Source organism: Pseudomonas sp. MF6396 (assembly GCF_002018915.1).
GTDB lineage: Bacteria > Pseudomonadota > Gammaproteobacteria > Pseudomonadales > Pseudomonadaceae > Aquipseudomonas > Aquipseudomonas palmensis.
This window is the reverse complement of record NZ_MVOK01000009.1, coordinates 112,539-225,900: the sequence shown is the minus strand read 5'-3', so window position 1 is coordinate 225,900 and position 113,362 is coordinate 112,539. Positions and strand designations below refer to the sequence as shown.

The 113,362-nt window shown below is 64.1% G+C and carries 102 protein-coding genes, 3 pseudogenes and 2 riboswitches (2 of these 107 only partly in view); of the genes and pseudogenes, 54 read left to right on the top strand and 51 right to left on the bottom strand.

Annotated features, from left to right (window positions below; genetic code table 11):
• Positions 1-208: the end of an acyl-CoA dehydrogenase family protein gene (locus tag MF6396_RS12085; RefSeq protein WP_043860156.1), read on the top strand. 944 nt of this gene lie to the left of the window's left edge; 208 of the gene's 1,152 nt are visible here — the last part of the coding sequence; the start codon falls outside the window, past its left edge; its stop codon occupies positions 206-208.
• Between the two features lie 67 nt (positions 209-275).
• On the opposite strand, the gene MF6396_RS12080 is transcribed toward MF6396_RS12085, so the two are convergent.
• Genes MF6396_RS12080 through pedF form a run of 3 tightly spaced genes read right to left on the bottom strand, consistent with a single transcriptional unit; the run spans position 276 to position 2,407 of the window.
• Complete coding sequence (locus MF6396_RS12080; protein WP_078480431.1) at positions 276-1,202, bottom strand: quinoprotein relay system zinc metallohydrolase 1; 927 nt, start codon at positions 1,200-1,202, stop codon at positions 276-278.
• An 8-nt stretch (positions 1,203-1,210) separates the two neighbouring features.
• The gene (locus MF6396_RS12075) at positions 1,211-1,966 is read right to left on the bottom strand and encodes a quinoprotein dehydrogenase-associated SoxYZ-like carrier (protein ID WP_043860158.1); all 756 of its coding nucleotides are present in this window, start codon (positions 1,964-1,966) and stop codon (positions 1,211-1,213) included.
• Between the two features lie 3 nt (positions 1,967-1,969).
• Positions 1,970-2,407, bottom strand: a complete 438-nt coding sequence (pedF, locus tag MF6396_RS12070) for a cytochrome c-550 PedF (protein WP_043860159.1) — start codon at positions 2,405-2,407, stop codon at positions 1,970-1,972.
• Between the two features lie 273 nt (positions 2,408-2,680).
• On the opposite strand from pedF, the gene exaA reads away from it, so the two are divergent.
• Positions 2,681-4,552 (top strand): quinoprotein ethanol dehydrogenase, encoded by a 1,872-nt coding sequence (exaA, locus tag MF6396_RS12065; protein ID WP_043860160.1) that lies wholly within the window; start codon positions 2,681-2,683, stop codon positions 4,550-4,552.
• 102 nt (positions 4,553-4,654) lie between these two features.
• The gene (locus tag MF6396_RS12060; RefSeq protein ID WP_043860161.1) at positions 4,655-5,305 is read left to right on the top strand and encodes a pentapeptide repeat-containing protein; all 651 of its coding nucleotides are present in this window, start codon (positions 4,655-4,657) and stop codon (positions 5,303-5,305) included.
• A 17-nt stretch (positions 5,306-5,322) separates the two neighbouring features.
• Here MF6396_RS12060 and MF6396_RS12055 read toward each other — a convergent pair whose 3' ends face one another.
• Positions 5,323-5,967: a response regulator gene (locus tag MF6396_RS12055; protein WP_043860162.1), complete on the bottom strand. Its 645-nt coding sequence runs from the start codon at positions 5,965-5,967 to the stop codon at positions 5,323-5,325.
• A 156-nt stretch (positions 5,968-6,123) separates the two neighbouring features.
• Here MF6396_RS12055 and MF6396_RS12050 point away from each other — a divergent pair, with 156 nt between their 5' ends.
• A complete protein-coding gene (locus MF6396_RS12050; RefSeq protein WP_078480430.1) occupies positions 6,124-6,660 on the top strand; it encodes a PQQ-dependent catabolism-associated CXXCW motif protein in 537 nt (178 codons plus the stop codon).
• 45 nt (positions 6,661-6,705) lie between these two features.
• The gene (locus tag MF6396_RS12045; protein ID WP_043860164.1) at positions 6,706-7,371 is read left to right on the top strand and encodes a response regulator transcription factor; all 666 of its coding nucleotides are present in this window, start codon (positions 6,706-6,708) and stop codon (positions 7,369-7,371) included.
• Here MF6396_RS12045 and MF6396_RS12040 read toward each other — a convergent pair whose 3' ends face one another.
• Positions 7,372-8,175: a hypothetical protein gene (locus MF6396_RS12040; protein ID WP_078480428.1), complete on the bottom strand. Its 804-nt coding sequence runs from the start codon at positions 8,173-8,175 to the stop codon at positions 7,372-7,374.
• A 592-nt stretch (positions 8,176-8,767) separates the two neighbouring features.
• On the opposite strand from MF6396_RS12040, the gene MF6396_RS12035 reads away from it, so the two are divergent.
• Positions 8,768-9,841: a 3-deoxy-7-phosphoheptulonate synthase gene (locus MF6396_RS12035; RefSeq protein ID WP_043860165.1), complete on the top strand. Its 1,074-nt coding sequence runs from the start codon at positions 8,768-8,770 to the stop codon at positions 9,839-9,841.
• A 111-nt stretch (positions 9,842-9,952) separates the two neighbouring features.
• Here the strand turns inward: MF6396_RS12035 and MF6396_RS12030 are convergent, their stop codons facing one another.
• The 6 genes from MF6396_RS12030 to MF6396_RS12005 form a co-directional block, all read right to left on the bottom strand.
• Positions 9,953-11,275, bottom strand: coding sequence for a hypothetical protein (locus MF6396_RS12030; RefSeq protein ID WP_078480427.1), 1,323 nt, complete (start codon positions 11,273-11,275; stop codon positions 9,953-9,955).
• A 206-nt stretch (positions 11,276-11,481) separates the two neighbouring features.
• Positions 11,482-12,762, bottom strand: coding sequence for a hypothetical protein (locus MF6396_RS12025; protein WP_153046087.1), 1,281 nt, complete (start codon positions 12,760-12,762; stop codon positions 11,482-11,484).
• An 11-nt stretch (positions 12,763-12,773) separates the two neighbouring features.
• Positions 12,774-14,003, bottom strand: a complete 1,230-nt coding sequence (locus MF6396_RS12020) for a hypothetical protein (protein ID WP_153046086.1) — start codon at positions 14,001-14,003, stop codon at positions 12,774-12,776.
• Between the two features lie 119 nt (positions 14,004-14,122).
• Entirely contained in the window at positions 14,123-15,133 is a 1,011-nt protein-coding gene (locus MF6396_RS12015; RefSeq protein ID WP_078480423.1) for a hypothetical protein, read from the bottom strand.
• A gap of 23 nt (positions 15,134-15,156) precedes the next feature.
• Positions 15,157-16,080: a hypothetical protein gene (locus tag MF6396_RS12010; protein WP_078480422.1), complete on the bottom strand. Its 924-nt coding sequence runs from the start codon at positions 16,078-16,080 to the stop codon at positions 15,157-15,159.
• A gap of 72 nt (positions 16,081-16,152) precedes the next feature.
• Positions 16,153-20,289, bottom strand: a complete 4,137-nt coding sequence (locus MF6396_RS12005; protein WP_153046085.1) for an RCC1 domain-containing protein — start codon at positions 20,287-20,289, stop codon at positions 16,153-16,155.
• A 76-nt stretch (positions 20,290-20,365) separates the two neighbouring features.
• On the opposite strand from MF6396_RS12005, the gene MF6396_RS12000 reads away from it, so the two are divergent.
• The 10 genes from MF6396_RS12000 to MF6396_RS11955 all read left to right on the top strand — a co-directional run bounded on the left by MF6396_RS12000 (position 20,366) and on the right by MF6396_RS11955 (position 32,323).
• Positions 20,366-20,647 (top strand): peptidylprolyl isomerase, encoded by a 282-nt coding sequence (locus MF6396_RS12000; RefSeq protein WP_043860171.1) that lies wholly within the window; start codon positions 20,366-20,368, stop codon positions 20,645-20,647.
• A gap of 69 nt (positions 20,648-20,716) precedes the next feature.
• Positions 20,717-22,558: an extracellular solute-binding protein gene (locus MF6396_RS11995; RefSeq protein WP_238596437.1), complete on the top strand. Its 1,842-nt coding sequence runs from the start codon at positions 20,717-20,719 to the stop codon at positions 22,556-22,558.
• Positions 22,555-23,613, top strand: coding sequence for a microcin C ABC transporter permease YejB (locus MF6396_RS11990; protein WP_078480419.1), 1,059 nt, complete (start codon positions 22,555-22,557; stop codon positions 23,611-23,613). Before MF6396_RS11995 ends, MF6396_RS11990 begins: the two co-directional genes overlap by 4 nt.
• Positions 23,613-24,635, top strand: coding sequence for an ABC transporter permease (locus MF6396_RS11985; protein ID WP_078480417.1), 1,023 nt, complete (start codon positions 23,613-23,615; stop codon positions 24,633-24,635). Before MF6396_RS11990 ends, MF6396_RS11985 begins: the two co-directional genes overlap by 1 nt.
• Before the next feature lie 28 nt (positions 24,636-24,663).
• Positions 24,664-26,058 carry a sigma-54 interaction domain-containing protein gene (locus MF6396_RS11980; RefSeq protein WP_058540164.1) on the top strand — a complete coding sequence of 465 codons (1,395 nt, stop codon included), beginning with the start codon at positions 24,664-24,666 and terminating at the stop codon, positions 26,056-26,058.
• Between the two features lie 576 nt (positions 26,059-26,634).
• Positions 26,635-28,026 carry a GntP family permease gene (locus MF6396_RS11975; RefSeq protein WP_058540163.1) on the top strand — a complete coding sequence of 464 codons (1,392 nt, stop codon included), beginning with the start codon at positions 26,635-26,637 and terminating at the stop codon, positions 28,024-28,026.
• 10 nt (positions 28,027-28,036) lie between these two features.
• On the top strand, positions 28,037-28,807 hold the full coding sequence (hbdH, locus tag MF6396_RS11970; protein ID WP_043861492.1) for a 3-hydroxybutyrate dehydrogenase: 771 nt from the start codon (positions 28,037-28,039) through the stop codon (positions 28,805-28,807).
• A 68-nt stretch (positions 28,808-28,875) separates the two neighbouring features.
• Positions 28,876-29,355: a serine protease inhibitor ecotin gene (gene eco, locus MF6396_RS11965; RefSeq protein WP_078480411.1), complete on the top strand. Its 480-nt coding sequence runs from the start codon at positions 28,876-28,878 to the stop codon at positions 29,353-29,355.
• Between the two features lie 91 nt (positions 29,356-29,446).
• On the top strand, positions 29,447-29,722 hold the full coding sequence (locus tag MF6396_RS11960; RefSeq protein ID WP_038611202.1) for a peptidylprolyl isomerase: 276 nt from the start codon (positions 29,447-29,449) through the stop codon (positions 29,720-29,722).
• A gap of 150 nt (positions 29,723-29,872) precedes the next feature.
• On the top strand, positions 29,873-32,323 hold the full coding sequence (locus MF6396_RS11955; RefSeq protein WP_078480410.1) for an autotransporter family protein: 2,451 nt from the start codon (positions 29,873-29,875) through the stop codon (positions 32,321-32,323).
• A gap of 3 nt (positions 32,324-32,326) precedes the next feature.
• Here the strand turns inward: MF6396_RS11955 and MF6396_RS11950 are convergent, their stop codons facing one another.
• Entirely contained in the window at positions 32,327-32,953 is a 627-nt protein-coding gene (locus MF6396_RS11950) for a LysE family translocator (protein ID WP_043861489.1), read from the bottom strand.
• Positions 32,954-33,054: 101 nt separating this feature from the next.
• On the opposite strand from MF6396_RS11950, the gene MF6396_RS11945 reads away from it, so the two are divergent.
• Positions 33,055-33,387 (top strand): hypothetical protein, encoded by a 333-nt coding sequence (locus MF6396_RS11945; RefSeq protein WP_078480409.1) that lies wholly within the window; start codon positions 33,055-33,057, stop codon positions 33,385-33,387.
• Here the strand turns inward: MF6396_RS11945 and MF6396_RS11940 are convergent.
• The gene (locus MF6396_RS11940; RefSeq protein WP_078480405.1) at positions 33,380-34,069 is read right to left on the bottom strand and encodes a metallophosphoesterase; all 690 of its coding nucleotides are present in this window, start codon (positions 34,067-34,069) and stop codon (positions 33,380-33,382) included. The genes MF6396_RS11945 and MF6396_RS11940 overlap by 8 nt on opposite strands.
• A gap of 84 nt (positions 34,070-34,153) precedes the next feature.
• Between MF6396_RS11940 and MF6396_RS11935 the strand changes: the two genes are divergently transcribed.
• The 4 genes from MF6396_RS11935 (at position 34,154) to MF6396_RS11920 (ending at position 35,456) form a co-directional block, all read left to right on the top strand.
• Positions 34,154-34,381 (top strand): hypothetical protein, encoded by a 228-nt coding sequence (locus tag MF6396_RS11935; protein ID WP_043861486.1) that lies wholly within the window; start codon positions 34,154-34,156, stop codon positions 34,379-34,381.
• A 63-nt stretch (positions 34,382-34,444) separates the two neighbouring features.
• Entirely contained in the window at positions 34,445-34,669 is a 225-nt protein-coding gene (locus MF6396_RS11930; protein WP_043861485.1) for a hypothetical protein, read from the top strand.
• A gap of 119 nt (positions 34,670-34,788) precedes the next feature.
• Complete coding sequence (locus MF6396_RS11925) at positions 34,789-35,001, top strand: hypothetical protein (RefSeq protein ID WP_043861484.1); 213 nt, start codon at positions 34,789-34,791, stop codon at positions 34,999-35,001.
• A 203-nt stretch (positions 35,002-35,204) separates the two neighbouring features.
• Positions 35,205-35,456 (top strand): hypothetical protein, encoded by a 252-nt coding sequence (locus MF6396_RS11920; protein ID WP_043861483.1) that lies wholly within the window; start codon positions 35,205-35,207, stop codon positions 35,454-35,456.
• Between the two features lie 53 nt (positions 35,457-35,509).
• Here MF6396_RS11920 and MF6396_RS11915 read toward each other — a convergent pair whose 3' ends face one another.
• The 4 genes from MF6396_RS11915 to MF6396_RS11900 form a co-directional block, all read right to left on the bottom strand.
• Entirely contained in the window at positions 35,510-35,692 is a 183-nt protein-coding gene (locus tag MF6396_RS11915; RefSeq protein WP_078480403.1) for a DUF6021 family protein, read from the bottom strand.
• Positions 35,693-35,776: 84 nt separating this feature from the next.
• Positions 35,777-35,956 (bottom strand): hypothetical protein, encoded by a 180-nt coding sequence (locus MF6396_RS11910; protein ID WP_078480402.1) that lies wholly within the window; start codon positions 35,954-35,956, stop codon positions 35,777-35,779.
• Positions 35,957-36,060: 104 nt separating this feature from the next.
• Positions 36,061-36,240 carry a hypothetical protein gene (locus MF6396_RS11905; protein WP_078480401.1) on the bottom strand — a complete coding sequence of 60 codons (180 nt, stop codon included), beginning with the start codon at positions 36,238-36,240 and terminating at the stop codon, positions 36,061-36,063.
• A 121-nt stretch (positions 36,241-36,361) separates the two neighbouring features.
• The gene (locus MF6396_RS11900) at positions 36,362-37,405 is read right to left on the bottom strand and encodes an ABC transporter substrate-binding protein (RefSeq protein ID WP_054914548.1); all 1,044 of its coding nucleotides are present in this window, start codon (positions 37,403-37,405) and stop codon (positions 36,362-36,364) included.
• Positions 37,406-37,597: 192 nt separating this feature from the next.
• Between MF6396_RS11900 and MF6396_RS11895 the strand changes: the two genes are divergently transcribed.
• Together MF6396_RS11895 and MF6396_RS11890 are read left to right on the top strand one after the other, a co-directional pair.
• Positions 37,598-39,550, top strand: coding sequence for an oxidoreductase (locus MF6396_RS11895; RefSeq protein ID WP_078480400.1), 1,953 nt, complete (start codon positions 37,598-37,600; stop codon positions 39,548-39,550).
• A 45-nt stretch (positions 39,551-39,595) separates the two neighbouring features.
• Entirely contained in the window at positions 39,596-40,198 is a 603-nt protein-coding gene (locus tag MF6396_RS11890; protein WP_043861479.1) for a helix-turn-helix domain-containing protein, read from the top strand.
• 262 nt (positions 40,199-40,460) lie between these two features.
• Here the strand turns inward: MF6396_RS11890 and MF6396_RS11885 are convergent, their stop codons facing one another.
• Together MF6396_RS11885 and MF6396_RS11880 are read right to left on the bottom strand one after the other, a co-directional pair.
• Complete coding sequence (locus MF6396_RS11885) at positions 40,461-40,655, bottom strand: hypothetical protein (protein WP_054914550.1); 195 nt, start codon at positions 40,653-40,655, stop codon at positions 40,461-40,463.
• A gap of 82 nt (positions 40,656-40,737) precedes the next feature.
• Positions 40,738-41,253, bottom strand: coding sequence for a DUF4142 domain-containing protein (locus tag MF6396_RS11880; RefSeq protein WP_043861503.1), 516 nt, complete (start codon positions 41,251-41,253; stop codon positions 40,738-40,740).
• 196 nt (positions 41,254-41,449) lie between these two features.
• Between MF6396_RS11880 and MF6396_RS29220 the strand changes: the two genes are divergently transcribed.
• Positions 41,450-41,584, top strand: coding sequence for a hypothetical protein (locus MF6396_RS29220; RefSeq protein WP_255001044.1), 135 nt, complete (start codon positions 41,450-41,452; stop codon positions 41,582-41,584).
• A gap of 263 nt (positions 41,585-41,847) precedes the next feature.
• On the opposite strand, the gene MF6396_RS11875 is transcribed toward MF6396_RS29220, so the two are convergent.
• From MF6396_RS11875 to MF6396_RS28795, 7 genes are all read right to left on the bottom strand, one after another.
• Positions 41,848-42,906, bottom strand: a complete 1,059-nt coding sequence (locus tag MF6396_RS11875) for a linear amide C-N hydrolase (RefSeq protein ID WP_043861477.1) — start codon at positions 42,904-42,906, stop codon at positions 41,848-41,850.
• A gap of 547 nt (positions 42,907-43,453) precedes the next feature.
• Positions 43,454-43,804, bottom strand: a complete 351-nt coding sequence (locus tag MF6396_RS11870) for a copper-binding protein (protein ID WP_078480399.1) — start codon at positions 43,802-43,804, stop codon at positions 43,454-43,456.
• Complete coding sequence (locus MF6396_RS11865; RefSeq protein WP_078480397.1) at positions 43,801-46,959, bottom strand: efflux RND transporter permease subunit; 3,159 nt, start codon at positions 46,957-46,959, stop codon at positions 43,801-43,803. Before MF6396_RS11865 ends, MF6396_RS11870 begins: the two co-directional genes overlap by 4 nt.
• Positions 46,956-48,440: an efflux RND transporter periplasmic adaptor subunit gene (locus tag MF6396_RS11860; RefSeq protein WP_078480396.1), complete on the bottom strand. Its 1,485-nt coding sequence runs from the start codon at positions 48,438-48,440 to the stop codon at positions 46,956-46,958. Before MF6396_RS11860 ends, MF6396_RS11865 begins: the two co-directional genes overlap by 4 nt.
• Entirely contained in the window at positions 48,437-49,693 is a 1,257-nt protein-coding gene (locus MF6396_RS11855) for a TolC family protein (protein WP_043861473.1), read from the bottom strand. Before MF6396_RS11855 ends, MF6396_RS11860 begins: the two co-directional genes overlap by 4 nt.
• Positions 49,694-49,793: 100 nt before the next feature.
• Positions 49,794-50,135, bottom strand: coding sequence for a hypothetical protein (locus tag MF6396_RS11850; RefSeq protein ID WP_054914555.1), 342 nt, complete (start codon positions 50,133-50,135; stop codon positions 49,794-49,796).
• A 340-nt stretch (positions 50,136-50,475) separates the two neighbouring features.
• Entirely contained in the window at positions 50,476-50,646 is a 171-nt protein-coding gene (locus MF6396_RS28795) for a hypothetical protein (protein WP_177346323.1), read from the bottom strand.
• A gap of 225 nt (positions 50,647-50,871) precedes the next feature.
• On the opposite strand from MF6396_RS28795, the pseudogene MF6396_RS29285 reads away from it, so the two are divergent.
• The 3 genes and pseudogenes from MF6396_RS29285 (at position 50,872) to MF6396_RS11835 (ending at position 54,206) form a co-directional block, all read left to right on the top strand.
• Positions 50,872-51,183, top strand: a pseudogene (locus MF6396_RS29285) (integrase).
• Positions 51,184-51,254: 71 nt separating this feature from the next.
• A complete protein-coding gene (locus MF6396_RS11840) occupies positions 51,255-52,841 on the top strand; it encodes an ABC-F family ATPase (protein ID WP_043861471.1) in 1,587 nt (528 codons plus the stop codon).
• A gap of 171 nt (positions 52,842-53,012) precedes the next feature.
• On the top strand, positions 53,013-54,206 hold the full coding sequence (locus tag MF6396_RS11835; protein WP_078480394.1) for an MFS transporter: 1,194 nt from the start codon (positions 53,013-53,015) through the stop codon (positions 54,204-54,206).
• Here MF6396_RS11835 and MF6396_RS11830 read toward each other — a convergent pair.
• Together MF6396_RS11830 and MF6396_RS11825 are read right to left on the bottom strand one after the other, a co-directional pair.
• Positions 54,200-55,231 (bottom strand): alpha/beta hydrolase family protein, encoded by a 1,032-nt coding sequence (locus MF6396_RS11830; RefSeq protein ID WP_078480393.1) that lies wholly within the window; start codon positions 55,229-55,231, stop codon positions 54,200-54,202. The genes MF6396_RS11835 and MF6396_RS11830 overlap by 7 nt on opposite strands.
• A gap of 133 nt (positions 55,232-55,364) precedes the next feature.
• Positions 55,365-55,976 carry an FMN-dependent NADH-azoreductase gene (locus MF6396_RS11825; protein ID WP_078480392.1) on the bottom strand — a complete coding sequence of 204 codons (612 nt, stop codon included), beginning with the start codon at positions 55,974-55,976 and terminating at the stop codon, positions 55,365-55,367.
• Between the two features lie 128 nt (positions 55,977-56,104).
• Here MF6396_RS11825 and MF6396_RS11820 point away from each other — a divergent pair, with 128 nt between their 5' ends.
• Positions 56,105-57,013, top strand: coding sequence for a LysR substrate-binding domain-containing protein (locus tag MF6396_RS11820; RefSeq protein WP_043861502.1), 909 nt, complete (start codon positions 56,105-56,107; stop codon positions 57,011-57,013).
• On the top strand, positions 57,006-57,365 hold the full coding sequence (locus tag MF6396_RS11815) for an MmcQ/YjbR family DNA-binding protein (protein ID WP_078480390.1): 360 nt from the start codon (positions 57,006-57,008) through the stop codon (positions 57,363-57,365). The genes MF6396_RS11820 and MF6396_RS11815 overlap by 8 nt, the downstream gene beginning before the upstream one ends.
• 63 nt (positions 57,366-57,428) lie before the next feature.
• Here MF6396_RS11815 and MF6396_RS11810 read toward each other — a convergent pair whose 3' ends face one another.
• Positions 57,429-57,830 (bottom strand): DUF1294 domain-containing protein, encoded by a 402-nt coding sequence (locus MF6396_RS11810; protein WP_238596434.1) that lies wholly within the window; start codon positions 57,828-57,830, stop codon positions 57,429-57,431.
• A gap of 1 nt (position 57,831) precedes the next feature.
• Positions 57,832-58,662, bottom strand: coding sequence for an undecaprenyl-diphosphate phosphatase (locus tag MF6396_RS11805; protein WP_078480440.1), 831 nt, complete (start codon positions 58,660-58,662; stop codon positions 57,832-57,834).
• 284 nt (positions 58,663-58,946) lie between these two features.
• Here MF6396_RS11805 and MF6396_RS11800 point away from each other — a divergent pair, with 284 nt between their 5' ends.
• From MF6396_RS11800 to MF6396_RS11760, 9 genes are all read left to right on the top strand, one after another.
• Entirely contained in the window at positions 58,947-60,581 is a 1,635-nt protein-coding gene (locus MF6396_RS11800) for a methyl-accepting chemotaxis protein (RefSeq protein WP_078480438.1), read from the top strand.
• 151 nt (positions 60,582-60,732) lie between these two features.
• Entirely contained in the window at positions 60,733-61,299 is a 567-nt protein-coding gene (gene pnuC / locus MF6396_RS11795) for a nicotinamide riboside transporter PnuC (RefSeq protein WP_078480389.1), read from the top strand.
• Positions 61,296-61,847 (top strand): AAA family ATPase, encoded by a 552-nt coding sequence (locus tag MF6396_RS11790; protein WP_078480387.1) that lies wholly within the window; start codon positions 61,296-61,298, stop codon positions 61,845-61,847. The genes pnuC and MF6396_RS11790 overlap by 4 nt, the downstream gene beginning before the upstream one ends.
• Before the next feature lie 295 nt (positions 61,848-62,142).
• The gene (locus tag MF6396_RS11785; protein WP_370409168.1) at positions 62,143-62,595 is read left to right on the top strand and encodes a hypothetical protein; all 453 of its coding nucleotides are present in this window, start codon (positions 62,143-62,145) and stop codon (positions 62,593-62,595) included.
• A gap of 1 nt (position 62,596) precedes the next feature.
• Positions 62,597-63,169: a hypothetical protein gene (locus MF6396_RS11780; RefSeq protein ID WP_043861463.1), complete on the top strand. Its 573-nt coding sequence runs from the start codon at positions 62,597-62,599 to the stop codon at positions 63,167-63,169.
• Positions 63,170-63,234: 65 nt separating this feature from the next.
• Entirely contained in the window at positions 63,235-64,230 is a 996-nt protein-coding gene (locus MF6396_RS11775) for a hypothetical protein (RefSeq protein WP_043861462.1), read from the top strand.
• Between the two features lie 60 nt (positions 64,231-64,290).
• Entirely contained in the window at positions 64,291-64,971 is a 681-nt protein-coding gene (locus tag MF6396_RS11770) for a C39 family peptidase (protein WP_043861461.1), read from the top strand.
• 33 nt (positions 64,972-65,004) lie between these two features.
• A complete protein-coding gene (locus MF6396_RS11765; protein ID WP_078480386.1) occupies positions 65,005-65,745 on the top strand; it encodes a hypothetical protein in 741 nt (246 codons plus the stop codon).
• 47 nt (positions 65,746-65,792) lie between these two features.
• Entirely contained in the window at positions 65,793-67,079 is a 1,287-nt protein-coding gene (locus MF6396_RS11760) for a transporter (RefSeq protein WP_054914564.1), read from the top strand.
• A gap of 88 nt (positions 67,080-67,167) precedes the next feature.
• Here the strand turns inward: MF6396_RS11760 and MF6396_RS11755 are convergent, their stop codons facing one another.
• Positions 67,168-68,493, bottom strand: a complete 1,326-nt coding sequence (locus tag MF6396_RS11755) for a sigma-54 dependent transcriptional regulator (protein WP_078480385.1) — start codon at positions 68,491-68,493, stop codon at positions 67,168-67,170.
• 323 nt (positions 68,494-68,816) lie between these two features.
• Between MF6396_RS11755 and MF6396_RS11750 the strand changes: the two genes are divergently transcribed.
• Complete coding sequence (locus MF6396_RS11750) at positions 68,817-69,083, top strand: hypothetical protein (protein WP_054914565.1); 267 nt, start codon at positions 68,817-68,819, stop codon at positions 69,081-69,083.
• A gap of 117 nt (positions 69,084-69,200) precedes the next feature.
• Here MF6396_RS11750 and MF6396_RS11745 read toward each other — a convergent pair whose 3' ends face one another.
• From MF6396_RS11745 to cobW, 4 genes are read right to left on the bottom strand one after another with little or no spacing between them, the layout of a single operon-like run.
• On the bottom strand, positions 69,201-69,869 hold the full coding sequence (locus tag MF6396_RS11745) for a vWA domain-containing protein (protein ID WP_229589463.1): 669 nt from the start codon (positions 69,867-69,869) through the stop codon (positions 69,201-69,203).
• Entirely contained in the window at positions 69,866-70,873 is a 1,008-nt protein-coding gene (locus MF6396_RS11740; protein ID WP_043861456.1) for an ATP-binding protein, read from the bottom strand. Before MF6396_RS11740 ends, MF6396_RS11745 begins: the two co-directional genes overlap by 4 nt.
• A gap of 7 nt (positions 70,874-70,880) precedes the next feature.
• The gene (gene cobN / locus MF6396_RS11735) at positions 70,881-74,630 is read right to left on the bottom strand and encodes a cobaltochelatase subunit CobN (RefSeq protein ID WP_078480383.1); all 3,750 of its coding nucleotides are present in this window, start codon (positions 74,628-74,630) and stop codon (positions 70,881-70,883) included.
• A gap of 3 nt (positions 74,631-74,633) precedes the next feature.
• Positions 74,634-75,704 carry a cobalamin biosynthesis protein CobW gene (cobW, locus tag MF6396_RS11730; protein WP_078480382.1) on the bottom strand — a complete coding sequence of 357 codons (1,071 nt, stop codon included), beginning with the start codon at positions 75,702-75,704 and terminating at the stop codon, positions 74,634-74,636.
• A gap of 98 nt (positions 75,705-75,802) precedes the next feature.
• Positions 75,803-76,001: riboswitch (cobalamin riboswitch) on the bottom strand.
• Between the two features lie 56 nt (positions 76,002-76,057).
• Positions 76,058-76,286: riboswitch (cobalamin riboswitch) on the top strand.
• Between the two features lie 113 nt (positions 76,287-76,399).
• Between cobW and MF6396_RS11725 the strand changes: the two genes are divergently transcribed.
• The 6 genes from MF6396_RS11725 (at position 76,400) to MF6396_RS11700 (ending at position 82,679) form a co-directional block, all read left to right on the top strand.
• Positions 76,400-76,585 carry a CbtB domain-containing protein gene (locus MF6396_RS11725; protein WP_043861453.1) on the top strand — a complete coding sequence of 62 codons (186 nt, stop codon included), beginning with the start codon at positions 76,400-76,402 and terminating at the stop codon, positions 76,583-76,585.
• 11 nt (positions 76,586-76,596) lie between these two features.
• Entirely contained in the window at positions 76,597-77,286 is a 690-nt protein-coding gene (locus MF6396_RS11720) for a CbtA family protein (RefSeq protein WP_054914568.1), read from the top strand.
• Positions 77,286-77,690, top strand: a complete 405-nt coding sequence (locus MF6396_RS11715) for a cobalamin biosynthesis protein (protein ID WP_054914569.1) — start codon at positions 77,286-77,288, stop codon at positions 77,688-77,690. The genes MF6396_RS11720 and MF6396_RS11715 overlap by 1 nt, the downstream gene beginning before the upstream one ends.
• A 28-nt stretch (positions 77,691-77,718) precedes the next feature.
• Positions 77,719-78,465, top strand: a complete 747-nt coding sequence (gene cobM, locus MF6396_RS11710; RefSeq protein WP_043861450.1) for a precorrin-4 C(11)-methyltransferase — start codon at positions 77,719-77,721, stop codon at positions 78,463-78,465.
• A 295-nt stretch (positions 78,466-78,760) separates the two neighbouring features.
• A complete protein-coding gene (locus tag MF6396_RS11705) occupies positions 78,761-79,375 on the top strand; it encodes a response regulator transcription factor (RefSeq protein ID WP_078480380.1) in 615 nt (204 codons plus the stop codon).
• A gap of 7 nt (positions 79,376-79,382) precedes the next feature.
• Positions 79,383-82,679 (top strand): ATP-binding protein, encoded by a 3,297-nt coding sequence (locus MF6396_RS11700; RefSeq protein WP_078480379.1) that lies wholly within the window; start codon positions 79,383-79,385, stop codon positions 82,677-82,679.
• Positions 82,680-82,687: 8 nt separating this feature from the next.
• On the opposite strand, the pseudogene MF6396_RS29465 reads toward MF6396_RS11700, so the two are convergent.
• The 3 genes and pseudogenes from MF6396_RS29465 to MF6396_RS11690 all read right to left on the bottom strand — a co-directional run.
• A pseudogene (locus tag MF6396_RS29465) lies at positions 82,688-83,104 on the bottom strand (methyl-accepting chemotaxis protein); the annotation flags it as partial.
• Positions 83,105-83,224: 120 nt separating this feature from the next.
• Positions 83,225-84,007 (bottom strand): annotated as a pseudogene (locus MF6396_RS29460) (PAS domain-containing protein); the annotation flags it as partial.
• Positions 84,008-84,096: 89 nt separating this feature from the next.
• A complete protein-coding gene (locus MF6396_RS11690) occupies positions 84,097-85,116 on the bottom strand; it encodes a LacI family DNA-binding transcriptional regulator (protein WP_078480378.1) in 1,020 nt (339 codons plus the stop codon).
• Positions 85,117-85,323: 207 nt separating this feature from the next.
• Here MF6396_RS11690 and MF6396_RS11685 point away from each other — a divergent pair, with 207 nt between their 5' ends.
• Both MF6396_RS11685 and MF6396_RS11680 read left to right on the top strand, forming a co-directional pair.
• On the top strand, positions 85,324-85,863 hold the full coding sequence (locus MF6396_RS11685; RefSeq protein ID WP_043861445.1) for a gluconokinase: 540 nt from the start codon (positions 85,324-85,326) through the stop codon (positions 85,861-85,863).
• Between the two features lie 100 nt (positions 85,864-85,963).
• Positions 85,964-87,316 (top strand): GntP family permease, encoded by a 1,353-nt coding sequence (locus MF6396_RS11680; protein WP_078480376.1) that lies wholly within the window; start codon positions 85,964-85,966, stop codon positions 87,314-87,316.
• An 80-nt stretch (positions 87,317-87,396) separates the two neighbouring features.
• Here the strand turns inward: MF6396_RS11680 and yiaY are convergent, their stop codons facing one another.
• The 4 genes from yiaY to MF6396_RS11660 all read right to left on the bottom strand — a co-directional run bounded on the left by yiaY (position 87,397) and on the right by MF6396_RS11660 (position 91,658).
• Entirely contained in the window at positions 87,397-88,545 is a 1,149-nt protein-coding gene (gene yiaY / locus MF6396_RS11675; protein WP_078480375.1) for an L-threonine dehydrogenase, read from the bottom strand.
• Positions 88,546-88,623: 78 nt separating this feature from the next.
• The gene (gene ilvA, locus MF6396_RS11670; RefSeq protein WP_078480374.1) at positions 88,624-90,186 is read right to left on the bottom strand and encodes a threonine ammonia-lyase, biosynthetic; all 1,563 of its coding nucleotides are present in this window, start codon (positions 90,184-90,186) and stop codon (positions 88,624-88,626) included.
• A 190-nt stretch (positions 90,187-90,376) separates the two neighbouring features.
• Complete coding sequence (locus MF6396_RS11665) at positions 90,377-90,829, bottom strand: PACE efflux transporter (protein ID WP_043861441.1); 453 nt, start codon at positions 90,827-90,829, stop codon at positions 90,377-90,379.
• A gap of 157 nt (positions 90,830-90,986) precedes the next feature.
• The gene (locus tag MF6396_RS11660; protein WP_043861440.1) at positions 90,987-91,658 is read right to left on the bottom strand and encodes a DUF3313 domain-containing protein; all 672 of its coding nucleotides are present in this window, start codon (positions 91,656-91,658) and stop codon (positions 90,987-90,989) included.
• Between the two features lie 81 nt (positions 91,659-91,739).
• On the opposite strand from MF6396_RS11660, the gene MF6396_RS11655 reads away from it, so the two are divergent.
• A complete protein-coding gene (locus MF6396_RS11655) occupies positions 91,740-92,387 on the top strand; it encodes a DUF1345 domain-containing protein (protein WP_078480372.1) in 648 nt (215 codons plus the stop codon).
• A gap of 278 nt (positions 92,388-92,665) precedes the next feature.
• Entirely contained in the window at positions 92,666-92,923 is a 258-nt protein-coding gene (locus MF6396_RS11650; RefSeq protein ID WP_043861439.1) for a DUF1652 domain-containing protein, read from the top strand.
• Positions 92,924-92,932: 9 nt separating this feature from the next.
• On the opposite strand, the gene MF6396_RS11645 is transcribed toward MF6396_RS11650, so the two are convergent.
• The 9 genes from MF6396_RS11645 to MF6396_RS11605 all read right to left on the bottom strand — a co-directional run bounded on the left by MF6396_RS11645 (position 92,933) and on the right by MF6396_RS11605 (position 108,997).
• Positions 92,933-95,011, bottom strand: a complete 2,079-nt coding sequence (locus MF6396_RS11645; RefSeq protein ID WP_058540139.1) for a putative bifunctional diguanylate cyclase/phosphodiesterase — start codon at positions 95,009-95,011, stop codon at positions 92,933-92,935.
• A 229-nt stretch (positions 95,012-95,240) separates the two neighbouring features.
• Positions 95,241-96,743, bottom strand: a complete 1,503-nt coding sequence (locus MF6396_RS11640; protein WP_078480371.1) for an efflux transporter outer membrane subunit — start codon at positions 96,741-96,743, stop codon at positions 95,241-95,243.
• Positions 96,740-99,847 carry an efflux RND transporter permease subunit gene (locus tag MF6396_RS11635; RefSeq protein ID WP_078480369.1) on the bottom strand — a complete coding sequence of 1,036 codons (3,108 nt, stop codon included), beginning with the start codon at positions 99,845-99,847 and terminating at the stop codon, positions 96,740-96,742. The genes MF6396_RS11640 and MF6396_RS11635 overlap by 4 nt, the downstream gene beginning before the upstream one ends.
• On the bottom strand, positions 99,844-102,942 hold the full coding sequence (locus MF6396_RS11630) for an MdtB/MuxB family multidrug efflux RND transporter permease subunit (RefSeq protein ID WP_078480368.1): 3,099 nt from the start codon (positions 102,940-102,942) through the stop codon (positions 99,844-99,846). Before MF6396_RS11630 ends, MF6396_RS11635 begins: the two co-directional genes overlap by 4 nt.
• Positions 102,939-104,225, bottom strand: coding sequence for an MdtA/MuxA family multidrug efflux RND transporter periplasmic adaptor subunit (locus MF6396_RS11625; RefSeq protein WP_078480367.1), 1,287 nt, complete (start codon positions 104,223-104,225; stop codon positions 102,939-102,941). The genes MF6396_RS11630 and MF6396_RS11625 overlap by 4 nt, the downstream gene beginning before the upstream one ends.
• A gap of 256 nt (positions 104,226-104,481) precedes the next feature.
• Positions 104,482-104,982 (bottom strand): thiol peroxidase, encoded by a 501-nt coding sequence (gene tpx, locus MF6396_RS11620; RefSeq protein WP_043861433.1) that lies wholly within the window; start codon positions 104,980-104,982, stop codon positions 104,482-104,484.
• Positions 104,983-105,134: 152 nt separating this feature from the next.
• Positions 105,135-106,412 (bottom strand): serine/threonine transporter, encoded by a 1,278-nt coding sequence (locus MF6396_RS11615; protein ID WP_043861432.1) that lies wholly within the window; start codon positions 106,410-106,412, stop codon positions 105,135-105,137.
• Between the two features lie 228 nt (positions 106,413-106,640).
• Positions 106,641-107,843, bottom strand: a complete 1,203-nt coding sequence (locus tag MF6396_RS11610; protein ID WP_043861431.1) for an amino acid aminotransferase — start codon at positions 107,841-107,843, stop codon at positions 106,641-106,643.
• Between the two features lie 137 nt (positions 107,844-107,980).
• Positions 107,981-108,997, bottom strand: coding sequence for an Ldh family oxidoreductase (locus MF6396_RS11605; protein WP_078480365.1), 1,017 nt, complete (start codon positions 108,995-108,997; stop codon positions 107,981-107,983).
• A 148-nt stretch (positions 108,998-109,145) separates the two neighbouring features.
• Here MF6396_RS11605 and MF6396_RS11600 point away from each other — a divergent pair, with 148 nt between their 5' ends.
• The 5 genes from MF6396_RS11600 to MF6396_RS11580 all read left to right on the top strand — a co-directional run.
• On the top strand, positions 109,146-110,015 hold the full coding sequence (locus MF6396_RS11600) for a MurR/RpiR family transcriptional regulator (RefSeq protein ID WP_043861429.1): 870 nt from the start codon (positions 109,146-109,148) through the stop codon (positions 110,013-110,015).
• A 29-nt stretch (positions 110,016-110,044) separates the two neighbouring features.
• Entirely contained in the window at positions 110,045-110,803 is a 759-nt protein-coding gene (locus MF6396_RS11595; RefSeq protein WP_054914583.1) for an ABC transporter substrate-binding protein, read from the top strand.
• Between the two features lie 109 nt (positions 110,804-110,912).
• Positions 110,913-111,632, top strand: a complete 720-nt coding sequence (locus MF6396_RS11590; protein ID WP_078480364.1) for an ABC transporter permease — start codon at positions 110,913-110,915, stop codon at positions 111,630-111,632.
• Positions 111,629-112,339 carry an ABC transporter permease gene (locus tag MF6396_RS11585; protein ID WP_043861426.1) on the top strand — a complete coding sequence of 237 codons (711 nt, stop codon included), beginning with the start codon at positions 111,629-111,631 and terminating at the stop codon, positions 112,337-112,339. The genes MF6396_RS11590 and MF6396_RS11585 overlap by 4 nt, the downstream gene beginning before the upstream one ends.
• A gap of 24 nt (positions 112,340-112,363) precedes the next feature.
• Positions 112,364-113,362: the 5' portion of an NAD(P)/FAD-dependent oxidoreductase gene (locus MF6396_RS11580; RefSeq protein ID WP_054914584.1), read on the top strand. It continues 246 nt past the right edge of the window; the window shows 999 of its 1,245 coding nt (coding positions 1-999); its start codon is at positions 112,364-112,366; its stop codon lies beyond the right edge, outside the window.

The following is a 113,362-nucleotide window of genomic DNA, read 5'->3' as shown; positions in this document are numbered from 1 at the left end:
CGAGGCTTCGCAGGCCAAGCTGTTTGCTTCGGAGATGGCCGAACGGGTGTGTTCCAAGGCCATCCAGGTGCATGGTGGGTATGGTTACCTGGAAGACTACCCCGTGGAGCGATACTACCGCGATGCGCGGATCACGCAGATCTATGAGGGCTCGAGCGAGATTCAGCGCATGCTGATTGCGCGGGAGTTGAAGCACTATCCGTTGTAAAGGCACGGTTTGATGTGATGCCGGGCCACCATGGCCTGTCAGCCTTGTTGGCCCGGCCCCAGACCTTCTAGCGATCCACCCGCTTGAGCACCTGCCGCTCATACTGCGGGTACAGATGGCTCACGCTGCGAATCAGCTCGTACTGACTCAACGCTATCCCCGCAAACCGCTGGGGTATCGGCGTGGCAATCACCTCGGTCATGTCCAGCCCCTGCGCCGCACTCTCACGCATCACCTTGTCCAGCCACCCCAGGTAATCAACCATCTGCGCAAACGGCGCACGGTCCGTGGCCAGCGGGCCGTGCCCCGGCACCAGCACCTTCCACGGCAGCGCCTCGAGCCGCTGCAGATCCTGTAGCCACACCGCCAGGCCAGGGGTGTTGGGCGTGGTCAGCGCACGCTGGTAGAACAACAGATCGCCGGCAAACAACACTCCGGTCTTCTCGTCGAACACCGCCAGGTCGGCACCGCTGTGACCGGTCAAGGCCAGCAGCCGCAGCCGGTGCGAACCGAACGCACGCTCACCCGCCGCCACCTTTTGGTCGGGCAGGCGCACCTGGGTGCCACGCATCCAGTCACCTACCATGCGGTACATGTTCTCGGCCAGGCCATCCCCCTGCTCCTCCAGCAACTGCGTGGTGCCAGGCAGTGCACCGACAGGCACACCGGCAAAGGCCTGGCTGCCCAGTGCGTGATCGGGGTGGTGATGGGTCAGCAGCACCTGCACCACCGGCTGGTCGGTGACGCTTTCGATGGCTTTGCGCAAGGCCTGCCCATAGCGCAGCGACGGACCGCTGTCGATCACCACCACGCCAGCCTCGGTGACGATGAAACCGGTGTTGACGATGTTGCCGCCGTTGGTACGGGAGAAGTGCTCGGTGCTGCCCTCCAGCACATAGGTGCCGGCCGCGATCTGGCGCGGCGCCAGGCGATAGTCCAGGTCGGCCAGGCTCGGCAGGCTGACACACGCCAGCAACAGCAACAGTACTCGCATCACGGTCCTCACTCGATGGCAGCGTCGAACTGGTTGCCGTTGTTGTCACGCAGCACCAGGCGGGTAGCCCCCTGGTTGAGCAGGTCGAAGCCCAGGCTGGGGTTCTCGCTCACGGCAGGAAACAGTTCGAGGGTGGCCAGCGACTGGCCCTGGGCATCGAACAGCTCGGCGTGTTCGATGAAGAATTCGGGGATGCCGCCAGTCAGGCCGTTATCCATCGGATGCGACACGTCCAGGCGCACGCGGCTGAAGGCTTCGCGCGGGTAGCGTGCACCCAGTACCTGGCCCAGACGCTCTTCCCAGCCGGGCTGGCTGCGTACCACGCTGGGCGCCGTGCAGCCACCGCCGGCGGCATCGATCAGGCTCGAACCGATGTGCCAGGTACCGTCATCGGTCAGCACGGCCGCCCGCAGCGGGGTGGCCTGCTCGATGCGTATGCGCACAGCCAGCCACGGCAGAACCTGCGGGCCGGGATGGAAATCGACGACCCGCGGTATCGGGTTGAGTTCGGCCCACACGAGTATGCGCTGCACCTTGCCCGGCAACGCCCGGGCATCGACCTGCAACGGCACCTGTCGGGCGTCCTCGGCGAATGGCGGGGCAATCACCCGCACGCGCTCATCAAAGACGTAGGGCTCATCCTGGAGCCACTGTTTGCGATAGAACTCCCACATCACCGACGGCACCGGATCGGCACCCGGCTGTATTGCACAGGCCGGGCCGGCCAGCAGCAACGCGGCCAACAGCAACGGTACCCGGCGCATGGCCTATTCCTCGATGTGCACGCTGTCAAGGTAGGTACGCACCGCCCACAACGCTTCCTGGCTCAGGTAGTCGGCCATCTTGGGCATGTACACGCGCCCGTCACGCACCGCGCCGTTGCGTACCCGCTCCACGAACCATTCATCGCCCGCCTCGCCCTCGTCCAGCAGGCGCAGGTCGGGGGCGATGCCACCGGACTTGGCTTCCAGGCCGTGGCAGGCCGCGCAGTTCTGGTTGTAGGCCGAGGCGCCGATGGACACTGCCTCGTCATGGTTGGGGCCGTTGCGGTAGGGGTTGGTTTCACGCCACTCGTCACCGAGTTTTTCCAGGGTGCCGGTGTTGACCGCCGACGGGGTCACGTTGCCATGGGCGAACACCGCCCCGGTACTCATCAGGCCGGCCATCAGCACGGCGCTCATCCAGGCGTTTTTCACTGTTGTCATTGTTCTGCCCTCGACTGCTTTGTCTGTACGGTTTGCACGCAGGCACCTCGCGATGCCGGGGTGCTGCCGGGCATCTTAGAAAGCGCACTCCAGCGCCCCCATGCTGCTTTGGTGGTCGCGTGCTACTCCCTTGGTAGTAGGGCTTGTGGGGCAGTGCCAAATCATGCGCCGACTGGGACATTTTCCCGCTCAGGGCGGGAGTTTTTCCGTATCTGCGCAGGCGGCGACGATCCAGTCTAGGCAGGCACAAAACCTCCATTGGGAACACCCACTATGACAATAAGATCGTTACCCGCCGCGCTTTCCCCACTGTCCATGGCTGTGCAGGCCGTCCTGCTGGTCTCGAGCCTGGCCCTGGCACCAGCGGCCAACGCCAAGCCGGTGACCTGGGAAGACATCGCCAACGACCACCTCAACACCCAGAACGTGCTGCAGTACGGCATGGGCACCAATGCCCAGCGCTGGAGCCCGCTGGCCATGGTCAACGACAAGAACGTGTTCAAGCTGACCCCGGCCTGGTCGTACTCCTTCGGTGACGAAAAGCAACGCGGCCAGGAATCCCAGGCGATCATCAACGACGGCGTGATCTACGTCACCGGCTCCTATTCGCGGGTGTTCGCCCTGGATGCCAAGACCGGCAAGCGTCTGTGGACCTACAACCATCGCCTGCCGGACAACATTCGTCCGTGCTGTGACGTGGTCAACCGTGGCGCTGCCATCTTCGGCGACAAGATCTACTTCGGCACCCTCGATGCCCGCGTGATCGCGCTGAACAAAGACACCGGCAAGGTGGTATGGAACAAGAAATTCGGCGATCACAGCGCCGGCTACACCATGACCGGCGCCCCGACCCTGATCAAGGATCAGAAGAGCGGCAAGGTGCTGCTGATTCACGGCAGCTCCGGTGACGAATTCGGCGTGGTCGGCCAACTGTATGCCCGCGACCCGGAAACCGGTGAAGAAGTGTGGATGCGTCCGTTCGTCGAAGGCCACATGGGCCGCCTGAACGGCAAGGACAGCACCCCTACCGGCGACGTCAAGGCCCCGTCCTGGCCGGACGATCCGACCACCGAGACGGGCAAGGTCGAATCCTGGAGCCACGGTGGCGGCGCCCCATGGCAAAGCGCAAGCTTCGACCCCGAAACCAACACCATCATCGTCGGCGCCGGCAACCCTGGCCCGTGGAACACCTGGGCACGTACCTCCAAGGACGGCAACCCGCACGACTTCGACAGCCTGTACACCTCGGGCCAGGTCGGCGTCGACCCGACCACCGGTGAGGTCAAGTGGTTCTACCAGCACACCCCGAACGATGCCTGGGACTTCTCGGGCAACAACGAACTGGTGCTGTTCGACTACAAGGACAAGGACGGCAAGCAGTACAAGGCCACCGCGCACGCTGACCGCAACGGCTTCTTCTATGTGGTGGACCGCACCAACGGCAAGCTGAAAAACGCCTTCCCGTTCGTGGACAACATCACCTGGGCCAGCCACATCGATCTCAAGACCGGTCGCCCGGTCGAAAACGAAGGCCAGCGCCCTGCCAAGCCATTGCCAGGCGAAACCAAGGGCAAGCCGGTGGAAGTCTCGCCACCGTTCCTGGGCGGCAAGAACTGGAACCCGATGGCCTACAGCCAGGACACCGGCCTGTTCTACGTACCGGCCAACCACTGGAAAGAGGAATACTGGACCGAAGAGGTCAACTACAAGAAAGGGTCGGCCTACCTGGGCATGGGCTTCCGCATCAAGCGCATGTACGAGGACCACGTAGGTTCGCTGCGTGCGATGGACCCGACCACCGGCAAGGTGGTGTGGGAGCACAACGAGCGCCTGCCGCTGTGGGCCGGCGTGCTGGCCACCAAGGGCAACCTGGTGTTCACCGGTACCGGCGACGGCTACTTCAAGGCCTTCAACGCCAAGACCGGCGAAGAGCTGTGGAAATTCCAGACCGGCAGCGGCATCGTTTCGCCACCGATCACCTGGGAACAGGATGGCGAGCAGTACATCGGCGTGACCGTCGGCTACGGCGGTGCAGTACCGCTGTGGGGTGGCGACATGGCCGAGCTGACCAAGCCGGTGGCACAGGGTGGATCGTTCTGGGTGTTCAAGATCCCGGCCTGGGATACCAAGACCGCCAAGCGTTGATCTGAGCGTTTTCGCGGGTCAAGTTCGCCACCACAAGGGATCACCAGACCTGTGGGAGCGGGCTTGACCCGCGTCTGCTTTCAAACTGCCAAGGAGATTCCCATGAAGTATCTGCCCCTAGTGCTCGCCGTCGCCCTGTCCCCGGCTTTTGCTGCCGACGACGAACTGGAACCACAGCCGCTGAAGATCAACGGCTGCATCATCCAGCCTGAAAGCCAGTGCCCCGGCGCCAACCTGCAGAACGCCGACCTGAACAACCAGGACATGCGCAAGATGAACCTGGCCGGTGCCGACCTGCGTGGCGCCAACCTGCGTCACGCCAAGCTCGACCTGGCCAACCTGGAGAAAGCCAACCTGCAAGGCGCCAACCTCACCCGTGCCAGCCTGCAGCAAACCAACCTGCGCGTGGCCAACTTCACCGATGCCACGCTGATCGCGGTCCAGGCCTGGGGCATGTACGCCCAGGGCGCCAACTTCAATGGTGCCAACCTCAGCGCCGCCTACCTGGAGTTTGCCCGCCTGTCCGGCGCCAAGCTGCACAATACCAACCTGCAAGCCGCCGACCTGGAAATGACCTGGCTGAGCAGGGCCGACCTTGTGGGGGCGAACCTGGCCGATGCCAACCTGCAGGAAGCCAAGTTCGGTGAAAGCAACCTGGAGAAAGCCGACCTGCGCGGCACTCGCCAGCACTACGCCAACTTCCAGGACAGCAACATGGAAGGCTGCCAGGGTTGCCCGAGCACCTGGGACTAGGTGCCTGCGTACACAGCCTACGCCGCTATACGCAGCAGGCCGGCTTCGATTGCCAGGTGCACCAGTTCGGCATGGGAGCTGACCTGCAGCTTGCTCTTGAGCAAGGTCAGGTAGTTGGAGACGGTCTTGGCGCTGATGCACAGCTGCTGGGCTATCAACCGGGTCGGCGTGCCCTTGGCCAGCATCAGGAAGATTTCGATCTCGCGCTGGGTCAGCCCCTGCAGGCGAGCATTGCCGCCACCCTGCCCCGGGTGCGGCTGGCAGGCCAGCTGGGTGGCCAGCGGTTGCTCGATGTAGGCATGCCCCGCCAGTACCCGGCGCACGGCTTCAAGCACCACCGCCGGCGCTGCCGCCTTGGACAGAAACCCGCAGGCCCCCGCGTCCAGTGCCTGGCGAACCAGGCCCAGCTCGGTGTGTTCGCTGAAAAACAGCACGCGCAGTTGCGGCAGGCGCTGACGCAGGCGCCGGGTGGTTTCCAGGCCGCTGATGCCGGGCAGGTCGAAGTCCATGATCACCAGGCCGGGCAGTTCCTCCTGCACCTGCTGCAGGGCCTCTTCGCCGCTGCCGGCCTCGCGAACTGGCAGGCCATTGAGCCCTTCGCCCAGAAAGTGGGCCAGGCCCAGGCGGATCATCGGGTGGTCGTCGACCAGCAAGATGCCCATCGCGCAGTACTCCTGTAGTGGCTATACCCCATGCTAGAGCCGCTGGCGAGCACGGCCGCTACTACTTTGGTACTGCCCGCGCTGTCGATGGTCGCATTCACAAAGCGCCAGTACTGGCCTGTAATACCAGGCATAACAAAAACGAGACTGCCGACCATGCTGCTGCGTGCCTTGTTCGCTTCTGCCTGCCTGACCCTGGCGCTGCCCGCCAGCGCCGATACGGCGCTGTTCACTGCCGACGGCTACCGCGCCACCCTGTACCGCAGCCCTACCCCCGATAAGGCGCCGCCGGCGCAGACCCTCGATACCGCGCAGCTGCAGGCTCTGCTGCAACAGCAGCCCCCGCCGTTGCTGATCGACGTGTACAAGCGCCCCTGGCTGCATGGCCGGTTCATCGACAGCGAGCCGCATGCCAACCTCCCCCACAGCCACTGGCTGGCCAACACCGGCGATGGCCAGCTGGACGACGCCTGGGCCCGCTATTTCAGCCGCCACCTGCAGCGCCTGAGCCATGGCGACAAGCAGCGCGCCGTCGTCTTCTACTGTCGCTCCGATTGCTGGCTGAGCTGGAATGCGGTCAAGCGCGCCGATGCACTGGGCTACACGCGGCTGTACTGGTACCGTGATGGCCTGGATGCCTGGGAGAATGCCGGGCTGCCGGTACACCCCGCGACACCCGAAGCGTTCCCCTGACTACTGTCTGCCTAGCGGTCAACCACAACAATAAGGTGCAAAGCCATGTACAAGATTCTGATCGCCGACGACCACCCGCTGTTTCGCGAAGCGATCCACAACGTCATCACTGACGGCTTCCCTGGCAGCGAGGTCATGGAAACCGCCGACCTGGACAGCGCCCTGAGCCTGACCGGCCAGCATGACGACCTGGACCTGATCCTGCTGGACCTGAACATGCCCGGCATGCATGGCCTTGGCGGGCTGATCAACCTGCGCAACGAGGCGCCGACGATCCCGGTGGTGATCGTCTCGGCCGAGCAGGACAAACAGGTGGTGCTGCAGGCAATCACCTATGGCGCGGTGGGGTTCATCACCAAGTCGTCGCCGCGCTCGCAGATGACCGATGCCATCGAGCAGATCCTCAACGGCAACGTGTACCTGCCGCCCGACATCATCCGCACGCAAAAAAGCACCGGCCGGCGCAACCAGAGCGAGCATGCAGGCTTTGCCCCGGAGCTGCTGCAGGCGCTCACCCGCAAGCAGTTGCTGGTGCTCGAGCGCATGACCAAGGGGGAGTCGAACAAGCAGATCGCCTACAACCTGGATATCGCCGAGACCACGGTCAAGGCCCATGTCTCGGCGATTCTGCGCAAGCTCAACGTGCACAACCGGGTGCAGGCGATTCTCAGTGCCGGCGATATCGACTTTACCGCCTATCTGCGGCGCTGATCAGCCGGCGCCGGGCAGCGCGAGGGTCTTGCCGCTGCCCACCGGCCCCATCGTCAACAGGGTTTCGGCCAGGGTCATGGGAACGATCATGTCCTTGGCGTTCTGCGCCTTGTAGTTGATGTCGGCATCGATGTGCTGTTGCACCTGCGCCGCATAGTCGGCCGGATACTGAGCCTTCTCGATTGCCGGCAGGCTGTTGTAGTGAGCCTGCACTTGCTTGAAGAAGTCCGTCATGCGGCCGGTGGTGTTGTATTCCTGCTGCGCCTTGTCGCTGACCTCGCGACGCCACGCCTGCTCCTGGCGGCTGGACTCCTCGAACGCGGCGCGCCGTTCGTTGACCGTGAAGGTGCCGCTGTCATCGTAGGTGATCAGCGCCAGCTGCTCGCGCGACAGGCCGGCGAACGGGTTTTCAACGGTCTTGCTGCCCACGGTCAGCGTCGCGTTCACGAACGCAGTGGCCTGTTCGGCCCGGGCCAGCAGCTCGGGGTCATCGGTGGCCGGTACTTCCTTGTCGTGGGCGGCCTTGTTGGCCGAATACGCAGCGCCGGTAATCTTGTCGAGCAGCGACCTGGCCAACGCACCGAGTGCCGAATGGCTCAGGCCGGTATCGCGCTCGCTGGCACGGGTGGCACTTGCGGCCAGTTGACGGGCCAGGTTGGAGACACTGCTGGTATCCTGCCCGGCGTAGGCATTCAGGGCCCTGGCGCTGCTGCTGTTGCCATGGTTGATGCCAAGGCTGGTAGGGAGGGGGCTTGCACCGGTGGTGCGGGTGGTAATGGCCGATGTGTAGTCGTTCACATGCATCGGGAGACTCCATGTGGTGGTATGCACGTCTGTGCGGCGTGCGCTGACAACGCTCCGGTGCCAGCAATCGGGCGCAAGCCTAACGCCATTTGCCGGTTGCATCCAGTTGCGCGCCTGAAGTAAGCTCGGGCAATCAACTGGAGCACAGCATGTCGTCTATTTCCCTCACTCAAGCACTGCACACAGGTCGCGTATCGCACCTGGCGGCTGTGCCTGCGTGCGCGGCACTGTCTGCCAGCGGCTTTTATTTTGGGTATTGGTTTAGCCACAGGCGCCGCTGATACCCACACCGGCGCCCACTCCCAGGGCCGCCGAACACGAGAATACTCAACCCCCGGTCGGCCCTGCCCACCGGGGGTTTTGTTTTGGGCGCCGTACACCACCGACATCGATGAGGATTGCAGCATGAACCACAGCACCTATTACCGTTACCAAAGCCTTGCCTGGCGATTTAGCCACTGCCGTTCGGGCCAGCCAGCCGCCTCCGACCGGTCCAGTACAGGTGGCACGCAAACACCGACACGAAATCGAACATCTCGCTAGGGCCGAAGGCGCGGGACCGAACCCGCCTTCCGCCCAAGGAAACCCGACCATGCAAGCGTCCACCCAAGCCCTGAACCTGTCCCAACCCCAGGCTGTCGCAGCCAACAGTAGCCTCAACCTGCGCCTGCCCAGCCCGTTTCAGCTCAAGCAGCAACTGCCCTTGTCCAGCGCCCTTGGCGGCCAGGTCGAGCGCCACCGCCAGGCGGTGAAGGCGATTCTCGACGGCGAGGATGATCGCCTGCTGGTGATTGTCGGCCCCTGCTCGCTGCACGACCCCCACGCTGCCCTCGAATACGCCGAACGCCTGGCTGCCCTCTCCCGCCAGGTCGATGACCAGTTGTTGCTGGTGATGCGTGCCTATGTCGAAAAGCCCCGCACCACGGTGGGCTGGAAAGGCCTGGCATACGACCCGCACCTGGATGGCAGCGATGACATGCAGGGTGGCCTTGCACTGTCTCGCCAGCTGATGCTGGGCATGCTCGAACGGGGCCTGCCGGTGGCTACCGAACTGCTGCAGCCGATGGCAGCAGGCTACTTCGATGACCTGCTGAGCTGGGCGGCCATCGGGGCACGCACCACCGAATCGCAGATTCACCGCGAGATGGTCAGCGGCCTGGGGCTGCCGGTCGGATTCAAGAATGGCACCGACGGCGGCGTGGGTATCGCCTGCGACGCCATCCGCAGTGCCGCGCATGCCCACCGCCACTTCGGGCTGGATGCCCAGGGGCATCCAGCGATCGTCGAGACCCTTGGCAATCCTGATACCCACCTGGTGCTGCGCGGCGGTCACCAGGGCCCCAACTACGATGCCGCCAGCCTGGAGCAGGCACGCCAGGGCCTGCACAAGGCCGGCATCCGCCCACGCCTGATGGTGGACTGCAGCCATGCCAACAGCGGCAAGGACCCACTGCGCCAACCTCAAGTGTTCAATCAGGTGCTGCAGCAACGCTTGCAGGGTGACCGCTCGATCATCGGCATGATGCTCGAAAGCCATTTGTTCGAGGGTTGCCAGGCACTGGGCAAGGCCCCCCTGCGCTACGGTGTATCGATCACCGATGGCTGCCTGGGCTGGGGGGCCACAGAAGCTTTGTTGAGCGAAGCGGCCACTAGCCAACGCGGGTAGACACCTGTCGCCCCTCACATAGGCAGAATGTTAAGGGGCAGGCAGGTCAGACGTTCTGGTCCTGCCGGCCCAGCTTGCCCAGGGGCAGTGGGTTGGCCGCTGTCGCGTCGATTACCGAAGGGCCTGATCGTTCGGGTCGTAGATGAACAGGCGTCCATCTGTGGGCATCGGGCGCAACTGAAGCAACGGCAAGGTACGGCCCGTATCGGCGAAGTAGTCGGTCTGGAACCGCTTGCCACCTGCCAGGCCATTGCCCGTCACGTAAGAGATCGTGCTGTAGAGCAGCGCCTCAAGCGGCAATCCAAGCGGCGCACCGGCGGGCCAGGCCGCGACCATCAATTCATTCCAGCCATGAAATTCGGTGAGCTGTTGGCGGATCTCGTTGGCCACCCGAAATTCTTGCGCCGTCGGGGAGAACCAACAACTTGTGTACGGGCTGCCACGGTAGCGCGCCAACCATGCCGCTGCCGAATCGACCCCCACTGAGGCGCAGGAAGGCCGGAAGTTGCACATATCGGCCCGCCCGCTAGTGCCACCATCGAAGGGGAACACGCACCGTAGAGACAAGGGTATGGTCGCTGGCGCCGCTTCTTCGCGTATCACCAGCCCCTGCGGCTTGTAGGTACGCAGCACCTTGCTGTCGGCGCGAAAATAACTGAAGGACACGCCATTGCCGCGTACCGAACCGGGGCTCGGATCCCACGCACGGAAGCTGCCGACATCGGTCGTGCGCAGCAGTACACCACGGCAGTAGAAGGGGCCCCGATTGCCCCGGCAGGTGTCGTCGCCATTGCCGGTGTCGAGGTAGCGTGTGTTGAGCCGTGCCGCCACCCGGTAGCCATTGTCCAGTTGGTCTTGCTGACTGAAACCGAAGACCTGCCCCTGCGGTTCGCCAAGCTGCAAGCGCAGTAGCGGCAGCCATGTACCGGTGGCCTGGAAGTAATCGCGTTGGCTGCTCTGGGCGCGCAACAGACTGCCGGCTTGCCCGGGGTCATAGAACACGCCCTGGATCGCGAGTTGCCCCGGCGCCTGCGCATTCCAGCCGTTCACCACCACCTCGCCCAGGTTGGCCGCTGGCTGGGAGGCCTGGTACGGCTTGCCGTGGGCCAGCGCCGTAAAGCGATCAAACAGCAAAAACCCCGCGCCCGAGCCCAATGTCGTCGGCACATGGTCTTTGCGCACAAAGATGAAGCGCATGTCGGTGCCTTCGGCGGCGTCAGGCACCCAGAACTTCTCGGCCTGGTTGGGCATCAGCGTGCGCAGCACGATGCCGCTGCAGGCAAAGGCAGGTGCGCGCCCCACGCACTGGGACGCGGTACTGGCGTAGCGCGCATTCAGCAGCGCGGCGGTTTGTGCCCCCCCAAGGGCGTACGCTGCACCCTGTACAAGGCACAAGGTGCAGCCCAGGCACAGTGAACGCATCAGGTTCCTCATCGTCGACTCCTTGGCAGCGTGGCTGCGATCAGTGGATATCAGCTTGGATAGCCTGGTTCGTACTCGCCCGCCCGCCCCGAGAAGGCAGTGCCAGCAGAGGGTTTCAGGTACGATTGCTCACCTTCACTTCGTAGCTCACCGTGCTGCCGCGCTTGTCGGTCGCAGTGAAGCCCCCTGGTTACCTCCATGCCCTATGCCTTGCGTTGTCACAGGTTCTGGTCCAGGGGGTCGAAGGTGAACACCTGGCCGTTGGCCGCCGTCAGATCGACCCGTAGCACAGGAATGACCTTGCCGGCCTGTTGGTAGTAATCGCGCTGGATGTACCGGGCACCGCTCAGCCCGCCACTGCCACGGATAAGGAATGCAGCCTCGAGTGCCAGTTGCGGGCCGATGTTCTGCGGCCAGGACGCGATGATGATTTCGTTCCAGGCGCCGCTATGGGCACGCACTTCGATACTCAACTCGAAGGCCGCAGCACTGGGGTCGAAGGCGCAACTGCTGAAGGGGTTGGCGCCATAGCGGCTGCGCCAGGCGCTGACACTGTTGATGTTCTGCGAGGCGCAGCTGGCCCGGCAGCTGTTGGGGATGACACTGCTACTGGCATTGGCCGGGTAGGCACAGCGCATTACCAGTGTATGGCGTGCGGGTGCTGCAAGCTCGCGGTAGATGAGCCCTTCGGTACCGGCCAGGCGCTGCGTACCGACATCGCTACGTATGTAGGAGAACGACACGCCGTTGCGTGTCACGGAGTTGCTGCTGGGGTTCCATGCGTGAAAACCGGAGGCGCCATTCACTGCGCGGATCAGCACCCCGCGACAGTAGGCGGCTGCCTGCCCGTCGCGGCATCCGCTCAAGGCATCCCGATAGCGGTGCTCAAGGCGCTCGGCCACGCGCCTGCCATTGTAGAGCTGCTCTTGCTGCGCGAAGCCGAACACCTGTGCCTGCGGATCGCCAGGCGCAATCCGCAGGATCGGCAGCCAGAGGCCGGTGGCCTGGTAATAGGCCAACTGATTGCGCTGAGCACAGCGCAGGCCTCCGGCCTGCGCGCTGTCATGGAACAGTGCCTGGATGGCAAGCTGCGCCGGCGCCTGTGCCTGCCAGCCAGACACCAGGACCGCCCCGGGCGATACCGGGTCTTGCACAGCCTGAAAAGCCTTGCCGAGCGCTGCTGCGCTCAGACCATCGAACAGCAGGTAGCCGCACCCGAGCGCCAGGCCCGCCATGCTGCGGTCGTTGCGCAGGAAGACAAAACGCAGGTCGCTGCCGGCGACGTCCTTGAGCGTCCAGAAATCTGCGTTCGCACTCTGCGGTACGCTGCGCACCAGTACGCCGCTGCAGACGAAGGCAGGACTTCTGCCCACGCACTGTTCCGGCGTGTTGGTGAAGCGTGCATTGAGCCACTGCGCCGTGCGGGTGCCTTCCTGCGCGTGCACCGGCGCAAGGCAGGCGCACAGCGCCAGCACACCGCACAGTCTCAAGATACCCATGTGTGTGCACCTCACTTGAGCTGCTGCACAGCGGGGTCATAGGTGAAGGGCTGCCGATTGGCGGCCTGCACGTCCAGTTTGACCAGCGGTAGCCAGCGGCAGGTCTCCTTGAAGTAGTCCTGCTGGAACGACTGCCCCCCGGCCAGGCCGTTGGTACCCCCCACCTGCCCCAGGTAATGCGCAGTGGCGCTGAAGAAGAACGCTTCGATCGGCAATTGCGCTGCAATGTCCTGCGGCCAGGTAGGGACCATGATTTCATTCCAACCGGTTAGCCCCGGGACTTTCTGGCGAATCTCGACCATCAGTTGCAAGGCCGTGGCGTCGGCGCGGAACGCACAGCTTCTGAACCGATTCCCAGCAGTGGAGGCGGACCAGGTGGCGACGCTGTTCACGGGCGGTTGTTTTTCGTCGCACCAGCCACGAAAGGTGCAGGTGTTGGTTGATACCGCATCGTGCGTGGCGCCGTCGGCGACGTACAGGCATGCGGCAGGCAGAGTGTGTACTACAGGGGCGGCGATTTCGCGAATCAGATAGCCTTGCGGCCACACCACCACCTTGATGGCCATGTCACTGCGCAGGTAGCTGAAGGACACGCCGCCGTTCTTCAGCGCACGGGGGGCCGGATTCCAGGCCTTGAAGTTGCCCGTGCCTGTCGAGCGCAACAGCACCCCGTTGCAATCGAACCCGGAGCGGCCGCTGATACAGCCAGGCCGGGTGTCGGCGTAACGCTGGTTGAGGCGCCGGGTGACCCTGTAGCCATTGTCCAGCTGATCCTGCTGGCTGAAACCGAACACCAGACCATTGCCATCGCCCAGGTGCAGGCGCACCACAGGCAACCACTGGGCCGTGGCGTCGAAGTAGGCGCGCTGGCTGCGTTGGGCTGCCGCCAGGGCACCGGCCCGGGTGACGTCGTAGAAGATGGCCTGGATGGGCAATTGCGCGGGCACCTGGGCATTCCAGGTACTGACCACCACGCCACCGGCACTGCTGTCGGCCTGATACGGCTTGCCCAGGCCCACGGCCGTCAGCCGGTCGAACAGCACGAACCCCGAAGGTGCTGCCAGCCCGTCAAGGGCGCGGTCCTTGCGCAGAAAAAACAGTTGCGCGGCATCGTCTTTCTTCCAGAACGTTTCGACGTCGCTGGCTGGCACTGCGCGCAGCAACACGCCGCTGCAGGCAAAGGCCGGTGCGCGTCCTACGCACTGTGCCGGTGTGCTGCTGTAGCGCGCATTCAACTGCATCGCTACCTGCGGGCTCCCGACGGCATGGGCGCTGCCCAGCAAAACGCACAATGCGATGCCACAAATCAGTTTGCTCGCAACGTTCATCCAGGTCGCCTCCCATGGCGCGCCGCCACTGTTCAACGAATGCCGGCCGGATAGCCCAGCTCATACTCTGTCGTGACTTCGGAACTGACCAGGTTGTCGTAGAGGTCCAGGTACACGGCCGTCTGTGCGCCCAACCCTTTGCCCCACACCCGGTACGGAGCCAGGTTCAGTGCCTCGGCGAGGCTGTTGGCCGGCGATGGGTAGAGCCGTGCCAGCGCCTCGAAATCCTCGTCGCTCGGCAGGGTGTAGCCCTCGTCGCGGGCCTTGGCCTGCGCCTGTGCCCAGGTGGATCGATACGCCGAGCTGAGCAGGCGCAGCTCACGCACGCCGCGCACACTGAGCACGTAGCTGGAACTGGCCCCTGCCGCGTTCTGCGCAGTGACGGTGATGTCGCCATTGCCCCATACCGAGACCTGTCCATCGGGATCGACCCTGGCAATGCCCGTGTTGTCCACGCGATAGGCGGTGGCCCCTGGCTGTGCACGGGTGTAGCGGGCATAGTCGGGGATGGTCGGTGGCGTCCTGGCCAGGTTGTGCTCGTCGAAGAACACGACATAGCGTCGGCTGGCCAGGTTGAGTGCCTGTGCAGCAGTGAAGCCTTCCTTGATCAGCAGGGTGACCACGCCCGATCTGCGCGGCGCCGAGCGCGGCGCCTGCGCGGTGTAGTAGACCTGCAGGGTCTTGCCGACATTGGCCTCGACATAGCGCTTTTCGATCGGCAAGGTGACGGGTTTGCCGGCATTGCGCGCCGAGATCGGCCAACTGATCGTGGTGATCGCCTGGCCTTGCGCATCGGCAAGGTAGATCGTCAAGGTGGTCTGGAACGCCAGTACTACCGCGTTGTCGTTATCAACCCCCTGGACGGTGATATTCAGCCCCGTGGCCGGTACCTTTTCAGGGTCCAGCTCGGCGCCCTGCAAGGCTGCCACTTCGGGCAGGCGAAGGGTTGGGTCCGAAGGTTGGGTAGTGTCTGCATGCGCATTGAACATGCTCGCGCAAACGCATAACACCAGTGCCGCATAGGTACGTCTGATTGCGTCCATCAACGGTTGCTCCTGCCATGGAGTCAGTGGGGCTGGCTGATGCCTATCGCGTAGCCTTTCTGGCTTGGGCTGGCGCTGCTTACCTGCAGCGTTGCCAGGTCCAGGTAGGTGGGCGAGCCGCTCGTATCAGTAACAACACCCAGAAAGCCTTTTTCCGTCATGTCCGGCAGGCCCAGGTTCTGCGCGTTCAGATAGCCCGCGAGGTCGTCTTTTGCCGCCGCGTACACAGCGCTGAAGCGACTGAAGTCGTCGGCTGTCGGCACGTCCAGGCCATAGCTGGTGGCGGCTAGTGCGGCGCCTGGGGCCTGCAGCTCGTGGTCGTAGCTCAACAGGTACAACCCCCTGACCCCTCGGACCGTCAGTGTGTAGCTGCCGATCGAGGCACCGGCAGCGTCCAGTGCGGTAATGGTGACCGGCGGATCCTCTGCATTGCCCAGCAGGCTGACCTTGCCGCTGCTGTCGACACGGGCAACCTTGGTGTCGCTGCTTTCGTAGTTGACGGCCTGTGCGGTGGTGCGGGTGAACTGTGCGTAGTCGGGCACTTCTGGCGGCGGGCTGGGCTCCTCGGCGGCGGTGCGGAACACGATGTAGTTGCGGCCGCTGAGGTCGACTGTCAGGGGCGCAGCGAAGTTCGCCTTGATGGTGAATGTCAGTACCTGCGACTTCACCCCGTCGACCTCGTAATACACGCGCAGTTGTTGGCCCTCACGGCCAAGCAATATGCTTTTCGCAATATTTTCCCACACCGCCAGTCGGTCGTTGTTCGGGGTGGGCCTTACCTCGTCGTAGAGCACCTTGTTCTGCTCGTCGAGCACAAACAGCTTCAGCACTTTGTTGTGCCAGCTGGCACTTCTTTGTACCTCTGCACGGGTGAATTCACCCACTGTACCGAGGTCGAGTGCCCCTTCGCTGACGTCGTTCATCTTTGGCACGGTGTAGTCGGTCATGTCGTCAAACTCCCGCAGGTAGGCAACCGGCGCCAGGCAGCGCCGATTGCAGGGTCATATCGCTCAAAGGCCTCAGGCGCCTGGCGCGCCAGCCCATTCGCCGTCGGCCTCGGCATTGACATCTACCCGGTGGCCGGTGGTCACCTTGTTGCGCAGCGCCGCCTGCACCGCCGCACTGTCGCCACCGCCCTGCGGTTGGCCCCACGTCACCACGCGCCCGTCTGACGTCAATGCGGCGAAGCCGTTGGAGTTGGCGTACACCGCACGCACATGTTTCAGTTGGTCGGACACCCGGCTGATATCGCCGCCGGCTTCAGAACGCCCCCAGACCGCCACGGTGCCGTCGCTGCACAGGGCGGCGAACGCCCATGCGCTGCCGGTGACCTGAATGACATTGCGCAGGTTGGCCACAGGCTGTGGCACGTTGCCGCCGTTGTTCGCGTTGCCCCAGGCCACCACCGAACCGTTCCTGCGCCGGGCACAGAAGGCATGCCAGGTGCTGGTGACCTCCACGATGTCAGTCAGACCTGCAATTTCTTGCGGCACCGAGCCGCCATGGCTGCCAGCCCCCCAGGCCACTACCTGGCCGGTGGCACGCAAGGCGCTGAATGCCTGGGCCGTAGCCCCCTCAAGGGTGACGATATCGGTCAACTGGGCGATTGCATCCGGTACCGTGCCGCCATATCCGGCATTGCCCCAGGCAACGACACGATTGTTGGTGCGCCGTGCGGCAAAGGCGGCAAAGTTGCCCTTGACGTAGTAGATGTCCTTGAGGTCGGCGATATCGTTGGGCAAGCTGCCGCCGTTGGCGGCACTGCCCCAGGCTACCAGCGAACCGTCGGCACGCTGCGCTGCAAAAGCGCTGCCGGCACCGTAGACAGCGGTGAAATCCGTCAGGTTGAGGATCCCCGGCGGAATGGTCGCGCCCTCGGGCCCCACACCCCAGGCAATGAGGCGGCCGTCGGCTTTGCGTCCGACAAACGCCCTGGCATTGCTGCGCACTTCGACGAAATTTCCGGTTTCACCTTTAGGCATGGAACCGCCCTCGCCCGCCTGGCCCCAGCACTGCACAGTGCCATTGGTCATGCGTGCGGCATACGCGCTGCGCGTGCAACTGACTTCAGCGATGTCGTCGCGGGTCTGCAATGTCGGCGGAATAGCTGCCCCGTAGGCAATACTGCCCCAGCCGACGATATCGCGCTCCCCCCCTGAGCGTTCGTTGCGCAGGGCGACAAACGCTGCACTGCCATTGACCGCGGCGTCGATTCCGTTGCCGATGATGTTGGCCGGGTTGAGCTGCACCTCATCGGTTTGCGTGCGCACGCGCAGCGCCTTCCAGGGCTGCTTGTCCATCCAGGTAGTGCCTGCGGTCCAGGTGGGCTCGTCCAGGTAACGCCATTCGGCGAGGATCGGCTGCATGCTTTGCGCATTGAATGCGCTCAGAATTCGCGAGGTACTGGAGGCGCGGTAAGTGCTCGCGCCGTAGCGGGCGCCGAAAACACGCAGGTTGCCGCTGCCTATCACACGGTTTACGAAATAGCTGTTGGACGGCGAGCGTTCCTCCGGGCCGCCGCTGCTACGCTGCAGCGTGTATTCGAGCTTGATCGTGGTGCGATTGCTGGCGTTGATCGTGGCATAGGGTACCGACACGTCGAGGGCCTTGCCCTCGTCGCCCGCCGTTACCACGATCGTGCGGTTGAAGTTGCCTGCCGGCAGCTCGCTGTACACCCGTACGGTCACCCTGTCACCGCGCAGCAATCTGGCCACGGTGTCGATCCGATACGTTGCACCATTGCGTACATCGTCCGGGTTCAGCTGGTTGTTGGCGGTCGCCTGCACGAATATCGGCAGCGGCAGCGCCGCACGCTGTACCCGCAGCGTGACGGTGCCGGACGTCTGCTCGCGGCCATCGAAGCGGTACACCACGTACTTGACCCGTACATTGGCATCGATGTTGGCCAGTACGAACCGTGCATCGATAGACTGCTTAAGCTCACGTGTCTGATCTTCCAGTATGTACAGGGTGACGCTCGTCGAGCCTTGGGGGGCATCGCCATCCCAGAGCAGTTCCACTTCATCGCCAAGTTTGAGCTGGGCCTCGGCTGGGATCGTGACCACTGCATCGCCCACAGGGCGCAGCGTGCCATTGACCGCGCCCTCCACCACCGGGTCGGGCAGCAGTAACTGGCGCTCTTTGCGACGCAACGAAAGCATGGCAGACACGCGAGTCGGCTGGCGGTCTTCGATGACCTGGTAGTACACATCGGCTGCCACTGTCAGGTAGTTGCTCCATTTGGCGTGCTCGAAGGTGAACGTCACTTGCTTGTCGAGATTGTTCTTGGTCACCTTCATCAGATCGTCGAAGAAGGTACCGCCCGCGTCGGACCACACCACCCTGATGGTCTGGTCGAGTTTCATTCCGGTGTACGGCTCGATGATCACATCGACGCTGGCGAGGACATCAGGATCCAGTTCACCGTCTTGTGCCTGCGGGCAACGGGGTGCCGGCAGTTCCAACGGCGCCACGCCCACTTGCAGCGTGAGAGCCTGTGATTCCAGAGGGCGCCCCAGGCCCTGCCGGCTTACGGTGTAGCTGACTTCGAGCGAACCGCCGCTGAGCGGCTGAATGTTCTGCGGCCCGTTCACGGCAAACGAGATGTCTTTTCCTGCGCTGGCGCTGGTGACCGTTTTGGCGTCCTTGTAGAGCAACGTGCTGCCATCGGAACCGGTGCCTCGCCAGGTGATCTCGATGAAGTCGTCCTTCTCCAGCTGGGCCGCTGCCGGTACCACCACGGTCGCCGTTGCCAGTGTGGCCTCCAGCACGCCGTCGACCGCTTCGGTCACTTGCGGGCTTGGCAGCTTGACGGCAGCGCCGATAAAGCTTGCGCCCACACGCCGGGAGGTCTGTACTACGTTGCTTTTATCAGGCTTTCTGGTGAACCAGGTTCTGCCAAAACCCCGCGCCAGCATCTGCACGTGGGCATAGGGAATCTTGAATACCAATATCCGGGGGCTGCTCAACTTTTGCGAGTAATTCAGGGCAATGATCTGGCCTTGCGCCGTGGTGCCTACCCAGTACAGGGTAATCTCATCCCTTGCCTTGAAGCCGAACACCGACAGCGCCGCCACTTGTACTTCCAGGCCATCTTGCGCCACCAGCGCCACATCGATCGGGTCGCCCTCCACGGCTTGCGAGTCTGGGTTGACGATGATGGGCGGCAACAGTTTGTTGGGGTCGATCGATACCTCGATGTAACCGCGCAATGACCAGTCGCTTGCGGGATTGAACACTTCGTCCCAGATCCAGTACACAAGCACCAGCTTTTCGCTGTCGCCGGCCTCGTAGATGAGCTCGGCATCCACCTCGATGACGAGGTCGTTGCCCACCTCGTCAGGTTGCACGATGTACTCGACGATCGAGCCGCCCCAACTCAGGCGAATGGTGTCGTACTCGCGCATGTTCGGGTACGCCGGTACGGTGACTTCCACGCCATACAGCTCGCCATCAAGGAAGTCCTTGATGTCTTCTTCACCCACCACGCCACCGATTGGAGGGCTGGTCAGAAACGGTGGCAGCAGCTTGTAGTGCCCGGCGCGATCGGGTTCAGGGTCGTTTCCGCCGGGGTACTTGAGGCGTGCCAGTACCTTGAGCACCAGCGAAGACTCCTTGTTGGTGGAGCCTGCGCGCGTGATCACGTAGTAGAGGTCGTGCACGCCCTCCAGCACCTTTTTGGCCGGGATGTAGGTTTCGATGTTCTGGCCGAGCTGCTCCTCGCGGACACTGACCTTCACCGCCGCGATGTTGCTGGTGCCATAGAACACCTCGATCAGATCCCCCGCCAGCATGTTCGGATACGGCTGCACGAATACCTGCATTCCGCGCACCGAATTGACCATCCCCTTGTTCACGCCAACCTGGGCGCCTTCGGTGTATACCGGGGTGATGTAACCTGGAATGTAGATGCGTCGCAGGGCCAGGGTGCCGGCTGCAAATCCTCCGAATGCCGGCGGCCCTCCCACTATGGCATTGAACAGGTCGATCATCGTTTGCAAGCCCGATTGGGTCCCGGGGACAATCAAGTTGTTCGTCATGAAGTTTTCTCCAATCCAGGAAGCCCGAAAGGTATGAACGGGGGAATGGGCTGGAAATGATTCAAAGGCAAAATGTACGAGGCGCACAACTGACACAAATACCAGGTGCCCGGCCAAGGCACGTGCACACCGGGGGAGGAAATCGCGCGCCGATTGCGCTAGGCTGCACCTTTACTCACCAGGAGCATTCTCCATGGCAAAAGCCACCGCCCGTCACATCCTTGTCGCCAGCGAAGACAAGTGCAACGAACTCAAGGCACAGATCGAAGCCGGCGCCGACTTCGCCGAAATCGCCAAGGCCAACTCCACCTGCCCCTCCAGCCGCCAGGGCGGTGACCTGGGCTCGTTCGGCCCCGGCCAGATGGTCAAGGAGTTCGACACCGTGGTGTTCAGCGCACCGGTGAACACTGTTCAAGGCCCGGTGAAGACCCAGTTCGGCTACCACCTGCTGGAAGTGACCAGCCGCCAGGACTGATCGGCCTTGGCCGCATCTGCCGGCCGTGTCGAGGGTCGGCCCGCTCCTGTGAGAGCGGGCTTGACCCGCATTGTGCTGTTCGTCCTTGCCCCGCTGCTGTTTCTGCTGCCTCCCTGGCAAACCCTGATCGCCGCCCCCAGCCACGCCCTCACCGTCTATGGTGAAGCCCCCCGCTACCGCGCCTCGTTCAGCCATTTCGACTACGTCAACCCGCAAGCCCCGAAAGGTGGAAGCCTGCGTCGCTCGGCGCTGGAAATCGGCGGTTTCGACCATGTGCTGCCCTACATCGACAAGGGCACCGGGGTCAGCGAGGTGGACGGCTGGCTGTATGCACCGCTGGCCATTCGGTCACTGGACGAGCCCTATACCGTGTACGGCCTGATCGCGCAAAAGCTCGAGCGCAGCGCCGATGGGCTGTGGCTGCGCTTCTACATCGACCCGCGTGCGCGTTTTGCCGATGGCCGCCCAGTGCGTGCCGAGGATGTGCGCTTCACCTACCAACTGCTGCTGCGTGAAGGCAACCTCAAGTACCGCACGCAGTTTGCCGACGTGGCTGCTGTGGTGGTCGAGACGCCCCTGCAGGTACGCTTCGACTTCAAGAACAATCAGAACCGTACCCTGGCCCTGGACCTGGCGTCGCTGCCGGTATTGCCCGAGCACGCGCTCGACCAGGATGCATTCACCAACGGCGGCGGCTTCCAGGCGCTGGTGGGTAGCGGCCCGTACCGCATCGCACGGGTCGACAACGGGCGCAGCATCACCTTCGAGCGCAACCGCGACTGGTGGGCACGGGACCTGCCGGTCAATCGTGGGCGCTACAACTTCGACCAGCTGAAGATCGAGTATTTCGGCGACACCGACGTGGCGCGCCAGGTGCTGCGCGGTGGCGGTTACGATTACAACCGCGAGTTCTCCGCCACCGGGTATTCGATCGGCTACAACGGCCCGGCCCTGGACGACGGGCGCCTGCAACGTGCGCACCTGGCCCGAGGGGCGCCGCAGAACGCCCAGGGCTATGTGTTCAACCTGCAGCGCCCGATGTTCCAGGACCGGCGCGTGCGCCAGGCGCTGGGCCTGCTGTGGGATTTCGAATGGAGCAACCGGCAGATGATGCGCAACCTGTACATCCGCCAGCAGAGCTTTTTCGCCAACAGTGCGCTGGCCGCCCGCGCCCTGCCCGACCGCGCAGAGCTCGCCCTGCTCGAACCCCTGCGTGCCCAGGTGCCGGCCGAGGTATTCGACCGGGTGTTCGAGGCGCCGCGCACCGACGGCTCGGGGCTGATCCGTGACAAGCAGCTGCAAGCCCTCGCTCTGCTGCAGCAGGCCGGCTGGCGCCCGCAGGGCGATCAGCTGGTCAATGCCCGGGGCGAGCCGCTGAGCTTTACCTTCCTCAATGGCCAGTCGGGCCTGGAGCGCCTGCTGCTGCCGTGGAAACGCAACCTGGCGCAGATCGGCATCACCCTGGACATACGCCGCATCGACGCGGCCCAGTACGTCAACCGGCTGATGGCCCGTGACTACGACATGATCGTCACCGGCTACCCGGTGTCGCCCTCGCCGGGGCTGGAGCTTTACAGCTACTTCGGCTCGGCGGCGGCTACCGACCCTGGCTCGAACAACTACATGGCCCTGCAGGACCCGGCGGTGGACAGCCTGATCGACGGCCTGGTCAAGGCCGCCAGCCCGGCCGACATGCTGCGCCATGCCCATGCGCTGGACCGGGTGCTGCAATGGAACTACTACTGGATCCCCAATTACTACCCACCCGGCGCCTCCACGGTGTGGTGGAACCGCTTCGGCATCCCCAAGGTGCAAGCCAGCAATGACCCGGCGCTGGACACCTGGTGGGAGGTCAGCCCCACCCCGCTGACCACGGCGCAGATGGCCGAGCGCCTGGAGGCTGCGCCATGACCGCGTACATCCTGCGCCGGCTGCTGCTGATACTGCCCACCCTGCTGATCATTGTGCTGGTGAACTTCGTGATCATCCAGGCGGCACCGGGCGGCCCGGTAGAACAGGCCGTGGCGCGCCTGCAGGGTATCGGCGGCGGTGCACCGGGGGCCAGCAGCGACACGCTGCACAGCGACTCGCGGGCCAGCCGCGGGCTGGACCCCAAACTGCTGGAGACCATCAGACGCCAGTACGGCTTCGACAAGCCGGCCCACGAGCGGCTGTGGCTGATGCTCACTCGTTACGCCCAGCTGGATTTCGGCAGCAGCTTCTTTCGCGGTGCCAAGGTCACCGACCTGATCCTGGACAAGTTGCCGGTCACCCTCTCACTGGGCCTATGGGCCACCCTGATCACCTACCTGGTGTCGATCCCGCTGGGCATCCGCAAGGCCATCCGCCACGGCAGCGCTTTCGATGCCTGGAGCAGTGCGCTGATCGTGATCGGCTATGCGCTGCCAGCGTTTCTGTTCGCACTGTTGCTGATCGTGCTGTTTGCCGGTGGGACCTCGCTCAACTGGTTTCCGGTGCGCGGGCTGGTGTCGGAAAACTTTGCCGAGCTGAGCCTGGCCGGCAAGCTGGCCGACTATTTCTGGCACCTGGTGCTGCCGGTGGGCTCGCTGGTGATCGGCGGTTTCGCCACCCTCACCCTGCTGACCAAGAACGCCTTCCTCAACGAGATCACCCGCCAGTACGTGGTCACCGCGCGGGCCAAGGGCCTGAGCGAGCGTCGGGTGCTGTACGGGCATGTGTTTCGCAACGCGATGCTGCTGGTGGTGGCGGGCATTCCCCAGGCGCTGATCACGGTGTTCTTCGCAGGCTCGCTGCTGATCGAAGTGATCTTCTCGCTCGACGGCCTGGGCCGCATGAGCTACGAGGCGGCGGTGTCGCGGGATTACCCGGTGGTGTTCGGTTCGCTGTTCATCTTCACCCTGTTCGGCCTGTTGATCCGCCTGCTGGGCGACCTGTGCTACACCCTGGTCGACCCGCGTATCGACTTTGCCACGAGGCAGCACTGATGCGGCGCCTGTCGCCGTTGTCCAGGCGCCGGCTGGCGAACTTTCGGCGCAATCGCCGCGGCTGGTTCTCGCTGTGGGCGTTCGGGCTGCTGTTGCTGCTCAGCCTGGGGGCGGAGCTGGTGGCCAACGACAAGCCGCTGCTGCTGGGCTACCAGGGCAGCCTGTACTTCCCCGCCTTCAAGCGCTGCACCGAACAGCAGTTCGGCGGCCAGTTGCCGTTCCAGCCCGACTACCGCAGCCAGTACGTGCGCCAGCTGATCGAGGGCCAGGGTGGCTGGATGCTGTTTGCCCCGATCCCCTTCAGCGCCGACACCCCCAACTACGACCTGCAGGTACCCACCCCCAGCCCACCCACCGCCACCAACTGGCTGGGCACCGACGACCAGGCGCGCGACGTGCTGGCGCGGGTGCTGTACGGCACCCGTGTGTCGATACTGTTCGCCCTGCTGCTGACCGCCATCAGCACCGTGATCGGCGTGGCCGCCGGCGCCCTGCAGGGCTACCACGGCGGCTGGGTGGACCTGATCGGCCAGCGCCTGCTGGAAGTGTGGTCGGGGCTGCCGGTGCTGTACCTGCTGATCATTCTCAGTGGTTTTGTGGAACCCGGCTTCTGGTGGCTGCTGGGAATCATGGCGCTGTTTTCATGGCTGGCACTGGTGGACGTGGTGCGCGCGGAGTTCCTGCGCGGGCGCAACCTGGAATACGTGCAGGCCGCCAGGGCGCTGGGCCTGCCCGACCGGCTGGTGATCGTGCGGCACATTCTGCCCAATGCGATGAACGCAACGCTCACCTACCTTCCGTTCATTCTCACCGGGGCCATCTCGACCCTCACTGCACTGGATTTTCTCGGTTTCGGCATGCCCGCCGGCAGCGCCTCCCTGGGCGAGCTGGTGAACCAGGGCAAACAGAACCTGCAGGCACCATGGCTGGGGTTTACCGCATTCTTCACCCTGGCGTTGATCCTTTCGCTGCTGGTGTTCATCGGCGACGCATTGCGCGAGGCGTTCGATCCACGGGCATAATCGCAGCCTCATTACGGCGGAGCGGCCCATGCAAGACAGTGACAGCCTCAAGGACTACCAGCGCGTGCGCCAACTGGCGATCCGCTCGCTGTTCGAGATCATCGAGCAATCCAGCGAGGGCACGATCATCGTCGATCGCGATGCACGAATCGTGTGGATGAACCAGCGCTACGCACGGCGCTTTGGCCTGGAGGACGCCAGTGCTGCGATTGGTCAGCCGTGTGAAAGCGTGATCCCCGGCAGCCAGATGCGCGACGTGATCACCCAGGGCCGGCCGATTCTGCTGGACATGCTCGACACGCCCAAGGAGCCGCTGGTGGTGATGCGCCTGCCGATCCACGATGCCGAGGGCGCGGTGATGGGCGCCATCGGCTTTGCCCTGTTCGATGAGTTGCACAGCCTTTCGCCGCTGCTCAAGCGCTATGCCAGCATGCAGCAGGAACTGGCCTCGACCCGCTCGCTGCTGCGTGCGCGCCAGGCCAAGTACAGCTTTGCGCAGTTCATCGGTACCAGCGCCGCAAGCCTTGAGGTCAAACGCCGCGCGCGGCGTGGGGCCAGCAGCGATTCGCCGGTGCTGCTACTGGGTGAGACCGGCACGGGCAAGGAGTTGCTCGCCCATGCCATCCACGCCGCCTCGCCCCGCGCCCACAAGCCGTTTGTCAGCATCAACAGCGCCGCTATCCCGCACGATCTGCTGGAGGCCGAATTCTTCGGCACCGCGCCGGGTGCGTTCACCGGCGCCGACCGCAAGGGCCGGCCGGGCAAGCTGCAGGTGGCCGAAGGCGGCACGCTGTTTCTCGATGAGATCGGCGACATGCCGCTGGCGCTGCAAAGCAAACTGCTGCGCGTGCTGCAGGAAAAGGAATACGAGCCGGTGGGTTCCAACCAGATGCTGCAGAGCGATGTGCGGGTGATTGCTGCCACTTCGCGCGACCTTTCGGCAGCGATGGCCCGCGGGGAGTTTCGCGCCGACCTGTATTACCGCCTGAACGTGCTGCCGATCGAGGTGCCGCCATTGCGTGCCCGGCTCGATGACCTGCCGGCGTTGAGCGAGGCGATTCTGGAGGAGCTGGGCAGCCGCCATGAGCTGCAGGCACCGGCCCAGGCGCTGCTGGCCCGACATGCCTGGCCGGGCAACATTCGCGAGCTGCGCAACGTGTTGGAGCGGGCCACGCTGATGGCCGACCAGCAGCAACTGACTGCGGCCCAGGTGCAATCGGCATTGGGCCCGTTGACGCCCCTTACAGTCGACACCGACCCCATAACCGACTACAGGCAGGCGTGCGAAGCATTCGAGCGCCAGTTGCTGGAAAACGCCCTTGCCCGCTGCGCCGGAAATGTGCCGCAGGCCGCGCGTGAGCTGGGGTTGGGGCGTTCGACGCTGTACAAGAAGCTGGCGGCTCTGGGGATAAAGTCTCAATAGAGAGACTGGCATCTCAACCTGGAGACGGCCTTGCTGATGAATCGGCACAACGCGGTCATAGACCTGTTTGCGCGGTGTGTCAGGCAGTCCGCATATGCAGGTTTTGCTGGCGCTGCGCACCAGATCGCGGGGCAAGGCCCGCTCCTACGGCCTAGCGACCAGAGACGTAGGAGCAGGCCTTGCCGGCGAACGAGCGCGAAGCGGTCGTAAAACCAGAGTGCACGGTGTGTCAGGCGAGCCCCATGTGCAGGTTTGGCTGGCGCTGCGCACCAGATCGCGGGCAAGGCCCGCTCCTACGGCCTGGCGGCCAGAGGCGTAGGAGCCGGCCTTGCCGGCGAACGAGCGCGAAGCGGTCGTAAAACCAGAGTGCACGGGGTGTCAGGCAGACCCGTGTGCAGATCCTCCTGCGCTGCAAGCGCACGCACGGCACAGCCAGTCTCAAACCAGAGACAATCATTCGATAAATTCCACTGGAATTAATATTTATTCATAGAAATCAATAGTTTATTAACATGGCACGGTCTTCGCTAAGGGCTGCATCCCAACAAAAACAAGATGCACCCAAGGAGACACTCAATGAGTGTGATCATTGCCCTGGCAGCCCTGGCGCTGCTGATGCTGGCGGCCTACCGTGGCTACAGCGTGATTCTTTTTGCCCCCATCGCCGCCCTCGGCGCGGTGCTGCTTACCGACCCTTCCGCCGTCGCGCCCGCCTTCACCGGGGTGTTCATGGAAAAGATGGTCGGGTTCATCAAGCTCTATTTCCCGGTATTCCTGCTCGGCGCCGTGTTCGGCAAGCTGATCGAACTCTCGGGTTTCTCGCGCTCGATCGTGGCTGCCGCCATTCGCCTGCTGGGCACACGCCAGGCCATGCTGGTGATCGTACTGGTGTGCGCGCTGCTCACCTATGGCGGCGTGTCGCTGTTCGTGGTGGTGTTCGCGGTGTACCCGTTCGCCGCCGAGATGTTTCGCCAGAGCGACATCCCCAAACGTCTGATACCAGCCACCATTGCCCTGGGTGCGTTCTCGTTCACCATGGACGCCCTGCCGGGCACCCCGCAGATCCAGAACATCATCCCCAGCACCTTCTTCAACACCACCGCCTGGGCCGCGCCTTGGCTTGGCGTGATCGGTACGCTGTTCGTGTTCTGCACCGGCATGCTGTACCTGCAGCGCCAGCGCAACAAGGCGCAGCGCGCCGGTGAAGGCTACGGCAGCGACTTGCGCAACGAACCCGAAACCGCCGCCGACCTGACCCTGCCGCACCCGCTGCTGGCGTTGTCGCCACTGCTGCTGGTGGGGGTGATGAACCTGCTGTTCACCCACTGGATCCCGGCGTGGTACGGCAAGACCCACAGCCTGAGCTTGCCCGGCATGAGCGCCCCGGTACAGACCGAGATCGCCAAGCTGACGGCCATCTGGGCGGTCGAGGCCGCCCTGCTGCTGGGCATCCTGCTGGTGCTGGTCAGCGCCTTCGGCGCCATCCGCACACGCCTGGCAGAGGGCAGCAAGAGCGCGGTCAACGGTGCCCTGCTGGCGGCGATGAACACGGCGTCGGAATACGGTTTCGGCGCGGTGATCGCGTCGCTGCCAGGCTTTCTGGTATTGGCCGATGCGCTGCGCAACATTCCCAACCCGCTGGTCAACGAAGCCATCACCGTGACCCTGCTGGCCGGCATCACCGGCTCGGCATCCGGCGGCATGAGCATTGCGCTGGCGGCCATGGCCGACAGTTTCATCAGTGCGGCGCACGCGGCGAACATTCCGCTGGAGGTGCTGCACCGAGTGGCCGCGATGGCCAGCGGCGGCATGGACACCCTGCCGCACAACGGCGCGGTGATCACCCTGCTGGCGGTGACCGGCCTGACCCACCGCGAAGCCTACAAGGACATCTTCGGCATCACCCTGATCAAGACCCTGGCAGTCTTCGTGGTGATCGCTACCTTCTACGCTACAGGCATTGTCTAAGGAGACTTCCATGAGCCTTGCAGGAAAAGTCGCACTGGTTACCGGTTCCACCAGTGGCATCGGCCTGGGTATCGCCCAGGCATTGGCCGGCGCTGGCGCCGATGTGATTCTCAACGGCTTCGGCGACGCCAGTGCAGCGCTTGCCGAGGTGGGCCGGCATGGCACCCGGGTGGGGCACCACGCGGCAGACCTTGGCAGCGTGGAGCAACTGAACGACCTGTTTGCCTATGCCGAACGCGAGTTCGGCGGGGTCGATATCCTGGTCAACAATGCTGGCATCCAGCATGTCGCCCCGGTGGAGGCGTTCCCGGTGGAACGCTGGGACGCGATCATCGCGCTCAACCTTTCGGCGGTGTTTCACAGCACCCGCCTGGCACTGCCCGGCATGCGCCAGCGCAACTGGGGGCGGGTGATCAACATCGCCTCGGTGCACGGGCAGGTCGGCTCGGTAGGCAAGGCCGCCTATGTGGCGGCCAAGCACGGGGTGGTCGGGCTGACCAAGGTGGTGGGCCTGGAGACCGCCACCAGCAACGTGACCTGCAACGCCATCTGCCCCGGCTGGGTGCTCACCCCGCTGGTACAGAAGCAGATCGACGATCGCATCGCCAGCGGGGTCGACCCGCAGCAGGCCCAGCAGGACCTGCTGGCCGAAAAGCAGCCCTCGCACGCCTTCGTCACACCGCAACACCTGGGCGAGCTGGTATTGTTTCTGTGTAGCGAAGCCGGCAGCCAGGTACGCGGCGCCGCCTGGAACATCGATGGCGGCTGGCTGGCCCAGTAGCCATCGGCCTGGGGCGCAGGTACCGCTGGCCGGCTACGACTGTCATTTTCAAACCGCAAGGAGCTTTTATGCGACCGCTTTCCCTGACCGCCCTGTTCATGCTGCCCCTGGCTTTCAGCGCCCCTGTTCTCGCAGCCAGCCTCAAGGATGTGGCCCCTTACCCCGAAGCCGAAAACGGCTTTGTGCGCCAGGTGATCCACCTGCCCGAGCAGAAAGACGAGTCGGCATTCAAGGTCGAGGTACTGGCCGGCAAGACCCTCAAGGTGGACTGCAACCTGCAGCGCCTGGGTGGCAACCTCGAAGAAAAGACCCTCGAAGGCTGGGGCTATAGTTACTACCGGCTGGACAAGGTGATGGGCCCTGTCTCTACCCTGATGGGCTGCCCCGACAACAAGAAGATCGACGCCTTCGTGCCGGTGGTCGGCGATGGTTTCCTGCTGCGCTACAACAGCAAGTTGCCGGTGGTGGTCTACACCCCCAAGGACGTGGAAGTGCGCTATCGCATCTGGTCGGCTTCCAGCGACGTGAAACGCGCCACGGTGGAGTAACCCGCCAAGGCGTGGGTTCGGGGCACGGCGCGCCAAGCCGCCCTGCCCCGAATCAGGCATAATCGCCGGTTTTACCCGTAACAGAGGCAACATGAAAGCACAGGCCCGTCACATCCTGGTCAAGACCGCCGAAGAAGCCGAACAGCTCAAGCAGCGCATCGCCAAGGGCGAAGCCTTCGATGTGCTGGCGAAAAAGTACTCCACCTGCCCGTCGGGCAAACGCGGCGGCGACCTGGGCGAAGTACGCCCGGGACAGATGGTGGGCGCCATCGACCAGGTGATTTTCAAGAAGCCGTTGCGGGTGGTACACGGCCCGATCAAGAGCAAATTCGGTTACCACCTGGTGCAGGTGTTCTACCGCGATTGAGCCCTCTGCCCTGATCGACAGGCGTGCCATCGGTCAGGCGTTTTTGCGCCAATGTGCACATTTCCGATGACCACCTATCATTTCTGCCAGTTGCGACCGCCGTCGCAGCCCTGTATCGCTTGGGCCGATCGCTAGCCCAAGGAGGACGAAATGAGCCCGCCCAGCCGCGTTGCCCTGGCGTGCCTGCCGTTGCTGAGCCCGTGGGCCCTGACAAGTCAGGCGGACTGCACCTTCGCCCCTACCGGCGGCAACGATCGTTATGTCTGCGACAGCGGCATTGGCACCTCCCTTGTCGACCCAGCCGGTGACAACACGCTGATACTGCCGGCCGGGGGCAGCGGCACCCTCGCCGGCAGCGTGACCTTCGGCCCCGGCGCCGACCGCGTCGAAATGGCGTCGGGTATCATCACCGGCGTGCTCGATCAGGGCGCGGGCATCGACACCTTCATCATGACAGGCGGGCAGTTGCAGGCCCTGCAGCAGGGCAACGGCCGCGACCTGTTCCAGATGAGCGGCGGACGCATCATCGGCGCCTTCGAAGATGGCGATGTGGCCTACATGAGCGGCGGGCGCATCGGGCGCGTCGACATGAAGCTGGACCGCAACCTGTTCGACATGTCCGGCGGCATCATCGACGCAAACCTGGTCACAGGCTTTGACCGCGACACGGTCATCGTCAGTGGCGGACGCATCGGCGGCAACATCAGCGTCAGCGGCGGCGACGACAGCGTGACCATCAGCGGTGGCGAGGTGGTGGGCAATGTACTGCTCAGCTTCGGCGACGACAGCTTCACCTGGCGCGACGACGGCATCGTGCGCGGTGCGGTGCTGATGGGCGACGGCAGCGACCAGGCGCTGCTGGCCAACCTCGACGAAAGCCGCCTGGGGCTGGTGCGCCAGGTGGACGGCGGCCTGGGCAGCGACAGCCTGGTACTGGACCATACCCGCAGCAGCCTGGGCGCGCGCTATACCGGTGGGGAGCGCATGGCCCTGACCAACGCCTCGGTCTTCAACCTGGATGACCACCTGGTTCTTGGAGACCAGGGCACGGGTACCGGCACCTTGCTGATCGATGCCACCAGCCAGCTGGTGGCGCACACCGGCCAGGTGACGGCGTTTGCCGGCGGCACACCGGTGAGCGTGAACAACGCCGGGCTCATCGACCTCAGCAGCGGCGCCAATGCGCTGGGCCGCCTGACCCTCGACGGCAACTACGCAGGCAGCAACGGCGTGCTCAAGGTCGACAGCGTGCTCGAAGGCGACGGCGCCGCCTCCGACCGGCTGGTGGTCAACCAGGGCTCGCTGGCCGGCAGCACTGCCCTTCAGGTGAACAACCTGGGCGGCAGCGGCGCGCTGACAGCGGCCGATGGCATCCAGGTGGTCGAGGCCGGCCCTGGCACCACCAGCACCAGCACGGCGTTCAGCCTTGGCCAGCCCTTGTCGGCCGGGGCCTACCAGTACTACTTGTTCAAGGGCGGGGTCAGCGCCGGCAGCGAGAACAGCTGGTACCTGCGCTCGAGCGTGGTCGCGCCCCCGGTATCGGCGCCGCCCCTGCCCGGCCAGCCACCGCCACCGGTGGTGCCGGCGCCCGTGGCCGCCCCGGGTACCCCGCCACTGCCCACCCCGGTCGCCGGGCAGGCCATCGTGCTGTACCGCGCCGAAGTGCCGGTGTACGCGGTGGCCAGCCGCGCCGCGGCCATCATCAGCCTGTCGACCCTGGGCACCTTCCACCAGCGCCAGGGCGAGCAACGCCTGCTCGACGAACAAGGCCCGGTGGGCGCCGGGTGGGCCCGCACCTTTGGCGAGCACCTGCGCCAGCAGTGGTCCGGCACGGTGTCGCCAAGCCTGGACGGCAACCTGAGCGGTTTCGAGGTGGGCCATGACCTGTATGCGACGCACACCGACGGCGGTTATCGCCAGCACGCCGGGGTGTATGTCAGCCATAGCCGGCTCGATGGCGATGTCAAAGGCTTCGCGCTGGGTTTCGAAGACAATGCGGTGGGCGATGTCCGCCTCGATGGCGACAGTGTCGGCGCCTACTGGACGCTGATCGGTCCCGGGCAGTGGTACGTGGACACAGTGCTGCAGTACACCGATCTGGACGGCCGCGCCCGTTCCGATCGCGGCGTGAAGCTCGATCTGGATGGGCATGCCCTGGCGGCCTCGGTGGAGGCCGGCTATCCGCTGGCATTGAGCGCGCGCTGGGTGGTCGAGCCCCAGGTGCAGGTGATCGCCCGCAAGGTCGACTTCGATACGCGCAGCGATGGCATTTCAACGGTCACCCAGGACAGCCAGACCAACTGGACCGGTCGCGTTGGCGCACGAATCAAGGGCAGCTACCTGGCCGGCAGCGTGCCGCTGGAGCCCTACCTGCGCAGCAATGTATGGCGCAGCAGTGGCGGGCGCGACACCCTGCGGTTCGACGGGGGCGAGCCGATCAGGACTGATCAGGCCGCCACCTGGATGGACGTGGGCGCCGGCCTGGACGCCCGGCTGAGCCCCGCCGTGGCGGTGTACGGCGCAATGACCTACAGCGCCCACCTTGATAGCCGCCAGCAGGAATCGATTGGCGGCACCCTGGGGCTGCGCATCAGCTGGTAGGGCTCAGGCCCGGCGTGCGGCGAGCAGGCCGAACCCCGCCAGGCCCAGCAACGATGCGCTGACCCGGTTGAACAGCCGACGCGGTGCAGGCTGGTTGAACCAGCGCTGCATGTACGCCCCCAGCCAGCCGTAGATGGCGATGGCCAGCCACTCCAGTACCAGGAACATCGCCCCCAGCACGGCGAACTGCTCGGCCACCGGCGTGGCGCTTGTCACACTGACGAACTGGGGCAGGAACGCGGTGAAGATCAGGATGGCCTTGGGGTTGCCGGCTGCCACCAGGAACTCCTGACGCGCCAGGCGCAGGGTACCCACGCCGCGTGCACCGACCTGCGCGGCCTCGCCGACCGGTGCGCGCCACAACTGCCAGGCGATGTAGAACAGGTAGCCGGCGCCCAGCACCTTGACCAGCAGGAACAGGTATTCACTGGTATGCAGCACCACCGCCAGGCCCATGGCGGCCAGTACGATCATGCCGGCAAACGCCAGCAGGCGGCCGGCGCCAGCCAGGCAGGCCGTGCGCAGGCCGTAGCGGCTGGCGTTGTTCAGCGACAGCAGGTTGTTGGGGCCAGGGGCCATGTTCAGGGCGAAACAGGCCGGGATGAATAACGCGAGGGTGGTCAGGTCCATGAGGGGCTCCGGTGGCTGGGGCAACGAGTTTCAAATGCCCTGCCGGCCAGCGTCAAGTCATGTATGATCGCGCGCTTCTCGAAATCTGCCAGGAGGCGACCATGCGCCAGAACAGCGTGGGCAGCGGCCATATGATGGTCTTGCTGATGGCTGGCTTCCTGTTGATTGTGGGTGCACTGGCGATGGCCCTGCTGAACCTGCAAGACCTGCAGGCGGGCAGCGTGACCAGTATGGTCAGCAACCGTATCCGGCCAGTCCACCACGTGACCCATACGCTGCGTGACAACCCCGACGCGTTTCATGCCGCGATCCTGTTCAAGATGGTGTTCAGTGGCCTGATGCTGCTGGTTGGCATCGCGTTGGCATGGGTATCGATACGCCAGCTCAGGCGAACCCCCACCAAGCCCAACGGTGACCCGTGGTGGTTCATCTAGGCGTCTGCAGTAACTCAAGGCTGGCAAGATCAAGCAGGCTGAAGTGTCCGCTTGCCCAGCCGCCGGTATCGAGGTGCCAGACATTGCCCAGCACCTTCACCTCGCGCAGCGTGGTGTGCCCGACGATCAGCGCACGCAAGCCCTGAACCTCGCCAGTGTCGCCCTGCTGCAAGCGTCGCCGCGACCATTCGCACACCTCCTGAACATCGGCTGAAGGTTCGCCTGCCAGGTGCTCGCACAGTGTCTGCCAATGCGCGAACGGGCAGTCGGCGTGCAGCAGGCCGACCAGGCCTTCAGGGGTTTGCAGCTCCAGCGCCAGGGGCATCTGTTCGAAGGCGGCCACAAAGCGGGCCTGGGCCTGCGCATCCAGGTCGAGAAACCAGCCGCCACCACTGGCGCGGTACATCGCCTGGTCCAGCCAGTGGCCCCGCACGTGGGCAATGGCCAACGCTTCATGATTGCCTTGCACCGCGTGAAACCAGGGTTGATCGAGCCATGCCAGCGCCTGTTCGCTGTCGGGCCCACGGTCGACCAGGTCGCCCACGCTGAAAAGCCGATCGATGGCCGGATCGAACCCGACGGCATCCAGTGCCTGCTGCAGGCGCTGGAAGTGCCCATGGACATCGCCCACCGCGATATCGCGGCCACGACGGTTGGCCCGTACCTGCACCCTGGCGCTCATGCTGTGCCTCCCCTCTTCTGTTGCCGATGGTGTCGCCTGCTAGAATGCACCCATTTGAACGCAATCAGCCCATCCGAGGTATCCATGGGTATCAAGAAGTCCTCCGCAGAACTCAAACGTGACCTGAAGCTGGTCGCCACCGACCTTGAGCGTACCGCCGGTGAAATCAGCAAGCTGGCCGAGCGCATCAAGGACGTCGACGTGGTGGCGGTGCTGCACCTGATGAACCGCCTGTACCGGGACTCGGACAAGCTCAAGGCCTATGCCGACGAGGTCAAGGACGGGCGCATCGTGCGCGGCAAACCCGATTGAGGCTGGGGGGGGCTAACTGCCGGCGCACTGCTACACTTAATTCGCCGAAGGGAGGAATGCGCCATGTCCGACAAAGAGATCACCACCCTGCTGACCCTGATCAACCACCGTCAGGACCGCCTGGCCGTGGCCTGCAAGGAGATCGCCGACTGGATCGACCGCCAGGGCGATGTACCGGTGGCGGGCAAGATCCGCGACACTCTCAAGGCCGTCGAAGCCGACGAGGTGCTGGTGAAGAAGACCCTGACCTCCCTCACCCTGGACCGACCGCTGCCGCGCTTTCGCTAGCCGCTGACAGGCAGGCGCAGTGCCCGTTCCGATGGAATTGTTGTCGCAATATCAATATGATAGCGGCCTGTCGCACGCCGTTCGTGCGACAGTGGACAATGACTCGGGAAGGATTACTCGTGAAAGATTTTGTTATCAGCGTCAACAACGTGGTGCTGTACGTGGCACTGGCCGTCATCTGGATTTCCGGCCTGTTCATGTTCAGCCAGAGCTTCCTGGCTGGCCTGGGCACATTGATTGTCGGTACGCTGACCTGGTGCATCGTTTCCGGCTTCTGGTTCGTCCAGTCGGCCACCTACGAAGAACTGCGCAAGCTCAACAACAAGCCCTGACGCCCCGGCGTAGCGCTTGACCCACTGCCCCGCGGCGTTGCCCGGGGCAGTTCTGTTTCAGGGCCCTGCTGCCCGCCCCCGCCCCGCAACCTGCTGTAACGCACCCGGTCGCCCCCTCGCGACATCCGGTGGAATCCCTGCCGCCCTGGCCTGTCGGAAGCTGTGCAACGCCCTTCATACCCATGAACACTGCGAGGCAGGCAATGACCAATCAAACACTGCAAAACGAAGTACTCACCCGGCTGTACCACGCCCACCCGAACGGGTTGGGCAAGGAAGTGCTGGACAACTTCGAAGGCGAAAAGGCGGTGGCCGAGACGCTCAAGCAACTGCAGGACAAGGGGTTGATCCAGGACGGTGCGGTCACCGTTGGGGCCGACGATGAACCGTCAGTGCGTTACCCGATCAAGCTCAGTGCGGCGGGTGTGACCGCGGCCAAGGCAGCCGGCGGCTGATTGCACGGCTGATTGCAAAAAGGCCCGGCATTGCGCCGGGCCCTTGTTTGCGGCTACTCGCCAAGAAGCGGTGGCTTGCGTGGTTCTGGCCCGCCCTTGGGCGCCTTGGCCGGGCCTACCGGATCCACCTGCGGGTCATCCAGGTCTGGCGAATCGGGATCAAAGTCCAGCGTGTCCCGTTCAGAGGCGTGCTCGGATGAATGCGGTCCTTCTGGTTTGTGCTGATTACCGGTCATCAGTACCTCCACGTCGTCGAATGGGGCCAGGCATCCGGGTGTCTGCCAGCGATCCCCCCAGCCCCCTGGCAGACGCCCCTGCGCTCAATCATTGGGCAGCGGCATGTCTTCGTCATCGGGCACGCCATCACCGCTGGCCGGGTCTTTCCAGTCCTCGGGACGATCTGGCGTGAACACCGGTGGGCGTGCCAGCGGATCGACGTCTTCGGGAGCCGTCATCGGTTGGGTGGGGTCTTGGGCTTGGGCAGTCACTTGGTCAGTCATGGAACACCTCGCCAGCAAAGGCCCGGAACATCCGGGCCCTCTCAGTTGGAGGTCAGGCCGGGGCCAGGGTGCAGCACACGCGACGAATGGTGAAGCCGGCAGGGCTATGGGTCTTCGGGCTGGTCATCGTCATCGTCGAGCAGACCCCAGGCATCATCGTCCTCGTCATCCTCATCCTCATCCATACCGCCCGCCTCTGGCTCGGGGGCAATGTATTGATCGTGAAATTCGTGGTCGAACAGGTGGTCGTGCTCGGGTTCGTGGATATCGTCGTCATCGTGCATGGAACGGGCTCGCCGGCGGTTCTGGTAAGCGCGTATTTAACCAGACTTTGAAGGGGCGCCGCGCGCCCCTTCACAGCTGAGCCCGCTCCTGCAGAACGGCGCAGGAGACGGGCTGCAACGGCTACTTGGTAGCCCAGGCGTTGAACCGCTCCTCCAGTTCATCGCCATGATCGACCCAGAACTCGACATTCATCGACAGCGCCCCTTGAAGGTTCTGCGGCGAGGTCGGCACCCAGCTGGCCAGCGACGGGTCCAGCTTTGCCGCGGCCTGGGTGTTGGTCGGGCCGTAGGGAATCTGCTGTACATAGCGCACCTGCGCTGCCGGGTCGTTGGTGTAGGCGATCAGCCGCTTGGCCTGGTCGACATGTTTGGAGCCCTTGATGATGGCCCAGTAGTCCATGCCGTACAGGCTGCCGGGCCATACCACCGCCAACGGCGCACCTGCCTGCGCGGCACTGGCGATGCGCCCGCTGTAGGTGGAGGTCATCACCACGTCACCCGCCGTCAGCCACTGCGCCGGCTGCGCGCCAGCCTCCCACCACTGGATGTTGGGCTTGAGCTCGCTCAGCTTGGCAAAGGCGCGGTCCACGCCCTCGGGGGTGGCCAGTACCTTGTAGACGTCCTCGACCTTGACGCCGTCGGCCAGCAGTGCGAACTCCAGGTTGTACACCGCACGCTTCCTCAGGCCGCGCTTGCCCGGGTATTTGTTCACGTCCCAGAAGTCGGCCCAGGAGGTGGGCGCCTGGGCCAGTTTGTCGCGGTCATAGGCGATCGCCACGCTCCACACCAGCGCCGCCGAGCCGCACGCCTGGGCAGCGTCCGGGATCAGCTCGTCGGCATGCCCCAGCTGCTTCCAGTCGAGGGGTTCGTACATGCCTTCGTCGCACCCGCGCATCAAGTCGGGCCCTTCGATCTGCACCACATCCCAGTCCACATTGCCAGTGTCGACCATGACCTTGATGCGGGCCATTTCACCGTTGTACTCGCTCTGTATCAGCTTGCTCTTGTCCTGGGCACTGAACGGCTGGAAGAACGCCACGTCCTGGGCCTTCTGCCCGGCACCGCCATAACCCACCACGACCATCTGCGGAGCTGCCTGGGCACTGCCCAGGCCCAGGGCAAGCAGCACTGCATACAGGCCTGGTTTACGCGGGAACGCTTTCATCGATGGATCCTCCTGCGGGTACCACTCGGCCTGGCGCCGGTGTGGTCCACTTTCTTGTTTTTGTGAGGTAAGCCCCTGCACTGGGGTGACTCGACGCTAATCAAACCCAAGTAAAAAAACAAGTTGATTTTTTACTGTCGGTACACTTTCATAGAAAAATAATAACAACGCCCCCGCTGGAGCCTGACCACCATGTCGACCGCCTTCGCGCACCTGTTCACCCCGTTGCAGATCCGTGGCAAGCGCCTCAAGAACCGCATCATGTCCAGCGGCCACGACACCTCGATGCCCACCGACAACCTGGTCAACGAACAGCTGATTGCCTATCACCAGGCCCGGGCCGAAGGTGGTGTGGGGCTGATCGTGCTGCAGGTGGCCGGCGTACACGACAGCGCCCGCTACACCTCCCACGTGCTGATGGCCACCGATGACGCCTGCATCGAGGGGTATCGCCGGCTGGCCGAGACCTGCCATGCCCACGGCACCGTGGTGCTGTCGCAGATCTTTCACCCGGGCCGCGAGATCATGGAGTCCAGCGACGGCTTGCTGGCGGTGGCCTACTCGGCCTCGGCGGTGCCCAACGAACGGTTCCGGGTGATGCCGCGCGAGCTTGACCAAGGCATGATCGACGAGATAGTGGCCGGCTATGCTGCGGCGGCGCGGCGCCTGCATCAGGCGGGCGTGGACGGCGTGGAGGTGGTGGCCAGCCACGGGTACCTGCCCGCCCAGTTCATCAACCCACGGGTCAACCGGCGTAGCGACGGCTACAACGGCGACCTTGAACATCGTTTGCGCTTTGTGCGCGAGGTCATCGCCGCGGTGCGTGCCAGCACCGACGAACACTTCATTATCGGCCTGCGCATCAGCGCCGATGAACGCGACGCCGAGGGCCTGAGCGAAGATGAATCGCTCGGCGCGGTGAAGGCCCTGCAAGGGCAACTGGACTATGTGCATATTGTGGCCGGCACCTCGGCGTCCCTGGGCGGCGCGGTGCATATCGTGCCGCCGATGGCCATCGAGGCCGCCTATCTGGCCCGCGAGGCGGGCACCTTCAAGGCCAGCCTGGACATTCCGCTGTTCGTTACCGGGCGCATCAACCAGCCCCAGGAGGCCGAGCTGATACTTGCCCGCGGCCAGGCCGACGTGTGTGGCATGACCCGCGCGCTGATCTGCGACCCGCAGATGCCGAACAAGACCGACAGCGGCCGGGCCGAAGACGTGCGTGCCTGCATCGCCTGCAACCAGGCCTGTATCGGGCACTTCCACAAGGGCCTGCCGATTTCGTGCATCCAGCATCCGGAGACCGGGCGCGAGCGGCAGTTCGGCCAACTGCAGCCTGCCACACTGCGCAAGAAGGTGATGGTGGTGGGCGGCGGCCCGGCCGGCATGAAGGCTGCCGCGGTAGCGGCGGCCCGTGGTCATCAGGTCACCCTGTATGAGGCGGCCGCCCAACTGGGTGGCCAGGTGCTGCTGGCGCAACTGCTGCCACGGCGCAGCGAATTCGGCGGTGCCAGCACCAACTTGCAACGCGAGATGCAGTTGGCCGGCGTGGAGGTGGTGCGCAATACCCGGGTCGACCGCGCGCTGGTCGAGCGCGAGCAGCCGGATGCCGTGATCGTTGCCACCGGTGCCGCGCCCTACTGGCCGGCTTTCGAGCGCGGCGGCGAGTTGCAGGTGGTCGACGCCTGGCAGGTGCTGCGCGAGCAGGTACAGGTCGGTCGCTCGGTGATGGTGATGGACTGGCGCTGCGACTGGATCGGGCCGGGCATCGCCGAACGCCTGACCCGCGCCGGGCATCAGGTGCAACTGGCGGTCAACGGTACCCACTGTGGCGAGAGCCTGCCGCTGTATGTGCGTGACCAGATGGCCGGCGAGCTGCACAAGCTGGGCATCCCGATCACGCCCTATGCGCGGCTGTATGGCTGCGACGACAGTAGCGTCTACCTGCAGCACACCGCCAGCGGCGAGGCGATGATCTTCGAGGGCATCGACACCCTGGTGCTGTGCCACGGCCATCACCCGGTCGACACCCTGGCCGGCGAGATCCAGGACCTGGCCGCAGTACACCGCATTGGCGATTGCCTGGCGGCGCGTACCGCCGAGGAAGCCATCTATGAGGGCCTTAAAGTCGCCGCGAGCCTGTGAGGCTGTTTATACTCCGGGCCTTTGCAGGGCTGATCGGATAACGCCATGAGCAACAACAGCAAGCTGCCGCCCACCGCCGAGGACGGCAGCGCCGCGCCGCACTTTCTGGGCACGCGCATTCGCGGGCTTCGCAAGCGTCGCGGCATGACCCTGACCGAGCTTGCGCAACAGAGCGAGCTGACCGCCGGCTATATCAGCCAGCTGGAACGTAACCTGTCGTACCCCTCGATACCGGCACTGTTCAATATCGCCCGCAGCCTGGGCGTGACCATCCAGTGGTTCTTCGCCAGCGAGGCGGTCACCGCCCCCGAGGACAGCGGCTACGTGGTGCGCCGGCAGAGCCGACTGAGCGTGCATTACGAAGACGGCATCGTCGACCAGTTGCTCACCCCGCAACCCAACCGCGAACTGGAGATGCTCCACTCGCGTTTTCCGCCAGGCACCTACAGCCAGCAGAGCTACAGCCATGAGGGCGAAGAAGCCGGGTACGTGCTGTCCGGCCGCTTCGAGCTGTGGGTGGGGGATCGCCATTTCGAACTCGGTGAAGGCGACAGCTTCAGCTTCTCCAGCCAGGAGCCGCACAAGTACGGCAACCCGGGTGAAGTGGATGCGGTGGTGATCTGGGTGATCACCCCGCCCACCTTCTGAGCCCTGCGCCCCAAGCCTCGGCTGACTGGGGCGCACGCTCGCTCAAGCTAGTTGTTGGGGGGTTGCCGAGGCGCCGGCTCCGCAGGGGGCGTGTCGGGCTTTTGCATCTGCAGGGAAGACTTGCTGCGATCGGTATCCTTGTCGACATGCTCGGGCTCGTTTGAAGCACCCTTGCAGCATCGACAGGCTGGCGACCAGCAACGCCAACGCGGTCAGTTTCATGACGCTAACCTCCAGGCACTGCCGGCATTGGCAACGCCGCTCAGTGGAAGATAAAGGCATTGGCTTCCTTCACCAGCTCGCGCCACTCGCGACTGCTGATGATGCCCGCCACCTCGAGTGCATCGGCGGCCATCAACGCCTTGTCGTAACGCTGCTCGGCGTCCAGTGACGCATGCTCGTGGACCAACGCCTGTCGCCAGTTCTGCAACGCCTGCCTTTTGTCCGTGTCGTTCATCGTCACCTCTCCTCTACGACTGGAACGGTGCGTACTGCATTGCCAATGGCCAGCGCCTGCGCACTGGCCAGCGGGCATTGACTCAGGGTTGGGCTGCATCACCGCCGTGTGCGCTCGCAAGTGCCCTGGCCTTGGTCAGATGCTCTTTCAGCGTGGGCAGGGTTTTCTCGGCGAACGCCTTGAGCTCGGCATCGGTGCCGTCCTTCACATAGTTCTCGAACAGCTCGATGGTGGCCTCGTGCGCCTTGACCTGGTTGTTGGCATAGGCCTGGTCGAACGACTTGGCGCTACGCAGCTCCAGAATCATCGCCTTGGCCTTGTCCATCAGCATGGCATCATCCGAGACTTCCAGCTTTTTGCTGGCAGCGATGGCCTTGAGCTTCTCGTTGGCGGCGGTGTGGTCCTTGACCATCATGTCGGCAAAGGCCTTCACGTCGCTGGCGCTGCCCTTCTCCTGGGCCAGCTTGCCGGCTTCCACTTCGGCGATGCCTTTGGCCGAGGCGTCTTCCACGAAATCGTCGGCGTCCTGGGCCGCGTGTACCGCGCCTGCCAGGGTAAACGCCAGCGCAAAAGCGCTGCTTCGCAACAGGGTATTCATCATGAAATCCTCGTTCTGTTTTTCGGGAACTGCGTTTGAGGTACCGCTGTTCATGTGAGCGCGTGGCGGCGTGGGTGGTTCATCTTTTTTGCCTGGCCTGTTTGCGGTCGTCGATACACGGGCAAAAAAATTGAATTAGCCCGACACCCGCCCGGTCCAGACCTATGAACGCAGTAAATCTGACGAGGTAACAGCAATGACTATCGAAGCAGAGACACTCGTACAACTGACCGACGCCCTGCGCAAACGCGGCCTGACCCGCGTCTCGGACATCACCTTCATGCGCGCGCCCTACCGGCACAATCACCGCTGGACCTGCACGGTGAAATAGCAATCATTCAGACCAATCCCGTAATTTTCACAAGCCTTTCACATTCGAAGGCTTATGGTTGACCCAGCTCCTAGTAGAAACCTTTAAGCCCGCTCCCCCCCATCGCGGGCTTTTCTTTGTCTGGGATTTGGGTTGCCACAGGCAGGCTGATGACCGAGCCGCCTTTTGTTCAACGCACACAAAAGCGCTCGACCTCATGATTGCCGAGGCGAGCGCTGTTGCGTCCTGAGTGTAAATGTCAGGGATCAAGTCGCTGGTGCAATTCAAATCCCCTCGAATTTGAACGGTGCGGACTCTTCGAAGCGGGCGGACACTTCGCCGGCATACACGTTTGCCTGGTTCGGCCCCAGGTCCAGCTTCTTCACCTTGCCGGTTTTCTGGCTGAGGTCCAGCTTCTTCAGGTCAACCCAGAACGTATTGGGCGTGACTGCGGACTCGAAAAAATACTGCTTGTGTTTATGGTCCGCCACGGTCCGCCAGCGCGTGGATGAGATATTGGGCTGATCTGGCGTTGTAATGCCGTACGGCACCGAGACGTTGCGAATCACACTGAACACACTGGCCAGTGACAGCCGCGCATCCTCATGCTTGGGCACGGCATTTACGTAGAAGGACGCACGCGCAAAGCGATCAGGCGAGCGGTTGGTGCCAGGCAACATCTGTGTTCCGTCAATGCCTTGCCAGTAAGCATACATTTCCAACTGCTCGTCGAACTTCGGCGAGTTCGTCATCACTTGATATTTTCTGTCGTGGTGAATGACTTGCTTGCCATCGATATATTCAACGATTGCGCTATCGCCCGACGCATCGGACATTGAAAGGTGCAGCGTTGCCAGGCGGGTTTCCTTCGGAACCTTGGATGTCACCACATGAAACGGTTCGGCCTTGAGCGCCTCGACCGCTTCAGCCACGGTCTTGAAGTTATCCAATACGTACTGAGCCCATGCCGAGATACTGAGCCCTGGCTTGCCCTGTTCGAGTGCTGGATATTCTGATTCCACCAGCCACAGCAGGTTTGCAGACAACCCGGCTTCGTTGATGCCGTCGGTGGTGGAAATATCGTAGCCGGACGCAATGACACTGCCGTACTTCGACGTCCAGGTAACCGAATTGGGGCCTGCCTCACCGTGGCGCTTCATGCCTTGGGGGAACACCCACAGGTTGGTTTCCACATCCTTCGCCCAGTCCATTGAGCGTGCCGTTATGATCTGTTGGTTATCTCCAAGAAAAACCAGCCGCGTGCACGCGTGCACCACGGGTATCGATGAACAGAAACCGACCAGGGCCAGTGCAATTCCTTTTGCTGCGGGTGAAAGTTTCATTCCTTTGATTTCCTTGACCAAGCTGATTATCAACACGCGCGAGCCCAGGCCTTCAAGCGAACGTGCAAGCACCTGGCTCGGTAATGACAAATAGTGTTTGATCGTCAATGACGACAAACATCAGCCAATAAAGCACGGACATATCAGAAATCAAGATTTGAGGGGACAAACAGCGTTCGCTTACAAGTACCGCAGCCTTGGCTTACCCCACTTGGGTCGATTCGGTGTTTTTCCATTTTGTGGTTGCATGGGGCGCGGATGCGCCGGCCGAGCTGGTCCAGGTCGGTCATACCCGTCAGATCGGCGAAGGCTTCGTCGATATAAAGGAAAGATGTCAACCCATGGAGATCAGTTTGAATGAACAGTTGGCGGGGTTTAGAGCAAGTTTCCGGCGTCCATAGACCACACGCTTTTTCACAGGAATGGATCACGTGGTGTCCATGGTAAATACGCGAATTGTGGCGACGAACAGATGGCGGATTTTAGCAAGGGCAGCCTTTCCAAACCGGCACGACAGAGCGTGCCGGTAGTTCTCATCGCTACAGTCTTATTTTTTAATGGAAACGATTGCGGCTTTGCCATCCTTTACCCTAAAGGAAAACGATACATGGTCTCCGACCTTCAGACCTGCCAGCTGATCCTCCGTCACTGAAAAGGCCATAGTCATTGGGGGCCATTGCACCGCTGGCACAGCTCCGTGGGAGATGGTCACCGTATGCTTCGAAGTATCCATAGCCTTGATGGTTCCCTCAGCGTCAGCAACTGGAGCCTGTTTTGTTTCCTGCTCCATCTTCATGCCCTCCATACCATCCATTTTCATACCCGGCATGTCCTGCGAGTAGGCAGAAAGTGAAAACATAAACGCGGTACTGGCAGCTGCGATCAGGGTCAGTTTCATACGAATTTTCCTTGTGGTTTGATCGGTTCAACGATGAGGTGCCGGCGACGCATCAGGCGATAGGCTGCCGGAATGACAAACAGGGAAAGCAAGGGGGCCGTGACCATGCCGCCGACCATGGGCGCGGCAATGCGGCTCATCACTTCGCTACCAGTGCCACTGCCCAACAGGATCGGCAGCAAACCGGCAATAATGACCGCCACGGTCATGGCCTTGGGTCGAACGCGCTGCACAGCGCCTTCACGAATCGCTGCCACCAGCCCGCGCTCAGTGCTGTCGCCGAGGTCTTCCCGTTCGGCCCAGGCATTCTTCAGGTAGAGCAGCATGATCACACCAAACTCGGCGGACACACCGGCCAAGGCGATAAAGCCGACCCCGGTGGCGACCGATAGGTTGAATCCCAGCAGATAGAGGAACCATGCTCCGCCCGTAAGTGCGAATGGCAGCGTGGCCATGATCAGCAAAGCCTCATCGAAGCGGGCGAACGTCAGATAGAGCAGCACGAAGATGATCAGCAGCGTGGCAGGCACCACCAGCTTGAGTCGTGCGTTGGCCCTTTCGAGAAATTCAAACTGTCCTGAATAGCTCAGGCTCATTCCGGGCTGCAACTTGACCTGCTCACTGACGATTCGGCGCAGATCGGCGACCACCGAGGCAATGTCTCGACCACGCACATCGATGTATACCCAACCCGAAGGTCGTGCGTTTTCGCTCTTGAGCATCGGTGGGCCATCCGTGACCTTGACCTTCGCCACTATGCCGAGGGTGATCTGGCTCCCTAGCGGGGTATAGATCGGCAATTGCTCCAAGGCGCCGACCGAATCACGCCACTCCCGTGGGTAGCGCACGCTGATCGGAAAACGGGCGAGCCCTTCAATGGTCTCCCCGACGTTTTCACCACCGATAGCACCGGCCACGATGGACTGCACATCGGCAATATTCAGCCCGTAGCGCGCGGCGGCTTTGCGGTCGATATCCACGTCGATGTAACGGCCACCGGTCAGGCGCTCAGCCAGAGCTGAACTGACACCAGGCACACCCTTGGCAACGCGCTCTACCGCCTGAGTAGCGGCGTCGATCTCCGTCAGGTTGGTGCCGGCAACTTTCACCCCGATGGGACTCTTGATCCCAGTGGCCAGCATGTCGATACGGTTGCGAATCGGTGGTATCCAGATATTCGTCAGTCCAGGGACTCGCACCACTCGATCCAATTCTTCCACCAGTTTTTCCTGGGTCATGCCTGCACGCCATAGCTCGTGCGGTTTGAATTGAATGGTGGTTTCGAACATCTCTAGCGGCGCGGGGTCGGTGGCAGTTTCCGCGCGTCCCGCTTTACCGAAGACATGTTCGACTTCGGGCACGGTTTTGATCAGGCGGTCGGTCTGTTGCAGCAATTGCGCTGCTTTCTGTGCCGACAAGCCCGGCAAAGCCGAAGGCATATAGAGCAGATCACCCTCGTCCAGCGGCGGAAGAAACTCACCACCCAAGCGCGACATTGGCCATAGCGCACTGACAAAAATCAGTAGCGCCAACAGCAATGTGATCTTAGGTCGACGCAAGACCATATCCAAAGCCGGCTGATAGATTCGGATCAGCCAACGGTTTAACGGGTTCTGCTGCTCATTGGGTATTCGCCCTCGAATCCAGTAGCCCATCAGCACGGGCACCAGAGTCACAGACAATCCCGCCGCTGCGGCCATGGCGTAGGTCTTGGTGAACGCCAATGGGCCAAACAGCCGTCCTTCCTGAGCCTCCAGGGTGAATACCGGAATGAACGACAAGGTGATGATCAATAGGCAGAAGAAAAGTGCCGGGCCTACCTCTGCCGCTGCTTCAGTCATCACATGCCAATGACGCTCCCCCGTTAGCTCCTCATCCGGATTGGCTGCGTGCCAGGCCTCGATTTTCTTGTGGGCGTTTTCGATCATCACTACGGCAGCATCGACCATGGCACCAATGGCGATGGCTATTCCGCCCAAGGACATGATGTTGGCGTTGATACCCTGGTAACGCATGACGATGAAGGCAATCAATACACCAACCGGTAAGGAGATAATCGCCACCAGGGATGAGCGCAGGTGCCAGAGGAAGATCCCGCACACCAAGGCGACGACGATGAACTCCTCGATCAGCTTGTGACTGAGATTATCGACAGCGCGGTCGATCAGCTTGCTGCGATCGTAGGTGGTGACGATTTCCACACCAGCCGGCAGACTGCTTTTCAGTTCATCGAGCTTGGTCTTGACCGCTGCAATGGTTTCGCGAGCATTCTTGCCGCTACGCAAAATCACCACACCACCGACGGTCTCACCTTCGCCGTCGAGTTCGGAGATGCCCCTGCGCATTTCCGGCCCTAACTGAATCGTGGCGACATCACCCAGGGTCACCGGCACACCGCCTGAACCCAACTTAAGCGGGATCGCTCGAAAGTCATTAAGTGTCTTTAAATAGCCCGACGCCCGCACGATGAACTCGGTCTCTGCCATCTCCAACACGGCACCACCGGTTTCCTGGTTAGCTTTGCCGATAGCCTCGCTCACCTCGACTTGCGTGATGCCGAGGCTGGCCAGTTTGAGCGGATCGAGCTGCACCTGGTACTGCTTTACCATGCCTCCCACGGTAGCCACTTCCGCAACGTTGGGCAAAGTCTTGAGTTCGAACTTGAGGAACCAGTCCTGAAGAGCGCGAAGCTGTGCCAGGTCGTGTCCGCCACTGCGATCTACCAGTGCATATTGATAGATCCACCCCACCCCTGTCGCATCCGGCCCCAACGCCGGCTTGGCACTGGCAGGCAATCGACTTTGTATTTGGCTCAGGTATTCCAGCACCCGCGAACGGGCCCAATACAAGTCAGTGCCGTCTTCGAACAACACGTAAACGAAGCTATCACCAAAGAAGGAGTAACCACGTACCGTCTTGGCACCCGGCACCGAGAGCATGGTGGTGGCTAACGGATAGGTGACCTGGTTCTCGACAATCTGCGGCGCCTGGCCTGCGTAAGGTGTACGGATGATTACCTGTACATCAGAGAGATCGGGCAGCGCGTCTATAGGGGTGCTCTGCACCGACCAAATGCCCCAAGCCGCAACGAACAGTGTCGCCAGTAGCACTAGGATACGGTTGGCCACTGACCAACGAATCAGGGCCGCGATCATGGCTGGCTCCCCGATTTATCCAAGCGATCCACACGCAAACCATCATCGGTTTGAGTAACTCCGATACGAACCTTGTCACCCGTTTCAAGTCCCTGCATCAGTGCCGGTTTGGCAAGCGGGAAAGTCATCGTCATACCAGGCATGCCCAACGTCTTGAAAGGGCCATGGGCAAGAGTGACCTCTTTGTCGTTGATCTCAACAATCTGCCCATCCGCTTCATGTAAGCTGGAGCCTGCTGCACTTGGTGGTGACTCGTCCTCCGCCCCTATGACAACGCCCTTAAGGCTGGCCTCCGAGTCGAGCAGGAATTGGCCAGACGTAACCACCTTCTGACCTTCTTCCAAGCCCTTCAGGATCGCCGTTCTACCATCGCTTTCCTGCCCAAGTTGGATCTCCACAGGACGGTAGCGACCCGCGCCTGCGGCGAGCATCACCAGAGCACGTCGACCAGTGCGAATGACGGCCTCGCTTGGCACCCACAGGACACTCTTCTCGGTCGAGCGGTTCAGACGTACCTCCGCCGACAGACCTGGTCTCAGGTGACCGTCAGGATTGGGCAGCTCCACCCGCACACGAATTGTGCGACTGTCCGAGTTGGTCTCGGGCAAAATCGCGCTGACCTTGCCATTGAGTATTGTTCCCGGAAAGGCAGGCAGGCGCGCTTCGACGGTCTGTCCTAAGGTGAGAGTTCCGGCTTCCGATTCTGGAATGGCCACGGCCAGCCAGATACTGCTCAAGCCGTTCACACGTGCCAGAGTATCGCCAATCGCCACGGTCATGCCTGCACGAACATTCAATTCTTGCAGCACACCACCTATAGGGCTGGTGAGCGTCAAGTAAGGCTGAACCTTGCCACTACGCCCGACCTGAGTGATCAGTGCCGCTGGCATTCCCGTGAGCAGTAATCGTTGGCGGGCCGCAGCCAGTAGCTCAGCATCCCCGCTGCGTTTCAGGGCAAGGAACTCCGTCTGGGCGGCTGCCCACTCTGGCACTAGGATATCCGCCAATGCCGCGTTGGCCTTGAGCACGTCACCGGGAGCATGGGCGTAGACCCGCTCCACAAAACCACTGGTGCGAGCCTGAATCACCGCGACATCACGCTCGTTGAACGCCAGGATGCCTGTCACATTGAGGCTGGAATCCAGGACACCACGGGTGACGGTCGCAAAACGCAGCCCGAGATTTTGAGTCAAGCTCGGATCAATACTCACAGTTGCCCGATCCCCTGCACCGCTGGCGTACTGGGGAACCAACTGCATGTCCATGAAGGGGGATTTACCCGGCTTGTCGAATTTTTGTTGCGGGTACATGGGATCGTACCAATACAGGGCTTTCCGCTCGTTTGGAGAATTGAGGCTCTGCTCTGGAACGGTACTTGGCACTTCGCTCATGCGCAGATGAGCGAACCAGTACCCACCGGCTACACCCAATGCCAACGAGATGCCTATCACCAATGACCCACTCCATTTTTTTAGGCTCATTGGCTGGTCTCCCCATAAGCGAAATACAGGCGCGCACTGGTCAGCGCTCGTTGCTCCTCCACGTCGATCTGTTTGAGGCGCGCTTCGACGAGTTCACGTCGGGCGGCAACCACGGCGCTCAAATCGCCTTTGCCCGACCGATAACTCGCCATACTGAGTTCGACCTTTTCCTTGGCCAGAGGCAACAGGCTTTCCTGATTTCGACGCACCGCACGATTCAGGCGCTCATAGTCGGCCAGTTCGCTCTCCAATTGCTGAGTGTGCTCGCGTGACAGGGCTTCGCGCTCGGCCTCGAGCTGGCTGAGTTCAGCCTGCTTGGCAGCGATTTTGGGGGTTTGGCGCGAGTCAGGAAACAGAGGTAAATCCCAAGAAAATTGCACGCTGACCATATCGCCGAACTCACGGCCACGATGCTGGTAATCCACTTCCCAGCTCCAGTCCGACTGCTTCTCTGATACGGCTTCCCGAACCTTGGCCTGCGCTTCGCGGGTCATCGGTGCAAACGCAGCCAACTCGGGATGGTGTTGCAGCCTATGGGAGTAGCCTGAGGTGTCGACCGGCCATTCAGGAAAACTACCCACAGGCTTGTCGTTAGCGGCAGAACCAATCCAGCGTTTGAGAGCCGCTTGTGCTTGCGCTCTTTGGAGAGTCAGATCGTCCTGTTGTTCTGCCAGTTTGGCTGCTTCTTGTTTGGGTGTCACCGCGTCAGCAGGTTGAGCGCGGCCACCGGCAATCTGAGCCCGTACAGTATCGGCTAGCAGGAGATTTTCTTTGTAGAAGTCCTGAAACAGTGCATCTTTGCGCTCAACCGAGTAACTACTGATCCAGGCCAATGCCGTGGACTGGCGTACCTTCAGACGTTCGACTCGACGCTCCGCAGAGGCGCGATCAATGGCTGCATCGGCGACCTCAATCCGCGCTTTGCGCTTGTCGCTGTTGGGCATCTCCTGTCTGACCCCGACCATTTGCATGGTCATGAAGTCTTGGTCGATGCTCCAGCGATCCGGGCCCCCAATGGGGTAGTTCTGCACGCCCATCAGCAGCTTGGGATCAGGTAATTCACCGGCTGGAATAGCTGCACTGCTGGCAGCTTGAATTTTGGCATCTTGTGCGGTCAGCGACGGCGCATTGTTTTCGGCCAGACGCAGAGCTTCATCGAGCGTCAATGGCGCAGCGAAGCTCGGCAATGCCAGCACGCTTGCCGCCAAGCCGGCCATAAGAGACCAGCCTGTGCAATTGCACTTGGAGTTCATGTTTACGATTCCTGTGATCATCCACTGCACGCGAAAAAATGGAACGCGCGCAGCTAGTCCATCCCGCTAATGCGGAATGAGGCTCAATGTTGGAAAGGAATCAAACGCGTGGCGGTCGCCATACCCCGGACGGGGTCTGTACAGGCAGAGAATCGCTGATGAGGGAAAGCACTACGGGGCTGAACACGGTCACAGGAGGCTTGAAGATTGAGACTTGCAACATACCGCCCGACTTGCACTCCTGGCCCGGCTTGCAAGGTTTGCCGTGTTCGACAGGGCTTTTCATGTCGTTGCAACAATCCATGCCCATGTCGTCCATCATAGCCATACCCATGGTCTTCATCGGGCAAGGTTCTGTCGGTGCCTGAACCCCCGCCATCCCACTGAGGGGAAGCGCCAGGCTGATCAAGAAGATGAGACAAAACCGCAGGTAGCGTTTCATGGTCTGGAGTGTATTCGCTGAAAATGGCTCTTACAATTGGGCACTGATCATCAAAAAAATGTCGTCAACCTCCAAAGCAGGCAATCAAGCCTTTTAAAAATTAAGCCAGTATTACGCGAAAAAAATTAACAATTTGGCCGAGACAGGCATTGCGAGGCAGTTCCGTAAGGGCTCTCTTGGAATCACGCCCCCCTATTGTCTGGGGTAGATGCCTGGAACAAGAGTTTTCGCTTCAGGCAGGGCCTCCCTATTCAAGGCTCGCTCGATAGTCCGCGTTGAGTATTTTCACTCAGGCACCTATGTGTATGCCTGTGCCTGCAGCTTGACCCCACCGCACACGTCAAGCCCGCTGGCGATATCCGGTAACGAGCAGCACTACACCAGGCACCAGAAAGCCGACCGCGGTGTAGCCAAAAGCAGCTTGCCCAGAGGCGCCGACTGCGGCGAACGCAGCGCCGATCGCAATCAGTGGCGCCGCAGCGTAGTAGAACGGTTTGGCTTTATTGGCCATATCTAACCTCCTGTTTGACATTCTTTTTTATAACACATCAGTCCGCCGAAAGGCGCGGGCCTGGAGAGCTGTTGCCGTGGCAAACGAAGATCTGGCCGGGCCGCTGCGGCGGCGCGCAAGCACAACGGCAGTAGCGGCCCGCAGACAAGCATGCGGGCAAAAAGGAAGAAACCCGGGGATGAGCACGCTGGGGAGCAACAGGCCGTGGTACCGGGTTTGCGCAAAATGGCATCGAAATCAGCCACTCCCACCAGTCCTTTTGTGTTCCAGCCGGGTAAAGGCGGGATGTAGATCAGGCAGGCAGGTGTTACAATCAGGCACTTCAAGCTCGCGCTCAAGGCGCTGGGCATCCGTGAACGTCGGCAGTACGACACGCGCCACACCTACGCAACCATGTGCCTAATGGCTGGGATGAACCCTGCGTTCATCGCGAACCAACTCGGCCACAGCGTCGAGATGTTGCTCTCTACCTACGCAAAATGGATCAGCTCCTCCTCGGATTGGAAGGAGCTGGAGAAGCTGCCGTCCCGTATCTGACGGGCCCGAAATCGGCCCCAAAAGGTCGGCGGCACCTAAACACACCTCTGGACACCCCGCAGGATAAGCACTTGATTTCTACCGCTAACATCACCATGCAGTTTGGCGCCAAGCCCTTGTTCGAGAACGTCTCGGTCAAGTTCAACAATGGCAACCGCTACGGCCTGATCGGCGCCAACGGCTGTGGCAAGTCGACCTTCATGAAAATCCTCGGCGGCGACCTGGAGCCGTCGGCCGGCCAGGTGATGCTCGAGCCGAACGTGCGCCTGGGCAAGCTGCGCCAGGACCAGTTCGCCTACGAAGAATTCACCGTGATCGATACCGTGATCATGGGCCACGAGGAACTGTGGCGGGTCAAGGCCGAGCGCGATCGTATCTACTCGCTGCCGGAAATGACCGAAGACGACGGCATGGCCGTCGCCGAGCTGGAAACCGAATTCGCCGAGATGGACGGCTACACCGCCGAATCCCGCGCCGGTGAACTGCTGCTGGGCCTGGGTATTCCCCTCGAACAGCATTTCGGCCCCATGACCGAAGTCGCCCCAGGCTGGAAACTGCGTGTGCTGCTGGCCCAGGCACTGTTCTCCGACCCTGAAGTGCTGCTGCTCGACGAGCCGACCAACCACCTGGACATCAACACCATCCGCTGGCTGGAAAGCATCCTCACGGCGCGTAACAGCACCATGATCATCATTTCCCACGACCGTCACTTCCTCAACAGCGTGTGCACCCACATGGCTGACCTGGACTACGGCGAGCTGCGTCTGTTCCCGGGCAACTACGACGAGTACATGACCGCCGCCACCCAGTCGCGCGAGCAACTGCTGTCGGACAACGCCAAGAAGAAGGCCCAGATCGCCGAGCTGCAGACCTTCGTCAGCCGCTTCTCGGCCAACGCATCCAAGGCCAAGCAGGCCACCTCGCGCGCCAAGCAGATCGACAAGATCCAGCTGGCCGAGGTCAAGCCATCGAGCCGCGTCAGCCCGTTCATCCGCTTCGAGCAGACCAAGAAACTGCACCGCCAGGCCGTGACCATCGAGAAGATGTCCAAGGGCTTCGACGGCAAGACCCTGTTCAAGAACTTCAGCTTCACCGTCGAAGCCGGCGAGCGCGTGGCGATCATCGGCCCCAACGGTATCGGCAAGACCACCCTGCTGCGCACCCTGGTCGGCGAGCTGACCCCGGATGCCGGCGAGGTGAAATGGACCGAAAGCGCCGAAGTGGGCTACTACGCCCAGGACCACGCCCACGATTTCGAAGAGGACCTGAGCCTGTTCGACTGGATGGGCCAGTGGACGCAGGGCGAGCAGATCATCCGCGGCACTCTGGGGCGCATGCTGTTCTCCAACGACGAGATCCTCAAGTCGGTGAAGGTGATCTCCGGTGGCGAGCAAGGCCGCATGCTGTTCGGCAAGCTGATTCTGCAAAAGCCCAACGTACTGGTGATGGACGAACCGACCAACCACCTGGACATGGAATCGATCGAGGCGCTCAACCTGGCGCTGGAAAACTACCCGGGCACGCTGCTGTTCGTCAGCCACGATCGCGAGTTCGTGTCCTCGCTGGCCACCCGCATCATCGAGCTGAGCCCCAGCGGCGTGATCGACTTCAGCGGTACCTATGACGACTACCTGCGCAGCCAGGGTGTGTTGATCTAAACGTCGTACACAAGCTTCGCCGGCAAGGCCGGCTCCTGCAGGGTGCGTGGTTTTCGCGACCCGGGTGGGGGCCGGCCTTGCTGGCCACAGCTTGTTCGTTAGCCTGCTTTCTTTTCCTGCCCGCTCCCGCCATCATGGTCGCCTCCAACCGCTTGCCTGCGAACGAGCCCCATGTCTGCCCCGCCCCCTTCTGCTGCACTTAGTAACGAGTCGGTTACCCGACAGATACTGTCGATCGTCTTCTACACCTTCATCGCCTTCCTCTGCATCGGCCTGCCGATCGCGGTGCTGCCCAGCCACGTGCATGACACCCTGGGGTTCAGCGCGGTCATCGCCGGCATCACCATCGGCCTGCAATACCTGTCCACCCTGCTCAGCCGCCCCATGGCCGGACGCCTGGCCGACAGCCTGGGGACCAAGCGCGCGATCATCTACGGGCTGCTGGGCATCGCGCTGAGCGGCGTGCTGACCTGGGCATCGGCACTGGCCGTGCACCTGCCAGTGATGAGCCTGGCGGTGCTGCTGGCTGCACGGGTGGCCCTGGGCATCGCGCAGGGCCTGATTGGCGTGGGCACCCTGAGCTGGGGCATCGGCCAGGTGGGCGCCGAACACACCGCGCGGGTGATTTCCTGGAACGGTATCGCCTCCTATGGCGCCATCGCCATCGGTGCACCGCTGGGGGTGATCGTGGCCAGCGAACTGAACTTCGCCACCCTGGGCCTGAGCCTGACCGCGCTGGCGGCAGCGGCGCTACTGGTGATACGCAACAAGCCCTCGGTGCCGGTGGTGCGTGGCGTGCGCCTGCCGTTCTGGGCCGCCTTCGCGCGGGTGGCACCGTGCGGCGTGGGCCTTACCCTGGCCTCCATCGGCTATGGCACGCTGACCACCTTCGTCACGCTCTTCTATATAGAACGCGGCTGGAGCGGCGCCGCCCTGTGCCTGAGCGCCTTCGGCGTGTGCTTCATCCTGTCGCGGCTGATGTTCGTGAACGCGGTCAACCAGTGGGGCGGCTACCGCGTGGCAATTGCCTGCATGGGCGTCGAGGCCCTGGGGCTGGCATTGTTGTGGCTGGCGCCGTCACCGTTGCTGGCGTTGGTCGGCGCGGGGCTGAGCGGCTTCGGCCTGTCACTGGTGTACCCGGCACTGGGGGTCGAGGCGATCAAGCAGGTGCCCAGTTCCAGCCGCGGCGCCGGGCTGGGGGCCTACGCGGTGTTCTTCGACCTGGCCCTGGCGATTGCCGGCCCGGTGATGGGCGCCATCGCTGCGCACCTGGGCTACGCCTCGATCTTCTGTGTGGCGGCGCTGCTGTCACTGGCCGGCGTGGGCCTGACCCTGGTGCTGTTGCGCCGCGCCACGGCTCAGTGATCGACCGCACTCAGGCCGACACGCTCGGCGCCCCCCAGGGTGCGGGTGAAGAAGCGCGTGGCTTCGGCCTGCAACGACAGGTGTATGCCGGCGCGGTCCACCCCTTCGGCATCGGTGCACAGCGTGGCCATGTGCTGCAGCTGGGATGCGTCGCACGGGGCCATGAACACGAAGTGCCCGGCACCCGCCAGCAGTCGGTAGTTGGGGGTGATCGGCAGTTTGCGCGCCAGTGCCTGGGCATTCTTGTCGATGGCCAGCAACTGGTCGCGGTCGCCGCTGTAGATCAGCGCGGGCACCTTCACATCGGCCAGCGCGTGGCGTCCGAACATCAGGCTCAACGGCGCCATCAGCAGCAATGAACGCACCCTGGGGTCGGCGTGGGGCAGCAGGTCGTCACGGTCTGCCACCAGCACCCCGTGGGCCTTGCAGGCATCGGCGTCCAGCGGGTTCTGCTGGCAGTAGCGGCGCAGGCGTTGCAGGTCTGGTCGGGCACCGGACAGGATCAACGCCGTCTCGCCACCGGCCGAGTAACCGATCATGCCTACCTGCCCGTCGCTGACGTAAGGTGCAAGCAACGGATCGGCAAGGGTCGCGGTCAAGGCGGCACTGATCTGCAGGGGCCGGCCATAGAGGTTGCTCAGGGTGCCAAGCCGGCTGTGATCGCGGGCGTTGTCTCCCGGGTGCACCACCGCCACCACCACGAAGCCCCGGCGTGCCAGGGCGCTGGCCAGGTCATGCAGCGCCAGTGGCGTGCCGGTATTGCCATGGGACAACATCAGCAACGGGAAGCGGCCCATTACCACCGCGCCTTCTTCGGCCACGTGGACCCGATAGCCGTCGACCTGATGCCACCGGGCGGCGTCGCTGGATGGGTAGAACGCCAGCGCCTGCATCGGCTGGCCGTCCACCGGGTCGGTCACAGCCATGCGATGCAAGCCGACTCTCCAGTGCTGCGCGGGCTCGGCCTGCACCAGCAGGCAGCAGCCCCACAGCACCAGCATCAAAAATGTTCGAACCCACCGCATCGTTGCTCACCCTGCCCGGCCCGCACCTGTGACCGGTACTGGCAAGCATAGAGCGGGCCAGGCCGGGCTGGATGAAAGGTGCATGAAAAAGCCGACTTGCGGGGTGACCGCAAGTCGGCTTTTCGACAGGGGCTCAGGCAGCCGCGAACAGCTCGCTGTCGATCTGCGCCTGGGCGGCCTGCATGGCATTGCTGCGGTGCTCGTCGCCGTAGGCCAGGCCATGGGCGCGAACGAACTCGACGTCGGTGACGCCGATAAAGCCCAGGAACACCTTGAGGAATTCCTCGTGGGCCACACCGGTCGGCTGGCCGACGTGCAGGCCGCCGGAGGTCGACACCACGATCACCTTCTTGTTGCCGCACAGGCCTTCAGGCCCGGCTTCGGTGTAGCGGAAGGTCTGGCCGGCGACGGCAATGCGGTCGATCCAGGCCTTGAGCTGGGTCGGAACGGTGAAGTTGTACATGGGCGCCGCGATCACCACCGCATCGGCCGCCAGAAACTCCTGGAGGGTTTCACTGCTGAGCCTGGCTTCATGTTGCTGCGCCGCATCGCGCAGTTCGTCAGGCGTGCCGGCGGCAACCAGGGTCGCGGCCGAGAAATGGCTGATGGCATCGGCGGCCAGGTCCCGGTAGACCACCTGCGCCGAAGGTTCTGCCGCTTGCCAGGCGGCGACTACACGCTGACTGAGCTGGCGAGAAGCGGAGTTGTCGCCGAGGATGCTGGAATCGATGTGCAACAGTTTCATGGGGCTCTCCTGAATGAGGATCGGCTGGCGATCACGATGGGGAGGATGCTACCGGGATAGCCAATAGCTGATAAGATCGCAAATTCGCACTTCTTCGTCCCACTGGCAGGACAATGCCCATGACCGGCATGCAAGACCTCAACGATCTGTTCTATTTCGCCCGCGTGGTGGAGGCCGGCGGCTTCGCGGCGGCCGGGCGTCTGCTCGGCGTGCCCAAATCCAGGCTGTCGCGGCGCATTGCCGAACTGGAGGAGCGCCTGGGCACGCGTCTGCTGCAGCGCACCACCCGGCAACTCAAGCTCACCGCCGTGGGCGAGCGCTACCTGCGCCATTGCCAGGCCATGCTGCTGGAGGCCGAGATGGCCGACGAGGCGGTGGCCAGCATGACCAGCGAACCGCGCGGGCGCTTGCGGGTGTCGTGCCCGGTGGGCCTGGCCCATGAGTTCCTGCCCGGCGTGATCAGCGCATTTTTGCAGCAGTACCCGCAGGTGCAGCTGGACATGGTGCTGCTCAACCGCCGGGTCGACCTGATCACCGAAGGCATCGACGTGGCCCTGCGTGTGCGCGACCTGGGCGACGAAGACCCGGCACTGGTCACCCGTCGCCTGCGCCAGGCGCAGATGCTGCTGGTGGCCGCACCTGAGTTTGCCGCCCGGCACCCTGTCAGCTCCCCTGCCGACCTGGCCAGGGTGCCGGTACTGGGCGCGGTCGAGGCCGACCGCCTGGTGCACCTGCGCCTGCTCGACGAGCAGGGCCACAAGCAGGACCTGACCCTGGAAGCGCGGCTGGCCATCGACGACTTCGTGGTGCGCAAGGCCGCCACCCTGGCGGGCCTGGGCTTCACCACGCTGCCTATCATGCACTGCGAGGCCGAACTGCAGCGCGGCGAACTGGTACGCCTGCTGCCGGGCTGGTCACTGCCGGGCGGTTACCTGCAGGCGGTGTACCCGCACCGGCGCGGCGTGCTGCCGGCGGTCAGGGCGTGGATCGATCACCTGGTAGCCTCGTTCGAGGAATGCGGAGAGCGTTATGTCTGAGCGAAAAATGACCGAGGCACAGGTGGCGGCATTCTGCCTGGGCCTGCCCGGTGTGCAGGAAGATTACAAATGGGGTGGCGTGCGCGTGTTCTCGGTGGCCGGCAACAAGATGTTCGCGGTGATGGACCTGGCGGGTGCAGGCTTGTCGTTCAAGGTCGACACCGAACTGTTCCTGGGCTACGTGGACCGCCCCGGGGTGCGACCGGCGCCGTACCTGGCGCGGGCACACTGGATCAATGTGGCGCAGCCTTATGCGATGGGGCGTGGGGAACTGGAAGAGTTGCTGCGCCGCTCGCACCAACTGGTGGTGCGGCGATTGCCCAAGCGCGTACAGGTCGGGCTGCTGCTCTGAGGCCGATGGCTTTCGCCGGCAAGGCCGGCCCCTGAAGGCGCCGACCTTGCTGGCGAAAGCGCTCTAGAACCCGAACAATCGCCCGGCAAGAAACAGGTAGTCGGCCCAGAACACCTGATGCCCCAGCACGATCACCCAGAACACCAGCTGATAGGACAACTTGCGTGTCTTGTGCCGGAACACCTGCTGCGCCAGCAGCGCGCCTGGCCAGCCACCGACCAGTTCGCAGGCATGCAGCACCTTCTCGGGGGTACGCTGCCCCTGGTCGCGCGCCTGACGCTTGTCGTAGCCGTACAGCCCGAAACAGCCAAGGCTCGCCAGCCCATAGGCCGCCAGCCACAACCAGTTGCCTGTGCCCACACCCAGCTTCAGTGCGCCCAGCACCGGCAGCAGGCACAGGGCCACGAATGCCAGCAACTTGAGGCGCAGGTGGCGCATGGGCGGGCGCGTTTCGATGCGGGCCATCTCAGCCGTGCGCCACGGCCCAGTCGACCCAGCCGAACTGCCAGGTCGCCAGGATCACCAGGCCAAATGCGATACGGTACCAGGCAAACACCGCGTAGCTGTGGCTGGCGATGAACTTGAGCAAGCCGCGCACCGCAATCATCGCGAAGATGAACGACACCACAAAGCCGATGGCGAACACCGGGAAGTCATCCGGCTGGAACAGGTCACGGTACTTGTAGCCCGAGAACACCGCCGCCCCGACCATGGTCGGCATCGCCAGAAAGAACGAGAACTCGGTGGCGGCCTTGCGCGACAGGCCGAACAACAGCCCGCCGATGATCGTCGAGCCCGACCGCGAAGTCCCTGGAATCATTGCCAGGCACTGCGCGCAGCCGATCTTCAGCGCATCCGTCCAGCGCATGTCATCGACCTCCTCGGCACGCACCACGTGCTGGCGGCGCCCGGCCCACAGCATGATCACCCCGCCCACCACCAGGGCCACCGCCACCGTGATCGGGTTGAACAGGTACTCATGGATCAGGTCGGCGAACAGCACGCCCAGCACCACGGCGGGCATGAAGGCGATCAGCAGGTTGAGGGTAAAGCGCTGGTCCCGGGCCTGGCGGGGCAGGCCCACCATCACGTCCAGGATCTTGCGGCGAAATTCCCACACCACCGCCAGGATCGCGCCCAGCTGGATGATGATGTTGAACGCCATCGCGCGTTCGCCGCCAAAGTCGATCAGGTCGGCGACCACGATCTGGTGACCGGTACTCGAAATGGGCAAAAATTCCGTCAGACCCTCGACGATGCCGAGAATCACAGCCTGCATGGCGGTCCAAAAATCCATCATTCCCCCGTAAGACATTGCCGCTGGCAGGTCTCATCATTCGTTATTTGATTGCCCGAAACCGGGCATATTACGGCGACACTCCGTCGCAAAACCGAAGGAAATGCTACCCCGGCCTTCAGAACTGCCCCGTGAAGGCCGAAATCCTAACAGAGCGCTCGTGCAAACGCTGCCGCTCGACGCGACAGCGCTCTACTAATCAATCACTTAGCCCTTGGTCGAGTAGGTTGTTTCGGTAAAGCGTGGTTGGATGCGGACAATAACAAGAACATAGGGTGACCTTCATGAAGACTTTACGCAGTATGTCGATCAGCCGTCGGCTGTGGCTCATCCTGGTGGTGGCGGTACTGATGCTGGTGACCCTGGGGCTGCTGATGCTGCGTCAGATCCACGGTGACCTGTACCAGGCAAAGGCCGAAAAGACCCGGCACGTGGTCGAAACCGCAGCCGGCGTGCTGGCCTATTACCAGGGGCTGGAAGCCAGCGGTACCCTTACCCGCGAGGCCGCCCAGCAACAGGCGCTGAGTGCGGTGCGCGGGTTGCGCTATGACCAGGACGACTACTTCTGGATCAACGACCTGGGCCCGAAGATGATCATGCACCCCATGAACCTCAAGCTCGAAGGCCAGGACCTTTCCGGCATTCGCGACCCGGACGGCTATGCGCTGTTCAACGAAATGGTCGCGTTGGCCAAGGCCCAGGGCGCCGGCAGCATCGACTACCGCTGGCCCAAGCCCGGTGCCAGCGAGCCGGTGGAAAAAACCTCGTACATCCAGCTGTTCAAACCCTGGGGTTGGGTGATCGGCTCTGGCGTGTACATCGACGACATGCACGCCGAGTTCGTGCGCCAGCTTCGCGACGCATCGCTGCTGGGGGTGGTCATCGCGCTGATAATGGCACTGGTGGTCATGCTGATCGCCCGCAGTATCACCCGCCCCTTGCAGGAAGCCGTGGATGCCATGGGCAACATCGCCAGCGGCGAAAGCGACCTGACCCGTCGCCTCGACACCCATGGGCAGGATGAAGTCACCCAACTGGGCCTGCACTTCAACACCTTCACCGCCAAGCTGCAGCAGGTGGTGACCCAGTTGCAGGGCGCCGCCAAGGCCCTGGGCCATTCGGCCGGGGATGTAGGCAGCAACGCCGGCCAGGCGCACCAGCGCAGCGAACAGCAGTCGCAGCAGATGGAACAGGTGGCCACCGCAATCAACGAGGTCAGTTATGCGGTGCAGGACGTGGCCAGGAACGCCGAGCACGCCTCCAGCGAGATGCAGGACGCCCAGCAGCGGGCCGAACAGGGCCGGCAAAGCATTCATGGCAGCCTGCTGAAAATCGACGAGCTGTCGGGCACCATCGACCAGGCGGTGCAGGTGATCCAGGCCCTGGCGGGCCAGAGCACGCGTATCGGCAGCGTACTGGAGGTGATCCGTTCGATTGCCGAGCAGACCAACCTGCTGGCACTCAACGCCGCCATCGAGGCCGCGCGGGCGGGTGAACAGGGTCGCGGGTTCGCCGTGGTGGCCGACGAAGTGCGCCTGCTGGCACAACGCACCCAGCAGGCGACGGCCGAGATCCAGCAGATGATCGAGCACCTTCAGGGCCAGTCCGAGGCTGCGGTCAAGGCGATCGATGCCAGCAGCCTGGCCTCGCGCGAGACGGTCGAACAGGCCAGCGAGGCCGGTGCCAGCCTGGATGCCATCAGCCAGGCACTGCACAACCTCAGCGCGCTGAATGCCTCGATTGCCAGTGCCACGCTGCAGCAGTCGCATGTGGTGGAAGAGATCAACCACAACGTCACCCAGACGGCCGAGCTGTCGCGTCAGACGGCCGTGGCGGCGCACCAGTCGAGCAGTGCCGGGGCCGCATTGAACCAGTTGAGCGAACAGCTGGGGCAGTTGCTGAGGCAGTTCCGGGTCTGACCGCAGCCTGCACCTCGCCGGCGGCCGGCTTCTGCAAGGCTCGACAGTGCCTCAGCAGGAGCCGGCCTTGGCGGCGAAGTGCTTACCCAAGGCTGGCACCTGACGTGCCACAAGGTACAATCGCCGCCCTGCCCCCCTTCAAGGAACGCCGATGTCCGGCCTGGAACTGTACGCTGCCGTGCTGGGCGTCATCGCTGTATGGCTCACGACCCGCCAGAACCCCTGGTGCTGGCCCATCGGCCTGCTGGTGGTGCTGCTCTACAGCTGGATCTTCTTCGACTTCAAGCTGTATTCGAACATGCTGCTGCAACTGGCGTTTGCCGTGTTCCAGCTCTATGGGTGGTGGCAGTGGACACGCCCCGGCGAGGATCGCCCGATCCGGCAGGTGACCTACCTGGGTACCGCGCCGCTGCTGTCGGGCCTGGGCGTGGGCCTGCTGGCCAGCCTGGCCCTCGGTGCGGCCATGGCCACCTGGACCGATGCTGCAGAGCCCTGGCTGGACGCCAGCCTCACCGCCTTCAGCCTGGTGGCGCAGTTCTGGATGGCGCAAAAGCGCGTGCAATGCTGGCCGTTGTGGATGGTGCTGGACGTGATCTTCGTCGGCCTGTTCCTCTACAAAGGCATGTACATCACCGCCGCGCTGTATGCGCTGTTCACCCTGATCGCCCTGCAGGGCTGGCATAGCTGGCGACGTGACCCGGCATTGGCCAGCCCATGAAGGTCCTGGTACTGGCGGGCCCGGAATCCAGTGGCAAGAGCTGGCTGGGCGGCGAAATCCAGGCGCATTTCGGTGGCGAACTGGTAGGCGAGTACGTGCGCCACTTCATCGACGAGCAGCGACGCGACACCTGCTACGCCGACATCGACCCCATCGCCCGCGGGCAGCTGGTGTGGGAGGATGCGGCCCGTGCGCGCCAGCCCGAGCTGCTGATACTCGATACGCATCTGCTGAGCAACATGCTGTGGAGCCGCGTACTGTTCAACGACTGCCCGGCGTGGCTGGAACAGGCGCTGCTGGCACGGCGCTACGACCTGCACCTGTTGCTCAGCCCCGCAGGCGTGCCCTGGGTCGGCGACGGCCAGCGCTGTCAGCCACGGCTGGAGGAACGCCAGGCGTTCTTCGAGGCCAGCCGCCAATGGCTGCAACGGCATGGCCAACCCATGCACGTCATCGAGGGCGATTGGGCATACCGCCAATCGACGGTACTGGCGGCCGTACAGGCGCTGCTGGAAGGCAAGCCCCCGGCCTGCGCCACCGAGTGTTAACCCGGCGTTACACACCCGGCCACCTCAACCGCCGATCCAGAGCACTTGCGCCCAACACGCGGTGACGTGTTAAGCCGGTGATACACCCACCCTCGGGGCACGCCGGGCATCTGCGCTGCTGCAAGGCCTGTAAAAAGGACCAGCGGTTGTATCACCGGTGATACAGGTTTTCCGACCGGCCCCTGCCCCGTGCGCTATGCCCTTGATTCGCTGGCACAAAGCAAAAGCGGCACAGCTTCTGCTCTCCTTCTCGCAACGCTGATAGGGCCAGCGCACCGAAGAAGGAATCGCTGCCGTGGGGAATCACACCAACAAGCTGCTGAGTCTTTTCGTCATGGGCTGTGCGCTGGGCGCCAGCACCCTGAGCCTGCCGATACTGGCCGCCGGCGACGGCACCATCATCATCCAGCGCCAGGTTCAGCCCCGTTCGGCCGTTCGCCCGACCGGCACCCCCGACCCCCGCCCCATGACCGTCAATGCCAATCAGTCGCCACGCATCCTGAGCCAGACCAACGAGCTCAGCGATGGCGACTTTGCCGGTGTGGCCAGCGGTGCCAGTGTAAACCGGGTGTTGATGCCCGACGCATCCGGCAACATCCGCGGCATGGGGGCGGTGCCCACCAGCCTGCCGGGCCTGCGTGGCGGCGCCGGCCCTGGCGCAGGGGGCGCCAACAGCATCTCCAATTCGGTCAACCAGAACGTGCAGCGTGGCCTTGCGCCGCTGCAGATCCTGACCGGGGGCCGTTGAGATGAACCACTCACTGCTGTTTCTGGCGCTGGCCTGCAGCGCGTCGGCCCTGGCCGGCCAACCGGTCAATGACAACGCCACCATCAACGCCAGCGGCCAGGGCTACAAGGGCAACGTGACCATCAACCAGGCGGCTGGCGACCAGCAGCAACAGAACAACAGTCGCGCCATCGCCATCAACCCCGATGCCACCGCCACCACCCAGGTGCGCCAGCGCATCGACACCCCTGCCAGCAGCGCGATCAATGCCCGCGCCAGCATCGGTGGCAACGCCTTCACCAACGGTAACGGGATGATTGGGATCAACCAGTCGGCCGGTGCCAACACACAACAAGTCAATGCCGTGCGGGTAAGCATCAGTGCCACCGCGCAGAGCATCGACGACAGCGTCCTCGACCAGCAGAACGTGGCGCTGTCAAACGGCTCAGGCTCGACAGGTCAAACCCCCGGCAGTCGCCAGGTCGCTACCAGCGATCAGGCCTTCACCGGCAGCCGTGGGGTGATCCAGTTGAACCAGAGCGCCGGGGTCGGGAACCGAATGGCCAACACCCTGAGCGTACGGGTTGCAGATTGACCCGAGCAGTTCACAACGCAGCACAACACAACACTTAACAACTAAAAACAATGCGGAGAAACACCATGAAACCCACAATGGCACTCAAGCCTCTGGTATTCGCACTCGCAGCGGTCATGGCAGTTGCTGCACAAGCGGGCGGAAACAACGGTGGTCACAACGGCGGACACAATGGCGGTAATAACGGCGGCAACAACAATTCCAGCGCGCTGCTCGCCCTGCTGGTAAACGCCGGCGCTGGCGCCACCGTGATCGATACCCAGGGCAATGGTGGTAACGGTGTGCTCAACGAGAACACCCGCAACAACGGCACCATGGACAACTCGGCAAACGGCTCTCAAGGCAACCTGGGCGCCAACGTGGCAGCCGGTGACGGCAACCAGCAAGACAACGTTGCCGCCATCGCCACCGCCGACGAACGCTTCATCTTCGGCAGTGCGGTTGCTGTTTCCAGCGCCACCCAGACCAACACCAGCAACATCGTCAACAACTTCTCTACCCAGAACAACGCCAATCTCACCAATTCGGCGAACAACAGCTCCGGCAACATCGGTGTCAACGTGACCGCCGGCGACTTCAACCAACAGAAAAACAACCTGGCAATCGCCGTGTCCGGCGGCCGTGTGGCCGTGGCCAGCGCAGCCGCCAACCAGTCCACCTCCGGCCTGAGCGTCAACAACAAGGCCGACCGTACCTACACCAAGGAAACCCTCGGTGGCGCCTTTGCCGCCTATGGCCAGTACGAAGGCGAAGGCCACGGCTACGTGGAACGCAAAGACGACAAACCCGGGCACAACGGTGGCTGGGATGATCGTGGCGGCAACAAACCACAGAAAGACAAGCTTACCTTCACCGAAGAAGGCAGCTTCGTACTCGGTGGCGTCTACACCTACCAGGTGCTCAAACCTACCGGCTGGGCCAACCCTGTGGTCAACAACGCCAACATGAGCAACTCGCTCAATGGCGTGTCGGGCAACGTGGGCGCCAACGTGTCGGCCGGCTCGGGCAACCAGCAAAGCAACTCGCTGTCCATCGCAGCAGGCTGCCGCGCCTGCCTGTAAGCTGAAAAAGGACGGGGCCCCCAGGGGCCCCTTTCCTGCCATCTACACGGTGCGAAGACCATGCGCATTGCCCTGCTTGCCGCATTGCTGTTTCTGGCCAGCCTGGCCGAGGCCGCACAGATGCCCATCGCTGCCCTGCCGGGCGGCAATGTCATTTACAAGCCCATCCAGAGCATTCGCGAACGACGCTTCGCCGACCTTGTACAACAGAAAACCGATTTCAGTTGCGGCGCCGCCGCCCTGGCCACCGTCCTCAAGCAGGCCTACTGGCTGGACGTCGACGAAGAACACATCATCGACGGCATGCTCGCCCACGCCGACCAGCAAGTGGTCAAGACCCAGGGCTTCTCCATGCTGGACATGAAGAAATACGTGGAAAGCATCGGCATGCGTGCCCGGGGCTATCGGATCCCGCCCGAGAGCCTGCAAAGCGTCACCATTCCAGTGGTGGTGCTGATGGACATTCGCGGCTACAAGCACTTCGTGGTGCTGCAACGCACCGAAAAGGACTGGGTGTACATCGGTGACCCGGTTCTGGGCCACAAACGCTACAAGTTCGATGATTTCGTCAAAGGCTGGAACGGCATCATCTTTGCCGTCATCGGCCCTGGCTATGACAAGGCCAACGCATTGCTCGACCCGCCACAACCCTTGACTGCAAAAAACAAGATCAACGGGTTCAGCCCGGTAGACGATGCGCAGTTGATGGATTTTGGTTTCATACAAAGTGATTTCTTCTAATCAGAAGGGGCATGAAGCTCCGGGGAGCACCCGATGAAGACTTCAACCTGGCTGGTTGCCGCCTGCCTGGCCGCCAGCTTGCCTGCCCATGCGCAGTTCAAGCCCATCGAGATCAAGGACCAGGAACTGTCCGAACTGCGCGGACGCTATGTGATGCCAGGGCGCATCATCAGCTTTGGCGTGGTGATGAGCAGCACCTGGCAGAACGCCCGCGGCGACAGCATCGGCGCCACCGCCAGCATGCAAGTGCAGCAGTCCTCGTTCAAGCCGCAGTTCTATGTCTCGCTCGACACGCGCGATGGCAACGGCGCCCCGATAACCCAGGGCAGCGGTACCGTCACCGGCGGGGCCGGCCTTGGCACGACCCAGGGCGTTACCCAGTCGGTACGCGCGGCGGGCGACTACAACACGGCCTACAACAATGTCTCGATCAACGTGAAGGAAGCCAACAGTGCCCCGGCGGCGGGCCAGCCACAGGGTCAGTTGCTGGGTAGCGGGCAGACCATCACCGGCAGCAATGGCGCCGGCACGCTGAGCGTTTCCTCCACCGGCAAGGGCATCCAGCTGGGTATCCAGGCCAACAACAACCAGGGCAATACGGTGCAGCGCCTGGCCCAGGGCGGGCTGCTGCAGGCCACCACGCTCCTGGGCGGCAACAACGCCGTCAACAACATCACCCAGCTCAATGTGGTACTGCGCAACAACCTGCCTACTGCCGGGGCCTTGAACTGCAACCTGGATCAACTCAAGGGCCTTCGTATTTCCGGATATTGATCTACGCTCTGTCTCAATTCACCGCAGTTGGAAGGGACGGCTAACCCATGCATCGATCGTTTTCGTTGAAGGCAGTGGTCTGTGTGAGCACTCTGGCGTCTTCAGCGCTGCTGCAAGCGGCGCCAGATCCGCAAGTTGAGGCCCTGAAACAGGAGTTGCAGGCACTCAAGCAACGTTATGAATCCCAGCAGCAGGCACTGATGGTGCTCGAGCAGCGGGTCCGTCAGGTTGAAGATCAACCCCCGGCACCCCCTCAGCGCCTGACCCGCTCGCCAGCGGCCCCCACCCGGTCAGGCCAGGTGGCTACTGCATCCGGGGCGGCCCCCGGCACCGGCAGTTCCTACGGCGAAGCGCTCAAGGGCGATTCGGAACCTGCGCAGAGCGTGTCCAACCTGTACGACGAGGCCAGCGGCTTCTTCGGTGGCGGCAAGTTCAGCGTCGAGACCGGCATCACCTACGCCCGCTACGACACCCGCCAACTGATCCTCAACGGTTTCCTCGCGCTGGACTCGATTTTCCTGGGCAACATCAACCTGGACCGCATCAAGGCCGACAACTGGACCCTGGACCTGACTGCCCGCTACAACCTCGACCAGCGTTGGCAGTTCGATATCAACGCCCCCATCGTCTACCGCGAGTCCACCTACCAGTCCGGGGGCGCCGGCAACAACGCCCAGGGCGTGACCGAACAGACCGTCACCCGCGACCCGACCCTGGGGGATGTCAACTTCGGCGTGGCCTACAAGTTCCTCGACGAATCGGAAAACAGCCCCGATGCGGTGCTCACCCTGCGGGTCAAGGCGCCCACCGGCAAGGACCCGTTCGGCATCAAGCTGATCCAGGATCCGAACAACGACAGCCTCGCCTACCCCGAAGACCTGCCCACCGGCAACGGCGTATGGTCCATCAGCCCGGGCATCTCGCTGGTCAAGACGTTCGACCCGGCAGTACTGTTCGGCAGCCTGTCCTATACCCATACCCTGGAAGAGTCGTTCAGTGACGTCAGCTCCACGTCCGGGGTCAAGGTGCCGGGCAAGGTCAAGCTGGGCGACAGCTTCCAGATCGGGGCCGGTATCGCCTTTGCGCTGAACGAGAAGATGAGCATGTCGTTCTCGGTGTCAGACCTGATCGCGCGCAAATCCAAGATCAAGTCGGCCGAAACCGGCGACAGCTGGACCTCGGTGCCCAGCAGTGATGCCAACGCCGCCTATTTCAACGTGGGCATGACCCTGGCCGCCACCGACAACCTGACCATAGTGCCCAACCTGTCGATCGGCCTGACCGACGATGCGCCGGACTTCACCTTCAGCCTCAAATTCCCTTACTACTTCTGATCTGCGCCGACGCCATTCGCCAGCAAGGCTGGCTCCTACCTTCGGGTAGGAGCCAGCCTTGCTGGCGAATGGACGTAGCGTGGGATCTTCAGCGAATCTGATGCTTGTGCAGCAACCGGTAGAACGTAGGCCGCGACACCCCAAGCACCTTGGCCGCAATGCTGAGGTTGTCACTGTGACGATTGAGCACGTCACACAGCGCCTGGCGCTCGGCGCGGTGCTTGTAGTCTTCCAGGGTACCCATCGGCGTCATCTCGACCTGCGCGCCCTGCAACCCGAGGTCCTGGGCCTCGATCTGCCGCCCTTCGGCCAGCACCAGGCCGCGACGCACGCGGTTGGCCAGTTCGCGCACATTGCCCGGCCAATCATGCTTGCCCATCGCCATCAGCGCATCTTCGCTGAAGGTGCGCGGGCGCCGGCCGGTCTCCTGGCTGTAGAAACGCGAAAAGTGGCTGGCCAGCATCGACAGGTCGCCATGCCGGTCACGCAGCGGTGCCGTCACCACCTGCAGCACGTTGAGCCGGTAATACAGGTCTTCGCGAAAACGCCCGCTGGTGATCGCGCTCTCCAGGTCGACATGGGTGGCAGCCAGCACGCGCACGTCCACCGCAATCGGCTGGCTGCCGCCCACCCGTTCGATATGCTTTTCCTGCAGAAAACGCAGCAGGTTGGCCTGCAGTTCCAGCGGCAGGTCGCCGATCTCGTCGAGAAACAGCGTGCCGCCGTTGGCAGCCTCGATGCCCCCGACCTTGCGCTGGTGCGCGCCGGTGAAGGCGCCCTTTTCGTGGCCGAACAACTCGGACTGGATCAGGTGTTCGGGAATCGCCCCGCAGTTGATCGCCACGAACGGTTTGTCGTGGCGCTGCGACTGCCGGTGCAGGGTGCGCGCCACCAGCTCCTTGCCGGTACCGCTCTCGCCTGGAATCAGCACCGGTGACTCGGTGGGCGCCAGCTTGCTCAGCAACTTGCGCAGTTCGCGGATCGGGCGGCTGTCACCCAGCAGTTCGTGCTCGGGCTCATCCACATGCAGGTTGCCCTTGCCGCGCAGGCGTGCCATGCCGAATGCGCGACCCAGGGTCACCTGCACGCGGGAGACATCGAATGGCAACGTATGGAAGTCAAAAAACCACTCGCACACAAAATCGCCCACGTTCTGCGCGCGCAGCTCCTCGGCGCTGAGCACCGCGATCCACTCGGTACCGCTGCGGCTGATCAGGTCCTTGACCGCATCGGGGTGCTGCAGGTGGCTGGCGTGCAGGCGCAGCAACCCCACATCGCAAGGGTGCTCCAGGGCAGTGGCAAGGGTGCAGGTGCGCACGTCCCAACCTACGCTGCGCAGGCCTGGCAACAAGCGGTGGCAATCGTCACAAGGGTCAACGATCAGCAAGCGGCGGTTCGGTACCGGTTCCAGCATGACCTTTCCTTGGCGCCAATTATTGGAAATGTTAGTAGAAACAGCATGTTGTATGGCCCGTCTGTAACAGTAGCAACCAACGTCAGAATGCCCACTACCGTCCGTCTGCAAATACGGCCTTGCTTTCGGCTCGGTAGAATTTTCCTGTTAATTCAACGTCCCAGATGTTGCCAATGAATGCAGATTGTCAGCACCGATTAAAAAAACATTACTTGCAGTGTGACCTGACCCACTACTGCGTGCATCAGTACAAGTAACCTGCCGCAGGGAACACACCTTGCCGCAACTTTTTCAATGTTTGGGACCACAGAGAGACCGAACCCATGAACGCCCCGCTCCGTGTCAACGAAGCACTGCTGATTGCCGACCACGCCTTCGAACCTTTCCAGTGCGTCGCCTGGGATGTGCCTAACGGCACTGGCGAACTCAGCCTGGCGGTAATCGACCGGACCAGCACCCGTATCGGCAGCAAGCAAGTTCCAAGCAGCACCTATTCCGACCCGCAGCAATTGGCACACCTGATCGAGGAAGTGCGCGCCGAGTTGAGCCAGAAAGGTTATGACTTGCAGCCGTGGAGCATGCCGAAGTAACTTTCCGGCCTGCCCCGTTCATGCAAAAGTGCACCCACTGGGTGCACTTTTTTTGTTTGTGAAGTGTGCGCCGGCAGCTGCGGCAGTTGGCCGCAGTTTACGGCCCAAGTACTTGTTTCAACGCAAGTTGAACTGTTCCAGGTGTTGGTATTGCGCACCCAGTTCCAGCGCCATTTGCCTGGCGCGGCCCAGGCGAACCGGTGCGCTTTCCATGTCCACCAGCAGGCTGCTGCACGGCAGTGCCTCGAGCGCCGGCCAGGCCTTGAGCCGGCCATCGGTGAGGATCAGGCAGTGCTGCACCTCATTGGGGTAGCGCCGCTGGCGTTGGGTCAGCCATTGCCGGGCCTGCTGCAGTGCCTCGAGCAGTGGCGTGCCTCCGCCGGCGCCAAGCTCCGCCAGCCAGGGCTGCAGCGCGGCAGAGGCCTTCAGGCCGTGGCGCTGCCAGCGCGGTTCGCGGCCGCTCGCCGTGAGCAGGGCGAGCCTGGCGCGGGCCCGGTACGCCTGGTCGAACAGCTCGGCCAGCAAACCCTTGGCCTTGCTCAGTGCCTGGTAACGCCGGGTAGACGCCGACGCATCCACAATCACCAGCCAGAGCTGCGTCGGCGCGGCGGTGCGCTGCGCCCAGCACAGCTCGTCGCGCTGGCGCGGGCGGCCCTTGAGCAGGGTGGCAGGCCAGGCCACGCTGCCCTGCCCGGCTGCCCGGGCACGCCCGCGCGGGCCCCGGTCGAGCTTGCCTGCACGGGGCCTGGCATCCGCCGCTGGGTGCGAGCGCGGGCGGATGCTCAAGGCTTTTTTGGCCAGCGCGGTACCTCGCGCCGAGCGCCCACAGCCACCGGCTGGCCTGGCAGCTCACCCCACTGGCCACTGCCCTGGGGCTCGCTCGACGGGCTCGATTGCCCCTGGGGCTGAGCGTCGGGGCGAGGCGGTTGCTCGGCGGGCCGGTCATGGCGCCGATGGCGCAAGGCAAACTCTGCCACCGCCTCGATATCCTCGGCCTCGATGCCCGGTGCACTGCGCCAGGCCGCATGGGCACGGGCGGCACGCAACCAGACCAGGTCGGCGCGCAGGCCGTCGACCCCGGCCTCGAAGCAGCGCTGGGTGATCTGCGCCAGGGCCTGGTCATCCAGGGCAATCTGTTCCAGGCGTTCGCGTGCCTGCTGGCAGCGCTGGCGCAGCTCGGCCTGGGCATCGGCCCACTGCGCGCAGAACGCCTGCGGGTCGCTGTCGAAGTCCAGCCGGCGGCGGATGATCTGGCCTCGCGCCTCGGGCAGCGGCTGGCCCTGCAGGGCCACATTCAGGCCAAAACGGTCGAGCAACTGCGGACGCAGCTCGCCCTCCTCCGGGTTCATGGTGCCGATCAGCACGAAGCGCGCACTGTGCCGATGGGAAATGCCATCGCGCTCTACCCGGTTGGTGCCGCTGGCAGCCACATCCAGCAGCAGGTCGACCAGGTGATCGGGCAGCAGGTTGACCTCGTCGACGTACAGCACGCCGCCATCAGCCTTGGCCAGCACACCCGGCGAGAACTGGGCGCGGCCCTGCCCAAGCGCAGCATCCAGGTCCAGGGTGCCGACCAGGCGCTCCTCGGTGGCGCCCAGCGGCAAGGTCACGAAGGGCCCCTCGCCCAGCAGGTCGGCCAGGCCCCGGGCCAGGGTGCTCTTGGCCATGCCGCGCGGGCCTTCGATCAGCACGCCGCCGATCCTGGGGTCGATGGCCGTCAGGCACAGCGCCAGCTTCAGGTCGTGGGCGCCGACCACGGCGGCCAGCGGAAAATGTACGGGTTCGCTCATGTCTGGCTTATTCCTCTGCGTCCAGCAGTTGCTCTTCCAGGGCCTGTCGATACTCGCCCGGAGCCTGCCACAGCCCGCGCTGCTGGGCCTCCAGCAAACGTTCGGTGATGTCGCGCAGGGCCTCGGGGTTGTGCTGGCGGATAAACTCGCGGGTCGCGGCATCGAGCACATAGGCCTCGGCCAGCGACTGGTAATGATGATCGTCGATCAGGTGCGTGGTGGCATCGAAGGCGAACAGGTTGTCGACCGTCGCGGCCATCTCGAACGCGCCCTTGTAGCCATGGCGCTTGACCCCGTCGATCCACTTGGGGTTGAGCGCACGCGCACGGATCACCCGGTTCAGTTCTTCCTTGAGGGTGCGAATGCGCGGGCGATCCGGCTGGCTGTGATCGCCGTGGTAACTGGCAACGCCGGCACCGGCCAGGCTTTCTGCCGCCGCGAGCATGCCGCCCTGGAACTGGTAATAGTCATTGGAATCGAGCAGGTCGTGCTCATGGTTGTCCTGGTTCTGCAGCACCGCCTGCACCTGGCTCAGGCGCCGGGCAAAGGGTTCGCGCGCGGCGGTGCCGTCGTCCGAGGCGCCATAGGCATACGCGCCATGGTTGAGGTAGACCTCGGCAAGGTCTTCACGGCTGTGCCACAGACGGCCGTCAATGGCGTTCTGCACCCCGGCGCCGTAGGCGCCGGGCTTGGAGCCGAACACCCGCCAGCCGGCCTGGCGCTCGGCCTGCTCGGGGCTCAGGCCAGCGGCCAGCAGTTCGGCACGCTCGCTGCGCACCTTGGCCGCCAGGGGGTTGAGGTCATCCGGCTCATCCAGTGCCGCCACGGCCTGCACCGCCGCGTCGAACAGCTTGATCAGGTTGCCGAACGCATCGCGGAAGAACCCCGAAACGCGCAGGGTCACGTCTACCCGGGGGCGATCCAGCAGGCTCACCGGCAGGATCTCGAAGTCGTCCACCCGCTGGCTGCCGCTGGCCCATACCGGGCGTACGCCGAGCAGGGCCATGGCCTGGGCGATGTCGTCGCCGCCGGTGCGCATGGTGGCCGTGCCCCATACCGACAGGCCGAGCTGGCGCAGGTGGTCGCCGTGGTCCTGCAGGTGGCGTTCCAGAATCAGGTTGGCCGAGGCGAAACCGATGCGCCATGCCGTGGCGGTGGGCAGGTTGCGCACATCCACGGTGTAGAAGTTGCGGCCGGTGGGCAGCACGTCCAGGCGCCCGCGGCTGGGCGCCCCGCTCGGCCCCGCCGGCACGAAACGCCCGTCCAGCGCCGCCAGCAGGCCCTGCATTTCGGCCGGGCCGCAGGCATCCAGCTGCGGCGCCACCTGGGCCCGCAGCGCCTGCAGCACGGCCTCGACGTCGGCGCTGTGCTGGTGGCTGGCCGGCGCCCCGTCGAGGGTCTGCTCGATCAGGCGGGCGGCATACAGTTCAAGCCGCTCGCGGGTGTCGCCGTTGGTCCGCCAGGCCTCGCTGCTCACCTGTGCCAGGCTGGGCGGCCGTGGCCCTTCCCAGGCAAGGCCCAGGTCGCAGTCCAGCGGATCGAAGCCCAGCCCCAGGCCGCGGGCCAGGGCGCGCAGCAGGCTGGCATTGGGGCCGCGCCCATCACCACGTTCCACCCGCAGCAGGGCCAGCAGCGTGTCGATCCGCAGGCGTCCGTCCGGCGATTGGCCGAACACATGCAGGCCGTCGCGAATCTGCGACTCCTTGAGGTCGCACAGGTAGGTGTCCAGGCGCGGCAGCCACACCGCCGCATCGTCCAGCGCGCCTTCCAGCTGCAGCTCGCGGTCGATGTGGTTGTCGCGCACCAGGTTGAGGATGTCGCGCTGCAGTTCACGGGCCCGGCGCGGGTCCAGCAGTTGCGCCTCGTAGTACTCGTCGGCCAGCAGTTCCAGGTCGCGCAACGGCCCGTAGGTTTCGGCGCGGGTCAACGGCGGCATCAGGTGGTCGATGATCACCGCCTGGGTGCGGCGCTTGGCCTGGGCGCCCTCGCCCGGGTCGTTGACGATGAACGGGTAGATGTTCGGCAGCGGCCCCAGCAACGCGTCCGGCCAGCACCTGGCCGACAGGCCGACGCCCTTGCCCGGCAGCCACTCCAGGTTGCCGTGCTTGCCCACGTGGATCAGCGCATCGGCGGCATAGGCGTGGCGCAGCCAGAAGTAGAACGCCAGGTAGCCATGCGGCGGCACCAGGTCGGGGTCGTGGTACACCGCACTGGGGTCGACCTGATAACCGCGCGCCGGCTGGATACCGACGAAGGTCAGGCCAAGGCGCAGGCCGGCGACCATCATGCGCCCGCTGCGGAACATCGGGTCCTGCTCCGGCTCGCCCCAGCGCTCGCGCACCGCCTGCTGGTTGGCCTGGGGCAACAGGGCGAAGGCGGCGCGGTAATCGTCCAGCGCCATGCTCTGCGCACAGGGGCGCTGGTCGAGCGTGTCGAGGTCGTTGCTGACCCCGCCGAGCAGGGCCTGGATCAGCGCCGTGCCACTGTCTGGCAACGGCCCCACCGGGTAGCCCTGGGCCTGCATGGCGCGCAGGATGTTGAGCGCCGCCGCCGGGGTGTCCAGCCCCACACCGTTGCCGATGCGCCCGTCGCGGGTCGGGTAGTTGGCCAGAATCAGCGCCACGCGTTTTTGCGGGTTGTCCAGGCGCGCCAGCTCGCACCAGCGCCGGGCCAGTTCCGCAACAAAATCCATGCGTTCCAGGTGCGGCTTGTAGCACACCACGTCCGACTGGCTGCGTTCGCTGCGCCAGGCCAGGTCCTTGAAGCTGATCGGCCGGCTGATGATGCGCCCGTCCAGTTCCGGCAGGGCAATGTGCATGGCCAGGTCGCGGGCCCCCAGGCCCTGTTCGCTGGCCTCCCAGGCCGGCTGGTTGTCCTGTGCGCAGATGGCCTGCAGCACCGGGATGTCGCGCCGGAACGGGCGCAAATGCGGCTGCTGCGGGCTGGACTGGGCGAAGCCTGTGGTGTTGATGATCAGGGCCGCGTCGACCTGGTCCAGCCATTGCTCGACCTGGTCCAGGCAGGCTGCCTCCTTGAGGCTGGCCACGGCAATCGGCAGCGGGTTGAGCCCCGCGCCTTGCAGACGCTCGCAGAACGCATCGATGAACCCCGTGTTGGCGGCCTGCAGGTGCGAGCGGTAGAAGATGATCGGCGTCACGGGCTGGCCGGGCTGCCACAGGGCACGCCAGCTGTCCACGCTCGCCTGGGGGTGTTGCGGGTGATAGACACTGGTGCGCGGCAACTGCTGCGGCTCGTCCCAACGGTAGTCGCGGCCCAGCCATTGGCTGGCCAGGCACTGGAACAGGTTCAGCGCATTGGCCTTGCCGCCCTGGCGCAGGTAGTGCCACAACCGTTCGGCCTGGGCAGCGGGCACCGTGCTCAGGCTGGTCAGCTCAGGGTCCGGGCGGTCGTCGCCCGGCACCAGGATCAGTTGCACGCCCCGCCCCGCCAGCGCCACCAGTTGCTCCACGCCATAGCGCCAGTAACCGATGCCGCCGTGCAGCGACACCAGGATGACCTTGGCATGGCGCAGCACTTCGTCCACATACAGGTCGACCGAAGCATGGTTCTGCACCTGCATCGGGTTGGCCAGGCGCAGGCTGGGGTAGTCGTCCGGCAACTGCTGGGCGGTTTCGGCCAGCAGTGCCAGGTGCGAATCACCGCTGCAGAGAATCACCAGGTCGGCGGGGGTCTGGCCGAGGTCGGCGATGCTGTCGTCCGGCACAAAGCCGCCGGGCTGGGTCCGCAGCAGGTGCATGGGTCAGGCGCCCAGTGCGGCGCGCAGGCTGGCTTCGAGGTGCACGGCGTCAAGGTCCTGGCCGATCAGCACCAGGCGCGTGGTACGTGGCTCGTCGCTGCGCCAGGCGCGGTCGAAGTGCTTGTCGAAGCGCGTACCCACGCCCTGCACCAGCAGACGCATCGGCTTGCCCGGAATGGCCGCGAAGCCCTTCACGCGCAGGATGCCGTGCTGCACCACCAGTTGGGTCAGGGCATCGAGCAGCAGGCTTTCGTCGGCCTGGGGCAACTCGATGGAGATGGAGTCGAAAGCATCATGGTCGTGATCGTCGTGGTCGTCATCGCCGTCATGGTGCGAATCGTGGTGGGTACGGCGCGCGTCGATGTGCTGCTCGGATTCGGCGCCCAGACCCAGCAATACGTCCAACGGCAGGCGGCCGCTGCTGGCCTCCACCACCTTGACCGCAGGCGGCAGTTCCTCGGCCACCTCGGCGCGCACCCTGGCCAGGTCGTCGGCAGCGATCAGGTCAGCCTTGTTCAGCACCACCAGGTCGGCGCTGGCCAGCTGGTCGGCAAACAGTTCGTGCAGTGGGGACTCGTGGTCCAGGTTCGGGTCGAGCTTGCGCTGGGCGTCCACCTGGTCGGGGTAGGCAGCGAATGTGCCGGCGGCCACGGCCGGGCTGTCGACCACGGTGATCACCGCATCCACCGTGCAGGCGTTGCGGATTTCCGGCCACTGGAAAGCTTGCACCAGCGGCTTGGGCAGCGCCAGGCCGCTGGTTTCGATGAGGATATGGTCCAGGTCGCCACGGCGCGCCACCAGCTCGCGCATCACCGGGAAGAACTCTTCCTGAACGGTGCAGCACAGGCAGCCGTTGGCCAGCTCGTAGACGCGCCCGCTGGCTTCTTCCTCGGTGCAGCCGATGCTGCACTGCTTGAGGATCTCGCCATCGATGCCCAGCTCGCCGAACTCGTTGACGATCACCGCGATGCGGCGGCCCTGGGCGTTGTCGAGCATGTGCCGCAGCAAGGTGGTCTTGCCCGAGCCGAGGAAGCCGGTAACGATGGTGACGGGGAGTTTGGCCAGTGTTTTCATGGGGGTGCCCTTGGCAGGATGGCGGGCATGCAGGACGAGAGCCGCAGGAGCCTTGCTGCCTGAGCGCATTCGCCACCGGATCACCCCGCCCGGTTGAAAGTCGGAAACTGTTCGAGGCAGGTCTCCTGGCTCGCGCTGTGCCGGCACGCCTGCCGGCTGCATCGACGCCTTCCCGCCCGGGGCAGTGGCACGGCCGATGCCGTTCAACGCTTACAGTTGCGGGGGCAGCCACGGCTTGAACCGTATTCCCGTCTTAGCTGCAGCCAGGGCCGCAGAACCTCGAAGCGGCTAGGCTACGCAGTGGTCCGGGGCAGGTCAACCGCTGTATTGACGGATGCCGGCGCGCATGATTTGCTAGCCGCATTCGTTCGGGTGCCTTTTTACAAGGTGAAACGGGAAACCGGTGCGTCAGCCGCTTCTGCAAAGAAGCAGCGACAAATCCGGTGCTGCCCCCGCAACGGTAAGCGAGGAAAGCGTCTTTACCACTGTGCCAGCTGTGCGGCATGGGAAGGTGACGCCCTCAGGCTGAGCATGCTGCCAGCCCTCGCAAGCCCGGAGACCGGCCCGATACAGTCATGACAAACCCGCGGTGGGCGGGCGCTGTTGAACCCCTGGGCGAGCCTCGCGCAGGGGTTGGCCGCGCTTGCCTGTTGCCGATAGCCCCGACGACACGACAACAGCAAAAGGAACGCGCCATGCCCATCAGTACCGCCAGCCAGCCCCTCGTCACCCCCACTACCCTCAGCCAGCGCCTGGCCGTCGCCATCGGTGCCTCGCTGCTGGGCCTTTGCCTGGTCTACTTCGCCGGCTTCTCGCACATCGAGGCGGTGCACAACGCTGCCCACGATACCCGCCACAGCGCCGCGTTCCCTTGCCACTGAGACCTGCCCCGATGATCAAGCGCATTGCCCGCACCGCAGGCTTTACCGGCCTGCTCGCCGCCCTGCTGCTGACCCTGCTGCAAAGCTTCTGGGTCGCACCGCTGATTCTGCAGGCCGAAACCTACGAGAACCCGGCACCGGCCGCCCAAACCCATGAGCATGCCGACGCCGCGGGTGAAGGCCACCACCACGATGCCGAGGCCTGGTCGCCTGAAGACGGCTGGCAGCGCGTACTGTCGACCACCGGTGGCAACCTGGTGGTGGCCGTCGGCTTTGCCCTGATCCTGGCTGCGCTGTACACCCTGCGTGCGCCCGGCCGTACCGCCACCGGCGCAGCCTGGGGGCTTGCCGGGTTCGCGGTATTCTGCCTGGCGCCCACCCTCGGGCTGCCGCCAGAGCTGCCGGGCACTGCCGCCGCAGACCTGGCGCAGCGTCAACTGTGGTGGGTGGGCGCCGCGGCTGCCACTGCTGCCGGCCTGGCCCTGATCGTGTTTGCCCACAACTGGCTGCTCAAGGCGCTGGGTGTGGCATTGCTGGTTGTTCCGCACGTGATCGGTGCGCCGCAGCCGGAGGTGCACGAGAGCCTGGCGCCGCAAGCACTGGAGGCGCAGTTCAAGGTGGCGTCGCTGTTGACCAATGCCGCGTTCTGGCTGGCCCTGGGCCTGCTCAGTGCCTGGCTGTACCGTCGCCAGCCAGCCTGATGCAGCTGTATGCCGGGCTGGGCTGTCGTCGCGGCTGCCCGGCCCGCGAACTGGCTGCCCTGCTCCAGCAGACCTTGTTCGCCCATCACCTGCCCGCCTCTGCCCTCGCCGGGCTGGCCAGCATCGACCTCAAGGCCGACGAGCCCGGCCTGCATGAACTGGCAAGGCAACTGGGGTTGCCGCTGGTGTTCTTTTCGGCCGCGCAACTGGCCCCCTTCGAAAGCCGCCTGAGCCACCGTTCGCCCACGGCGTTCGCCCTCAGCGGCTGCCATGGGGTGGCCGAAAGCGCCGCGCTGGCCCTGGCCGAGCAACGCGGCGGCGCCAATGCCGCACTGCGCCTGCCACGCACCGTGCAAGGCGCCGCCACCCTGGCATTGGCCTGGGCCCCGCCGTTTGACGGATAATGCCGCGCAATCTTTCCAAGGATTCATCATGACCGTCTATTTCATCGGTGCCGGCCCGGGCGACCCCGAGCTGATCACCGTCAAGGGCCAGCGCCTGATCCACAGCTGCCCGGTGATCATCTATGCCGGCTCGCTGGTGCCCGCCGCCGTGCTCGAAGGCCACCGCGCCGAAACCGTGATCAACAGCGCCGAACTGCACCTGGGGCAGATCATCGAGCTGATGCGCACGGCCCACGCCAACGGCCAGGATGTGGCCCGCGTACACAGCGGCGACCCGGGGCTGTACGGTGCGATCGGCGAACAGATCCGCCACCTGCGTGAACTGGGTATCCCGTTCCAGATCATCCCCGGCGTGACCGCCGTGGCTGCCAGTGCCGCCCTGCTCGAATGCGAGCTGACCCTGCCGGACATCGCCCAGAGCGTGATCCTGACGCGCTACGGCGATACCTCGCCGATGCCGCCGGGCGAATCGCTGGGGAGCCTGGCCAGCCACCAGGCAACCCTGGCCATTCACCTGGGGGTCAAGCACCTGGCCAGAATCGTCGAGGAACTGCGCCCGCATTACGGCAGCGACTGCCCGATCGCCGTGGTGCACCGCGCCACCTGGCCAGATCAGGACTGGGTGCTGGGCAGCCTGGACGACATCGTGCAACGGGTGCAGGCCAAGGGCTTTCGACGCACCGCACTGATCCTGGTGGGCCGGGTATTGGGCAGCGATACCTTCAGCGAGTCGGCGCTCTACCGCGCCGGGCATGCGCACCTGTACCGACCTTGACGGCCATTGACGGCGGCCCTCCCGGCCCCATGCCCGGCGCGTTCCCATGGGCGCGCCTGCCAATTCAACAGCCTCTGCTAGCGATAACCGGCCCAGGCGATAGGAAATCGGCTACAGAACTTTCGAGCGCCTTGTAAGAAAAATCCTCTAATCGAACTGATTTCTTCCTCACTTCTATACTGGACGTACTCCTGCTGAGCGTTTCCACGTATCTTGGCCGCCTTGCCAGAGCCTGGGCAGGCGTCGCCCCGAACGGTTCGGGGCCTGGATCACCTCTCTGACAAGGAGTTGCGCGATGCCCAAAGTCTTGATCGTTGATGACCACACCACCATCCTCTTCGCCATCCGCACCCTGCTGGAGCGCGATGGCTACAACATCGTCGGTGAAGCCCGAGACGGCGCCAGTGCTGTCGAACTGGCGCGCAAGCTGCAGCCTGACGTGGTGATCCTCGATCTGGGGCTGCCACGCCTGGATGGCCTGAGCGTGCTGGAGCGGCTCAGCCAGTTGACCAACCCGCCACGTATCCTGGTATTGACCGGCCGCCCACCCCGGCTGTTCGCCCGCCGTTGCATCGAGTCCGGTGCCTCGGCATTCGTGCGCAAGGACGAAGACCTCGATATCCTGAGCGCCGCCCTCAAGGCCGTGCTCAACGGCTACTCCTACCTGCCCGATGCGTCACGCTTCAATGACCGGTCAAGCTCGGAACTCCAGCGCCTGGACAAGCTGTCCAACCGTGAGTTCGAGGTGCTGCGCCAGTTGGCCAAGGGCGCCAGCAACGGCGAAATCGCTACAACGATGATCCTCAGCGCCAAGACCATCAGCACCTACAAGACCCGCATCATGGAAAAGCTCGGGGTGGTATCGCTGGTTGAGTTGATCGATGTGGCCAACCGCAACGCACTGACCTGAGCCGCCCATGACCAAGCGTTGCCTGCCTGCCCTGCTGCTCGCCTGCCTGGTGCAGTGGCTGGCGATAAGCGCCATGGCACAGGAGCCGGGGGTTGCCCGCCAACTGCTCGGGCGCTCGGTCAGCAGCAGTGCGCCACCCCCGCTGACCCTCGCCGAACGTCGGTGGCTCAAGCACAAGCAGGTGCTGCGCCTGGGCACCTCGGCGCCGGACTACCCGCCCTTCGACATCAATGTGAGCCAGCACGACTATGAAGGGGTCAGCGCCGACTTCGCCGGCCTGATCGGCGAGCAGTTGAAGATCCCGGTGCAGGTGCTGCAGTTCCCGAACCGTATCCAGGCCATCGCCGCCCTGCACAGTGGCCAGATCGATCTGCTGGGCAGCGCCAACGGCTACGAAGCCGCCGACAGCGCACTGGTGATGAGCCAGCCCTACGCCGACGACCAGCCGATCATCGCGACCCCCGTCGGCGTGACCCATGACCCTGACGACCCGCTCGACGGGCTGACGCTGTCGATGGTCGAACACTACCTGCCACCGTCGCTGGTACGCCAGCTCTACCCCCGGGCGAACCTGCAACTGTACGCCTCGACCATGTCGGCCCTGTCGGCGGTGGCCCTGGGCCAGGCCGATGCATTCATCGGCGACGCGATCAGTTCCGACTACCTGATCGGCAAGAACTACCGCGAAAGCCTGCAGATCTCCCACTACGTCAAACCCCAGCGCTCTTCCTTCGGCTTTGCCCTGGTGCGCGAGAACACCGCGTTGCTGGACCTGGTGAACAAGGCATTGGGCAGCATCACCGACAGCGACCGGTTGAACGTGATGCGCCGCTGGACCAGCGGCGTGAGCAGCATCCTGCTCAACCGGGCGGACATCGCGCTGACCGACGAAGAGCGACACTGGATCGCGCAGCATCCCAGCGTGCGCGTGGTCATCAACAAGTACTTCGCGCCCCTGAGCTTCTTCGACGAAAACCAGCACTTTCGCGGCATCACCGCCGACGTGCTGGCGCAGATCAGCCTGCGCAGCGGCCTGAAGTTCCAGATCATCGAGACCGACTCGGTGCCCACCATGATCAGCATGGTCGAACAGGGCGAAGCCGAGGTCGTCGGCGCGCTCAACTATGGTGAGCAGCGCGCCAGAACCCTGGCCTTCACCCGCCCCTACCTGGCCAACCCGCGGGTGCTGGTGACCAGCGTGCGCGATACATCGATCCGCCACCCCGACCAGCTCGACGGCAAGCGCCTGGCGATCATTCGCGGTACACCGGTAAGCGCCGAACTGCGCCAGCGCTATCCCGCCATCAGCCTGATCGAAGTCGACGACCCGCTGGCACTGATGGAGTACGTGGCCCAGGGCCGCGCGGACGCGGCGCTCAGTTCGCAGATCAACGCCGCCTACTTCATCAGCCGCATGTTCAAGGACCGCCTGCGCATCGCCACCCTGCTGGACGACACCCCTGCCCTCGCCGCCTTCGCCACCGAACGTTCTTCGCCACTGCATGCGATATTGGAAAAATCCCTGCTCAGCATCCCGCCCGAGCAGATGACCCAGCTGGTCAATCGCTGGCGCATCAATGCCCTGATAAGCGACACGCCCTGGCGCAACTACCGCTCGCTGGTGCTGCAGATTCTGGGCATCGCGGTGGCGCTGGTGCTTGCCATAGCGTTGTGGAACCGTTACCTGCGCAAGCTGATGCAGCAACGCGCCGAGGCCGAGCAGGCCCTGCAACTGCAGCTGCGCATCAGCGAACACCTGCTCGAAGAGCTGCATGTGGCCAAGGAACAGGCCGACAGCGCCAACCACGCCAAGAGCACCTTCCTGACCACCATGAGCCACGAGATCCGCACCCCCATGAACGCGGTGATCGGCCTGCTCGAGCTTGCCCTGAAGGATGCCGCACAGGGCCGCACCGACGAGCACTCCCTGCAGGTGGCATTCGATTCGGCCAGCAGCCTGCTGGAGCTGATCGGCGACGTGCTGGACATCGCCCGCATCGAATCCGGACACATGAGCCTGGCGCCACAACCCACCGACCTGGGTGCGCTGGTACGCAGCACCGTGCAGGTGTTCGAAAGCAGCGCCCGTCTCAAGGACATCAGCCTGACCCAGGACCTGCAGCCCCCCGCCGCCCTGGTGGAGATCGACCCGCTGCGTTTTCGCCAGATCCTGTCCAACCTGGTGGGCAATGCCATCAAGTTCACCGAGCGCGGCGGCGTCAGCGTGCGCCTGCAGTGCCAGCCCACGCCGTGCGGCAAGCAGGTGCACATGCACCTGGTCGTCGAGGACAGCGGCATCGGCATCAGCCAGCCGGACCAGCAGCGCCTGTTCCACCCCTTCATCCAGGCCGGCAGCCAGCCGGCTCGCCAGGGCACCGGCCTGGGCCTGGTGATCAGCCGGACCCTGTGCGAACTGATGCAGGGCAGCCTGGAGCTGCACAGCACCCCGGGCCATGGCACCCAGGTCACGGTCAGCCTGCCGCTGATGCTGGCCAGCACTGCCAGTCAACCCGAGGAACCGGCCCAGGAGCCAACGGCCCAGGCCAGCCAGCGGCTGAACATCCTGGTGGTCGACGACTACCCCGCCAACCTCATGCTGCTGGAAAAGCAGCTGAGCGTGCTGGGCCATCGGGTAACCCAGGCCAGCGACGGCGCGGGCGGCCTGCAGGCCTGGCAGGCCGGGCGCTTCGACGCCGTGATCACCGACTGCAACATGCCCGGCATGGACGGCCACCAGCTGGCGCGCGAGATTCGTGCCCAGGAAGCCCAGGCGAATCGCCCGCCCTGCCTGATACTGGGCCTGACCGCCAACGCCCAGGCCGACGAACGCGAGCGCTGCCTGGCGTCGGGCATGGATGACTGCCTGTTCAAGCCGATCGGCCTGGGCGCCTTGAGCCGTCACCTGTCGGGGGTGGATACCCCCGAGCCGCAGACGCCACCCGAGCCCCGCGCCGAGGACAACAGCGGTTTCAACATCGACAACCTCAAGCACCTGACCCTGGGTGACCCACGGCTGATCAAGCGTCTGCTGACGGAGCTGGAGCGCAGCAGCGCCGAAGACCTCGAGGCGTTGCGTGCCCTGGGCTCAGGCGCGAGTCGACAGCAACTGCGCAGCCTGTCGCACCGCATCAAGGGCGGCGCCAAGATGCTCAAGGCCCATGGCCTGGTGGGGCACTGCGATGCGCTGGAGCAGGCCTGTACCGGCAAGGCCCCGGACAAGGCCATCGAGGCGTTGCTGGCGGCGCTGGAACAGAGCCTGAAGGATCTGCATGAACACCTGCAGCGATCCATCGCCGCCGGTTGAGATGAGGCTCAGTGCAGCTGCAGGGTCGAGTTGATCTGGCTGATGGCGTCCACCACGTGCTGCGAACCCTGCTGGATTTCCAGGATCACTTCCCCCGCCTCATTGGCCAGTTCCACCCCCAGCCCGGTGCGGCTGAGGCTCGACTGCATGCTGGCCACCGCATTGAGTGAAAGGTCGTGGTTCTGGCGCACCACATCGACGATCTCCAGGGTCGCCTTGCTGGTGCGTGCCGCCAGGCTGCGCACCTCGTCGGCCACCACGGCAAAGCCGCGGCCGTGCTCACCTGCCCGCGCCGCCTCGATGGCGGCGTTCAGGGCCAGCAGGTTGGTCTGGTCGGCAATGCTGCGGATGGTCTGCACGATCTGCCCGATCAGTTCCGACTGCTTGCTCACCGCATCGATGCTGCGGGCTGCGGCATTGAGCTCGCGGGAGATCTCCTCGATCACCTGCACCGTATGCTGCACCACCTCCGAGCCCTTGCGCGCGCAGGCATCGTTCTGCACCGAGGTGGCGTGGGCCGCTTCGGCCGCCGTCTGCTGGGTACACACCTGGTGGGTGATGTCGCTGGCGAACTTGACCACCTTGTACAGGCGGCCACGGGTATCGAAGATCGGGTTGTAGGAAGCTTCCAGGTACACCATCTGCCCGAGTTTGTTCTTGCGCTCGAAACGATGGGAATGGTACTCGCCGCGATTGAGCGAGGCCCAGAATGCCTTGTAGGCGCTCGACTCGCTTTCGCTGCGGTGGCAGAACAGGCTGTGGTGCTGGCCAATGACCTCCTCGGCCCGGTAATGCATGGTCTTGAGGAAGTTCTCGTTGGCACGGATCACATTGCCTTCGGGGGTGAACTCGACCATCGCCATGGAACGGCTGATGGCATTGATCAGGCTGTCGCTCTCATGCTCCTCGACCACCCGCCGGGTGATGTCGGAGGCGACCTTGATCACGCTGGTGACCTGCTGGTTGGCGCCGAACACCGGCATGTAGCTGGCCTCCAGCCATACATCGTGCCCGGCCTTGTCGCGCCGCAGAAAGGTACCGCTGTGGGCCTCGCCCCGCGCCAGGTCGCGCCACAGGGTGCGGTACGCATCGCTCTTGACGTAGTCGGGCTCGCAGAAAATGCGGTGGTGCTTGCCGATGATCTCCTCGGCGGCATAGCCCAGGGTGGAGCAGAAACGCTCGTTGGCTTCGAGAATCACCCCGTCGGGGCTGAACTCGATCATGGCCATCGAGCGACCTATGGCCGCAAGCTTGGCATTGGAGTGGTGTAACGCTTGGGTGCAACGCTCGATTTCAGCCAGGTCAGACTTGCGATGGGCGTTAAACATTGGTTACCACTCCATTGGCGGTTTTTGCTCAGCATAGATGCACTTCTGTACCCTGCAAGCCAACTGCCATCACCGTTTATCACCCCACGTCAACTGCTTTCGCGCACCATCAGTTCGAAGCCCAGGTCCTGGGTGCGCGGCTGCCCGCCCTTGCCGTCGAGCAACGCCAGCAGCGCCTGCGCAGCCTGCCGCCCCACGGCAGCGCGCGGGGTGCGAATGGAGGTCAGGCGCGGTACCAGGTGAGCCGATGCCGGCAGGTCGTTGAAGCCCACCATCGCCACCTGCCCCGGCACCTCGATGCCCTGGCGCAAGGCTTGCAGAATCGCGCCCTGGGCCAGGTCGTCGTTGCAGAAGAACAGCCCGTCCACCTCCGGGTGACGCTCGAGCAACTGGCTGAACAGCTCGCCGCCCAGGCCGATGGATGACGGCTGCGGTGCGAGCATTTCCAGTGCCGGGTCATACAGCCCTGCATCGTCGAGCGCCTGGCGGAACCCGTCAGCGCGTTGCATCACCCGCGGATCGAGCTGCGCGGCAATGAAGCCCAGGCGCCGCCGCCCGCGTTCGATCAGGTGCCGGGCAGCCGCGCGCCCGGCCTGCTGCTGGGAAAACCCGACCGAAGTGGCCGTGTCCGGCCCACCCAGCTCCATCATGTGCACGCAGGGCACACCACTGGCGGCCAGCATCTGCTGCGACGCCTCGGTGCGGTCAAAACCGGTAAGCAGCATGCCGCACGGCTGGTAGGCCAGGTAGTTGCGAATCAGGTTCTCCTCTTCGGCCACGTCGTAGTGGAAGTTGCCGATCAGCACTTCAAGGCCGCGCGGGCGCATCACGTCGTGGATGGCTTCGAGGGTTTCGATGAACAGCTGGTTGGACAGCGACGGAATCAGCACCACCACCGACTGGCTCTGTGCCGACGCCAACGCGCGGGCTGCCGGGTTGGCGACATAGCCCAGCGCTGCGGCAGCATCCTTGACCTTCTGCACCAGTTCCGGAGCAACCGTGCTGATGCCGCGCAGGGCGCGCGAGGCGGTGACCGGGGAAACCCCGGAAAGCCTGGCCACTTCAGCCAGGGTGGGACGACCGGTAGTACGGGAGCCAATGCGGGTCATGGGGGCTTTTATTTTTCGGCTTGCAAAGAGAAGGGAACGGGCACTAAGGTAGCGCTGTCTCAGACGTCAGGCAATGCATAACTGCAGGTGCACGGCGATGAGCGCCCAGACTGCTTTTACAAAACCAATAACAACCGGGTGGGAAGCCGCCGAGGCGTTGTCAGCCTCGGTCAAAGATAGCGCTATCTTGCCCCGCAGGAGGTACCGATGAACTCTCCCCTGTCCGCTATTGTGGTGATGGGCGTGGCTGGCTGCGGCAAGAGCTGCGTCGGTTCTGCCATCGCCGATTGCAGCGGCGGCCGCCTGATCGAAGGCGATGCCTTTCACCCTGCCGCCAACATCCAGAAGATGAGCGCCGGCATTCCCCTTGACGATGACGACCGCGCTGGCTGGCTGATCCGCCTGGGCGAAGAGCTGCAGGCCACCCTCAAGGCCGGCGAACGGCCGATCCTCACCTGCTCGGCGCTGAAAAAGCGCTACCGCGACGCCCTGCGCCACGCCGTACCCGACCTGGGCTTCGTGTTCCTCGAACTGACGCCCCAGGAAGCCGAACGCCGCGTGCTGGCACGCCCCGGCCACTTCATGCCGGCAAGCCTGATCGACAGCCAGTTCGCCGCCCTGGAGTCGCCGCGCGGCGAAACCCTGACCCTGACCCTGGACGCCACCCAACCCATCGCCCAGCTGGCCCGTCAGGTAGACACCTGGCTAAAGCCCTGCGGTGAGTCGGCACTGGCGCGAACTGCCTGATTTTCCGGCAGTTTTCCGGCTCACCAAAGATAGCGCTGTCTCGACTGCTGCACGCTGTAAAAGTTCCGCCCACAACAATGACAATACGAGGCACTGAACCATGTTCGGTCTGGCAACTGATACCTACCTCTTGCTTGATGCACTGGTGACCATCATCGGCCTGGTACTGCTGATCACCCACTTCAAGGTGCACCCTTTCGTGGCGCTGACCCTGGCCGCGGGCTTTCTGGGCCTGACCTCCGGCATGCCGGTAGCCAAAGTGATGAAGTCGTTCCAGGACGGTTTCGGGGGCGTACTCGGCTTTGTCGGGATCGTGCTGGCACTGGGCACCATGCTCGGCAAGCTGATGGCCGATTCCGGCGGCGCCGACCAGATCGCGCAAACCCTGATTCGCGCCTTCGGCAAGCAGAAGGTGCACTGGGCCATGATGTTCGCCGCCTTCCTGGTGGGCATCCCGCTGTTCTTCGAAATCGGCTTCGTGCTGCTGATACCCCTGGTGTTCATCGTGGCCCGGCGCACCGGGGTATCGCTGATCAAGATCGGCATTCCGCTGCTGGCCGGGCTGTCGGTGGTGCACGGGCTGGTGCCGCCGCACCCGGGCCCGCTGCTGGCCATCGGCGTGTTCGGCGCCGACATCGGCAAGACCATCTTCTACGGGCTGATCGTGGCGCTGCCCACGGCGATCATCGCCGGGCCGCTGTACGGCACGTTCATTTCGCGGTACATCCCCGGCTCGCCGTCCCAGGAGCTGATGGACCAGATCGCCCGCGAAGCCGAGCGCACGCAACTGCCCAGCTTCGCCATCACGCTGGTGACCATCCTGCTGCCGGTGTTCCTGATGCTGCTCAAGACCTTCGCCGACGTGGTACTGCCGGCCGAGCACATCTTTCGCCAGTGGATGGACCTGATCGGGCACCCGATCACGGCGCTGCTGGCAGCCCTGCTGCTGGCCTTCTACACCTTCGGCTCGGCCCAGGGCTTCAGCCGCCAGCAGATCATGAAGATGCTCGACCAGAGCCTGGCGCCTACGGCGGCAATCGTGCTGATCGTGGGCGCCGGGGGCGGCTTCAAGCAGATGCTGGTGGATACCGGTGTGGGCAACGTGATCGGTCAGATGGCGGTGCAGGCGCAGATCTCGCCGATCATGCTGGCCTGGCTGGTGGCGGCGGTGATTCGCATCGCCACGGGCTCGGCGACGGTGGCGACCATTACCGGTGCGGGTATCGTGGCCCCGGTGATCGCCATGATACCGGGCGTGAACCGCGAGCTGCTGGTGCTGGCCACGGGGGCCGGCTCGCTGATCCTGTCGCATGTCAACGATGCGGGCTTCTGGCTGGTCAAGCAGTACTTCAACATGACCGTGGCCGAAACCTTCAAGACCTGGAGCATGATGGAAACCATCCTGTCGGTGGTGGGCATCATCTTCATCATGCTGTTGTCGCTGGTGGTCTGACGGCATCGCCGCAAAGCCAGCCCACAGGTTCTGGCTGTACCGCAGAACCCTGTGGAAGCTGGCTTGCCAGCGAAGATGCGCTAGAAGGCTGCCTTGAAGATCGCCTCGATCTCGGCCTGGCTGGCCCGCCGCGGGTTGGTCAGGCCGCAGGCATCCTTGAGCGCGTTGGCCGCCAGGGTCGGCACATCCGCCACCTGCGCACCCAGCACCTCCAGCCCCGGCGGTATCTCGATATCGTCGCTCAGTTGCACGATGGCCTGGATCGCCGCATCGGCACCCTGCGCCGCGTTCAGCCCCTCCACCGCCACGCCCATCGCCTGTGCCACATCACGCAGGCGCGCCGCGCTCACCGCCGCATTGAAGCGCTGCACATGGGGCAGCAGCACCGCGTTGCACACCCCGTGCGGCAGGTCGTAGAAGCCACCGAGCTGATGCGCCATCGCATGCACGAACCCCAGCGAAGCATTGTTGAACGCCATGCCGGCGAGGAACTGCGCATAGGCCATGTTCTCCCGCGCGGTCAGGTCCTGCCCGTCGATCACCGCCTGGCGCAGGTTGCGGCTGATCAGCTCGATGGCCTTGAGTGCGCAGGCGTCGGTGATCGGCGTGGCCGCCGTGGATACATAGGCCTCGATGGCGTGGGTCAGTGCATCCATACCGGTGGCCGCCGTCAGCGACCTGGGCATGCCGACCATCAGCGCCGGGTCGTTCACCGACAGCAACGGGGTGACGTTGCGGTCGACGATGGCCATTTTCACGTGGCGCGCCTCGTCGGTGATGATGCAGAAGCGCGTCATCTCGCTGGCCGTACCGGCCGTGGTATTGATCGCGATCAGCGGCAATTGCGGCTTGGCGGAGCGGTCGACCCCTTCGTAGTCGCCGATGTGCCCGCCATTGGTGGCACACAGGGCAATGCCCTTGGCGCAGTCGTGGGGTGAACCGCCGCCCAGCGAAATCACGCAGTCGCAGTGCTCGCGCTTGAGCATCGCCAGGCCCTGCTCCACGTTGGCGATGCTCGGGTTGGGCTTGGCGCCGTCGAACACCACCGAGTCGATGTCACGCATCGCCAGCTGCTCGGCGATTCGCTGTGCCACGCCGGCCTTGGCCAGCCCGGTATCGGTGACGATCAACGCCTTGGCAAAGCCATAGCCGACAATGGCGGTCATGGCTTCGTCCAGGCAGTCGATGCCCATGATGTTGACGGCTGGGATGAAAAACGTGCTGCTCATGGCGGTATTCCTCAGGCTTTATATCTCTGCCTCAAGGATCCGCCCGTGGGCCACAGGGCATGTTGATCCAGCGCAAAGTCAGCCAAGAAACAGCCGATAGGCCGGGTTGTCGGTCTCGTCCCAGTAGCGATAGCCCATGCCGTCGAGGGTGCCTGGCAACTGCGCCAGCTCATCGTCCGGCACCTGCAGCGCCACGAACACCCGCGCCTCGGCAGCCCCGTGGTTGCGGTAGTGGAACAGGCTGATGTTCCAGCGCTTGCCCAGGCGCTCAAGAAAGCCCAGCAAGGCGCCAGGACGCTCCGGGAACTCGAAGCGCAGCACCCGCTCGTCGAGCGAGGGGGCCGAGTGGCCGCCCACGGTGTGGCGGATATGCAACTTGGCCAGCTCGTTCTCGGTCAGGTCCAGCACCTCGTAGCCCTGCCCGGCCAGGCTGGCCAGCAACTGCGCGCGCGGGTCGGTGTGCGGGTGGGTCTGCACGCCGACGAACAGGCGGGCCTCCTTGCCGGGCTGGTAGCGGTAGTTGAACTCGGTGATCTGGCGCTGGCCCAGGGCCTGGCAGAAGGCGCGGAAGCTGCCCGGCTGCTCGGGGATGGTCACCGCGATGACCGCCTCGCGCTGCTCGCCCAGTTCGGCGCGTTCGGCCACATGGCGCAGGCGGTCGAAGTTGACGTTGGCACCGGAGTCGATTGCCACCAGGGTCTGGCCCGTCACACCGCGGCTGGCCACGTACTTCTTGATCCCGGCCACCGCCAGCGCACCGGAAGGCTCGGTGATCGAGCGGGTGTCGTCGTAGATGTCCTTGATGGCCGCGCACAGCTCGTCGCTGCTGACCGTGACCACTTCGTCCACGTAATGCCGGCACACCTCGAAGCAATGCGCGCCGATCTGCGCAACCGCCACGCCGTCGGCGAAGGTGCCGACCTGGGGCAGCACCACCCTCTGGCCAGCGGCCAGCGCGGCCTGCAGGCAGTTAGAGTCATGCGGCTCGACGCCGATCACCTTTACCTGCGGGCGCAGGTACTTGACGTAGGCGGCGATGCCGGCGATCAGGCCGCCGCCACCCACCGGCACGAAGATCGCGTCCAGCTCGCCCGGTTGCTGGCGCAGGATATCCATGGCCACGGTGCCCTGCCCTGCAATCACGTCCGGGTCGTCGAACGGTGGCACGAACGTGGCGCCTTCGCTCTGGGCCAGTTGCAGCGCATGGGCCAGCGCCCGCGGGAAGCTGTCACCGTGCAGCACCACATTGCCGCCACGCGAGCGCACCCCTTCGATCTTCAGCGCCGGAGTGGTGGTGGGCATCACGATGGTGGCGCGCATGCCCAGTTCACGGGCGGCCAGCGCCACGCCCTGGGCATGGTTGCCGGCGGACGCGGTGATCACCCCGCGCTCGCGCTGCTCGGTGCTCAGGCGACTGAGACGGGTGTAGGCCCCGCGGATCTTGAAGGAAAAGGTCGGCTGCAGGTCTTCGCGCTTGAGCAGCACGTTGTTGCCCAGGGTCTCGGACAGTGCCCGGGCGGGCTGCAGGGGCGTCTCGATGGCCAGGTCATATACCGGTGCGGCAAGAATCCTTCGCACGTAGTCCGACAGCAGGCTGGTGGCGCTGGTCGAGGTGCTGGGGCAGACGGTAAGGCTGGTCATCGGTGACTCCTGGTTTTTTTTGAAGTGCCCAGGAGTCAGAAAGGAAAAACCCGCCTCCAGGGCGGGTTAGGTGCAAGGTGCTCGCTAGCCCGCCAATCTGATAATGGCGGTAATAATGCTGTGCGAAGGCAACGCTGCGAATAAGGTCATGGCAGCGAAACTAGCCCACGGCCTTTTTCAAGTCAATCATTCATTTTGCGCTCGTGCAGGCTTGCACGCCGCGTTCGTGCGCCGATTCGGGCACGCCGAACACCCGGTCGAAGCCCCACTGGAACACGAAGGCGTACACGAAGAAGAACACGAACAGCGCAAGGTTGGTGCCCAGTGCCGCCCACAGGCTGATGTCCAGCCACCAGGCCACCACCGGCAGCAGGATCAGCACCAGCCCGCCCTCGAAGCCGATGGCATGCAGCAGGCGCCGTACGAAGGTGCGGCTGCGTCGGGCCTGACGTGCCTCCCAGAACTCGAACAGGTAGTTGTAGAGCATGTTCCAGCCCAGGGCCATGCCCGACATGATCACCGACAGCACGGTGGAATGGGCCATGCCCTCATCGAAGGCCAACGCCAGGGCCGGTGCGACACAGGCCACCGCGATGACTTCGTACAGAATGGCCTGGGTGATCTTGCGGGTAACGCCTTGCATGACGGGCTCCTTTCAACGGTATGCCGCGCAGGCTAGGCTGATTGAAGCCGGGTTTCAATGGTGAAGCGGTCAACTGTCGTCGGCCCGCTGGGGCCGGCAGACCGGCCAACACGCTGCCAGGCCATTGCGAGGCTCCCCGAATGGCCTGGCACAGGGCTCAATGGCCCTTGAGCTTGAGGTAGGACTGGTGCAGGTCGGACGCCCAGCCATCGAGCACTGCCTTCACATCGTCGGCCTTCATCACCTGGCTGTCGTTTTCCAGCGGCTTGCCACTACCCTTGCGCACCACCTGGGCGAGCACCTTGTTGTTGCCGCCATCCAGAAACTGCGCCTCGGTGGCGATATCGGTTTCCTGGTCGCGGATGCCCGAGGCCGTGCTCACCGCTGCCGCCACCAGCGCCACCGGAATCACTTCGTATGCCTTCAGGCCCTCGGTCTTGCTGCTGACGGCCGTGATCGCCGGGCGTACCACGATCACCCCCGGGCCAGGGCCGGTGGCCAGCGGCAACGACTTGCCCAGCTCGCGCTTGAGCGCCTGGTCGTAGTAGTGGGTGATGCCTTGCAGGGTGCTCTGCGGAATCCGCGCGGTAGGTTGCGGCTTGGGATACAGCTGGCTGGGCTCGATGTATACGCTGGTGTAGCGGTCGAGCTTGAGGTTCGGGTCGATCCAGCGCATCACCGTGGCACCGGAGGGCGAGGTGGTCTGCTTGAGACGGCTGTAGTCCTTGAGGAACCCGGAGTACTCGTCGGGCTGCACGGTGCTGCTCGAACAACCGGCCAGGCCCAGCCCGGCCAGGCACAGGGTGCCGATGATCAATGCGTGTTTCATGCGGTCGCTCCAGTGGCGCCTGAAGAAAGGCTTCCTAGGTATAGGCTACAGTTGGCGGTGCATCCATCGACGTGAGGCAACATGGCATTCCACAAACTGGCCCATACCCACCCGCGCCTCAGCGCCGCCGCACTGGTCGGCTGCCTGGGCGGCGTGTTCATCCCGGCAGACAACCTGGTGCAACACATCCTGGCGGGCTGGAACCTCGGGGTCTGGCTGTACCTGCTGCTGGTGTTCTGGCTGACCCTGCGGGCAAAACCGGGCCAGGTGCGCAAGGTGGCCTGCATCGAGGACGAAAATGCCGGGATGGTGCTGTTTACCGTGAGTATCGCGGCCATCGCCAGCCTTGCCGCAGTCACCCTGCAACTGGCCAGCAGCAAGGGCCTGACCGGCAGCACCCAGGCCCTGCACTACCTGTACACCGGCCTCACCGTGGCCGGCTCGTGGCTGCTGATCGGCACCATCTTCAGCCTGCACTATGCGCGCCTGTTCTACACCAGCACCGCCAAGCAGCCGCTGCTGCGCTTTCCAGACGAGGAGCGCAACCCCGATTACTGGGACTTCCACTACTTCTCGTTCACCCTCAGCGTCGCGGTGCAAACCTCCGATGTGGGCGTCGCCGGGCGTGAACTGCGCCGGGTGGTGCTGGCCCACTCGGTGATCGGTTTCGTGTTCAACACCGCTATTCTGGGTTTCACCATCAACATCGCCGCCGGCCTGCTCAGCTGAGCCCGCCGCTGGTCTGAAATACCCGTGGCCCCACCCTGCCCGCTTCAGCGGCCATGACAGCCTCACCCGCCGCAATGCGGACCACGCAAACGCTTGCGCAACCCACACATAGCAAAAAGCCATTGTGACGCAGGTCAAACATCCTGCAACGGGGCGCAAACAAGCGGCGGACAGCGGCCGCATCGGTGCTATGGTTAGGGTCTTGGCCTTCCCTGGGCAGCGTGTCCCGGGTACAGGCATGCTCAGCGAATCGGGGTCAGCTGTAAAAGGAGGCCGGCATGAACAAGCTCACGTTTCCCAACGCCTGCCAGATGATGCGCTGGCACTTCCATCCCCTGGGCTTTGAAGCCAGCATGGATGCACCGCGCAGCATGGTGGCGCGCGTGTTCGACCGCGCCACCGGCGAAACCCTGCTGGCGATTGCCGGCATTCCGTGCGCCACACTGATGGCGGCGTCGGATGTGGAGCGCATCATCGAAGCGGTGGAAGACGAGCTTGAAGCGTTCCAGCCCTCGTGTGCGCTGCGCTCGGCCTGACGCTGGCGCTCAGGCCTGCCCCACCGCCAGTCTCTCGATATCAGCCATGAAACGCTCGGCCGGCAGCGGCTGACCGAGCAGGTACCCTTGCAGCGAATCACACCCCAGACGGGTCAGGAAGTCCTGCTGGCGGTCGGTTTCCACCCCTTCGGCAACAATCCTCAACCCCAGTGCCTGCCCCAGCGCCACGATGGCCGACACGATCGCGGCATCGTCGCTGTCCTGCTCCAGGTCGCGCACGAAGCCACGGTCGATCTTCAGCTCGTTGGCCGGCAGGCGCTTCAAGTACATCAGGCTTGAGTAGCCGGTACCGAAATCGTCGATGGACAGGTCCACGCCCATGTCCGACAGGCGCTGCAACACCATCAGGCTCGCATCGGCGTCGTGCATGGCGGTGGTTTCGGTGATCTCCAGGGTCAGGCTGTTGGCCGGCAGGCGATGACGCTGCAAGGCCGACGCCACGCTGTCAACCAGCCCGGCATGGCAGAACTGGATGGCCGACAGGTTCACTGCAACCCGCCAGTTTTCATAGCCCTGGTCCATCCAGCTGCGCATCTGGCGGCAGGCCTCGTCCAGCACCCACTCGCCGATCGGGATGATCAACCCGGTTTTTTCCGCCAGCTGGATGAAGCGATCGGGCAGCAACATGCCGTGCTGCGGGTGCTCCCAGCGCAGCAGGGCCTCGGCACCGATAGGCTGGCGCCCCACCGCATCGAACTTGGGCTGGTAGAACAGGCGCAACTGGCGCTGCTCCAGCGCCATGCGCAGGTCCTGCAGCAACTGCAGCTGCAGGCGCGCGTTGCTGTTCATCGACACATCGAAAAAGCTGTAGGCGTTCTTGCCGGCGCTCTTGGCGTGGTACATGGCCGCGTCGGCATTGCGCAGCAGCTCCATCTGGTCGGCGCCGTTGCCGGGGTACAACACGATGCCGACGCTGGCGGAGATCTGCAGGCTCTGCTCGGCCACCCGGAACGGGCGCGACACCAGGTTGACCTGCTTGGCGGCCACCCCCACCGCGTCTTCAGGCTCGTCCAGCTCCACCAGCAGCACGAACTCGTCACCGCCGATGCGCGCCAGGGTGTCCTGGCTGTGCAGGTGGCCGCGCAGGCGCATCGCCACCTCCTTGAGCAACTGGTCGCCGGTGTGATGGCCGAACGCGTCGTTGACCGGCTTGAACCCGTCCAGGTCGATGAACATCAGCGCAAAGCAGCCGCCCTGCTCGGCCACCTTGGCGATGGCCTGCTCGATGCGGTCGGTCAGCAGGCTGCGGTTGGGCAGCCCGGTGAGGGTGTCGTGCAGCGCCAGCTGGGTCAGCTCCTGGTTGGCCAGGGTCAGCGATTGCGCCAGCTCCGCAGTGCGCGCCTCCAGGCGTGCATCCAGCACCGAGGTCAGCAGCGCCACCGCCAGCACCGCCAGGGTGGTGATCAGCACCAGGTAGTCCAGGCCACTGCCGCTGAGCCCACCGTCCAGCGCGCCACAGAAGCTGCCGTCGGCAAAATTGGCCGCTGCCATGCCGGTGTAGTGCATGCCGACGATGGCAATGCCCATCACCACGGCGGCGCCGCCGCGAATCTGGCGTACATACGGGGTATTGCGGCGCAGGCGGAAGGCGATCCACAGTGCGGCCACCGACGCGCCTACTGCAATCAACAGCGAGGCGGCGAACAGCAGCGGGTCGTAGTCGATGCCCGGTTGCATCTGCATGGCGGCCATGCCGGTGTAATGCATGCTGCTGATGCCCGCGCCCATGATCAGCGCCCCCAGCGCCAGCACGCGGCCCGGCAGGCTCGGCTGGCTCACCAGCCACAGTGCGAAGCCCGACGAAAGCACCGAGATCACCAGCGACAGCGCGGTGAGGCTCAGGTCGTAGCCCAGCTCGATGGGCAGGCTGAAGGCAAGCATGCCGATGAAGTGCATCGACCAGATCCCGGTGCCCAGGGCCAGAGCACCGCCGACCATCCACAGGTACGCGGCACGGCCCTTGGCGGTGGCGATGCGCCCGGTCAGGTCCAGCGCCGTGTAGGACGCCAGAATCGCCACGCACAGCGAAATCAGGACCAGCGAGGAGGAATAACTACCGTTGAGCATGAAGGTTCCAAGGCCCGGTTGACGGGCGCTGTCCCGGCCCGGTGAAAAACCGATGATTGTACTCAACCTTTAGCGAAACGCACGGAGTTTCCGAGGGATGGCGGGATGTTTTTGGCGAATGGCCATCAGGCTTTGGAACCGCGTCGCGGCCTTCGCCAGCAAGGCTGGCCCCTACAATCACACCGCGGCCTGTAGGCGCCGGCCTTGCCGGCGAACGCCTCGACGCACACTACCTGTCGGTCGCGGTACGCTCTTCAGCAGCAAGGCTGGCTGCCTCCCAGCCGCCCCCCAACGCCGCAATCAACTGCACGCTGGCCACCAGCCTGCCCTGCAGCAGGTTCAGCACGCTGCGTTCATTGCTCAACGCGGTGGTCTGCACGTTCACCACGTCCAGATACCCGATCAGGCCCGCCTTGTACTGGTTCTCGGTCAGGCGCAGCGACTCGCGCGCCGACGCCAGCGCCTCATCGCGCACCTGCGCCTCATCGGCATACACCTTCAGCTGCACCAGGTAGTTTTCCACCTCCTGGAAGCCATCCAGCACGCTCTGACGGTACTGCGCCACAGTCTGGTCGTACACGGCCTTGGTACGGTCGACCTCGGCCGAGCGCTTGCCGGCATCGAAGAGGGTCACGGCCAACTGCGGCCCCACCGACCAGAATCGGTTCGGCAAGCTGATCCAGTCGCTGAAGCTGCTACTGCTGTAGCCACCGCTCATGCTCAGGGTCAGGTCCGGGAAGTACGCCGCCCGCGCCACGCCGATATTGGCGTTGGCCGCCATCACCTTGCGCTCGGCCGAGGCAATGTCGGGGCGGCGCTCCAGCAGCTGCGACGGCAGCGCCAGCGGGATCTGCGGCAAGGCCGGTATGGTGGTGCTCGGCGCCAGGGCAAATTCGGCCGGCGCCTTGCCCATCAGCACGGCAATCGCATTCTCGAACTGCGCACGTTGCCAGATCAGGTCGATCAGGTCGGCCTGGGTGCTCTTGAGCTGGGTCTGTGCCTGGGCCACCGCGTCCTTGCCCGAAACCCCGGCGCGGTACTGGTTCTGGGTCATGGTCAGCGAACGCTGATAGGCCGCCAGCGTGGCCTCGAGCAGGCGCTTCTGCTCGTCGATCACACGCAGCTGCAGGTAGTTCCGCACCAGCTCCGACTGCAGGCTCAGGCGTATCGCCGCCAGGTCCGCCAAGCTCGCCTCGGCACTCGCCTCGTTGGCGTTCAGGCCCTCACGCAGCTTGCCCCACAGGTCGGCTTCCCAGCTCACGCCCAGCTGGGCGCTGTACGTGTCGCGGATACCGCTGCTGTTGTTGCTCAGGCTCGAACTGCTGCTGCCGGTGCCCTGGCTGGAGCGGGTCTTGCCGGCGCTCAGGTCGAGGCTGGGAAACAGCGAAGCCCGGGCGCTGCGCACCAGGGTCTGGGCCTGGCGGTATTGCGCCTCGTACTGGGCCACCGTCTGGTTGTTGGCATTGAGCTGCTCGACCAGACCGTTGAGCTGCGCATCGCCGTACAGCTCCCACCAGGCGCCGCGCGCCAGGGCGTCGGACGGGTTGGCCTGGGTCCAGCCCTCGGCGTACTTGAACGCCACCGGCTCCGGCGCCTGCGGCCGGTGGTAGTCGGGGCTCAGGGTACAGGCGCTGAGCATCGCCAGGCACAGGGCCGAGGTCAGCAGGCGCGAACCACGGGCCGCCAGCACGCGCTGCAGGGAAGGTGGACAAACATCGGCAGGTCGGGTCATAGCGGGGTTTCCAAAGCAGCGTCGGTACGCACGCCGCGCCAGTGATTGAAGCGATGGCGCAGGCGGTCCAGATAGAGGTAGACCACCGGGGTGGTGTAAAGCGTGAGGATCTGGCTGAACACCAGCCCGCCAATGATGGTCAGGCCCAGCGGCTGGCGCATCTCGGCGCCCTCGGCGGTGCTCAGCAGCAACGGCAAGGCGCCCAGGATCGCCGCCAGGGTGGTCATCAGGATCGGCCGCAGACGCAGCAGGCAGGCCCGACGAATCGACTCCTGCGGGCTCAGCCCTTCATGGCGCTCCAGCTGCAGGGCCAGGTCGATCATCAGAATCGCGTTCTTCTTCACCACCCCGATCAGCAGGAACAGCCCCAGCAGCGAGATCAGGCTGAATTCGCTGCCGACCACGTACAGCGTCAGCAGCGCCCCTACCCCGGCCGACGGCAGGGTCGAGAGGATGGTCAGCGGGTGAATGTAGCTTTCATACAGAATCCCCAGCACCAGGTACACCGCCAGCAAGGCGCCGAGGATCATCCAGGGCTGGCCCTCCTGGCTCTTGGTGAAGGCATCGCCGGTACCGCCAAGCTTGGCGATCACGTCCTCGGGCAGGCCGACCTTGGCCACCGCGCGCTCCACCGCGGCCAGCGCCACGTCCTGGCTGACGCCTTCTGCGAGGTCGAACGAGATGTCCTCGGAGGCGAACTGCCCCTCGTGGCTGACACGGTCCTCGGCCAGGCTGTTCTCGTAATGGGCAAAGGTCGACAGCGGCACGCGCGCGCCGTCGGCGGTGATCACCTGGACCTGCTCCAGGGTGCGCGGGTCCTGCGCATACTTGGGGTTGACCTCCATCACCACCTGGTACTGGTTGAGGCTGTCGTAGATGGTCGAGATCTGGCGCTGGCTGTAGGCGTTGTTGAGCACGGCGGTGACCATGTTCATGTCGATGCCCAGGCGCTTGGCCTGCTCGCGATCGACCACCAGGGTCACCTGCTGGGTGCCGCTGCCTTCGCGGGCGTCGATGGCCGTCAGCTCCGGCAGCGCCTTGAACGCCGCCACCACCTTCGGGTACCACTCGCGCAACGCCGTCAGCTCGCCACTTTGCAGGGTGTAGAGAAACTGCGAGCTGCTCTGCTCGCGGCCACCGCCAAACTGCAGGTCCTGGTCGGCCATCAGGAACAGCCGCCCGCCGGGTACCTTGGGCATCTCCTTGCGCAGGCGCTCGATGATCTTCTGCGCCGACTCCTTGCGCTCCTTGATCGGCTTGAGGCGCACCAGCACCATGGCGTTGTTGATGCCGCTGTTGCCGCCGATGAAACCGGCCACGCTCTGCACGGCCGGGTCCTTGAGCAAGGCGCGCCGGTAGATTTCCATCTTCGGCTGCATCACCGCGAACGACAGCCCGTCGTCACCCCGCACAAAGCCCATCAGCTGGCCGGTGTCCTGCTGCGGCATCAGGGTCTTGGGCACCACCACGTACAGCGCCACGTTGACCACGATGGTCACCAGCAGGCTCAGCAGCGTCAGGCGGCGATGGCGCAGCGCCCAGCCCAGGCTGCGGTCGTAGCCGGCCATCATGCGCTGGTTGAGACGCTCGCTCCAGCGCTGCAGGCGGGTCTGCTCGCCGGGGGCGTGAGGTTTGAGCCAGCGCGCGCAGAGCATCGGCGTGAGCGTCAGCGACACCACCAGCGACACCAGGATGGCCGCCGCCAGGGTGATGGAGAACTCGCGGAACAACGACTCGACGATGCCGCCCATGAACAGGATCGAGACGAACACCGCCACCAGCGAGGCGTTCATCGCCAGCAGCGTGAAGCCCACCTCCTTGGCGCCGAGGAAGGCCGCGGCCAGCGGCGCGACGCCTTCGTCGATATGCCGCGAGATGTTCTCCAGCACCACGATGGCGTCGTCCACCACCAGCCCGGTGGCGAGAATCAGCGCCATCAGCGACAGGTTGTTGAGCGAGAACCCGCACAGGTACATCACCGCGAAGGTGCCCACCAGCGACACCGGCACCGCCAGGGTCGGGATCAGCGAGGCGCGCAGGTTGCTCAGGAACAGGAACACCACCAGGATCACCAGCGCCACGGCGATCAGCAGCGTGTGTTCGGCCTCCTTGAGGGTGGCCTTGATCACCGGCGAGCGGTCCATGGCCACGTTCAGTTGCACGCTGGCCGGCATCAGGTCCTGCAACGCCGGCAACTGCTCCTTGATGCTCTCGATGGTCTTGATGATGTTGGCGCCGGTCTGGCGGTTGATCACCAGCAGCACCGCATCCTTGTCGTTGAAGAAGCCGCTGTTGTAGCGGTTCTCCACGCCATCGGTGACCTTGGCCACGTGGCTCAGGCGCAGCACCGAGCCGTCCTGGTAGCGAATCACCAGCGGGCCGTAGTCCTTGGCTTTCTCCAGTTGATCGTTGGCCTGTACCTGCCAGCTGCGCTGGGTGTCCTCGATGAAGCCCTTGGGCCGGCGCACGTTGGCGTTGGCGATGGTCTGGCGCACATCGTCCAGGCTCACGCCGTACTGGTTGAGCAGTTGCGGCTCAAGCTCGATACGCACCGCCGGCAGCGAACTGCCGCCGATCTGCACCTCGCCCACACCCGGCACCTGGGACAGGCTCTGGGACAGGATGGTGGAGGCCAGGTCGTAGAGCTGGCCCTTCTGCAGCACATCGGAGGTCAGCGACAGCACCATGATCGGTGCCTGGGCCGGGTTGAACTTGTTGTAGGTGGGCATGCTCTTCATGCCGCTGGGCAGCAGGTTGCGCGTGGCATTGATGGCCGCCTGCACCTCGCGTGCGGCGCCATCGATGTCGCGCCCCATGTCGAAGCCCAGGATCACCCGCGTGGAGCCCTGGCTGGAACGGCTGGTCAGGGTGTTGACCCCGGCGATGCTGCCCAGCGAGCGTTCCAGCGGGGTTGCCACGGTGGAGGCCATCACCTCGGGGCTGGCCCCGGGCAGGCTGGCCGACACCACGATCACCGGGAAGTCCATCTGCGGCAGCGGCGCCACCGGCAGCAGGCCGAAGCTGACCCCGCCCAGCAGCATGATGGCCAGGCTCAGCAGCATAGTCGCCACCGGGCGACGGATAAACGGGCCGGAGAGGTTCATGCGTCGGCCTGTTGCGGGTCAGGCTGACGGCGCCAGCGACGCGCCAGACGGTCGAAGTACAGGTAGATCACCGGCGTGGTGAACAGCGTCAGCACCTGGCTCACCAGCAGCCCGCCCACCATCACCAGGCCCAGCGGCTGGCGCAACTCGGCGCCCGAGCCGGTGGCGAGCATCAGCGGGATGGCCCCGAACAGCGCCGCCAGGGTGGTCATCAGGATCGGCCGGAAGCGCAGCAGCGCCGCCTGGTAGATCGCCGTCTGCGGGTCCATGCCCTGGTTGCGTTCGGCCTCCAGGGCGAAGTCGATCATCATGATCGCGTTCTTCTTGACGATACCGATCAGCAGGATGATGCCGATGATCGCGATCATGCCCAGGTCGTTGCCACTGATCATCAAGGCCAGCAGCGCGCCCACTGCGGCCGAGGGCAGGGTCGAAAGGATGGTCACCGGGTGGATGTAGCTCTCGTAGAGCACGCCGAGCACGATGTACATGGTCACCACCGCCGCCAGAATCAGCAGCAGGGTGCTCGACAGCGACGCCTGGAAGGCTTCGGCCGCGCCCTGGAAGCGGGTCTGAACGCCCAGCGGCATGCCGATCTGCTGCTGCACCTGTTCGATGACCTTGACGCCCTCGCCCAGCGACACGCCTTCGGCCAGGTTGAACGACATCATCACCGCCGGGAACTGGCCGATGTGGGCAATGGCCAGTTGCGCCTGGCGCTGCTCCACATGGGCCAGGCTCGACAGGCGCACCTGCGCGCCATCGGTGGTCTTGACGTAGATCTGGTCGAGCACCCTGGGCCCAAGGTCGGCCGCCGCAGCGGCCTGCAGCACCACGCGGTACTGGCTGGCCTGGGTATAGATGGTGGAGATCTGGCGCTGGCCGAAGGCGTCGTACAGCGCGTTGGTGATTTCCGACACGTTGATGCCCAGACGGCTGGCGGCGTCGCGGTCGATCACCAGGAACACCTGCAGGCCCTTGTCCTGCAGGTCGCTGGCCACATCGGTCAGCTCGGGGCGATCATGCAACGCATCCACCAGCTTGCCGCTCCACTGCGCGAGCAGGTCGGCATCCGGCGACGACAGGCTGAACTGGTACTGGGTGCGGCTGACGCGGTCTTCGATGCTCAGGTCCTGCACCGGCTGCATGAACAGGCGAATGCCCACCAGCTTGTCCAGTTGCGGTTGCAAACGGGTGATGACCTGCGAGGCAGTGATGTCGCGCTCGCCGTGGGGCTTGAGGTTGATCAGCAACCGGCCGCTGTTGAGCGTGGCGTTGTCGCCGTCGACGCCGATGTACGACGACAGGCTCTGCACGGCCGGGTCCTGCAGGATCACCGCGCTCAGTTCCTGCTGGCGCTGGCTCATGGCGGCGAACGAGATCGATTGCGGGGCTTCGGAAATACCCTGGATCACCCCGGTGTCCTGCACCGGGAAAAAGCCCTTGGGCACCGCCAGGTACAGCAGCACGGTCAGGCCCAGGGTCGCCACCGCCACCAGCAGGGTCAGCGGCTGGTGGCGCAGCACCCACTGCAGGCCGCGACCATAGTGGGCGATCATCCAGTCGATCCAGGCACCGCTGGCGCGATAGAAGCGCCCTTGTTCCTCTTCCCTGGGCTCGCGCTTGAGCAGGCGCGCGCACATCATCGGCGTGAGGGTCAGCGACACCACCAGCGAGATCAGGATCGCCACCGCCAGGGTGATGGCGAACTCGCGGAACAACCGCCCCACCACGTCGGCCATGAACAGCAGCGGGATCAGTACCGCGATCAGCGAGAAGGTCAGCGAGATCAGGGTGAAGCCGATCTGCCGGGCGCCCTTGAGCGCGGCCTGCATCGGCGTCTCGCCCTCCTCGATATGCCGCGAGATGTTCTCCAGCATCACGATGGCATCGTCCACCACGAAGCCGGTGGCGATGGTCAGGGCCATCAGCGTGAGGTTGTTGATCGAGAACCCGGCCAGGTACATCACGCCGAAAGTGCCGATCAGCGACAGTGGCACGGCGATCGACGGGATGAGGGTGGCGCTGGCCCGGCGCAGGAACAGGAAGGTCACCAGCACCACCAGCACGATGGCGATCAGCAGCTCGTGCTGCACATCCTTGACCGAAGCACGGATGGTCTGGGTGCGGTCGGTGAGCACCACCACGTCCAGCCCCGCCGGCAGGTTGTCGGTGATCGACGGCAGCAGCGCCTTGATCCGGTCGACCACCTCGATGACGTTGGCCCCAGGCTGGCGCTGGATGTTCAGCAGCACTGCCTGGCTCTGGTTGGCCCAGGCCGCCAGGCGCTCGTTCTCGGCGCCGTCGACGATCTCGGCAACGTCCTTCAGGCGCAGCGGCGCACCGTTCTTGTAGGCCAGGATCAGGTTGGCGTATTCCTCGGGGGAGCGCAGCTGGTCGTTGGCGTCGAGCATCGAGACCCGCGTGGGGCCGTCGAAGTTGCCCTTGGGCTGGTTGACGTTGGAGGCGCCGATCAGGGTGCGCACGTCGGCCAGGTTCAGCCCGGCCGAGGCCAGCGCGTCAGGGTTGACCTTGATGCGTACCGCCTGGCGCTGGCCACCGGCGATGCTGACCATGCCCACACCGCTGATCTGTGCGATCTTCTGCGCCATGCGTGTGTCGACCAGGTCGTTGAGCTTGGGCAGCAGCATGGTCTTGCTGGTGATGGCCAGGGTCAGTACCGGGGTATCGGCCGGGTTGACCTTGTTGTACACCGGCGGCGCCGGCAGGTCGCTGGGCAACAGGTTGCTGGCCGCGTTGATCGCCGCCTGCACCTGCTGCTCGGCGACGTCCATGTTCATTTCGAGGCTGAAGCGCAGGGTCAGTACCGAGGCACCGCCCGAACTGGTCGAGGCCATCTGGGTAAGCCCGGGCATCTGCCCGAACTGGCGCTCCAGCGGCGCGGTGACCGCGCTGGTCATCACCTGCGGGCTGGCACCGGGGTACAGGGTAAAGACCCGGATGGTCGGGTAATCGACCTGGGGCAAGGCCGCCACGGGCAGCAACGTGTAGGCGATCAGGCCGGCCAGCACGATGGCAAGCATGCTCAGCGTGGTGGCGACCGGGCGCAGGATGAACAGCCGCGAAAGGTTCATGCGCCAGCCTTGCCCTGCTCGCCCGGCGTGGCCGAGAGGTCTTTCTTGTCCTGGCCCTGCAGGTGCTGGCCTGGGGTGGCGGGCACGTCGCTGCTGTCGTTGACCACTTCTACCTCGCTGCCGTCACGCAGGCGGTCGGTGCCTTCGAGCACCACGCGCTCGCCTTTGGCCAGGCCTTCCTTGACCACCGTGAGGTCGCCGTCGCTGGCGCCGAGCTTGAGGCTGCGGATGGTCACCTTGTTGTCGCCGTCCATCACGTAGGCGAAGGTGCCGTTGGTGCCGAACTGCATCGCGGCCGATGGCGCCAGCACCACGTCCTTCAAGGTATCGGCCAGCAGGCGCACGTTGACGAACTGGTTGGGGAACAGCATTTCATCCTGGTTTTCGAACCCGGCCTTGAACTTCAGGGTGCCGGTGGTGGTGTCGATCTGGTTGTCCAGGCTGCTCAGCACGCCCACCGAGAGCTGCTGGGTGTCGCCGCGGTCCCACGCCTGCACCGGCAGCTGGGCCCCGCTGCGGTAGCGCGACAGCACGGTGCTCAGCTCGGTTTCCGGCAGGGTGAAGACCACGGTGATCGGCTGGGTCTGGGTGATCACCACCAGTGCCGTGGTGTCGTTGGCCGCCACCAGGTTGCCGACGTCCAGCTGGCGCAGGCCCAGGCGCCCGCTGATGGGGGCGCGAATCCTGGTGAAGTCGAGGTTGAGCCTGGCATCGCCCACCGCCGCCTGGTTGGTCTTGATGGTGCCCTGGTACTGGGCTACCAGCGCTGCCTGGGTATCGAGGGTCTGCTTGGCGATGCTGTCTTCGGCGAACAGGCCCTTGTAGCGCTCAAGGTCGATCTGGGCGTTTTTCAGCTGCGCCTGGTTCTGTGCCAGGGTGCCTTCGGCCTGCTGCAGGGCGATCTGGTAGCTGCGCGGGTCGATCTCTGCCAGCAGGTCGCCGGCCTTGACCCGCTGGCCTTCCTTGAAGTTGATCTTGACCAGCTCGCCGCCCACGCGGCTGCGCACGTTGACCGTGTTGGTCGCGGTCACGGTGCCCAGGGCCTTGTAGTACAGCGGGAAGTCGCCCACGGTGGCCGGTGCCACACGCACCGGTACCGGCCCGCCGAACGCGCCGAAACCAGGCCGCCCGCCCCCCGGCTTGCCTGCGCCCGGGGCCTTGGTCGCCGGCGATGAGGGCCAGAATACCCAGCACAGGCCGGCAATCAGCAGCAGGACCAGCAGGCTCAGCAGCCAGCGACGGGAGTGACGAGGACGGGCGGTTTGCATCGGTTGATCGGCCATTGTGCGGAAAGACTTCTCTTGAGGAGGCTGAACGATAAGCAGTAGAGCGGTTTTAGCAAAGCGCCTTTACCGGCTATTTACCTAGAGCTGACGTTGGCAAAGTGCTGAACTATAAATAAAAACGGCCTGGGCTAAGGCCAGGCCGTTACAACTTTTTTCAAATAACCTTTCTATTTCAACACCGCCCCCCTGTGGGAGCTGGCTTGCCAGCGAAGGCATCCATGCGGTGCATGAAAACTCGCGGTGCCTGAATGCGTTACTTCAGTACCGCCAGCGCCGCGTCGTAGTTCGGCTCTTCGGCGATTTCCTTGACCAGTTCGGCGTGCAGCACCTTGTCGTTTTCGTCCAGTACCACGACTGCACGGGCAGTCAGGCCCTTGAGCGGGCCGTCGGCGATGGCCACGCCGTAGTTCTGGATGAATTCGGCACCACGCAGGGTGGACAGGTTCTTGACGTTTTCCAGGCCTTCGGCGCCGCAGAAGCGTGCCTGGGCGAACGGCAGGTCGGCCGAGATGCACAGTACCACGGTGTTGGCCAGTTCGTTGGCCTTGGCGTTGAACTGGCGCACCGAGGTGGCGCAGGTCGGGGTGTCGACGCTCGGGAAGATGTTCAGCACTTTACGCTTGCCGGCGAAGGAAGCCAGGGTCACGTCGGACAGGTCGCCCGCCACCAGGGAAAACGCAGGTGCCTGGGCACCGACTTTCGGCAGTTCGCCGTTGACCTGAACCGGGTTGCCTTTGAGAGTCACTTGAGCCATGAAAGAAGTCCTTATGCGGGGGTGAGTAAAGGACCAGAGTTAAGCATGAAAGTGCCCCGACACCTATGGGGCAGCGATAAATTGTTGAATATCCAGAGAGTTTTTGTGGACAAAGAGCGAGCAAGGGTGTGCACCCCTGCCCGCCCCCAGCCTCAGCCGACCAGCGAGTAGACGATGGCGCTGATGGCCACCAGGCCCACCACGACCACGAACACGTTGGACAGCGCGCCACTGTACTTGCGCATCGCCGGCACGCGGCGGATGGCGTACATCGGCATCAGGAACAGGATCGCCGCGATCACCGGGCCGCCGAACGACTCGATCATGCTCAGGATGCTGGGGTTGAGCGTGGCCACCACCCAGCAGATCACCAGCATGAAGGCTGCGGTGAACCGGTCCAGGGCCTTGGCGCCCGGCCGCTTGCCCGTCTTGAGCACCAGGCCCTTGAGGCCTTCGCTGGCACCGATGTAATGGCCCAGGAACGACTTGGCGATGGCGATGAAGGCAATCAGCGGTGCAGCGAACTCGATGGTCGGGTTGCTGAAGTGGTTGGCCAGGTACGACAGGATCGACAGGTTCTGCGCCTTGGCCTCGGCCAGTTGCGCCGGGTTCAGGGTGAGCACGCAGCTGAACACGAAGAACATCACCATCGCCACCATCAGCAGGTGCGCGCGCCGCAGGATCTGCCCGCTGCGCTCGTCGGCGTGCTCGCCGTAGCGGCGTTTCTGGTCCACGGCAAAGGCCGAAATGATCGGCGAGTGGTTGAACGAGAACACCATCACCGGAATCGCCAGCCACAGGGTGTGCACGAATGCCGACCCCGATGGCAGCTCGGTGGCGGTCGTGAGGATGCCGCCGTTCCAGTGCGGTATCAGGAACACCGCCAGCAATGCCAGGGCCACGATGAAGGGGTACACCAGCAGGCTCATGACCTTGACGGTGGCCTGCTCGCCGCAGCGCACGATGACCAGCAGGCCCAGGATCAGCACGAACGACAGCAGCACCCGCGGCGGCGGCGCCATGTGCAGTTGATGCTCCATGAAGCTGCTGACCGTGTTGGTCAGGGCCACGCTGTAGATCAGCAGGATGGGGAAGATGGCCAGGAAGTACAGCAAGGTGATGCAGGCGCCGGCGCTGAGGCCGAAATGCTCCTCCACCACTTCGGTGATGTCGGCACCGTCACGCCCCGAGAGCACGAAGCGGGTCAGGCCACGGTGTGCGTAGTAGGTCATCGGGAAGGCCAGCAGCGCGAGGATCAGCAGCGGCCAGAAGCCGCCGAGGCCGGCGTTGATTGGCAGGAACAGCGTGCCGGCACCGATGGCGGTACCGAACAGGCCCAGCATCCAGGTGGTGTCCTGCCGGGCCCAGCTACCTAGGGCGGCGGGGGTCGATTCGAAGCGTTGATCAACGCTCGGGGCCTGCTCATTCATCCGGGTGCAACTCCGCTCGCAAGACTGCAACATCGCTGGGAGTGGCCAAACAGACGCATCGGCGCACCCCAGCTGTAAAAGAGGGGCGCGATTGTGCGCGCTTTGGTTGCACTTGCAAAGCCCTTGCCGAGGAGTGGTTGCACCTGCCGGCAGCGCAGCGCCGGTCAAGCCCGCCCCCACAAGGCCATCACTGTACGTGTGGGAGCGGGCTTGAGCCGCAACTGGCCGTTATGCGGTCTTGTGCACCGCCGCGAACGCCTCGGCCACCTGCTGCAGGTTGTCCGGGCGCACGCCCGACATGCACACCCGGCCGCTGTCGATCAGGTACACGCCGAACTCGTCACGCAGCCGGCGTACCTGCTCCACGCTGAAGCCGGTGTAGCTGAACATGCCGCGCTGGCTCAGGAAGAAGTCGAAGTTCTGACCCGGCAGCAGCACCGCCAGTGCATCCACCAGCGCCTGGCGCATGTCCAGGATACGCAGGCGCATCCCCTCCACTTCAGCCTGCCACTGGGCATTCAGGCCGGCATCGCCAAGCACCGTCGCAACCAGTTGCGCACCGAAGTTGGGCGGGCTGGAGTAGTTGCGGCGCACGGTCGCCTTGAGCTGGCCCAGCACGCTCTGCGCGGTGGCGCTGTCGTCACAGACCACCGACAGGCCGCCAACCCGCTCGCCATACAGCGAGAAGATCTTGGAGAACGAGTTGCTGACCAGGCACGGCACGCCGGCGCGGGCAAACTCGCGAATGGCGTAGGCGTCGGCGTCCAGGCCTTCACCGAAGCCCTGGTAGGCGATATCGAGGAACGGAATCAGCTCGCGCGCCTTGACCACCTCGATCACCTGCTGCCATTGCGCCTGGTTCAGGTCGACCCCGGTCGGGTTGTGGCAGCACGGGTGCAGCAGCACGATGCTGTTGGCCGGCAGGGTCTGCAGGGTGGCGAGCATGCCGTCGAAGTCCAGGCCACGGGTGGCCGGGTCGAAGTACGGGTAGGTGTTGACCTTGAACCCGGCGCCTTCGAAGATCGCGCGGTGGTTGTCCCAGGTCGGGTCGCTGACCCATACCTGCGAGTCGGCGAAATAGCGCTTGAGGAAGTCGGCACCGACCTTCAGCGCACCCGAGCCGCCCACGGTCTGCACGGTGGCCACACGTGCGCCACCCACGGCCGGGTGATCGGCGCCGAACAGCAGCGCCTGGATCGCCTGGCGGTAGCTGCCCAGGCCTTCCATCGGCAGGTACAGCGAGGCTTCGTGGGGCTGGTCGGCCAGGCGTTTTTCCGCCTCGCCCACTGCCGCCAGCTGTGGCACCACACCGGCGGCGTCGTAATACAGGCCGATGCTCAGGTTGACCTTGTTGGCACGCGGATCGGCCTTGAAGGTCTCCATCAGGGAGAGAATCGGATCGCCGGCATAGGCATCGACATGTTTGAACACAGCGTGCAGCTCCTTGGGTCTGGGCAAATCGTGAAAGACGCTGCCGAGGATACCTGTAGCCGCCGATTTGTGACATGACCCTGGATGCAACTGATCAGTGCAGCTGCGCATGCATCCGCCGGAGAAAAGGCCGCGGGTCACCCCCTGGCCAACACCTGCAACTGCTCGAACTCCTGCGCCGTCACGCTCACCCCGTCCCGCGCCGACGCCTCGCGCTCACGCAAGCGCCGCTCGCCGGGCATGCGGGTCAGGCCTACCGCCTGCATCTGTTCCACCAGTTCACGGCTGCGCTCGGCAAAACGGCTGCCTTCGGCCTTGGTCGGGTCGATCACGATCACCAGTTGCCCGGTCCACGGGGTCTTGGCGCCCGGGTGCTGCGACCAGTCGAACTCGAACGAGAAGTTGCCGCCGGTCAGCGCCGCGGCCAGCAACTCGACCATCATCGACAGCGCCGAGCCCTTGTGCCCGCCAAAGGGCAGCAAGGCACCCCCGTCGAGAATCGCCTGCGGGTCGCAGGTCGGCTGCCCGTCGCGGTCCACGCCCATGCCTTCGGGCAACTGCTCGCCCTTGCGCGCGGCAATCTGCACGTCACCATGGGCGATGGCGCTGGTGGCCATGTCGAACACGATCGGCGCATGCCCGGCACAGGGTGCGGCGAACGCGATGGGGTTGGTACCGAACAGTGGCTTGCGCGCGCCGTGCGGCACCACGCAGGTCATGCTGTTGACCACGCTCAGGGCCACCAGGCCTTCTTCGGCAAAGGGCTCGACATCCGGCCACAGGGCCGCGAAGTGATGCGAGTTGTGTATCGCCAGCACCGCAATGCCGGCACTGCGGGCCTTTTCCACCAGCAGCGCCCGCGCCGCCTCAAGCGCCGGCTGGGCAAAACCGCCCCCGGCATCGACCCGTACGTAGCCGCTGGCCACGTCCTGCACCTGGGGCACCGCCGTGCCGTTGACCCAGCCACTGGCCAGGGTCGACACATAGGCGGGAATCCGGAATACCCCGTGGCTATGGGCGCCGTCGCGCTGGGCGCTGGCGCAGTTGGCGGCCAGCGTGCGGGCAACCGATTCGCTGGTGCCGTGGCGCACGAAAATCTGCTGCAACAGGCGCTCGAGATCGGCCTGGGGCAAGTGGTGAACAGCTGCGGACATCTGAAGCTCCCTTGTTGGAATTGGTATGGGCGACAGCAGTGAGCGATAGCGGACTTTCCTCCGATTGACAGCAAACTGTCAAATGTTGACTTGATGACAGAAAACATTCATTTTCTATTCCCAGCGCAACCGCCGTCGAGAATCGTCCGTGAGCCAACCGATCAAGCAACGCCTGGAAAACAGCCTGCAACATGCGGCGGCCTCAGGTCGCAAGATCGCCACGTACATGCTCGCCCATTTCACCGACCTGCCCTTCGAGACCTCGGCCAGCCTGGCGGCAAAAATCGGCGTCAGCGAATCGAGTGTCGGGCGTTTCTGCCGCTCGCTCGGCTACGAGCACCTCAAGGCCCTCAAGCACGATCTCAAGGACGACCTGGGCGATGGCCCATGGCTGGTCGGTGATCGGTTGCAAGAATTTCGCCAACAACAGGGCAAGGACGACATCGACCGCGCGCGCAGCCTAGAGCTGGAGGTCGCCGCCCTGGTGCGGGTCTACGAGTACAGCCGCACCGAGGCCTGGCACACCGTGGCCCGGCGCCTGGCCGAACGGCGCCGGGTGTTCATTGCCGGGTTCCAGACCGAGCGCGGTATCGCCCAGTGCATGAGCCACCTGCTGCAATACCTGCGCGATGGCGTGCAGGTGGTGGACGGCAGCGCCGGGCACTTCGGCGAAGTGCTGCTCAGCGCCTCGCACGACTGCGCGCTGGTGGTGTTCGAGGCGCGCCGCTACTCGCGCCACGCCCTGGTGCTGTGTCGCAAGGCACGCGAAGCGGGCATCCCGGTAACACTGGTTACCGACACCTTCTGTGACTGGGCCGATGCCAACGCCGACGAGGTGTTTCGCATCCCCACCGAATTCAATCTGTTCTGGGAGTCCACCGCGACGATGCTGTCGTGGGTACACCTGATGGTCAACGAGGTCTGCAAGAAGCTCGGGCCGGATGTTGAAAAACGCTTGGAAGCAACTGCCGCTCTACACAACGAATTCGTTGGCTACACGTCAACGAGCAAACAATAGCAAGAGTGCAATCAACCACGAGGTGTTTCATGAAACCCGTCCTCCGCTTTGCAGGCGCATGCGCGCTGCTGTTCGCCGGCATCACCTCGGCCCAGGCCGAAACCCTGAAGATCGCCACCGAAGGCGCCTACCCGCCGTTCAACTACGTCGACTCCAAGAACCAGTTGCACGGCTTTGACGTGGACATCGCCAAGGCCCTGTGCGAACAGATGAAGGTCGAGTGCACCGTGGTGGCCCAGGACTGGGAAGGCATCATCCCGGCGCTGATGGCCAAGAAGTACGACGCCGTGGTGGCCTCGATGATCAACACCGAAGAGCGCCGCAAGAAAATCGCCTTCACCAACCACTACTACAAGACACCGCTGTCGGTCGCAGTGCCCAAGGACAGCGAGATCACCGACGCGCAGACCGACTTCAAGGGCTACACGGTGGGCGCGCAGTCCTCCTCCACCCAGGCGATCTACGCCGAAGACGTGTATGGCAAGGCCGGTGCCGACGTCAAGCTGTACCCGACCCTGGACGAAGCCAACGCGGACCTCGCCGCCGGGCGCCTGGACGGGGTGATTGCCGACAAGTTTCCGCTGCTCGAATGGCTGGGCAAGGCAGGCAAGGACTGCTGCAAGATCCTGGGTGACGTCAAGGGCACCACCGCCGATGCCTCTATCGCCGTGCGCAAGGAAGACGAGGCGCTGCGCGAGCGCCTGAACAAGGCCCTGGACGAGATCGTCGCCAACGGGACTTACCAGAAGATCTCCAGCAAATACTTCGACTTCGATATCTACCAGTAAGACCGCATTCGCTGGCAAGCCAGCTCCCACAGGGTTTTGCGTCAACCGCGACCCTGTGGGAGCCGGCTTGCCGGCGAAGAGGCCCTGTTGTCTTGCCGAGGGTTCGCGCATGATCGAACAACTGTCCCTGTTATCCTTCGCCAGCGGCGGCTGGGGCCAGGCCCTGCTGGCCGGCGCCCTGGTGACCATTTCCCTGGCCCTGGCCTGCCTGCCCATCGGCCTGCCGCTGGGCCTGGGCGTGGCGCTGGCCGCCCGCCCGAAAAAACGCTTTCCGCGCGCCTGGGCCACCGTGTTCTCCACGGTATTTCGCGGCCTGCCCGAACTGCTCACGCTGTTGATCATCTATTACGGCTGCCAGATCGCCGCGCAGAAGATCCTCACCGCCATGGGCTACGAGGGCGAGGTGATGATCAATACCTTCCTCGCCGCCATGATCGCCTTCAGCCTGGTGTTCGCCGCGTTCTCCAGTGAAATCTGGCTGGGCGCGTTCAAGACCATTCCCAAGGGCCAGTACGAGGCCTCGGCCGCGCTGGGCCTGAGCAAAACCACCACCTTCCGCAAGGTGGTGTTCCCGCAGCTGGTGCGCATCGCCCTGCCGGGCCTGTCGAACAACTGGCTGTCGCTGCTCAAGGACACCTCGCTGGTGTCGACCATCTCGCTGGTCGACCTGATGCGCCAGACCAACCTGGCCGTCAGCGTGACCAAGGAGCCGATGTTCTTCTACACCGTCGCCTGCCTGGGCTACCTGCTGTTCTCGGCGCTGTCGGGCCGGGTCTTCGCCTATATCGAACGCCACACCAGCCGTCACCTGCGGAGTGCACGCACATGAATCTCGATGCCCTGCTGGCGTTCTTCGTCGACCCCGACCTGCTCGAACGCTACGGCCCGCGCTTTATCGACGGGCTGCTGGTCACCGGCAAACTGGTGGCCATCTCCTTCACCCTGGGCGCCCTGCTGGGCCTGCTGCTGGCGCTGGCGCGGCTGTCGAACAACGTGCTGCTGCAACGCCTGAGCGCCGGCTACATCTACTTCTTCCGGGGCTCGCCGCTGCTGGCGCAGCTGTTTCTGCTGTACTACGGGCTGGGCTCGCTCAAGAGCTTCTGGCAGGACGTCGGCATGTGGTGGTTCTTCCGCGAAGCCTGGTACTGCACCCTGCTGGCCTTCACCCTGAACACCGCCGCCTACCAGGCCGAGATCTTTCGCGGCAGCCTGATGGCCGTGGCCCCCGGGCAATACGAGGCGGCCAGGGCACTGAGCCTGAAGCGCTCGACCACCTTCTTCAAGGTGATCCTGCCGCAGTCGCTGATCGTGGCCATCGGCCCGCTGGGCAACGAGCTGATTCTGATGATCAAGGCCAGTGCAATCGCCTCGCTGGTGACCATCTACGACCTGATGGGCGTGACCAAGCTGGCCTTCTCGCGCAGTTTCGACTTCCAGATCTACCTGTGGGCCGCGGTGCTCTACCTGCTGATCGTGGAGATCGTGCGCCGCAGCCTCAAACACATAGAAGCCCGACTGGGCCGCCACCTGCGCTGAACCGTAGCCGTAGAGGATTTTTTCATGCATTGCCAAACCATCGTTCTGGGCGCCGGTATCGTCGGTGTTTCCACGGCCCTGCACCTGCAAGCACGCGGGCGCAAGGTGATCCTGATCGACCGTGACGAACCGGGCAGCGGCACCAGCCACGGCAATGCCGGCCTGATCGAGCGCTCCAGCGTGATCCCCTATGCCTTCCCGCGCGAGCTGTCCAAGCTGCTGCGCTACGGCCTCAACCGCCAGCCCGACGTGCGCTACAGCTTCAGCTACCTGCCCAAGGCCGCGCCCTGGTTGCTGCAGTACTGGAAGAACTCCGCCCCGGCGCCCCTGGCCGAGGCCACCCGCGCCATGCTGCCGCTGGTGCAGCGCTGCGTCGAGGAACACGACGCACTGATCGAGGCCGCCGAACTGGGCGCCATGGTGCAGGCCAAGGGCTGGATCGAGGTGTACCGCACCCAGCCTGCCCTGGCCCAGGCCGTGGCCGATGCCCAGGCGCTCAAGCCCTACGGCCTGCAGTTCGAGATTCTCGACAAGCAGCAACTGCACGATCGCGAACCGGACCTGAGCGCCAACGCCGTGGGCGGCATCCACTGGCTCGACCCCAAGACCGTGAGCAACCCCGGCGGCCTCACCCGCGGCTACGCGGCGCTGTTCGTCAAGCGCGGCGGGCAGTTCATCCAGGGCGATGCGCGCACCCTGCGCCAGGTGGCCAGCGAATGGCAGGTCGACACCCGCCAGGGCCCGGTCACTGCACCGGAGGCAGTGATCGCGCTGGGCCCGCAGGCCGGCGAGCTGTTCCGCCCGCTGGGCTACGACATCCCGCTGGAGGTCAAGCGCGGCTATCACGTACATTTCCATGCCAAGGCCGGTGCTGCACTCAAGCATTCACTGTGCGACGTGCAGGGCGGCTTCGTGCTGGCACCGATGGCCCAGGGTATTCGCCTGACCACCGGCATCGAGTTCGCCGCCAGCGACGATGCGGCCAACGAGGTCCAGTTGCAGCGCTGCGAAGCCATCGCCCGC

Excerpts from the sequence above, each read along its gene's own strand:
- MF6396_RS12080 (WP_078480431.1), bottom strand. The coding sequence starts at position 1,202 with ATGCGAGTACTGTTGCTGTTGCTGGCGTGTGTCAGCCTGCCGAGCCTG.
- MF6396_RS12075 (WP_043860158.1), bottom strand. The coding sequence starts at position 1,966 with ATGCGCCGGGTACCGTTGCTGTTGGCCGCGTTGCTGCTGGCCGGCCCG.
- pedF (WP_043860159.1), bottom strand. The coding sequence starts at position 2,407 with ATGACAACAGTGAAAAACGCCTGGATGAGCGCCGTGCTGATGGCCGGC.
- exaA (WP_043860160.1), top strand. The coding sequence starts at position 2,681 with ATGACAATAAGATCGTTACCCGCCGCGCTTTCCCCACTGTCCATGGCT.
- MF6396_RS12060 (WP_043860161.1), top strand. The coding sequence starts at position 4,655 with ATGAAGTATCTGCCCCTAGTGCTCGCCGTCGCCCTGTCCCCGGCTTTT.
- MF6396_RS12055 (WP_043860162.1), bottom strand. The coding sequence starts at position 5,967 with ATGGGCATCTTGCTGGTCGACGACCACCCGATGATCCGCCTGGGCCTG.
- MF6396_RS12050 (WP_078480430.1), top strand. The coding sequence starts at position 6,124 with ATGCTGCTGCGTGCCTTGTTCGCTTCTGCCTGCCTGACCCTGGCGCTG.
- MF6396_RS12045 (WP_043860164.1), top strand. The coding sequence starts at position 6,706 with ATGTACAAGATTCTGATCGCCGACGACCACCCGCTGTTTCGCGAAGCG.
- MF6396_RS12040 (WP_078480428.1), bottom strand. The coding sequence starts at position 8,175 with ATGCATGTGAACGACTACACATCGGCCATTACCACCCGCACCACCGGT.
- MF6396_RS12035 (WP_043860165.1), top strand. The coding sequence starts at position 8,768 with ATGCAAGCGTCCACCCAAGCCCTGAACCTGTCCCAACCCCAGGCTGTC.
- MF6396_RS12030 (WP_078480427.1), bottom strand. The coding sequence starts at position 11,275 with ATGAGGAACCTGATGCGTTCACTGTGCCTGGGCTGCACCTTGTGCCTT.
- MF6396_RS12025 (WP_153046087.1), bottom strand. The coding sequence starts at position 12,762 with ATGGGTATCTTGAGACTGTGCGGTGTGCTGGCGCTGTGCGCCTGCCTT.
- MF6396_RS12020 (WP_153046086.1), bottom strand. The coding sequence starts at position 14,003 with ATGCAGTTGAATGCGCGCTACAGCAGCACACCGGCACAGTGCGTAGGA.
- MF6396_RS12015 (WP_078480423.1), bottom strand. The coding sequence starts at position 15,133 with ATGGACGCAATCAGACGTACCTATGCGGCACTGGTGTTATGCGTTTGC.
- MF6396_RS12010 (WP_078480422.1), bottom strand. The coding sequence starts at position 16,080 with ATGACCGACTACACCGTGCCAAAGATGAACGACGTCAGCGAAGGGGCA.
- MF6396_RS12000 (WP_043860171.1), top strand. The coding sequence starts at position 20,366 with ATGGCAAAAGCCACCGCCCGTCACATCCTTGTCGCCAGCGAAGACAAG.
- MF6396_RS11990 (WP_078480419.1), top strand. The coding sequence starts at position 22,555 with ATGACCGCGTACATCCTGCGCCGGCTGCTGCTGATACTGCCCACCCTG.
- MF6396_RS11985 (WP_078480417.1), top strand. The coding sequence starts at position 23,613 with ATGCGGCGCCTGTCGCCGTTGTCCAGGCGCCGGCTGGCGAACTTTCGG.
- MF6396_RS11980 (WP_058540164.1), top strand. The coding sequence starts at position 24,664 with ATGCAAGACAGTGACAGCCTCAAGGACTACCAGCGCGTGCGCCAACTG.
- MF6396_RS11975 (WP_058540163.1), top strand. The coding sequence starts at position 26,635 with ATGAGTGTGATCATTGCCCTGGCAGCCCTGGCGCTGCTGATGCTGGCG.
- hbdH (WP_043861492.1), top strand. The coding sequence starts at position 28,037 with ATGAGCCTTGCAGGAAAAGTCGCACTGGTTACCGGTTCCACCAGTGGC.
- eco (WP_078480411.1), top strand. The coding sequence starts at position 28,876 with ATGCGACCGCTTTCCCTGACCGCCCTGTTCATGCTGCCCCTGGCTTTC.
- MF6396_RS11960 (WP_038611202.1), top strand. The coding sequence starts at position 29,447 with ATGAAAGCACAGGCCCGTCACATCCTGGTCAAGACCGCCGAAGAAGCC.
- MF6396_RS11955 (WP_078480410.1), top strand. The coding sequence starts at position 29,873 with ATGAGCCCGCCCAGCCGCGTTGCCCTGGCGTGCCTGCCGTTGCTGAGC.
- MF6396_RS11950 (WP_043861489.1), bottom strand. The coding sequence starts at position 32,953 with ATGGACCTGACCACCCTCGCGTTATTCATCCCGGCCTGTTTCGCCCTG.
- MF6396_RS11945 (WP_078480409.1), top strand. The coding sequence starts at position 33,055 with ATGCGCCAGAACAGCGTGGGCAGCGGCCATATGATGGTCTTGCTGATG.
- MF6396_RS11940 (WP_078480405.1), bottom strand. The coding sequence starts at position 34,069 with ATGAGCGCCAGGGTGCAGGTACGGGCCAACCGTCGTGGCCGCGATATC.
- MF6396_RS11935 (WP_043861486.1), top strand. The coding sequence starts at position 34,154 with ATGGGTATCAAGAAGTCCTCCGCAGAACTCAAACGTGACCTGAAGCTG.
- MF6396_RS11930 (WP_043861485.1), top strand. The coding sequence starts at position 34,445 with ATGTCCGACAAAGAGATCACCACCCTGCTGACCCTGATCAACCACCGT.
- MF6396_RS11920 (WP_043861483.1), top strand. The coding sequence starts at position 35,205 with ATGACCAATCAAACACTGCAAAACGAAGTACTCACCCGGCTGTACCAC.
- MF6396_RS11915 (WP_078480403.1), bottom strand. The coding sequence starts at position 35,692 with ATGACCGGTAATCAGCACAAACCAGAAGGACCGCATTCATCCGAGCAC.
- MF6396_RS11910 (WP_078480402.1), bottom strand. The coding sequence starts at position 35,956 with ATGACTGACCAAGTGACTGCCCAAGCCCAAGACCCCACCCAACCGATG.
- MF6396_RS11905 (WP_078480401.1), bottom strand. The coding sequence starts at position 36,240 with ATGCACGATGACGACGATATCCACGAACCCGAGCACGACCACCTGTTC.
- MF6396_RS11900 (WP_054914548.1), bottom strand. The coding sequence starts at position 37,405 with ATGAAAGCGTTCCCGCGTAAACCAGGCCTGTATGCAGTGCTGCTTGCC.
- MF6396_RS11895 (WP_078480400.1), top strand. The coding sequence starts at position 37,598 with ATGTCGACCGCCTTCGCGCACCTGTTCACCCCGTTGCAGATCCGTGGC.
- MF6396_RS11890 (WP_043861479.1), top strand. The coding sequence starts at position 39,596 with ATGAGCAACAACAGCAAGCTGCCGCCCACCGCCGAGGACGGCAGCGCC.
- MF6396_RS11885 (WP_054914550.1), bottom strand. The coding sequence starts at position 40,655 with ATGAACGACACGGACAAAAGGCAGGCGTTGCAGAACTGGCGACAGGCG.
- MF6396_RS11880 (WP_043861503.1), bottom strand. The coding sequence starts at position 41,253 with ATGAATACCCTGTTGCGAAGCAGCGCTTTTGCGCTGGCGTTTACCCTG.
- MF6396_RS29220 (WP_255001044.1), top strand. The coding sequence starts at position 41,450 with ATGACTATCGAAGCAGAGACACTCGTACAACTGACCGACGCCCTGCGC.
- MF6396_RS11875 (WP_043861477.1), bottom strand. The coding sequence starts at position 42,906 with ATGAAACTTTCACCCGCAGCAAAAGGAATTGCACTGGCCCTGGTCGGT.
- MF6396_RS11870 (WP_078480399.1), bottom strand. The coding sequence starts at position 43,804 with ATGAAACTGACCCTGATCGCAGCTGCCAGTACCGCGTTTATGTTTTCA.
- MF6396_RS11865 (WP_078480397.1), bottom strand. The coding sequence starts at position 46,959 with ATGATCGCGGCCCTGATTCGTTGGTCAGTGGCCAACCGTATCCTAGTG.
- MF6396_RS11860 (WP_078480396.1), bottom strand. The coding sequence starts at position 48,440 with ATGAGCCTAAAAAAATGGAGTGGGTCATTGGTGATAGGCATCTCGTTG.
- MF6396_RS11855 (WP_043861473.1), bottom strand. The coding sequence starts at position 49,693 with ATGAACTCCAAGTGCAATTGCACAGGCTGGTCTCTTATGGCCGGCTTG.
- MF6396_RS11850 (WP_054914555.1), bottom strand. The coding sequence starts at position 50,135 with ATGAAACGCTACCTGCGGTTTTGTCTCATCTTCTTGATCAGCCTGGCG.
- MF6396_RS28795 (WP_177346323.1), bottom strand. The coding sequence starts at position 50,646 with ATGGCCAATAAAGCCAAACCGTTCTACTACGCTGCGGCGCCACTGATT.
- MF6396_RS11835 (WP_078480394.1), top strand. The coding sequence starts at position 53,013 with ATGTCTGCCCCGCCCCCTTCTGCTGCACTTAGTAACGAGTCGGTTACC.
- MF6396_RS11830 (WP_078480393.1), bottom strand. The coding sequence starts at position 55,231 with ATGCGGTGGGTTCGAACATTTTTGATGCTGGTGCTGTGGGGCTGCTGC.
- MF6396_RS11825 (WP_078480392.1), bottom strand. The coding sequence starts at position 55,976 with ATGAAACTGTTGCACATCGATTCCAGCATCCTCGGCGACAACTCCGCT.
- MF6396_RS11820 (WP_043861502.1), top strand. The coding sequence starts at position 56,105 with ATGCAAGACCTCAACGATCTGTTCTATTTCGCCCGCGTGGTGGAGGCC.
- MF6396_RS11815 (WP_078480390.1), top strand. The coding sequence starts at position 57,006 with ATGTCTGAGCGAAAAATGACCGAGGCACAGGTGGCGGCATTCTGCCTG.
- MF6396_RS11810 (WP_238596434.1), bottom strand. The coding sequence starts at position 57,830 with ATGGCCCGCATCGAAACGCGCCCGCCCATGCGCCACCTGCGCCTCAAG.
- MF6396_RS11805 (WP_078480440.1), bottom strand. The coding sequence starts at position 58,662 with ATGGATTTTTGGACCGCCATGCAGGCTGTGATTCTCGGCATCGTCGAG.
- MF6396_RS11800 (WP_078480438.1), top strand. The coding sequence starts at position 58,947 with ATGAAGACTTTACGCAGTATGTCGATCAGCCGTCGGCTGTGGCTCATC.
- pnuC (WP_078480389.1), top strand. The coding sequence starts at position 60,733 with ATGTCCGGCCTGGAACTGTACGCTGCCGTGCTGGGCGTCATCGCTGTA.
- MF6396_RS11790 (WP_078480387.1), top strand. The coding sequence starts at position 61,296 with ATGAAGGTCCTGGTACTGGCGGGCCCGGAATCCAGTGGCAAGAGCTGG.
- MF6396_RS11780 (WP_043861463.1), top strand. The coding sequence starts at position 62,597 with ATGAACCACTCACTGCTGTTTCTGGCGCTGGCCTGCAGCGCGTCGGCC.
- MF6396_RS11775 (WP_043861462.1), top strand. The coding sequence starts at position 63,235 with ATGAAACCCACAATGGCACTCAAGCCTCTGGTATTCGCACTCGCAGCG.
- MF6396_RS11770 (WP_043861461.1), top strand. The coding sequence starts at position 64,291 with ATGCGCATTGCCCTGCTTGCCGCATTGCTGTTTCTGGCCAGCCTGGCC.
- MF6396_RS11765 (WP_078480386.1), top strand. The coding sequence starts at position 65,005 with ATGAAGACTTCAACCTGGCTGGTTGCCGCCTGCCTGGCCGCCAGCTTG.
- MF6396_RS11760 (WP_054914564.1), top strand. The coding sequence starts at position 65,793 with ATGCATCGATCGTTTTCGTTGAAGGCAGTGGTCTGTGTGAGCACTCTG.
- MF6396_RS11755 (WP_078480385.1), bottom strand. The coding sequence starts at position 68,493 with ATGCTGGAACCGGTACCGAACCGCCGCTTGCTGATCGTTGACCCTTGT.
- MF6396_RS11750 (WP_054914565.1), top strand. The coding sequence starts at position 68,817 with ATGAACGCCCCGCTCCGTGTCAACGAAGCACTGCTGATTGCCGACCAC.
- MF6396_RS11740 (WP_043861456.1), bottom strand. The coding sequence starts at position 70,873 with ATGAGCGAACCCGTACATTTTCCGCTGGCCGCCGTGGTCGGCGCCCAC.
- cobN (WP_078480383.1), bottom strand. The coding sequence starts at position 74,630 with ATGCACCTGCTGCGGACCCAGCCCGGCGGCTTTGTGCCGGACGACAGC.
- cobW (WP_078480382.1), bottom strand. The coding sequence starts at position 75,704 with ATGAAAACACTGGCCAAACTCCCCGTCACCATCGTTACCGGCTTCCTC.
- MF6396_RS11725 (WP_043861453.1), top strand. The coding sequence starts at position 76,400 with ATGCCCATCAGTACCGCCAGCCAGCCCCTCGTCACCCCCACTACCCTC.
- MF6396_RS11720 (WP_054914568.1), top strand. The coding sequence starts at position 76,597 with ATGATCAAGCGCATTGCCCGCACCGCAGGCTTTACCGGCCTGCTCGCC.
- MF6396_RS11715 (WP_054914569.1), top strand. The coding sequence starts at position 77,286 with ATGCAGCTGTATGCCGGGCTGGGCTGTCGTCGCGGCTGCCCGGCCCGC.
- cobM (WP_043861450.1), top strand. The coding sequence starts at position 77,719 with ATGACCGTCTATTTCATCGGTGCCGGCCCGGGCGACCCCGAGCTGATC.
- MF6396_RS11705 (WP_078480380.1), top strand. The coding sequence starts at position 78,761 with ATGCCCAAAGTCTTGATCGTTGATGACCACACCACCATCCTCTTCGCC.
- MF6396_RS11700 (WP_078480379.1), top strand. The coding sequence starts at position 79,383 with ATGACCAAGCGTTGCCTGCCTGCCCTGCTGCTCGCCTGCCTGGTGCAG.
- MF6396_RS11690 (WP_078480378.1), bottom strand. The coding sequence starts at position 85,116 with ATGACCCGCATTGGCTCCCGTACTACCGGTCGTCCCACCCTGGCTGAA.
- MF6396_RS11685 (WP_043861445.1), top strand. The coding sequence starts at position 85,324 with ATGAACTCTCCCCTGTCCGCTATTGTGGTGATGGGCGTGGCTGGCTGC.
- MF6396_RS11680 (WP_078480376.1), top strand. The coding sequence starts at position 85,964 with ATGTTCGGTCTGGCAACTGATACCTACCTCTTGCTTGATGCACTGGTG.
- yiaY (WP_078480375.1), bottom strand. The coding sequence starts at position 88,545 with ATGAGCAGCACGTTTTTCATCCCAGCCGTCAACATCATGGGCATCGAC.
- ilvA (WP_078480374.1), bottom strand. The coding sequence starts at position 90,186 with ATGACCAGCCTTACCGTCTGCCCCAGCACCTCGACCAGCGCCACCAGC.
- MF6396_RS11665 (WP_043861441.1), bottom strand. The coding sequence starts at position 90,829 with ATGCAAGGCGTTACCCGCAAGATCACCCAGGCCATTCTGTACGAAGTC.
- MF6396_RS11660 (WP_043861440.1), bottom strand. The coding sequence starts at position 91,658 with ATGAAACACGCATTGATCATCGGCACCCTGTGCCTGGCCGGGCTGGGC.
- MF6396_RS11655 (WP_078480372.1), top strand. The coding sequence starts at position 91,740 with ATGGCATTCCACAAACTGGCCCATACCCACCCGCGCCTCAGCGCCGCC.
- MF6396_RS11650 (WP_043861439.1), top strand. The coding sequence starts at position 92,666 with ATGAACAAGCTCACGTTTCCCAACGCCTGCCAGATGATGCGCTGGCAC.
- MF6396_RS11645 (WP_058540139.1), bottom strand. The coding sequence starts at position 95,011 with ATGCTCAACGGTAGTTATTCCTCCTCGCTGGTCCTGATTTCGCTGTGC.
- MF6396_RS11640 (WP_078480371.1), bottom strand. The coding sequence starts at position 96,743 with ATGACCCGACCTGCCGATGTTTGTCCACCTTCCCTGCAGCGCGTGCTG.
- MF6396_RS11635 (WP_078480369.1), bottom strand. The coding sequence starts at position 99,847 with ATGAACCTCTCCGGCCCGTTTATCCGTCGCCCGGTGGCGACTATGCTG.
- MF6396_RS11630 (WP_078480368.1), bottom strand. The coding sequence starts at position 102,942 with ATGAACCTTTCGCGGCTGTTCATCCTGCGCCCGGTCGCCACCACGCTG.
- MF6396_RS11625 (WP_078480367.1), bottom strand. The coding sequence starts at position 104,225 with ATGGCCGATCAACCGATGCAAACCGCCCGTCCTCGTCACTCCCGTCGC.
- tpx (WP_043861433.1), bottom strand. The coding sequence starts at position 104,982 with ATGGCTCAAGTGACTCTCAAAGGCAACCCGGTTCAGGTCAACGGCGAA.
- MF6396_RS11615 (WP_043861432.1), bottom strand. The coding sequence starts at position 106,412 with ATGAATGAGCAGGCCCCGAGCGTTGATCAACGCTTCGAATCGACCCCC.
- MF6396_RS11605 (WP_078480365.1), bottom strand. The coding sequence starts at position 108,997 with ATGTCCGCAGCTGTTCACCACTTGCCCCAGGCCGATCTCGAGCGCCTG.
- MF6396_RS11595 (WP_054914583.1), top strand. The coding sequence starts at position 110,045 with ATGAAACCCGTCCTCCGCTTTGCAGGCGCATGCGCGCTGCTGTTCGCC.
- MF6396_RS11590 (WP_078480364.1), top strand. The coding sequence starts at position 110,913 with ATGATCGAACAACTGTCCCTGTTATCCTTCGCCAGCGGCGGCTGGGGC.
- MF6396_RS11585 (WP_043861426.1), top strand. The coding sequence starts at position 111,629 with ATGAATCTCGATGCCCTGCTGGCGTTCTTCGTCGACCCCGACCTGCTC.